This is a genomic window from Prosthecobacter sp. (genome assembly GCF_049294395.1).
In the GTDB taxonomy this organism is placed as follows: Bacteria; Verrucomicrobiota; Verrucomicrobiia; order Verrucomicrobiales; family Verrucomicrobiaceae; genus Prosthecobacter.
Window position 1 is genome coordinate 1 of the sequence record NZ_JBAQCR010000243.1, and the last position, 101184, is coordinate 101184.

Sequence of the window (101184 nt, forward strand, 5' to 3'; positions counted from 1 at the left end):
TCCCTACCCATTCTTCCTTCTCAACAACCCCACGCCACTCACGCCTCGTCATCCAGCATCCAGCATCCAGCCCCCTACTTCGACCAAGCCGGCTCCGGCTCCCACGTCTTCTCCCCGTGGCCCACGCCAATCAGCTCCGCCTCCTCCTCTTCCTCCGTCTGTTCCAGCAACGGCGCAAACCTCTCCGACCGGAATCCCAGCTCCTGCTTCACGCTCGAATGCGGATCATCCGGATTATTCAACTCCTTCAGCAGCAGCAGCAGATCAAACTCCGCCCCCGCCAGCTTGATCTCCGCATCATCATTCACCACAAACTGCGGATTCGATCTCCCCGCACGCAGCGCGCGCACGGTATAAATCTCATCCTTCTTGGGCAGTGACTTGTACAGGTCAAAGACCCAGGGATCGAATTGATCATCAATGCAGACAACTTGCTGGCCGGTTTTAAACATGCAGGTAAAACGAAAAAGGGAGAGATTACGGGTGTACAAAATGAATGCCGTGCTCGCCGGCGATCGCAACGAGACGCTCCATATCCGGAGCCCCCGGTTTGGCAAACTCCTCCGCACATCGGTCAAAGAAAGTCTCAAAGCCCGATGGCACCGTGGTGATCAGCATTTTCAGCGGCGTGCTTCCCGCATTGCGAAACGAATGCACCACACCCTTCGGCATGAACACCGCAGTCCCCGGCGGCACCGCCGTCCACTGCCCGTCTTGGAAAAACTCCACGCTGCCCTCGATGACATAAAAATTCTCGTCCTCCCGCGTGTGGTAGTGCGGTGGCGGTCCGCCCCCGGGATGCGTGGTCTCAATCCACTGGGTGAAACGACCACCCGTCTGCTCCCCGGTGATCACAAACTCGACTTCATCCCCAAAAACAGACATGCCCCGCCCCTGTCCGGGCGGAGTGATCACAGGAATGGCAACGCTGGCTGAACTCATGCCCGTGATCGTAGCATACCCCGTGCAGCAGGCAAGGCATTGACATACCACACCGATTCCGACGTACACTGCACCTCGCCATGAAAATATTCCGCCTCACCTCCTGCCTGCTGCTTTCACTGTCTCTCACCCTCCGCGCCGAGGTAAAACCAGCCGCAAAATCCATTCGTGAAAGCATGGAGTCCTTCGTCAAAGAGGGCTCCCTCTCCGGGGCCGTGACGCTTTTTTTCCACAACGGCAAGATCGTCAACGAAGAGGCCGTCGGCTTGCGCGACATCGCTTCAAAGTCACCCATGACCAAGGACAGCCTCTTCTGGATCGCCTCAATGACCAAACCCATGACCGCGCTAGCAGTCATGATGCTTCAGGACGAAGGCAAACTCAGCATTGACGATCCCGTCATGAAGCATCTGCCCGAGTTCAAAGGCCAGATGCTCCTCAAGGAAAAAACCAAGGACCAGACCGTGCTCGTCAAACCAGCACGCCCCATCACCATCAAAGACCTCCTCACGCACACCAGCGGCCTCGTCAGCAATTCACCGCTCGACGGCAACGCTCTCGACGTCCTCACCTTGAAGGAAGCCGTGATCACCTACGCACTCTCTCCATTGCAGTTCGAACCCGGCTCCAAATGGTCCTACTGCAATCCCGGCATCAACACCCTCGGCCGCATCATCGAAGTCGTCAGCGGCCAGGACTACGCGAAATTCATGGAAAGCCGTCTCTTCCACCCCCTCGGCATGCACGACACCACCTTCTGGCCTAGCCCGAAGCAGCTCGCACGTCAGGCCACCAGCTACCAGCCCTCGGCAGACGGCAAAGGCCTGGAGCCCACCACCATCCGCTATCTCACCGCGCCCTACTCCAGCAAAAAACGCTCTCCTTTGGCTGCAGGCGGACTCTTCTCCACCGCCGCAGATCTCCTCAAATTCTACACCATGGTGCTCAATGGCGGCGAAGCAGGCGGCAAGCGCTACATCTCCGAAAAATCGCTCCAGCAGATGACTACAAATCAAACCGGCGATCTCAAGGCCAGCTTCACCGAAGGCATGGGCATGGGGCTGGGCTTTCACATCGTGCGCCAGCCCACCGGCGTCACCGCCATGCTCAGTCCCGGCACCTTCGGCCACGGCGGCGCGCATGGCACTCAGGGCTGGATCGATCCCGTGACCAAATCCATCTACATCCTCCTCATCCAGCGCGCCGGATTAAAGAACGGCGACGCCTCTCCCATGCGCCAGGCTTTTCAAGAAGCCGCAGCAGCAACTTTGCCCAAACCCTGAGGTTTGAAGCCAGCACTCACACCTCTCCTCCCATGCTTCGCCACCTCTGTCTCCTGCTCTCCCTGCTGGCCCTCATCGCCACCTGCCAGGCACAACTTCCAGACAACGTCCAAAAGCTGGAACTCACCGTCGATGGCGTCGCACGCAGCGGCTTCCTCTACACTCCTTCCACCGCCAAAGAAACTCCCGCCCCCGTCATCTTCGTCTGGCACGGCCACGGCGGCACCGCGCTGAATGCAGCCCGCAGCTTCGCCATGTACCAACACATGCCCGAAGCCATCTCCGTCTATCTCCAGGGCCTGAATACCCCCGGCCAGCTCACCGACCCCGAAGGCAAAAAGCCCGGCTGGCAGCACGCCGCAGGCGCTCAGGAAGACCGCGACCTCAAACTCTTCGACGCCACGATCGCCTACCTCAAAGAGCACTACAAGGTCGACACCAAGCGCATTTTCTCCACCGGCCACTCAAACGGCGGCGGCTTCACCTACCTCCTCTGGCAGACACGCCCGGATGTCCTCTGCGCCGTCGCCCCATCCGCAGCACTCTCCACCCGCCTCAAAGACACCCCCTTCAAACCCAAGCCCTGCATGCACCTCGCCGGCACCGCAGATCCCCTCGTCAAATACGCCTGGCAGGAGCTCGCCATGACCAAGGTCAAAGAGATCAATCAATGCGCCCCCGAAGGCACCCCCTGGGCCAAAGACTGCACCCTCTACCCCTCCAAAGTCGGCGCCCCCTTCATCGCCTTCATCCAGCAAGGCGGCACCCACAAGTTCCCCCCAGAAGCCCCGCCCCTCATCGCCAAGTTCTTCAAAGAACAATCCGCCGCCGTGAAGTAAGGCCTGCCGTACGGCGCGCTAGCGTCCTCGGAGTGCGGCGCTTCAGCGCCGCTTTCGGGCGTCCATCGGCCCACGCAAACCTCCAGCGCTCCCTCCAAAACTCCCCGCCTTGTCAGGCTCACCCCAGCACCTTCTCCCACTCCCCCTCCTTAAACCCCACAAGGAACACCTTCTTCCCCGCATCCACCACAAACGGCCGCTTCACCAGATTCCCATTCCCCGCCAGCAGCCCCAGCGCCTCCTCCGTGCTCATCCCCGGCAGCGTGTCCTTCAGCCCCAGACTCCGGTAGTCCATCCCCGATACATTAAAAAGCCGCCGCAGCTCCCCGCCCTGCGCCCCCAGCATCCCCTTCAGCTCCCCCACCGTCGGCGGCGTCTCCCGAATCGCAATCTCCTCAAACGCCACGCCCCTACCCTTCAGCCACTTGATCGCATTCTTGCAGGTGGAACATCCGGTGTAGGCATAGACTTTGAGCATAATAGAGGGAGCTAATACCCAAGATTGGAAAATCAACAACCACCGAGAACACACAATCGCAGGCGGCTCAGTCTTCCGTGTATTCAGTGTATTCCGTGGTCAAACAAAAGGCACTGCTCGCGCCCCAGCATCCAGCATCCAGCATCCAGCATCCAGCATCCAGCCTACCCCTCCACCAGCCTCATCCACGCCGCATACTCCTCCGGCACCTTCGCCTCAAACGCCATCGGCTTGTCGTTGATCGGATGGTTAAACGAAAGCTTCCACGCATGCAGCATCAGCCGCGGCACCTGCACCCGCTGCTTCGCCGGATTCGCATAGATCGGATCCCCCAGGATCGCACACTGCAAAGACTCACGCATATGCACCCGGATCTGGTGCGTCCTCCCCGTCAGCAGTCGGCACTGGATCAGCGCGCACCCCTCATCCACCGCCAGCCGCTTCCACTCCGTCACCGCATTCTTCCCCGCCCCATCCAGCAGATTGCTCATCCGTTTCCGGTCCACCGGATGCCTCCCGATCGACGTCTCGATCCGCCCGCTCTCCTCCTTCGGCACCCCGTTCACCACCGCCAGGTAGATCTTCGAGATCCGCCTCTCTGAAAACGCCTCCGTCAGCCGCCGGTGCGCGATGTCATGCTTCGCCACCACCATGCAGCCGCTCGTATCCTTGTCCAGACGGTGCACAATCCCCGGCCGCATCTCCCCGCCGATCCCGCTCAGATCCCCGATGTGGTGCAGCAGCGCGTTCACCAGCGTCCCGTCAGGATTTCCCTCCGCCGGATGAACGACAAGCCCCGATGCCTTGTCCAGCACTACGATGTCGCTGTCCTCATACAAAATCGTCAAAGGAATGTTCTGGGCCTTGATCTCCACCTCCGCTACATCCGGCACCGTGAGACTCACCGCATCCCCGCATTTGAGCGTAGCACCCGCCTTGACCGCCTTCCCGTTCAGCGTTGCGTGTCCCTCCTTGATCAAGTCCTGCAATCGCGAGCGCGACATATCCGGCAAACGCCTCGCGAGGTGTTTGTCGAAACGATCTCCTATATCCACTGTTTCACTGATGAGCCAATCCACCGCATAAACTCAACATTCGAATTAATAAGGCAAACTGTAATTTCTGGCATATCGAATGCGTCCCTGCTACTGACAACACTCATCCCCCTTGATCCTCGCCCCTCCAGAACAGTCCTTTTTGAGCACCTGCCCGGTGTGTCAGAAGCAGATTGATGTCACCTCCCTGGAGCCCTTCACCAAGCTCAAGTGCCCCTTCTGCGGCCAGATGGTCCGCGTCCGCCGCCGCTTCGATCAGTTCATGATCGTCCGCCAGATCGGCGAAGGCGGCATGAGCCGCGTCTTCGAGGCCGAAGACGAAACCCTCGGCCGCCGCGTCGCCCTCAAAATCCTCAACCGCCAGTACTCCCGCGACTCCATCCGCCTGGAGCAGTTCCGCCGCGAAGCCCACATCACCGCCAACGTCACCCACCCCAACGTCATCAAGCTCTACTCCGTCGGCTATGACCAGGGCTACTTCTACATCGCCATGGAGCTCGTCGGCGGCGGCTCCCTCGAGCAGCGCATCCGCCGCGAAGGCCACCTCAAAGAAGACGAAGCCCTCCGCATCGGCCGCGAAGTCGCCGAAGGCCTCCGCGCCGCCCAGCAGCTCACCCTCATCCACCGCGACGTCAAGCCCGCCAACATCCTCTTCACCGAGACCGGCACCGCCAAAGTCGTGGACTTCGGCCTCGCCCTCTTCGTCGATCGCGGCGGCGATCAATCCGGCGAAATGTGGGCCACCCCCTACTACGTCGCCCCCGAAAAAGTCATCGAAAACAAAGAAGACTACCGCAGCGACATCTTCTCCCTCGGCGCCACCCTCTACCACGCCATGACCGGCAATCCGCCCCACAAGGCGGACACCTCCGCCATCGAAGACCTCCGCCGCATCAAGTCCAAGCGCGTCACCCTCGGCGAATCCGGCCTCCGCTTCTCCCCCCGCACAGAGCACGTCATCAATGGCATGCTCTCCTTCAACCCCGAAGACCGCTTCGCCAATTACTCCGAAGTCGTCGATGAAATGCGCCTCGCCGAAGGCCTCCTCGATCGCGGCAGCGTCCGCCGCCGCCTCGTCAATCGCCGCACCCGCCTCATCGGCCTCATCGCCGCCGCCATCATCATCGCCTACGGCATGGGCTGGCTCCTCCGCGAAGGCGGAGAGCGCCGCAATGTCCGCGCCATCCAGCTCGCCACCGCCAATGAGCGCGAGCTCGATGGCTCCGGCGTCACCCTCACCGCAGACAAAGCCAACAAAAAAACCGTCTCCGAGCGCTTCACCGAAGCCCGCCAGGCCATGCTCGAAGGCCGCCAGTACGCCACCGCCGAAGACAAGTTCATCACCCTCGCCAAATCCAAAGACGTCCTCCAGCCCACCGCCAACTGGGCCCGGTTTAATGCCGCCCTCTGCAGCATCATGCTCGATCGCAAAAAAGACGCCGCAGAACAGTTCGCCAAGCTCGCCACCACCCCCGATCTCAACGGCCTCGCCCCCTTCTTCGCCAAAATCCAGGACCGCATGTCCCACGACTTCGGCCTCGGCACCCCGCTCCACGCCCTCGACTACAAAACCGACAACGAAGAAATCCTCGGCTACCTCGTCCACGGCCTCGCCGAATGGCACTTCGGAGACGCCCTCCTCGGCGCCCAGGAGCTCGAGCACTTCCAGCAGCATCTCGCCGATACCAAAAAGCCCCCCGCAGACGCCTCCGCAGCCACCCTCGAATGGCTCACCCTCTACAGCCCCCTCGTAGACCGCTACAAGCCCGACTTCGCCCTCGTCCGCGGCGCCCTCCAGCCCAAGCGCTCCGGCACCATCCCAGAGCTCCGCACCGCCCTCGCCGAAGTCCAGCAAGTCCGCAAAAACCTCAAGACCAGCGGCGCCTTCCTCCGCTTCATCACAGACCTGGAGACCAGCTACCAGCGTGAGATCTCCAGCATGACCCTCGAAGAGCAGCAGCGCCAGATGGAGGCCGACAAAAAGCACCGCCAGGCCGACCTCGAGCTCCTCGCCGAAGTCAACGCCCTCGTCCCCTCCCTCGTCCAGGGCTACGACTACACCCGCGCCATCGATCTCCTCAGCGGCACCCGCCTCCAAACCGCAGACGTCCGCACCGCCCTCGACGGCCGCCTCTACCTCTACACCCAGTCCCGCGACTTCATCCGCCAGCTCACCACCGATCTCACCACCAAAGGCTGGACCGGCACCATCACCCGTCGGGAGGGCGGCCAGCTCACCGGCCGCATCACCTGCAACACCGTCGGCACCCAGATCAGCGTCACCCTCGATCGCGGCACCCTCACCCTCCCCTTCGAAAGCCTCACCCCCGAGACCCTCGTCGAAATCGCCCAATCCCTCGGCACCCAGGTCACCGACTCCACCGACTACTACCGTCGCCAGGAAAACACCGCCGCCTTCGCCCGCCTCACCGGCCTCACCCAGCTCTCCACCACCATCGCCGCCCAGCTCATGGAAGAAAACTCCTCCTTCCGCATGCGCTGGATGAAAGTCATGGCCGCCGGCATCTAGTAGCACAACCGTCTCGGTTGTTCCCCTCTCCTGTAGCACAACCGTCCCTGCTGCAACGCATTCCCCTTCTTCGTTCGTACTTCGGGCTTCGCTTCGCGGCAGCCGGTCCGGTTTCGGCCTCTTCGTTCGTCGTCAAGGCCTTCTAGTCATTCGCAGCCCGCCCGTCTGAGGATGCTTGGACAACGGTTAATTCTTCTTCTGCTTCTGCAATTCGAGAGCTGAACGCGCACCATCCTTGATCGTCACCCCTTCCAAACCCTCCTCGATCTCGACCTCAAAGAGTTTGCTTCCTGAGGCTCCCTCGATGCCGAGAGCCCAAAGGAAAACCTCCGCCCCCGAAAAGGTCGGCGCGAAAACAATCCCCTTGCTAGGTACCCACCCCCCCGAGGGTCCTGCTGCAATGTGAACTTCACTGACGAGATTGTAGCGGTCCAGGCCTGCGAAAGCGTGCGGGACAATGGAGCTCACGTCCTCTCCCGGTTGAAAATCCATGGCCTCTGAATAGACCTCATCAGGGATAAAAATTTTGGCGTTGCTGCAATCAAGTCGCTTTTCAAGATTGACCTCTTGGTCTTTGAATAAGCGGTGAACGAGAGAATAAAGGATGAAGTGGGTGCGCAGCTGGTACACCGAAAGATCCTTGACGGTGGCCAGCACGGTAACACCACGATCATCTCGGCCATTCCCCGAACGGGCTGATGCCAGAATGCCACCATAGTATTCGGCGGCCAGCTCATCTTCGCAGAACCGGCCTTCATCGAAGATGTGCTTCAGGACGCGCGGATTAACTTCGCCAGGTTCGTCGGCACGCGTTCCGAGTTTTCTCATCGCCTTCTTGAAAATGTTGTCCAAGTTGATGTTGCACTTGGCTACAAGACCTTTGACTTCGCCTCCCACGTACTCGGCTGTGGGACCAAGCAGTTTAAGCATGAGGTCCTTGGACCCGAGAATAGCCAGGCCCGCACCAACCGCTGTTGAAGGATCCATCTCCATGGAATGTAATAGACTCCTGAGATTGGAACCGCAAATCCCGTCTCTCGCATTTTAATTGCCGCTTGAGCTCGAATGGCACCCCAGATTGTGTCGATCGGCCCCACGGTTAAGTTCAGGAGCGCATGCAAATCCCTGGCTCGGTCAACGGCCATCCGCCTCCTCATCTCGCGCATGCAGCGCCCTCACCAGCTCCAGCAGCAAATCATTCAGCCCCGCCGCCTCACCGGCGCCGTAGCACACCAACTGGGGATTGCCGGCATGGTTGTTCCGCATCTGCACAAGGCCACTCGCCTGTGAGATCCGGTATTCGATGATCTCGATGATCGCTCGCACTCCAGGATCTTGCGCCCGCCCTTGCAACGTTCGCTTCCAACGTCCCTTCATCTCGGCCAGCTCCGCATGCGTCCGCAGCTTCATCACCTCCCCGCGTTCCACCAGCACCGGAACAATTTCCACCTTGGGTTCAATGCCCAGCAGTTTTCTCAGGATTCGTTTCATGGTTTCTTCATTATGGTTTCATTGGTTTCTCTCAAAATTTGGCAAAACCAGCTCGTGACATGCCGATCCCTCCTCAGAAATTGAACTCTGACGCGGCTCCACGTGCCCCCCTGCAAGATAGCCCCGCCGTCCTCCGTTATTCCGGCGCGCGTAACGCACTCTTCATGAATCCAAGACACAGCGAGCTTTCATTGAAGTCGGGGCTTTATGACCCGGTTTTAGAACATGATGCTTGTGGTGTCGGGTTTGTGTTGATGCTTGGCTCGAAGCGTTCTTACACAATGCTGGAACTGCCGGAGTTGGCTCTTGCAGTCGAGATGCGCGCAAAACAAAATGAAAACGGAACTCATCGTACTCGTGCTGCAACTCTGCAGTGCAGTCCTCATGATCGCCACATCAATCCTGAACTACATGAAAACCTGATCCACCACGCCGGGTGCTGCTCTCTGCAGTACGGTCTCATTCGGTTGGTCACTTCAAACCTCGCTTCACGCTATGAATGTCTGAATACCTTGGCAGGGGGAACTGTCGCAGTCTCGTCACCGAGTAATGTCACACGCCATTTTACCACAGGATGCTCCAGCGGTCGAACTATGTGCCGCCGGTTGCATAAAATGCTCTGTTGAAGCAACCAGAGGTGGTGCGTGGGGGGGATCAGGCCGGAGCCTGGAAGCTTTGCTTGGCCGCAGGCCATGAGGGCAGCGAAAGGCTAGCTGTGCGCACTTGAAGCAGTTGAAGCAGTTGAAGCAGTTGAAGCAGTTGAAGCAGTTGGAGCGGTCGGAGCCGATGAACTAGCCGGATTCTGCACTCCCAACCGCTCCTGTCCTCTTTCAAACTGGGAAATCAGATGTTCCCCTCTGTCTTTGGCTTCAACCAGAGCTTCAATCCCGATCAGTCCATGCTGATATTTCGTGCAGGCGCTGTCCAAGGCTCGCCATGCTTCGACAAACTTCTGATACTTGTCATGCGGTCGAACGAAGCCGACAATGGCGATGGAGATGGTGGCAAGGCCGGCAAAAATTTGCCCATAGGGATCGGGGAGTTTGAATCCCGACAAGGCTGAGCAGATGACCCCGAGAATACCAAACACGTAATGGATCCAAAGGTGCGTTCCGTAGAGTCTGCTCCAATTTCCAAGCCGCTTCTGGATGTCATCTGGCAGTGGTCTGCACGCTGGAAGAGGCGGTTGGGCGTCTGATTGCATGAATTTGGCTGCAATAAGCCTCGACTTCCGCATGATCAGGCGGCGTATCGTTGCAAGCATGGCTCCCTCGCGTGATCGGGGTTGAAGTGTCTTCTTCATGGCGCGCGCAGGGATGATTGTTGTCAATAAAGCGAACGCGTTGCAAGACGTTCAGCTCGCCTACCGGAAAGGTTGGTGAGCGATGTCATAAAATTCCGCCATTTGCATCTCTTTTGTTAGGCGTTTTTTTGGAACCGCGTTTTCCGCGTTCTGTTCTGGGTCTTCACGCCGCCATCGCCGCTCCCGGTGTTCCCCTCCCCAGCACCGCCTGCCCCCCCCCGCCTTCAGCTGCGCCAGCGGGCTCTGCCCCAGCGGATCGCTCCCGCCCTCAATCCCCGCCTGCTTGTTCGCCTCCTGCTGCATCTGGAACAGATGCTTCTGCAGCCGGTTCTGCCACACCTTCGCAATCTCCGACTGCGCCTGCAGGATCCTCTGCCGCACCGGGCTCTGGTTCGGACCGGGCACATGGGTGACAAGTTGACCGGGGACATGGGTTACAGTGTGAGAGGAGTAAATGGGGTCATGGTGCAAATTTTTGACAAAATAACCACCTTTTCGGTGGTCCTCACTCAGCGAATTCCTCTTCCAAACCATTTCTTTGCCAAATCCAAAGCCCCACATCTGCTCCCACGCTGCCGAATGAATTCCAATCTCAATCCGGAATTTCCGAATGCCTTGATCAGCGTCTCATTCATCCTCCTTAGCTTCAGCGAAGAATGGATGAATCAGCCTCAAAGCAGCGGCTAAAAACCCTGCTCTTCGGCCAATTGATTTCCGCACAAAAGAAGGCCTCCCCATCCCATTCAATCTCTGCCCCCTCCGCCTCTCTGCCCCTCTGCGGCAAAAACGAAAATCCCCAGCGCCATCGCCTTGACCGATCCTCCTGTTCGCTTCTCGATGAACAGCTACATCAAAAAGATATCCGCCTCCGGATAAGTAGCCGCCGCCAGCGCCGCCCAGAGCGGATCACCGATCACGATGACCGCCGTCATCACCCCAAACGCCGGCAGACGATGGCTCAACGGCAGATAGCGCACCCCAGACGGATCATCCTCCATTTCCTTCTGATTGGAGCGCGCCACATAAGCATAGCCCTCTTGATTCAAATGCTGGGCCAGCTCCAACACCTTCTCATCAGGCACAGTCCCCGCTCCCACCGAACCCGGCGCCACGATCAGAAAATTCCGGTACGATGACGCCACCTCAGGCTCCGCACGCGCCACCTCACGCCTCGCAAAAACCTGCAGAGCCACTTGCATGGGAAGAGAAGAAATCAGGGTCATGAGAAGGAGGTTTCACCAGCAGCCACCCCGTCACGCGACAGCCTCAGTCACTCTTCGCATCTCATCAGCCCTTGGCCGGGTCGAAACACCACCCCAAAAATCCCAAGCCCAAACCCCCTCATCTTTTTCTGAGACAAACCCCACTCAGATATTCCTCATCAACATCAGTCAGCAGTTCAAATCCCATTCCTCTGCCAATCCATTCCCCTGCCAAAAATCACAACCTCACCCCCACCTCCCATCACCACCACATCTCCGACTTTTTTCCGACTCCTTTTTGCGGCCATCCCTCCGGCTCCCCAAACCACCTCCGCGTTGACCGCGCTTCGCCAGCCCTACCGGCAGCCTTCCACGATCTGCCTCAGTGGGTTCGGTTCCGTGTATTCAGTGTATTCCGTGGTCAATTTTCAGCCAAAAACAAAGCAACCCATCTCCCAAGCCCCCAAGCTCAGCCCATTCCTCTGCCAACACATTCCCCTGCCAAAAAACAAAACCCCGCACCCACCCCCCCATCACCACCGAATCCGGCATTTTCCGAGTCCCAATATCAGCGTCACATTAGCGTCTCATCAGCGGTTAAAAATCCGATCTATACACCCAGCACACCCGCACTCCACCCACCCTCCGGAATCAATCATTTTTGCCCCTCTTTTTGCGCCTCTTTGCGGCCACCCCTCCGGCTCCCCAAACCACCACCACGCAATAGCCATAATCCCTCACCCGCTGATCAACAACCCAGCCAATCCTCATCAGTCTCAGTCAGTGTCCAGTCAGTGGTTCAAATCCGGCTCCTGAATTCCTGCCTTCCTTATTTTCAAACCAGTAAACCCATCTCAGAAACTCCAGATTCTGATTCTTCATGAGCGTCATATCAGCGTCTCATCAGCGGTTTAAAAATCCGTTCCATTCACTGAGAGCACCCGCACTCCACCACCCTCCGGAATCAATCATTTTTGCCCCCCCTTTGCGGCCATCTCTTCGGCTCTCACCACCACGCATAGCCGCAGTCCATCACCCGCTGATCAACAACCCAGCTCTTCCTCATCAGTGTCAGTCAGTGGTTCAAATCCCATTCCCCATTCCTTTGCCCACCATTCCCCTGCCAAAAAACAAAGCTCCGCATCCACCTCCCATCACCGTCACACTACCTCTGTTCCGATTCCTTTATCAGCGTCTTATGAGCGTCAAATCAGCGGTTAATAATCCGATCTATACACCCAGCACGCCCGCACTCCACCCACCCTCCGGAATCAATCATTTTTGCCCCTCTTTTTGCGCCCCTTTGCGGCCATCCCTCCGGCCCCACAAAAAACCCCGCCTGCCTCACGGCAAACGGGGTTCTCAAAACTCACTTCACCGCATCACGGTTACTTGATCTCCTGCGCCCAGAAGATGTGCCAGTCGTCCAGGTTGTTCAGATCCACCGCACCCGGGTTCACGCTGCCGTCATCCGCGATGCCATCCGCATCCAGAATCGTCTTGCGCGTCTCATCGCTGTGGATGTAGCCCGAGATCGCCTGGTTGTGCTTGAAAATGTTGCCCTTCGTCAGGTTCACACCCGGCTGTGCCTTCACCCAGCTCTCAAGCTGCGGATAGCTCGGCTTCGTCGCGATGAACGTCCTGAACGTCTCGATGTTGATGCCAAGCGCATCCAGCGTCATCTGGTCATACCCGCAGCCAATGCCCGGATAGTCAGCATGCAGTTTGCCCGCAGCAGCCAAAGAAGCCTTCTGCCAAAGGCGCGGAAGATGAAGAACACCGAGAGGGCCGGCGATGCCGGAACTGATAAGAGGAACGATCTGACTCATGATTAGAATGTAGGTTGGATTTTCAGGAGAAGCATTCGCATCAGCGAACGCACACTCGACTTTGACGGCTGCGCAGTGCACCAGCAAGAACAAATGCACCCAACCCTTTCTATCAGAACACCGCCATGTCTTCCCAGGAACAAATCAGCCGAGGTCGGTTAAGGGCTCAAATCCACATTCAAAGCATGGATGACGGCAGCGCCTGCGTCTTCTGCCCATCGCAAGTCTCCTCGGCGCTTCATCAATACCTTTCCAACCATCAGGTTTCAGTAACGGCACCCCGACGCGCCATCTTTGGCAGCCCACACCCAACAGACGAACTGATCGTCGCACTGTCACTCCATAAAGTTTCCGCAGCAATCACTGACTTTGTGCAAACACTCCCCGAAGTCGCCTACGAGCGAGATTCGAAACGCCCCACAGCAGACTCATAGCTCATTGCGGCACAAAGCTATTTCAAGACCAATCTCTGCGGCGCTCCATCCCCCGCGATGCACGATCAGGCACGGCGCTTTGTCTGGTTTTAGTTCCGTGTATTCTGTATATTCCGTGGTCAATTTTCCGGCTCATTCCTCTGCGTCCGTCCATCCTCTGCGGTTTTCAAAAATGCGGTGCTGAAATCTTTTACCCACAATTTTTTACCACAACAATCAGCCCTCTTTTTTCGCTCTCGCCCTCTGCTCGGAAAGCCCCCATTTTTTGCCCTTTTTGTGCCTTTTTGCGGCCATCATTCCCTCACTACCGTTTTGGTAGCCAGCCCCAGAGTCATGTGCATCTGTCGCCACCCCCAATTTCATGAAAAACCTCTGTCACCTCGCCCTCGCCGCGCTCCTCGCCCTCCCCTGCGCAGCCGCTGAGAAAAAGACCGCGAAATCAGCCCCAAAGCCAGAACTCAAATCCCCCCTCGAACTCCACCGCTGGTCCGGCACCCTCAACGTCCCCGACCCCGTCGCCGTCACCGTCGATCCCCAGGGCCGCATCTACGTCTCCGCCACCACCCGCCGCAAAGTCGCCGACCTCGACATCCGCGAGCACACCCAGTGGATCCCCGACGACGTCGCCCTCACCAGCGTCGAAGAAAAAGAAGCCTTTCTCAAACGCGAGCTCGCCCCCGGCAAAACACGCCTTCCTCGCGGCGGCCTCGCCGACCACAACAAAGACGGCTCCATCGACTGGAAAGACCTCACCGTTCACAGCGAGCGCATCTACCAGCTCCGCGACACCGACCACGACGGCACCGCCGACAAACTCACCGTCTTCGCCGAAGGCTTCAACAGCGTCGTCACCGGCATCGCCGCCGGCATTCTCTACCACGACGGCTGGATCTACGTCACCGTCGCCCCCGACCTCATCCGCCTCCGCGACACCAACGACGACGGCGTCGCCGACGAACGCGAAATCGTCGCCCACGGCTTCGGCATGCACATCGCCTACGCCGGCCACGACATGCACGGCCCCCGCATCGGCCCCGACGGCCGCATCTACTGGAGCATCGGCGACAAAGGCGTCAACGTCACCAGCAAGGAAGGCAAACACTGGTACTACCCCCACGAAGGCTGCGTCCTCCGCTGCGAACCCGACGGCACCAATTTCGAAGTCTTCGCCCACGGCCTCCGCAACGTCCAGGAAATCGCCTTCGACAACTACGGCAACATCTTCGGCGTCGACAACGACGCCGATCTCCCCGGCGAACGCGAACGCTTCGTCTACATCACCGAACGCAGCGACTCCGGCTGGCGCTGCAGCCACCAATATCAAAAAGAAACCAGCCGCTGGATCCGCGACGGCATCTGGCAGCCCGCCCATCCCGGCCAGCCCCTCTTCATCACACCCCCGCTCGCCAACTACTCCAACGGCCCCGCCGGATTCATCCACGAACCCGGCACCGCCCTCGGCGCTTCATTGCGCAATCACTTCATCCTCGATCAATTCCCCTCCGGTCAGATGACCGCCTTCCAGATCATCCCCTCCGGCAGCACCTTCAAGATGCAGAACGAGCGAGTCATCCACTCCGGCCTCATGGGCATCGGCCTCGCCCTCGCCCCCACCGGCGAACTCATCATCGCCGACTGGGACGGCGGCTACCCCCTCGATCAAAAAGGCGCCATCTGGTTCGCCGACGACCCCACCGCCAAAAACAGCACCGAGCACCAGGAAACAAACAAACTCCTCAACTCCGACAACCTCACCGCCACCCACCTCTCCCACCCCGACCAACGCGTCCGCCTCCACGCCCAATTCACCCTCGTCAAAAAAGGTGATTACACCGTGCTGCAAAAAATCGCCTCCGACAAAAATGCCGCCCAACTCGCCCGCATCCACGCCATCTGGGGCCTCGGCCAGGGCATGCGCGCCGGAAAGGTCGAAGCCACCGTTCTGACCCCGCTTCTTGCGGAATCCGACACAGAAATCGTCACTCAGTCCACCAAAATGCTCGGCGATGTCAAAACCTCCAGCGCCCCAATTATTCCACTCCTTGCACATCCTTCCCAACGCGTGCGCTTTCACGCCGCCATTTGCCTCGGCAAGCTTCAAGAATCCACCGCTGTCACAGCCTTGCTAAAGCTTGCCCCCAAGGAAAGCGCCGATCCCTACATGCGCCACGCCATCGTCACCGGCCTCGCCGGTTGCGCCGATGAAGCCACCCTCGCCTCCCACATCAACGACAAGCAGTCCCTCTGCTGCCTCCTTGCACTCGCCCGCCAAAACTCGCCACGCGTTGCCGATTTCCTCACAAATCCGCCCCTCGCCGCCGAAGCCGAACGCGCCATCCACGACGACACCGGCATCCCCGCCGCCCTCCCCAAGCTCACTACCCGCCCCACCAGCCGTGGCCTCAACGCCTGCCTCCGCCTCGGCATCGCCGAACCCATCATCAAAACCGCATTGCAGCGCAATCCGCTGCAAGCAGAAGCACTCGACGTCCTCCTCACCTTCACCCATCCCCCACGCCTCGACCGCATCGACGGCATGGCTCACCAAACCCTGCCGCGCGATGCCAAAGCCTTCGCCAATTTGCTACAACCCCACCTCGATGCCCTCCTCGCCATCCAGGACGGCGCACTCAAAGCCAAAGCCGTCGAACTCCTCACCCAGCTCCAGCTAAAAGTCGCCGCCCCAGTCCTCCAGCAGATCATCTCAGATGCCACCGCTCGCGCCAGCTTGCGCGCCGAAGCACTCAAACTCATGGCCTCGCAGCACGCTGCCACTCCCGAGTTCGCCACCACCCTCGATCTCTCCCTCGCCAAAACCTCCCCCGCCGAACTCCGCCGCGAAGCCCTCCGCCAGCTCTTCACCCATCAGCCCGACCGCGCCGTCACCGAAGCCGCCACCGTCCTTGCCAATGGTGACACCACTTCGCAGCAACTTGCACTGTCTCTCCTTTCCACGTCCAAAGACGACACCCTCATCACCCAATGGCTGGACCGCCTCATCGAGAACAAAGCCCCCGCCGCCATCCTGCTCGACATCCTCGGAGCCGCCGCCACCCGCGAATCTTTGAAACCCAAGCTCGCTTCCCTGCAACTCAGTGCATCTGAACTCCTCGAAGGCGGCGACGCCACCCGCGGCAAAGACATCGTAACCAACAACCTCGGCGCCAACTGCATCGCCTGCCACACCGTCGAAGCCAAGGAAGGCAGCCAGGTCGGCCCCAACCTGAAAACCATCGGCAGCCAGAAAGACCGCAAATACATCCTCGAATCCCTCCTCAATCCCCTCGCCCAGATCGCCCCCGGCTTCGGCCTCGTCTCCATCACCACCAAAGACGGCAAATCCCTCTCGGCCATTTTGTGGAAAGAAGACGCAAAACACGTCACTTTGAAGCTCCCTGATGGAAAAGCACAAACCATCCCCCGCGATCAAATCGCCACCATCACCCCGCCCATGACCGTCATGCCCCCCATGCTCGGCATCCTCACCAAACCCCAAATCCGCGACGTCGTGGCCTATCTGGCAGGATTGAAAGGCAGGAAGAAGTAAATCACATCGGCCCCGGCGGGCGTTCTTGTTCCAGCATTGGCACAGGCGCTGCCGAAGGTGCTCCGGAGCCTTTGCCGAGACGTCCGCTGTAGAGGTCGATGGCGCGCTTGGCGATGATGTCGATCACGGCAGGTTGCAGTGTGCGGGCGGCGACATTGGAGACGGCCATGCCGGCCCACATGATGGGGGATTTGAAGCGCAGCACCTGCCAGTAGGGCAGCAGGCGTTTGTACCATTTGTTCGCCGTCTGCAGTTTTTCGTGTTTGGCTATCTTGTGGGTCATTTCCCAGGTTTTCAGCGCCGTGCTGGCACTGACATCCACGAGGCGGCCGATGGAGCGAGTTTGGAGAAAGTCCGCCACATCCATGGCTGCGAGATGCACGGCGCGGGAGAACTGGCTTAGGCCGGGGGCCAGCAGCGCCTCCTGCTTGCCGGGATGGTAGATGGCCGCGATTTCGCGCACCAGCTTCGGCACTTCATCCACCAGCGGCGGCAGCCACTCGGGGTTGAGGTTCTTCTGCCAGCGCAGGCGGTTTTTGCAGGCTTCGACGGCTGCATGGGCTTTTTCGTCCGCCAGACCGCATTCGGGATAGACGAAACTTGCCAACGCATGCCGTGCCGCGCGCAGATCTGCAGCGAAACGCAGGAGCTTCCAGATCACAATCGACGCTGCGCCGATGAGGACGCCGGCAAGAAAGGTCAGGATGTGGCCCCAAGGCATGCTCGTACGGGAGAGCACCCCGGGCAGGGTGTCAAGATGACGAAAGTGGCGAGACAGCCTGCTTGCGGCGGCGGGATGACACGCCATAGATGCGCCCCACACCATGTCCTCCATTTTCGAACTCTTCTCTCTTCAAGGCAAAACCGCTGTCGTGATCGGCGGCACAGGCGAACTCTGCGGTGCCATCGCAGAAGGCTATGCATCTGCGGGTGCGGAGGTCGTGCTCGTCGGGCGGGACCAGTCCAAGGCTGACAAACGACTGGAGACCATTCAAGCCGCAGGCGGACAGGCCTATTTCGTTTCCGCAGATGCCAGCCGCAAAGCCGATCTGCAGATTCTGCTGGATCAGGTGCTGGAGCGTTCCGGCGGCTGCCATATTCTGATCAATGGTGCGGGCGTGAATTCTGCAACGCCGTTCCTCGATATTCCAGAAGAGGAATACGACCGGATCATGAACATCAACACCAAGGGCGTGTTCCTGGCCTGCCAAGTGTTTGGCAAATACTTCGTGGATCACAAGATCCCGGCCTCGATCATCAATCTCGGTTCCATGTCCGGCCTGCTGCCGCTGAGCCGTGTCTTCACTTATTCCATGTCCAAAGGTGCTGTGCACAATCTCAGCAAGAACCTCGCCCGCGAATGGGCTCCCCTCGGCATCCGCGTGAACACCTTGGTGCCCGGCTTCTTCCCTGCCGAGCAGAACAAGAAAGTGCTCACGCCTGACCGCGTGGCAAAGATCATGGGCCACACGCCGATGAACCGCTTTGGCGAGGCCAAGGAACTCGTCGCCGCAGCTTTGTTGCTTGCGGGTGCAGGCAGTTCCTTCATCACCGGCCATGAGATGGTGGTGGATGGCGGGTATTCGTCGCAGACGATCTGATGGGCGCGGCGGGGCTTGTTGCAGACGCTGCTGGTGATCGCTCGGTGTGGCGGGGTGCTGGATTTGCTTTCCGATTTGTTGCGAGGTGACCCAGGGTCGCCTCGCTGAGGCTCGGCTGACCCTGGGCTGAATTCCACAGCCCCGTTGGGGCTGGTGTGGCGCGGAGCTTCGTTGAGAAAGATTGAGCTGTGTTTTTACGGAGCGTTCGTCCCGGTCTGAGCAGCACTGCGGTCCGCAGCCGTTTTATTTCTTCGACTCGACTGATAAAAACCTCAGCATGGCCTCGTAAAAGCCAGTGGTAAGACCTCTAACCACATGGCTTTTTCATCCATCAAACCGCAGCGCAGCCTTGTTGAAGAGGTGTGTGCACGCATTGCATCTGAAATTCGGGACGAAGGCGGTGGTGGGGGGAATGGGTGGCTGCCGCCGGAGAGGGATCTGGCATTGAAACTTGGTGTGAGCCGTCCCGTGGTGCGTGAGGCAACGAAGCGGCTGGAGTTGCAAGGGCTGCTGGAAGTGAAGCATGGGGTCGGCACGAAGGTGGTGGACAAGCTGCACAAGCCGCTGAACGGCTCGCTGGCATTGCTGATTCCCGATGACAAGGAGCGGCTGCGGCAACTCATTCAGGTGCGTTTCATGCTGGAGCCGGAGAACGCGCGGCTCGCCGCCGAGAACGCCACACCGGCGCAGATTCGCAGGCTGCGCGCAGCATTGCAGGAACTGGCGGAGACGCAGGATTTTGAGACTGCGGTGGAGGCTGATATGGCGTTTCATCGGGAGCTGGCGGCGGCGTCGGGGAATCAGATTGCGAACCTGCTGCTGCATTCACTCTCCGAATTGATTCAAACGAGCCTCAAGCATGGCTACAGCCGCACATCGACGGACAATGCGGTGCGGCAGCATGCTGCGGTGCTCAGCGCCATTGAGAAACGAGACCCCGCCGCCGCTGCGAAAGCGATGCGCGAACATTTGATCACCGCCGAGGCCGATCTGGCCCTGCCAAAAGCCAAGAAAGCCGCATGAAATCACTCTCTTATTTTTCCTTCGTCCTTGCGAGCAGCAGTGTCTTTGCCGTCGAGCCTGATGCAGCCAAGCTGTTTCATGAGCAGGTGGCACCGATCCTGGTGAAGAACTGTGTGGAATGCCACAATGACGTGACGACCAAAGGCGGCCTGAACATGAGCACGCTGGCGGATGTGCTCAAAGGTGGTGACGACGGAGCGGCCTTGGTTCCGGGCAAAGCTGCGGAGTCAGCGCTCTACACGATGATCGTGCCGGAGAGCGCAGGCGAGAAAGCGGAGATGCCGAAGAAGAAGCCCGCACTTTCCACCGCCGAAACCGACCTCATCAAACGTTGGATCGACATGGGTGCGGCGTGGCCGCAGGAGATCGTGCTCAAGGAGAAGCCCAAGGGGGATATCACGCACTGGTCGCTGCTGCCGCTGAAGTCATCGAAGCTTGCATCCATCGACGAGTTTATTGGTGAAAAGCTGAAGGAGAAAAACCTCACGCTGAATGCGCCGGCAGATGCCCGGACGTTCATCCGCCGTGCCAGCTTTGATCTGACCGGACTGCCGCCCACGCCGGAAGAAGCGGCTGCTTTTGAAAAGGAATTCAGCCGGGATCAAACAACGGCTGTTAAGAGCTTGATCGACCGCCTGCTGGCTTCACCGCGCTATGGCGAAAGATGGGCGAGGCACTGGCTGGACGTGGTGCGCTTTGCGGAAAGCCATGGCTTTGAGATGAACCGTGTGAGGCCCAATGCGTGGCCGTATCGCGACTACGTCATTCGTGCGTTCAATGAGGACAAGCCGTATGACCAGTTTGTGCGTGAGCAGATCGCAGGCGACCAGCTGGGCACGGATGAAGGCACGGGATTTCTTGTGGCCGGTTCGTGGGATCAGGTGAAGGGCCAGGACCCGGTGCTGCGGGCGAATCAACGGGCGGATGAAATGCATGATCTCGTCAGCACCACGGGCAGCACATTCCTCGGACTCACGATTGGCTGCGCACGCTGCCATGATCACAAGTTTGATCCCATTTTGCAGACCGATTATTATCGTGTGCGGGCCATCTTTGAGGGTGTGCAGCATGCGGAGCGAGAACTGCGCCCGGCAGATGCTGATCAACGAATGAAGCAGGCTGACGGCGTGCGGGCGGAGATCGCGAAGGTGGATGCGACACTCTCACGCTTCCAACCACGCGCCCAACTGACGCGGCGTGTGCTGGTGGATGATGATCTGCCGCCGCCAACGAAGCCAGATGCGATCGGCTGCGTGCAGATTGAGCAGCCTACGAATGGCAAGCCCATCGAATACTCACCGGGCACAGAGCTGGGCCAGGCAGCAGATCCGGGTGATGCGACACGGCTGCCCAATCTCGGCGAAAGTTACCGCTACTGGAAGGCGGAGAAGGATGCCGCTGCGAAGGATTTCTTCTCATGGAATCCGCGTGTCACGGGCAAACAACGCATCTGGCTTTCATGGGCGGCGTGGACGACGCATGCGAAAGATGCGCGTTACATCCTTGATCTGGATGGCGACGCTAACACGAAGGGCGACCAGCAAGAAATCGCCAGCGTGGATCAAAGCAAGTTTGCTGACGGCAGCGGTGCAATTCCAGAACAGAAGCGCTGGAGCGGCTTCAAGTATGCTGGAACGTATGCGGTGACGCAGGATTCCATCCTTATTCTGCGCAGTGGCAAACTCGGCGGACCTACTGTTGCGGATGCGGTGTTGTTTGAAGCCTCGGACGGAACCCCGCCTGCATCACAACCGCATCTACGCGCACCTGTGACGCATCTGGCGAACCGCGAGAGCTTTGATGCGGTGAAGGCTAAGTTTCTTCGCTTCACGATTCATGCGACGATTGGCGGGCAGCCGTGCATTGATGAATTGGAGATCTTCTCAAGCGGCAAGCAGCCACGCAACGTGGCGCTGGCGAAGAATGGCGCGAAGGTGACCGCTTCGGATGTGTTCAGTGATGGTACGAATCCGATCCACCAGATCGCGCATGCGAATGATGGTCTGTATGGCAACGCAAAGAGCTGGATTTCGAAGAATGCGGGCAAGGGCTGGCTGCAGATCGAACTGCCGCATGAAGAAAGCATCAGCAGCGTGGTGTGGAGCCGGGATCGCGGAGAGAAGAAGGGCAAGGTCTATGAAGATCGTCTCGCCACGGATTATGTGATTGAGACTTCGCTGGATGGGAAAACATGGCAGGCGGTGGCGTCTTCCGCCGACCGGCTGGGCGTGGAGTATCGTGACCGCATTCGCGACATTCCGACCTTGAGCGGAGTCTCTTCTGACAATGCGATCACGGTGAGGAAACACAGCGAGCAGCGTGCCGTGCTGCAGCGCAGGCTGAAGGAACTGACGAGTTTCCCCATGGCTTACCTGGGCAAGTTTGAGCAGCCAGGGCCGACCTTCCGTCTGCAGCGAGGCGACCCGATGACCCCGCAGGAGGAAATCGCACCTGGAGCGCTGACTCAGATTGGCGCGAAACTGGATCTACCCAAAGACACACCGGAAACGGAGCGGCGCATGGCATTGGCGAAGTGGCTGACCGATCCGCAGAATCCGCTCACGGCACGGGTGATGGTAAATCGAATCTGGCACTATCATTTCGGGACGGGCATCGTCGATACACCGAGCGATCTTGGCTTCAATGGTGGCAAGCCATCACACCCCGAACTGCTGGACTGGCTGGCAGCGCAATTCATGCAACGAGGCTGGAGCATGAAGGAGATGCACCGGCTGATTATGAACTCAGCGGCTTACCGCCAGTCGAGCACGGCCAATGATGCTGGAATGCTGGCAGATTCTGGCGCGCGGCTTCTGTGGCGATTCCCGACGCGACGACTCGAAGCGGAGCCGCTGCGCGATACGATCCTGGCCGTGAGCGGCGTGCTGGATCTGACCATGGGAGGACCGGGCTTCGATCTGTTTGTACCGAATGACAACTACGTGAAGGTGTATCAGTCGAAGCAGGAGTTTGGGCCCGACACGTTCCGGCGCATGGTGTACCAGAGCAAACCACGCGTTCAGCTTGATGACACGTTTGGTGCGTTCGATGTGCCGGATGCGGGACAGATCGCCCCACGTCGCACATCGAGCACGACGCCGTTGCAGGCGCTGAATTTCCTGAACAGCACGTTTGCCATGCAGCAGAGCGAGCTGCTGGCCGCGCGACTTAAAAAGGAGGCAGGCGTGATACCGACGCTCAACGATCTCCCCTTTGGTGGCTTGAACACAAGCGGTGCAAAAGAGCGCGCCAAAAACAACGCAGACGCGCTCGCAGCAGCTCAGGTGAAGCTCGCCTTCCAGCTGGCCTACCAGCGTGAGCCGAATGCGGACGAACTGGCTGCCTCGACACAGCTGATTTCACAACACGGGCTGGCGATGTTCTGCCGCGCGCTGTTCAACACGAGCGAGTTCATGACCCTGTATTGATCCTGTTATGCAAAACCATCTTCTTTCCCGTCGGAATTTTCTCAATCAAGGCGTCAGCGGATTGGGCAGCATCGCTCTGACCTCGCTGCTGGCACAGAAGGGGCTGCTGGCGAATGATCCCATTCGCCCGCGCATTGATCCGGCGCATCCCTATGCGCCGCGGCCGCCGCATTTTGAACCGCGTGCGAAGAACGTGCTCGTCATTTTCTGCTCGGGAGCGATGAGCCATGTGGACACGTTTGATTACAAGCCGGAGCTGGTGAAGCGGCACGGCATGCCGCTGCCGGGCGCGGCGGATTTGATCACCTTCCAGGGGGCGCAGGGGAATCTCGTCAAACCCATCTGGGAGTTCAAGCCGCGCGGACAGAGCGGCAAGATGATCAGCGAACTGCTGCCGAACATCGCCGGGCTCGCGGATGACATGTGCTTCATCCATTCCATGACGGCCAAGTCGAACACGCACGGCCCGGCGGAGAATCAGATGAGCACAGGGTACATTCTGGACGGCTTCCCGGGCATGGGCTCCTGGGTGACGTATGCGCTCGGCTCCGAGTGCGATGACATGCCGGCCTTTGTGGCGATCCCTGACCCGCGTGGCGTGCCGCAGATCGGCCCAAGGCACTGGAACTCGGCGTTTCTGCCTGCGGCTTTCCAAGGCACGGCATTCAACGCGAGCAAGCCGATCCCCAATCTGATCCGCCCTGCGAGTGTGAGCGAGGCGGCAGACCGCGACACGCGTGCATTCGTGAATTTGCTCAATCAGAAACAGGCGCAGGAGCATCCGGCGGACAGCGACCTGGCGGCACGGATTTCGTCCTACGAACTGGCGGCGCGGATGCAGATTGCGGCTTCTGAGGTCGGCAACATGTCGAACGAGAGCAAGGCCACGCTGGATCTCTACGGCGTGAATGACAGCAATGAGACAAAGGCTGGTTTTGCCAAGAACTGCCTGCTGGCGCGGCGCCTGATCGAGCGCGGGGTGCGGTTTGTGCAGCTTTTCAACGGCTCCTACGCCATGGGCGAGGGCGTGGGCAACTGGGACGGGCATAAAACGATCGAGCAGCAGTACTCGGTGCATGGGCCGATTCTGGACCAGCCGGTGGCCGGACTGCTGAAAGATCTGAAAGCGCGCGGGCTGCTGCAGGACACGCTGGTGGCCTTTGTGACGGAGTTTGGGCGCATGCCGACCTTCCAGAAGGGGGCCAATGGCCGCGACCACAACCCGAAGGGCTTCACGGTCTGGCTGGCGGGTGCCGGGGTGAAAAAGGGCTTCAGCTACGGGGCGACGGACGAATTTGGCTACAAAGCCGCCGAGCGCGTGAGCACCATTTACGACCTGCATGCCACGATTTTGCACCTGCTGGGCATCGACCACGAGCGTCTGAGCTACTACAATAACGGCATCGAAAGACGGCTTACAGACGTACATGGGCATGTGCTCAAAGACGTGCTGGCATGAGCCGACCTGAGAATGAGGGGGAAAAAACGTTTGATTTCCTTCTCAAAGTCTCCACCATGCGCCTCCCCAAAACCTGACCCCATTCCCGTACCCGCACCATGGCAGTTGTCATCCGTCTCCGTCAAGAAGGCCAAAAAGGCCGTCCAGTCTTCCGTATTGTTGCGGCTGACCAACGCTTCCCAAAAGAAGGCCGTTTCCTCGAAATCCTCGGTACCTACGATCCTCAAAAGGGCGTCAAAGGTGCAACCGTGAAGCTTGATCGCGTCAATGCCTGGATCTCCCAAGGAGCCAAGCCCTCTGACACCGTCAAGAGCCTCATCAAGCACGCCGCAGCAGCAGTCCCAGCATAAGCTGCCATGGACGCGCCGGAAGCCCTCCGCGAGTTCCTCTCATATGTGGTGGCGAATCTGATCGACCACCCGCAGCAGGCGACCATTGCCATCGGCACTAATATCAACGGTGCCGTCGCCTACCGTGTGCAGCTGGCACCGGAAGATGTGCGTCATGTCATTGGCAAGAATGGCATGACGATCAGCGCGATCCGCTCCTTGCTCAACACAGCGGCCGCCAAGCACGGGATCAAAATTTCCCTCAAAGTTGGGTCCGCACGTGAAGACGATGCGGAAGCGGCAGCAGCGTCTGAAGAGACAACTCACGCCGAAGCGTGAGCTGATTTACGCCAGCTTGCTGCCTGCCCACCAGCCGACGGCTGCGGCGGTGATGCCCAGCAAAATGCTGCCAATGGCATTGATAAGCGCGAGCCAGGAATGCTGGTTCAGCAACAGCAGCCACGAGTCGTTCGCGAGCGTGGAAAAGGTCGTATAGCCACCGAGTACGCCTGTGGCGGCGAACAGCCACGGGCCGCTGCCTTTATCCTTCATGGCTGGCAGGGCAAAGAGAAAGCCCAGGATGAAGCTGCCGAGGATATTGGCCGCGAGCACTCCCCAGGGAAAGACGGCCTTTGGCAGCAGACGCGCCATGCCGATGACCGTGCCATACCTCAGCACCGAACCGAGACCGCCACCGAGAAAGATCAGCAGGATGTTCTTCATAGGAGATTGCTGATTGTGATCATACCGTCACCGCCTGCTCACGTCTGGAGCCGCCGATCGTCTGCGGAGCAATGCGCGCGCGCCACACGTAGCGCTGGAAGAGCACCTTGACCGAAGCCGTGAGAGGCACCGCCAGAATGGCACCGAGCAGACCGCCCAGCAACAGGCCCCACACAAACACGGAGACGATGACCGTCATGGGGTGCAGCCCGACGGCTTCACCGACGATGCGCGGAGTGATGAACAAAGCATCCACCTGCTGCACCAGAGCGAAGACACCGGTCACCACAAGCGGCATGACCCACCAAGGGTCCGCAGAAATCCACGCGCTGCCTCCCTGCACGGAGGCGATGATCACCGCCGGGATCCAGCAGAGGATGATGCCCAGATACGGGATGATGCCAGCCAGACAGAGCGCCAGACCGATGAGCAGACCAAAGTCCAGCCCCACGATCATCAGCCCGATGCCGGTGGCGATGCCATTGATCACACTGACAAAGAGCTGGCCACGGAAGAAGGCGACGAGGTAGCTGTTGATCTCGTTCAGGCAGCTTACCAGCTCGTCTTTGAAGGCCGAGGCCCTCAGTGGCAGGTAGTCTGACCACCGTTCCTGAATATTGGCGCTCTCAATCAGGAAATAGTAGAGGTACAAAGGCACGATGATGAAGGAGAGCAGAAAGCCAAAGACTCCGAGAAAGCCGCCCACACTGGTTCGGAGGAAGGTCCAGACGATGCCGGGGACTTTGGGCAGCGTGGTCTTCACCCAGTCACCCCGTAACAAGGCCTGAAAATCTGCGTCAGGTGCATCGTTGCCCTCTTTAACTGACGGCGTTGCCCCCTGCCCTGCAGGTGCTGCTTCAGATGAAGGAGCAGGAGTTACGGTCGAGTCTGTGCGGGGCAGCAGCTTGATGTCGTAGTCCTTTTCGATCTTCGCTGAAAAGTCGATCACCGCTTTTTGTGCCTTGGCATAATAGACAGGCACGCGGTCTGCCAGATGGTGGGCGGGGTCGTCCAGTTTCACCACGATCCACCAGCCCAGACCTCCCATGGCCAGCGTGAACACCGCGAAGGCCAGCAGCACGGAACGCTGACGGTTTAGGCCCCGGCGCTCCAGCCACTCCACGCCGGGCTCCAGCAGGTAGGCGAGAACGCCTGCCACAGCGAAAGGTACGAGAATGGGCTGCAGAAAGGCCATCACCTGCGTCGCGAGATAGATCAGCCCAATGGCCAGCGCGCCGATGACGGTGATCGACACGGCGGTGATGGCTGCCCATAACGCATTGCGCTGAAAGACGGTGGGAAGATTCTTCATAGGGGAGAATGGTGCGCAGACTAGCTGGGCACTGCCGTTTGGGTACTCCAAAGATAGCCGCAAATTGGACAGCTTAATCTCACTGCGTATCGTCACCCACCATGTCCCGCCCTCAGCCCCAGCCTGTAGATCCCGCCGAACTGCCGCAACTTGCGCAGGCCACCATGCGTGCCGCGAAGTTTCCCATGCTGGCCACGGTGGATGGAGATCAGCCACGGCTGCGCCCAGTTTCACCGGTGCGCACGGACGGCTTCACGGTCTATGTCGCCAATTTGCGCCGCTATGGCAAGACGCACGAACTGGCGTGCAATCCGAAGGCTGAATTGTGTTACAAGGATGATCAGGACAATCAGGTGCGAATCACCGCCGTAGCCGAGATCGTCACGGAGAGGCCTCTTCTGGAGGAAATCTGGGGTGCCAATCCTTTGCTGCGTGCCTATCTCGGCAGCATCGACAATCCCGAGTTGATCATCTACCGCTTTGTTCCAAACCAAGTGCGCTACATGCGGGAGTGGGCCTTGGAGTATTTTGAAGTGCCCTTTTCGGCACATTCATAAAGTTGATACACACGTTGGCCTGAGCTGTGCGTTCATGGGGTGGTAGAAACGTGCCCCCAACTGTGAATAACTTCGTCTTTGTGAATAAGTTCTTGCCAGCCACTGCACGTTCTGACACTCTTCAGCAATTACCGTGATTCATTCAAAAAATCACATTTCGGGATCGGTACGTTTGGCTCTCCCCCGCGCCAACGAAAAGCTGTCCCCGCCTTTTTCAACGCAGGCAACCACTACACCCACTAAAACACCATGGACCGTGACGACCACCCAGCATCGGTAATCTCTTCTGTCATTTCCACCCGCGCTTCTGACCCTGGTCCTGTTTCTGTGAATTCTGCCTCCCCCTCCCGCCGCCGCCGCGCCAGCACCCCGACCGCCACCAAGACTTTCGTTCTCGACACCAACGTCCTGCTGCACGATCCCGCCTGCATTCACCGCTTTGCCGAGCATCACATCTGCATTCCTGTGGATGTTCTCAGCGAACTGGACCGCTTCAAAAACGAGATGACGGAACGCGGCTCCAACGCCCGCGAAGTGCATCGGGCGCTGATGAAAATTTTCTCCAACAAGGGCGCGTCCGTCACCACAGGGGTGCCGACTGATGGCGGTGGCAGCATCCGCGTGGCTGTCTATGATCCTGCTGAGGCGCGCAAGCACGCCAGCGTGCAGGGATTTGAGCGTATTTTCCACGATCTGGACAAAGCCGATCACCGCATCCTGGCCTGCACGCTCTGGCTGAGTGAGCAGGTTTCACCACCGGTCATTCTCGTCAGCAAAGATCTCAACATGCAGCTCAAGGCACGCGCCGTGGGCATCGAGTGCGAAGATTACCTGCATGATAAAGTGGAGCCGCGTGAGGTGGCGAACTTTGACATCGCCCGTGTGGAAGTCAGCCAGCATGAGCTGCAGCGCTTCGCGAGCAGCGGCTGCCTTTCCGTGCCAGAAACCCGCACCGTGGGAATGGTAGTGAACGACTACGCCCTGCTCACCGCCGGAGACAAAGCCACCATGCCTGCGAAACTGAGCACCAATGGTGAATTCGTCCGCCTGCACCACACGCCGGAGTCGATCAAGGTCGGTCAGGGCCGTGCCATCAAGCCGATGAATCTGGGTCAGGCCTGTTTCTTGGATGCCCTGCTTGATCCTGAGATCAGCCTCGTCACCTGCTACGGTCAGGCTGGCACTGGCAAGACATTGCTCGCGGTCGCAGCCGCACTGCAGCAGGTATTTAACCGCACCTACCACGGTGTCACGGTGAGCCGTCCCATCGTTGCGATGGGGCAGACTGTGGGTTTCCTGCCCGGATCTTTGCAGGAAAAAATGCGGCCTTGGCTGCAGCCCGTCTATGACGCGCTGGATCTCCTGATGCGGCCCATGGAGGGCACGCAGCAGGGCCCGGCCCGCAAAAAGAACCGCTTCATGCCCGAGCCGCAGCAGCAGATGGCAGCACCTGCCGCGCCGTATGACCCGCTCATTCAGCAGGGTGTCATCGAAGTGGAGGCGCTCTGCTACATCCGTGGTCGCAGCATTCCAGATCGCTTCTTCATCCTGGATGAAGCGCAGCAGCTCACGCCGCTGGAGGCCAAGACGATCGTCACCCGCATGTCTCGCGGCTCCAAGCTCGTCCTCGTCGGTGATCCGGCGCAGATCGACAATCCTTACGTGGACAGCCGCAGCAACGGTCTGGTGTACACACGCCAGCGCATGCGCGGGCAGACGTTTGCGGCGCACGTTCCTCTGGTCAAAGGTGAACGCAGCGCCCTGGCGGAAGCGGCGGCGCGCTTGCTATAGGCTGTATTCATTACAGAAAATTGCACTTAGAAAATTCCTCTGAGAATTTTTGAAATGGAATGATCGCCGCGTCGTTTAACACGCCACGCGCCGGACTGGGCCTCCCAAAATCCAGCGCTCATTATCCACAACCCAATATCAACTCACATGAAAGTTATCACCTCATTCCTGGCCATTCTTGCAATCTCCGCCGTCACCTCCTTCGGAGCTGATGCCCCCAAGAAGCCCAAGATGACGCCAGAAGAAATGTTCACCAAGAAGGACGCCGACAAAGACGGCAAAGTCAGCAAGGAGGAATTCCTCAAGGGTGCCAAGGACGCAGCCAAGGCCGAGGCGTCGTTCACCGCCAAAGACAAGGACAAGGACGGATCTCTTTCCAAGGAAGAGTTCACTGCTGCTCCCAAGAAAAAGAAGGCCGCCTGATCCGAGCTTTGCTCTGACCTGAAAAGTCACCACGCCGCACCCGCTCCGCGCGAGTGCGGCGTTTTGATGTCTGCATCAGGGGGGGCCTGATGCTGTTCTCAAAAAACAGTGTTCATTTATCGAAACCAAACGGGCATCTTCTCGTTTAACACGGCAAGCGCCGGACTGGGACATCCAGAATTCCACGCCCTTACATCAACAACCCAACATCGACCTACATGAAAGTTATTACCTCGCTCCTCGCCATCCTGTCGCTCTCCGCAGTCACCTCCTTCGCCGCTGAAGGTGATGCCCCCAAGAAGCCAGAAGGCGACAAGGGCAAGCCCAAGATGAATCCTGAAGAAATGATGAAACGGCTCGACACCGACAAAGACGGCAAAGTTTCCAAGGCGGAATTTCTGGCTTCTCCGAATGCCAAGAAGGACGAAGCCAAGGCCACCGAGCGCTTCGGCAAGATGGACAAGAACAGCGATGGCTCCCTCACACTGGAAGAACTCACCCCGAAGAAAAAGAAGAACGCCTGAGCCGTCTGACTCTCTGACTTCCACCAGTCATCAAGGCCGCACCCGCCCCGCGCGAGTGCGGCTTTTTTGTGGATGCGTTTGCCAGAAGGCGGAAGAAGCCCCCTGCCCGCCAACGTACCTTCTGTCTGTCCTGCTTTTTCTTTTTCGAATGCTTCGCTGCACCTTCATCACATTCCTGCTCTGCACTGCCGCCAGCCATGCGGCGGTGGACTACACCACGCAGATCAAACCGCTGCTGCAGCAGCACTGCGTGAAATGCCACGGTGCGACCACGCAGAAATCCCAGCTCAAGCTCGACACCGCCACGGGTGCGCGCACCGGCGGCAAGCATGGCTCTGCATTGCCCGATCTTCTTGTGCAGGTCGTCTCTGGGACTCACGCTGAAATCCCGCAGATGCCCTACAAGCGCGGCCCGCTGGATTCTGCACAGATTGCGCTCATCGGGCAGTGGGTTGCTGAAGGCGCACACGCGCCCGCTGAGGAAACTCCGAGCGATGACCGGCACTGGGCCTTCATCGCGCCGGTCAAAGCACCGCTGCCGCAGAGTGACACCAAGCATCCCATTGATGCCTTCATTCGCGCGAGTCTCAGCAAGGCAGGGCTGGAGCCCTCGCCTCCTGCGGCACCTGCCACACTCATCCGCCGTCTCCATCTGGATCTCACTGGCCTGCCGCCGACGCCTGCTGAAGTGGCTGCTTTTCTCAAACAGCCGGCATCAAACACTGAGGAACTCGTAACAAGGCTGCTCGCCTCCAAACACTATGGCGAACGCTGGGGCCGCTGGTGGCTTGATCAGGCGCGCTATGGCGACAGCAATGGCTACAGCATCGACGCCCCGCGCAGCATGTGGCCGTATCGCGACTACGTCGTCAACGCCTTGAACCAGGACAAGCCCTTCGACCACTTCACGCTGGAACAACTCGCCGGAGACATGCTGCCGAAGCCTTCGCGCGAGCAACTTATCGCCACGGGTTTCCATCGCAACACGCAGATCAATCAGGAGGGCGGCATCGACAAAGAGCAGTTCCGCATCGAGAGCATTTTTGATCGCGTGGCCACCACCGGCACGGTCTGGCTGGGACTGACCATCGGCTGCGCGCAGTGCCACGATCATAAGTTTGATCCCATCAGCCAGCGCGAATACTACCAGATCTTCGCCTTCCTCAACAACCAGGAGGAGCCCACTCTGCCCGTGCCTGATCCGGGACAGGATCTCGACAAGCTGAAGGCCGAGCACACGCAGGTGCTCAAGCAGATCGATGCGCACATCAAGGCAAGAATCGCCGTGCTGCAGGAGTGGGAAAAGACCCTGGGTGACCAGTCCAAGAAGCTGGTCGATGCCGAGGCGCTCAAGTCTCTGGCCAAGCCCGCCGCCAAACGTGCCGCCGCTGATCAACGCATTCTTTTCAAAGCCATGACCGGCACGTCTGACAGCGTCTTCAATCCGCTCTACGACCGGCACCTTGAACTCGACAACATCTTCAAGAACGGCACCACCACCCTGGTGATGAAGGAGCTGCCGCAGCCGCGCAAAACGACGCTTTTCATCAAAGGGGATTTCACCCGGCCGTCCGATGAAGTCCAGCCCGGCGTCCTCGCCGTGCTGCCGCCGCTGCCCGAAGGGGCCAAGGCTGACCGCCTCGCCCTCGCACGATGGCTCATTGATCCGAAGAACCCGCTCACCGCACGCGTCATTGTGAACCGCGTCTGGCAGCAGTACTTTGGGCGCGGCCTCGTCTCGACGGAAAATGATTTCGGCACCATGGGCCGCCTGCCCACCCACCCCGAACTCCTCGACTGGCTCGCGGTCGATTTCATGGAGCACGGCTGGAGCCTGAAGCACCTGCACAAGCTCATCGTCACCAGTGCGACGTATCAGCAGGCTTCCACGATTCGGCCTACATCAGCTCGCATGGATCCCAACAATGACCTGCTCTGGCGGCAGAACCGCCTGCGGCTGGATGCGGAAGTCGTACGTGATGTCTGCCTCGCCGCCAGCGGCCTTCTCTCGCCCAAGATGGGTGGAGCGCCCGTTTATCCACCGATTCCTGAGGGCGTCATGTCATTGGGGCAGGTCAAACGTGCCTGGCCGCTCAGCAAAGGCAGCGACCGCTACCGGCGCGGCATTTACACCTTCATCTTCCGGGCCACTCCGCCGCCTGCCCTCAGTGTCTTTGATGCTCCCGACGGCTTCAGCACCTGCACACGCCGCATCCGCAGCAACACACCGCTGCAGGCCCTCACCCTGCTCAATGACAGCGCCTATGTGGAGTTCGCGCAGGCTCTGGCCGCACGCCTGATCAAGGAAGCCAAAGGCGACGATGCCCGCATCTCTCACGCCTGCCAGCTCTGCCTCTCCCGCCCGCCACTGGAAAACGAACGAAAGGCTCTCACGCGCCTGCTTGCCGCCGAACGTCAAGCGAAGGCCACTGAGGTTCAAGCCTGGCAGGCGGTGGCCCGAGTGATGCTGAATCTGGACGAAACCATCACGCGGGAGTAGCAACAGACGCGGTCACCTGGCCATTCCTCAAATGCTCTCCCAAGCACGCTCGCCCACAGGGTCGCGACCTTCATCATACTCGATGTGGTCGATGAGGGTCTCGATGGGCTTGCCGCTGAGGCCGCTGTCTTGAATGCGCTGGGGGAGCACGGCGGAGCGTTCGTCACGCCAGCCGAGTTTGGCGATGAAGCGGTTCCACATGTGGCACTCCTCATCTGTGCGGACGATGCCGCTGGCATGCACCCAGTTCAGGATTTCCTCGTCGGTGCCGCCTTCGAGGACGCGTGCCTGGAGCGCTGAATAAGGGATGCCGAGGAAACGGCAGCAACGACCGTCGAGAGTGTAAAACTGCGTGTCACCCAGCTGTGCCGTATAATCGGCCGGAAGTTTGTCTGCAGCGTGCAGACGGATCTTGTCGAGCATGCGACCAAAATAGATGAGGCGGCCAACCTTGGCGTAGCAACTGCGAAGACCTGGAACGTGGGGCATGAGGGCACTCTTCTCCATCAGACCGCCGTTTGGCAAGCCATGATGGCGGATCTCCTATGTCCTTTTGTCTTCCTCAAGGCGGCGGCAGCGGCACATCATTGATCCGTGGCGCAGCAGGTCTGGGCGCACCACCGGGGACCGGAGTGGATGGCGGGGGAAGAATCGGATTGGGTGGCAGTCCAGTTTGAACAGGCGGGGTGTTCATGTTTCGACGCTGCTGCATACCCATGCCTTGATTCGGTGCAGCAGGCTGCTGCGTGGGAATGGCACTCCTGACCTCGACGGGTGGTGCGGCGGAGAGATCGGCAAAACTGATCCAGCCGGCCTGATCCCCCTTCTGCAATTGAATGCGGGTCTTGTCCACGCTCTCGCCAGGTTTGACCGCGCGGATCTTGATGCCCATCTCGTTTTCTGAACCGATGCGCGCCTCCATGACCTGAGAAGTGGTGCGATCCACCAGCACGGCGACGACACCGCCATCGATCTCATAGATGCCGGAGAGGCTGAGGTTGTCGGCAAAATTAGGCCCCGTGGGTGCATCGGGTGAAGGCAGATCCTTGGTGGTGAAGATGGAACGCTCCCATAGAGGGGCGAAGTGCTGCAGTTTTGGAAACGGCACGGGTGGGGCGTCTTTCTTCTGTGGCTCCTGGGTATACCCGACTACGGAAAGCAACAGCCACAGCATGCAGCTCACAGTAAACGCGTGAGCGTTCTGGAGTGCGTCGGTCCTGCGGCGCTTTCGAACGTCGCATAGCCTGCGAAAAGCTCCAGAGGACTGGAGCACTCCAGGACGCTGGCGCGCATCATCGACGCTCATGGAATGGAAATGAGATTTCATGGCTAGTTTGCTTTGCTGACCTTGGGGGCCGATTTTTCACGGTAGAACTGGGTGAACTCGACTTCGGCATTGATGGTCTTGTTGGTGCCGCTGGGATTGATCTGCATGCGGGTGATGCCAAGGAAGCTCTGCGGCTGCTGCAGCGCATGGAGCCAGCCGAAGAAGGCCTGCTCCTGAATGCCTGCGAGGGTGATCTTCACGGTGGCCTTGTCAAAGTAACCGAGGTTTTCCTCCAATGGCAGACCATCAGGCCCCAGCACGCGCACGGCTTCGATGAATTCCTTGCCGCCGATGCTGATGCCCTTTTTTTCCGCCTCGCCAGTGATGAGTTCCAGCAGCTTGGCAGAAGCCTCCTGCCGGCTGGTGAAGTTTGGACAGTGCTCCTCAAGCCAGCCGTACTTGTCCGCCCAATCCGCGCCCTGCGAGATGGCGAGGTTCATATCGGCGAGACGGTCGCGAAGGGTGTCGTTCTCCTCGCGGATGGCCGTGTAGTTGTTGAAGGCATACATGAGCCCGCCACCGCCGATGATGGCGAGGAACAGGAAGGCGAAGACGCCTAGCAGCACTTTCTCACTCTTCTTCATTCGCCGGGCCCTCCCTTCATCTCAAAGCTGGCGCTGCCGTCGCTGGCAAAGGCTGGCGGCGGCCCGTTCAAAGCGAAAGGAGCGAGTGCTTCGATCGACTTGAGATCCTGGGTGTACTTGAACGCCAGGGTAGCGTCGGGCATGCGCCCGCGCAGGCTCATGCGCTCCGGTGTCCATTCCCAATGCGTGATGGAAACTTCCTTGGATGATTCAGGCTCCATGAGGTGCAGCAGAACCTGCTGCGGCCAGGTGGTGGGATCCACGGCAGGCGCAACTTCCTGCCACGCTTTTTTGTGATCCATGACCCGCGAGGCACGCGGCGTGAGAACGGCAACCTTTTCACGCAGCAGGTTGCGCTCCTGCAAGGCCAGCGATGTTAGCGTGGCGACGAGTGCAATGGCCGCGGCGATCACCGTTCCGGCCGCCAGCGCCATGAAGCGTGTCTTTGCGCGGCGCGTCTGGCTTAGACGCTCGGCAGTAACATCCTGCGGCATGAGCAGGCTGGAGCCACGCTCAGGCATGGTGGGTGCCGGCATGTCGCAGCGGTAGGCGGCCAAACCGGTGACGCGCTGAATCTGCGTGATGTCGCCCTCGTCAATCCACAGCACGATGCTTTCCAGCCTGCCGAGCACGCCCTGAAAACCGAGCTGAAGGCAGATGTTGTTGAGCTCTGCGAGTGCATTTCCATCCAGTTTGTTCGCGGAGAGCGGGGTGCAATAGATCAACTGCGATCCGCTGGTGATGGCGACGACGAGACGCCCCAGCTCACGGAAAATCGTGAGGCTGTTTTGCACCATCGGATAGCACAGAGCATGCAGCGTGACTTCATCCGGCAGCCGTGCGGTGTCGGTAAGCGGCGATGGCAGGTCCTTGAGCGCGAGGATGCGCGTGAGATACGCGCCTTCCTTTCCCTGCATGTTGCGCACCTGCACCGTGGATTCCTCGTCCTCGGCTTTGATGCCCATGCGTTCGAGATGCAGCAGCGCCATGCTGCGCAAATGCTCGGGCTGCCCCTTGAGCCAGGCGGGCAGTGCCCAGAAATGAACGGAGGGAAGTGCGAGAACCCGACGCTGGGCGTCCTTGCCAAATCTGGCACCTTCGGCGTTTTGCTCGGCGTGCAGCAGGCATGAGGCACCCTCCGCACCCATCCAGCTTTGCCAGACTTGTGCGCCAGGGAGCAGCAGCTCGCAGGGAGGTTTACGTGTTTTTGCCATGGGCGGGGATTTCACCACGCCAGACGGCCTTGCCGTCCTGCGTGATGAGGATGAGTTTGCGTTGCAGAGGTCCGAGGGAGCCGACACTTTCGATGCGGCGAATGGGACCGGCGAATTGAATCCATTGAGTGAGCTGCTGAAGGATCTGCGGCTGATAGACGCCCAGCAACTGCGCCACCTGCGGCACGCTGCTGAGCCGCACATCATCCTGCGTGTGCAGCGCGCCATCGCGTCCGGCACGCAGCGTGAGCAGCGGCTGAATGCGCTCCAGCGGCAGATCGGCCAGCAATGCGATGAGCTCCGGACGGGCGTCATTTATATCTACGCGGCCATCGCCAAAAACGGTGAACCACTCGCGCCAGTCAGGCCTTTCAACGTTGACGATATCCATGCCGCGCACGAGCAGCATTTCCTCAACTTCTTTGAACGGGCGATTGAACGGCATGCCCTCGAAGCCCATCTTCTCGTAATCACGCTTTTCAGCGCCGTTGAGACTGACATTGGTGTCTGCATCGCCCCAGTCCTTCAGCGCATCGCACAGGGCTGAGACAAACTGCTCCTTGAAGCCCCAGCTGGTGAACAAGCGGCGCAGCAGGACCTTGTCACCGGTCTGGATAAGATGGTTGGCGTTCAGCCGCGCCTCCTCGGCGACGAGCTTGACGTTGTAGCCGCCGCCATCGTCCGCATTGAAGTGCAGAAGAGGATCGTCCTCCCGCATGACGGGATGACGTGCCACCTCGATGCCCATCTCTGCATAACGTTTGGCAAAAATACGCCCGCGCATCATGCGCGTGTACTGCGAGTCTGCCTGCAAAGACTTCGCTCCTGCAAACATGACCATCCCGAGAATCGCGATCATCCAGAACACCACGATGAGTGCGGAGCCGCGCTGCAAGGATGCCTGACGAAGAGCATAAGACGAAGGAATGACAAAGCCCGAACGACGAGTGTGGACTTCCTGACGGGCAGCACTGCCCATCATTCTGTCTTCGGTCGTTGGAGGTTCATTCTTCATTGTGGCGGTGGTGCCTGCGGCACGCTGACCTGAGCCAGGTCGTTCGCGATCCAAAACGTGTACTCGTGCTCACGCGGGTCGGCGGTGAAAGCAAACTTGAGCTTCATGAAGAGCGGCGGCTGCGGGCGTTTCTTCGGATCCCAGCTGGTGTACCATTTCTTTTCCTCCGGCTCATAGAACTGCCACTGCATCTGCTTGAGCCCGTCGAGGATCGGCAGTTCGGCGATGAGGTTGTATTCTCCCGGCGTGCGGGCCTTGGGGTTGAGCTTGAAGTGGCGCACCACGAGGCTCAGGTCTTTGGTCTCCCGATTGCGCACGACGCCAAACTCAACGGCATCGGCGAGCTTCAAATGACGCTCCCAGGCGAAGGGCATGTGGCCTCCGGCGATGAACATATTGCCCGAGGCACCACGCGCGACTTTTTCCAATCCGGCGCTGAGCTGGATGCCGGGTTCCATGGTTTCAAGATAGTCACGCCACTGGGTGACGAAGTTGCTGATGCGGGTCTCGGCCACGCGAGCGGTGCTCATGGATTTGCCCAACTGCATGGCACCGTTGGCCACGCCATAGACAGCGCTCAGGATGAAGCCGATGAGCGCCATGGCCATAATGACTTCGAGCAGCGTGAACGCGGCCTTAGATCGGACTGTGGGGCGAATACACATAGGTTTCCATGCTGCGTTTCATGCGCCGCGTGCGCCCGTCATTGATCCATGCTTCGGCGCGGATGCGAAACATGTGGTCGAGTTTGACCTTGTCTTTGTTGATGAGTTCAACCTTCTCGATCGTAGCGCTGGCGTCGATGTGATCAGCGGTGGGATTGAAGGAGATGCTGGCGGCTTTGAACTCGGGCTGATGCGCCACTTCCGCGAGGACCGACTCCAGCACACGCAGCACCTGTGCCTCCTGGCGCGCGGAGGTGGAGGCCTTGGCGATCTGCTCAATCGCGCGCGTCATGCTGACGGCCACGAGCGAGAACAACGCGAGGGCGAGAATGATTTCGAACAAGGCGAAACCATGTGCAGAGGAGGATGTGCGGGTGTGTTTCATCCTTTGACCTGAATGGATTTGCGTTTTGCGCAGGCGGTGAGCGGATCGAAGCCGATCTCGATCTGTCCCGCAGGGCCGCTGATGCGAACCTCGATGGGTTCGCAGATGCCGCTAGGACTGAACTCCCAAGCCTCGCCGCGTTTCGGTTTGCGGAAGGCGGCTTCGCCATAACGGCGCACCTGCAGCATGCCGCTGAACTCATCGCTCGTGCCGAACGCACCGGCGGAAAGTTCCATGCGTACTGTCTGCTGGCTGTTGAGCGCCTGCAGCATGTTTTGCCGGGCGGTGGTTTCGATCATGGCCGCCGCACGCCGCAGCTTGTCTTCAGCGCGCACGCCGGAGATGCTGACGGTGGCAATGCCAATGATCAGCAGGGTGATCGACATCGCGACGATGATCTCCAGCAGGGTGAAGCCTGCTGCGCGGGAATGACTAACACCACGCTGAGCTTTCAGCGTGGTTTGCACGGTCTTGGTGATGGACTGGCAATTCGTCATTCTCGTTTTGTCGTTATTGATCCCAGCTGCCGATGTCGTCAGCGTTGTCGGCAACTCCATCCGGACCGGCCGAGTAGACATCGAAGCCTGTCTTGTCCTTCACGCCGGGGCGGCGGTAGTGGTAGGCGTTGCCCCAAGGGTCGATGGGCAGCTTCTTGAGCTTCGGACTCCAGCTTTGCGGAGCAGGGCGGCTGGTGGGTTTTTCAACTAAAGAGGAGAGTCCTTGCTCAGTGGTGGGCAGGAACATGTTGTCCACTTCATAGGCACGCAGCGCCGAGGTGATGCTGCTGATGTTGCCCTTTGCGGTGGTTTTTTTACCGCCTTCAAGCACACCGCCAAAATTGACGATGGCCGCGCCCACAAGGAGCGCCACGATGGCGAGCACGAGGATCATCTCGACGAGGGTGAAGCCGGACGTCGGGAGGCGTGGTTGGGTTTGGGTGTGTTTCATGAGGATGTGTGAATGAGAACCGGGGCGGCTATTTGTTGATGCTGGAAATGGTCTGGAAGATGGTGGTCATCATGAGGTAGGCCATGAGTCCGACCATGCCGGCCATGAGGCAGACGATGAGGGGCTGGATGAGCGCGGCGAGCGTGTCGATCTTCTTGCTGAGCTCGCGGTCAAAGCGCTCGGCGGCGCGTGCGAGGGCGGCAGGCATGTCTCCGGTTTGCTCGCCCACGTTCACCATGTCGATGAGCAGCGGGGGAAACTGAGCACTGCGGTCCAGCGCGCGGGAAAGCGCGACGCCTTCGCCCACATTGCGCATGACGCTTTCGAAGCCCTGCTGGAGGTAAGGATTGTCGATGGCCTGATGGGTGAGCTGCATGGCCTGCACCATGGTGAGGCCGTTGCCGAGCAAGTTGGCCATCGTCTCCAGAAACTGGACGTAGAAGCGTGCGCGAAAGATGCCGCCAAAGAGTGGGAGGCGAAGTTTGAAGTGCGCCCAAGGAATGGCCGACTCGGGGCGAGAGACCCATGCCTTGCCGAGAATGTAGGTGGCGATGCCGCCGAGAATGACCATCCACCAAGTGGCCTTGAAGGTGTCGCTGATCTTCAGGATGATCTGCGCTGCAAAGGGCAGCGAGCCACCGGTCGAATCCAACATCTCTGTGAGTTTCGGAATGAGATAAACGACGAACAGCAGGGTGACGGCAACAGCAGCGACGATGAGAAACGCGGGATAGAGCAGCGCGGAGAGCACCTTGGACTTCAGCGCCTGCAAGGAGCGCATGTACTGTGCCTGACGCTTGAGGATGGTGCTCAGCGAACCGCTGGCTTCACCCGCCGAGACGAGCGCGCAGAAAAGTTTGCCGAAGCTGGGACTCGTGGCCGCAATGGCCTTCGAGAACGCCATGCCATCACGCACTTTGCTGCGCAGGACGGTGGCGAGTGTTTTGATGCCGGAGAGTTCACGGCGGCGCTCCATGGTGGCGAGTGCCGGCTCAAGCTGGATGCCCGCACCGACGAGGTCGGAGAGTTCTTCGATGAAGAGCACGACCTGAGGCAGCTTGAGCTTGATGGGACCACCCGGGATGGTTTCAGCGGCTGCGGCACTCTGCTTGGCCTTGGCGGCAGAGCTTGCGGATGTTTTGGTGTCACCTGCCGCTTCGAGCTTGATGGGCTGAATTTTCTTTTTTCCCAGCAACGCAAACGCCTCGCTGCGATCCGACGCAGACAGCTCCCCGGTGATGACACCGGAAGGACCGTGAGCGCTGTAAACGAAGGTGGGCATGGGTTAGGCGGCTAAACGAGTGGAAGGCATGGAGGTCGTCTGCGGCGCGTGATTGCGATCGCTGGCGGCGGTGACGCTGAGGACTTCCTCGATGGTGGTTTCACCACTGAGCACTTTCTGGAAACCGTAACCGCGCATGGGGATGTAACCATCCTTGAGGGCCTGCTTGTGAAACTCGGCGGGATGCGCACGGCTGTTGATGAGGTGCTGCAGCGCATGGGTGACGAGGCAGACTTCATAGATGGAGAGCCGGCCCTGGAAGCCGCTGCCACGGCAGGCCTCACAACCCACGGCACGCATGATTTTGCCGGAGAGATGGGAGGGAAAGCCGATGGACTTGAGATAGCTCTCCTCCACCTCGGTGGGTGTTTTGCACACCGGGCAGAGTTTACGCACGAGACGCTGGGCAAAGAAGGCGCGCACAGCACTGGAGACAAGGAAGGGTTCCACGCCCATGTCGATGAGACGGGTGATGCCGCCGATGGCGTCATTCGTGTGAAGGGTGCTGAAGACGAGGTGACCGGTGAGAGCGGCGCGCACGGCGATCTCGGTGGTTTCGAGGTCGCGCATTTCTCCGATCATCACTACGTTTGGATCGCCGCGCAGAATGCTGCGCAGTCCTGCACCGAAGGTGAGGCCGATCTCGGGCTTCACCGCGATCTGCACGATGCCGGGCATCTTGTACTCCACCGGATCTTCGATTGTGACGATGCGACGATGCGTCTGATTGAGATCAGTGAGGAAGGCGTACAGCGTGGTGGATTTACCACTGCCGGTGGGACCGGTGATGAGGATGATGCCGTTGGGCAGTTTCAGCAATTCATCGACGACGGGACGGATGTTGTCGGTCAGGCCAAGGCGGTTCACGGTGACCTGCTGCTGCGCGAGGAGGCGCAGGCTGATGCTTTCGCCTTCGACCGAGGGAATGGTGGCCACGCGCACGTCGATGCCAAGGCCGTCGAGTTCGAGATTGATGCGGCCATCTTGCGGAAGACGCTTCTCGGCGATGTCGAGACGCGCCATGATCTTGAGGCGGGCGATCACCGAGGCCTGCAGTGACTTGATGTTCTCTGGCACCGGCAGTTCTTCGAGGCGGCCGTCAATGCGGTAGCGAATGCGCAGGCGATCCTGCTGCGGCTCCACGTGAATGTCCGTGGCGCGCTGTTCAAGACCACGGCGGATGATTTGATTCACGAAGCGAACCACCGAGGCTTCTTCGTCCTCGGGTTCATCGAGCACAGTGACTTCATCCTTCAAATCTTCCGCGCCCCAGTCGGCACGACCACGCAGGATTTTTTCAAACGTATCGGCACCCAGGCCGTAGAGTTTTTGCAGTCCTTCAACAATGCGGGTGCGCTGACCCACATGCCAGACGACAGGCATCGACAGACTCGCAGCCACACGCTGATGTGCCACGAGGCTGAGCGGATCAAACGTGGCGATGTGCAGCGTGCGCTCTGCCTCCGAGCCGTCATCGTTTTTCGTTTCTTCGGTGAACACGGGCAGCAAGCGATGACGCAAAGCAATCTCCGCTGGCAGCATGCGGCGCATCCCCTGCTCCGTCGGCTGATCCTCATCCTTCGGCTCCCACCATGGCAGGCTAAGAGTCTTGGCCAGGGCCGTCAGGAAATCACGCTCGCGCACGCCTTCACAATCCAGCACGGCATCCACAAAGGACGTCTGATTGAAGCACGCCTCTTCCACCGCCTGCCGCACAGCAGGAAGATCGGCACAACCCGAGTCTTTGAGGATCTGATCGATGAGTGGAAGCATGAGGACGGAGCGCCTAAATTCGGCCTTATAATACCGTATAATTATGGTTTTTCATAGAAATGGCAAGTTTTTAATACTTCTAAACCATTTAGAGAGCCGAAAAGTTGAGGTAACCCAAGCCTCGTTTGGCACGATTAGGGAGATCTACCCTATCCCGCCCGCCATCTATTTGGCAGCGGTGATCTGCGCCACCATCGCATCCAGCGACCCGTTTTTGATCGCGATCAGGCCCTTGGGGTCGATGAGATAAAGGGTGGGAAAGTTGCGCAGGTTGTAGAGGGTGGTGTTGGGGCCGCTACTGGTGTTGTCCAGCACGTTGCGGAAGCTGACCTGGTAATCGGCGAGTGCTTTTTTGGCCTCGGTCTCGATGTCGGTGTTCACACCGATCACGACGGCGTTCTTGTCTTTGAGCTGCGCGGCGGCCTGGTTCATCAGCGGCAGAGTGCCGTGGCAGGCATGGCACCAGCCGCCCCAGAAGATGACGATGACGTATTTGCCACGGTAGTCGCTGAGCTTGAAGCTCACACCATCGGCGTCTTTGCCCTCGATTTCCGGCGCTTCACACCCGACCTGCAGGCTGGTCATCTCAAAGAACATTTTGGCGACGGAATCCGAGAGCTTGAATCCTTGGATGGTGACATCCTCATAATCAGCGTAAAGCTGCTGAAAGCATTCAAGCGCCTTGCTCTTTGAAGCGGCGGCGGAGTCACGATCGGCAGAGGCGTCGAAGTTTTTAAAGTGGATGGCACCCAGAGCATAGAGCGCGGCGGCTTTTTCGTCACGATGCGTGTTCTTTTCGATCACAGCCTTCAGCACCGGCTCGGCAGGCAGACCGTGGTATTCGAGCTGCTTCACCGCTTCGGCGATGCCCGCGCGATCCGCAAAGGTGGTGCCGAGCATCTTCAGCGCTTCCTGCCCTTCGGGAAAACCCGCCGCGCCTGTCACGAGCCAGTTCACCCCTTTCACCACATCTGGCTGGTCCAGGTTTGCCTGCACGAGCTTCAGCATCTTGGTGGCATAAGGTCCGGCACTGGGAATGCTGGCGCGAAACTTGTTCTTCTCCTCCTCGGTGGTCGCGGCGATGAGCTTCTGCGTATTGGCACGCACTGAGTTCTCATATTCGTCAATGATCGCACGGATCTCCGTGGCCAGCGGTGCAGAGGGAGTCTGGGCCAGAATGGATGCAACGGACAGAAGCAGGAGGACGATGGATCTCATGGTGAATCAACAAAGAGTACGACGAGTGCGAAACAATAGAAACGGCAGGCCTGCTACCAGGCACAGCAGCAGACTCCCGGGTTCGGGAACAATCATAAACGACTCGTAAACATTGTCGGACACCATCACGTAAGCAGGACTTCCGGGGAGGCCATAATCTTCAACATGCTCGTTAAGGGTGAAGGTCTTGGCAGCAAGGCCGGTATCGGGAGCTTCCACGCGATAGACAACACCATTGCTCAGGCCGGTGAGCGTGATATTGAAACCGCCGGCGCTGTTGCTAAATCCGCTGGCCACGAGGATGCCAGTGGTGTCGTTGTAAACATTGATCGCCTCACCAGCCAATCCTTCCCCGGGCGTGTAAAAGGCGTCCGCCAAGATGGTGTCCTGATAAACTGAGCCTGTCAGAATGGCATCTGAAAAGTAGTTGATGCCATCATAGCGAAACTGCGAGGCCAGATGCTCGGTGATGACGTACGGCCCGATGGCTGTGGCATTGCTCCCCGGAATCGAGATGTCCTGGAAGCCGATGCCGATTTCCTTCATGCTTGCATCGAGCAGGAGATCGCGGTGTCCGGCCGGGTTCTGAATGCCGTTGCCATAACCGGCCGTTGCGCCATTGCCATCTCCCCAGTCGACCACGAATGCGGCATGCGAATGAAAGGGGGACTGCGCCGAGGCAAAAAGATTCTCGCCGGCATTCAACCAGTTGGCGCTGTAGCCGCCGTTGATGATGCGCTGGTCCAGGCTGTTCGTGTCCAGCGTGTGTGACTGCTGATCGGCAGTCACCATCAGGTTCGAATAGCTGGTGGCCGAGACATTCAAAGCGCTGCTCCATGCCAGCGGTGGAGCCGCAGTGAGACTGGAAAACTGCGTGGCCAAATCTGAGGCGCTGGTGCCAAAGAAGTTCAGTGCAAAGGCGATGCTGGGATCGTTCGACTTGGTGGGAGCCCACACACCTGGAGACGAAAAATTGACCAGCTTGGCCAGCTCACCCTGGGGATCACTGCGGAAACGATTGGTCAGTTCGAGCATGTACTGCTGCTCTGCCGTGGGATCTGCGCCCTCTGCCAATCCAGGCAGAAGAATGGCCGCACACAACAGTCCTGCGCACCAGCTTCGCCCAAAGTGGTGTGTCGTTTTGCGCAAAACTGACGCGGATTGATTCACTTCTCTTAACTTATGGTAATTATATTAAACTGCCAAGCCTGTTTCGTGTCGATCCGCAGAATCATCGCTTTGTGGCGCAAAGTTTTACTTGCGCCATTCACTTTGGCGCGCAAAGTGATTCACATGAGCACGACCGAAGCCGCCCTGGAGAACCTCCGCATCATTCGTTCCCTGATGGAAAAGGCGCATATCTACCGCGCCGTCTCTGCTCCTGCGGCGCTCACTGGCGGTGTGCTGGCACTCGTCGCCTCCGGATGGCCGGTATGGCACGCGGTGAAAATGCAAGGCGATGCCGTGATGTGTGACATGTGCTTCCTGCAAACCTGGCTCATCATTCTGGCCATCGCTTCAGCTTTGAATGTCTTCCTGTTGGCCAAAGAGGCCAAACGTCGCAACCAGCCCTTTGTCTCCGCCGGCATGCGCATGGCGCTGCGCGCCTTCGTTCCGCCGTTGCTTGTCGGCGGCAGTGTGGGCATTGGTTTGATCGTGTTCCTGCACAATCTCACCCTCGCCGCGCTGATCTGGGCGCTTTGCTACGGTCTGGCCCTGCTTAGCACCGCCAGCTTTTCGCCACGGTCGCTGGTGCGTCTTGGCTGGGCATTCGTCATCACGGGTCTGCTGACCTTCTTCGTCTGGGCTGCTTGCAGCGATGTGCGCCTGCTCTCCAGTGATCTTGGCCCAGCTTCTCTCGTCATGGGCCTCACCTTCGGCCTGCTGCATGTTGTTTATGCCCTGGCCGTGTTCCTCAGCGCCCAACCTGCGGAGGTGCAGCCGTAATGATCGACTTCGATCAAATCGACAAGCTCATTCACGAAAAGGGCCGCCTCTCCATCATGACGCTGCTCTCCACACGCGGCGAATGGGCCTTTCAGGATCTCAAAGCAGAGCTCAGCATGAGCGACGGCAACCTCATCTCCCACCTCCGCACCCTCGGCACGGCTGGGTACATCAAGGAAACCCGCGACGAATCCGGCACCCGCCCGCGCACCAGCTACGAACTCACCCCCGCCGGACGCGCGGCCTTTAAAGACTACGTCGAAGTGCTCGGCGAGATCGTCAAAGCCGCTCAGCAGACCTGACTTGCCGTTTTTTGCCCATTCACTTTGCCACACAAAGTTAACACCCTCATGAACATCATCCTCGCTCAACATCATGGCATGTGCTTCGGCGTCCGCGACGCCCTGCGCACCACCCACGCAGCCGCCCAGCGCGCGCCGCTCACCATCCTCGGTCAGCTCGTTCACAATCCATTGGTTGATCGCCATCTCGCCACCCTTGGTGCGCAGCGCGGTGAACTCGATGATTTAAACAGCGCCAGCACGCAGCAGGTCGCCATCACCGCTCATGGTGCTTCAGACCGACATCGACAGGCCTGGCAAAGTGCCGGTCACACCGTCATCGACACCACCTGCCCTCTTGTGAAGAAGGCGCATCACGCGCTCGCCATGCTGGTGAATGAAGGCTACCAGCCCATTGTTATCGGCCAGAGTCAGCACGTCGAGGTGCGTGGACTCATCGGCGATTTCCCTTCCGCCGTTGTTGTTCTTGAAGAAGCGGACCTTCATCGTGTGCCAGCTCATCCACGACTCGGCATCGTGTCACAAACCACGCAACCGCTCGAACTTGCCCTGCGTCTGGTGGATGCGATCAAGCGGCGGCATTGCAGGTCCGAAGTACGTTTCGTCGACACGATCTGCCATCCCACCAAGCAGCGCCAGACAGCCATGGATGATCTGCTGCGCGACTGCGATCACATCGTTGTCATCGGTGGACGCAACAGCAACAACACGCGGCAGCTCGTGCAAAAAGCCGCCGCACACGGCGTGCCTGCGATCCAAATCGAAGGCCCCGGAGAACTCGATCCCGCCTGGTTTGGCAAAGCCCGCAACGTGGGCGTCACCGCAGGCACCTCCACCCTGGATGAAACGGTGGATGCCGTCATGCAACGACTGCGCCAGATCGCCGCCGAAATGCGCAGCAACCCTGTCCATGAATTCCTCCGCTCCATGCTTCACGCCGCCTAACCCACCCACCAACCCTCCTTATGAACACCCAACATTGGATCAGCCACTTCGAAGCCAACACCCGCCTCAATCATGAGCTGCAACTGCCGGACACCGCATGCGATCTGCCCGAGCATGTGCGCAGCTCCCTTGCCCGCTCCATTGCCATTTTCCAGCTGGGGGAAAGTGGGGGAGGCACACGTTTGCGCCGCTACACCCGCAGCATCGCCTCGCTGGAACATCTGAAGGGCTATCAGCGCGCCGTTGACCTCTTCGTTGCCGAGGAGCAAAGCCACGCCGCGCTGCTGGCACGCACCGTGAAACATCTGCGCGGCACCTTGCTGCAAAAGCAATGGACCAATTCCATCTTCCGCTGGATGCGCGATCTGGTGAACCTCGAGTTCAACATCCAAGTGCTGCTCACGGCGGAACTCATCGCCGAAGTCTATTTCGGCCAGCTTTCCCTGCGTTGCAGCGATCCTGTCGTGCAAACGGTCGCCAAAAAGCTCCTGCGCGATGAGATGGGCCATCTCTCCTTCCAGCGTGATTTCCTGTTTGAACGTCTCAATGCACTCACTCCAGCCATGCAGCGTCTCTGGCGCTGGCAGTTCCAAGCCATTCACTTCGCGACCGCCTGCGTCGTCTCGTGGGATCACCGCGACTGCCTGCGCAGTTTGAATGTCACTCCCGCCAACTTCCGCTCCCGTGCCCTGCGCTGCTGGCAGAGCTTCCAGTCACGACTGGAACGCCGATTGCATGAGCACGAATCTCACATCCGCCACGACGAAGGATCAACACCCGGATACAGCCGCTCCAGCAACGCCACCATGCAGTCTCCGGTGAGCTGACGGGACTGGCGTGAAAGCGCCGCGGGCTGAGTGTCTTTTTGCACACCACATTTCCACAGATGATCCAGCGCATCGGAGTGCAGATCGGTCACTTCATCCACGACTTCCTGCCAGTGCTGCGGCTGCGCGCTTTCCTTCCATTCACCGCGACCACGGCCAAAATGGCAGATGGCCAGGTAGGTGAGAAAGGCCAGTTTGACCTGCTCACGAAAATGCTCGCGTGACCAGCGAAGGCGCTGGTCACTGCCACGCACGAGATTGTAGCTGCGAATCAAAGCATAGGCACCAATGCCGGATGCCAGCCCGCCCAGCAGCGCACCACCACCGAAGGTCATGCCGCCCAGTTTGAGATCGGCAATGAGTCCGCCCATGGCACCGCCGGCGAAACTTCCCAGCACACCCCAGATGTTTTCAGAGACGGCCTGAGGCAGATGAAAATGCTCGCGCGCGATCTCGTTGAGCTCATGGCCAGCCTGACCTTTCAGACCATGGGCTTCGATCAAATTGTTCGTCGTCTGCTCGGTGCGGTCCGCCAGCTGTGTGGCCAGTTTTTGGCGCGCTTCGTTATACTCGCGGTTCAGGTCATCGCGCTGCCATCCCACGCGTTCCAGCAGCGTTTCAGAGCGCACATCCACGCCATCAAACAGCGCGGCGGTGAGCTGCTCCGAGATGAGGCGCACCGAAGCTTGAAACACCTCCACATTGCGCTGCGCCCAGGCTCGTTTGATCTGCAGGAAGGTCGGAATTTTGGAGCCCTGCATCAGGGGGGCCAGGGAATCCATGAGGATGTCCTCCTGCACCCAGCAGCGGGCAAAGGCATCCAGCGTCAGCACTTCGCGCACGATCTCAAACTGCTTCAAATGCGTCCGCCAGGATTCCAGCTCCGCAGCTTCCATGGATGAACTCCCCGGAAGCCCGGTCTGATTCAGCAGCACTACCACGGGTTTTTCCACCCAGCTGAGGATTTCCATCTCAGGCCCGATGTAGGCGGCAGCCTCGGGCGGTTCGGCGGCATTGACGAGATAGAGCACCACGTCCGCTTCATCACGCACATTTTTCAGCGCCTGCTGGCTGCACCACAGGGGCCGGTCGGTGATGCGGTCCCAGGTCTGCGAGAGAAACCAGAGCACGGGGCTGCGCTCGCGCTGAAGGCGCTTCAACAGCCGCGCACTGTCACCAAAGCCCGGGGTGTCCCACAGACGCAACATGAAGCCGCCTGTTTCGAGCAGCGTGTGCGATTCATTGAAAAGGGTGACATGCGGCGCATCCTTCACCTCTCCCACATCACGGCGCAGCAGCGTGCGGGCGAGGGTCGTCTTGCCCGCGTTCGTGTGCGAAATGAGGCTCAGCGTGACGATGTCTGAGGCATCACGCACATTCAGTTCCGCCGACTGTCGGTCAGAGGAGCTGGCAGTTTTGGTTCTGGAAAAAAGAGCGGGCACGAGAGACGAAAACTTCATGAACATTACGATACCGGAGGCTTTGCGCGTGCGGATTCTTTGCGTACAGCCACAATCACTTCAGAGGCCAGGCCTTCGACCATCTGCGACCATAATTGCTCACGTCCGGCGATTTTTTCTGGTGACCAACGTCCCGCAAGACTCGTGCCGTCCAGCAGCACGACGAGCTCCGGCTCGGCATATTTGGTGAGCAGGCGCTGGCGCACATCGGATACCAAACGACGCTGAACCTCTGCCTCGGGCGTGGTGGCCATGTTGAAGAGGATCACCAAATTGGCGCACACGGGCTGCCAGGCGGCGGCAAATTCGTCCTCCTCCCCGGCTGGGATGCGCACATACTCCGCGCGCGCCATGCCGCCGAAGCGCTCCCTGATGCCACGGTCCCACACTTCGCGGTGATGAGCGGTGGGTTCGATGGCATGCACGAGCACCTGAATGCGCTCGCTGCCGCCTTCCACCGCACGTAGCAAGGCACGCAGATAGCCGCCCCAATTCAAGGCACGGGCCGGTTGCGCAACCACCCGGCAGCAGCGCGCCGCACCCAGGCCCGCCAGCAGTAGGCGCGGCACCACGATCAGCACCAGCAGAGTGCCTGCGTACAAATGAATCCAGGGCAGTGCAGCAGCCGGTTTCGCCACCTTGCCCAAAGTGCGATGCATGCCGGCGATCTGATCCAGCGGCACGGGAATTCTCAGCACCTTTGAGGCGGGTTTGAACAAGGTCTCAAAAAAGGCCGCGGCCTCGTCGCTCTCTCCCAGCAGGGTACTTTCCCACACGGCACGATATTCGTGCGACCAGCCACGGGCATACAGGGCTATCGCGCCACCTATGGCCAGCAACGCCGCCGCCACATGCAACCATATCCGCAGCCGCATCTGCAAGCGCCGCCAGGCCAGCGGCCAGGCGAGCTCTTCATACCGCGACCGCACGGTTTCAGCCACTCCGCTTTCGACCTCCTTGGTCGCTTTGCCCATGCGCGAGATGCCATGAGCGAGAAATTCCGCCACCCAGCCACCCCGGCCAGCCACTGCGGAGGTCGGCATCAGTTCGCACAACAAACCGAGGACAATCACCACCGCATTCCAGGCCAGCAGACCCACCAGCGGCAGTGCCAGCAGATTGAATTCGCCCGCCTGCCCCAGATCGGTAAACCAATAGCCAGTCACCAGCGCCAAGCCCCATCCCGCCAGCGCCCAAGACCAGCGTCCCTGCGGCACACGCAGCAGATCGAGCACATGGATCAAGTCGCCGCGCCAGCCCACGGCCTCGCGCTCCAGCCACTCGGCTCGTTTGTCCAGAAACGACTCCGAACGCTCCTCCAGCACATCTCCGGTGATCTCCTCGGAGGCCAGTCCGGCACGCGTGTGGGCCGTGGCCTCACGGCGACGCTCCGCATTGACGAGAACGCCATCGGCATCGCCTTCTTCGAGTGCGCGCCATTTCAGGACGCGCTGCCAGTCAGTCCAATCCATGCAGGGGGTGTTTTTGGGACACTAAACGCAGCTTCGGCGGGATTCCAACCGCACAGTGAAAATCATCCCTTCGATTCCACCTCCAGCCGGCCTGCCACCATTCGCAGATGCAGGGTGCCCAGCGCCGCCGCTTCACTGCTGGAATGGGTGACGTGCAAAACGGTGAACGAATGCTCCTGCTGTACGCGCTGCAGCAAGGTCACAGCCTCCGCACGCATGCTTTCATCGAGCGCGGACAGCGGTTCGTCGAGCAGCAGCAGCTTCGGTTGAGCCGCCAGAGCACGAGCGAGGGCCACGCGCTGCTTTTCGCCGCCTGAAAGCATGTCTGGCAGGCGATCCATCAGATGAGCAATGCCAAACTGCTCCGCGAGGCGGTTCACGCGTTGGTTGAGTTCCTCAGGAGCCATGCCGCGCAGTTTCGGGGCGAAGCCGATCTGCTCACGCACGCGCAGGCCCGGGAACAATGCCAGATCCTGCGGCACGTAGCCGATGCCGCGTTCACGCGGTTCCAGATCGGTCACGTCCACGCCATCCAGCAGCACGCGGCCGGAGGTCGGCTGGCGCAGGCCGCAGAGGATTTCCAGGAGCGTGGTTTTGCCGCAGCCGGTCGATCCCATAAGCACCGCGTAGGTGTTGGCCGGGATCGCCACTGTCACGCCCTCCAAGATCGTGCGGCCAGAGACCTTCCAAGTGAGTTGTTCGAGCTGGATCATACTTTTTCCCCCGTGGCACGCACCGCCACCAGCACCAGCACGGCCAGCAGCACCATGAACAAGCTCACCGCCACGGCGGCTTCGAGATTTCCCACGCTGAGCTCCAGCCAGACCGTCGTCGGCAGCACCTCCGTCTTCATGCGCGTGGCACCGGCAAAGACAAGGATGGGCCCAAATTCCCCCAGACTGCGCGCCCAGGCGATGCAAAACGCCGCCACCATGCCGCGCCGTGCCGCTGGCAGCGCGACGTGCCACAGTGCTTGAAATCGGGTGCAGCCAAGCGTGAGCGCCACGTCTTCAGGCCGGGCCGAGAGGTGCTGAAAGGTACCGCGCATGGTGCGGATCGCGAAGGCAGCGGCCACGACGAATTGCGCCAGCACCACGCCGCTGACTTGATAGGTGAAGGGAATCGCCATCTCGATCACCTTGCCAATTTTGGTTTGGAAAAAGATCAGCAAACACAGGCCGACCACCAAGGGAGGCAGAATGATGGGAATATCGAGCGCCGCATCCAGCCAGGATTTGCCGCGAAATTCGAGGCGGGTCATCAAATACCCCACGGGCACAGCCAGCAGCAGCGCGAAACCTGCCGCGAGCGAGCAGGTCACAAGACTCAAGAAGGTCGCATGCCGGATCTCAGGCGAGCGCAGCACCTGCAGCCACGAATCCGGCGTGCTGTACGTCGCCGTGGCTCCGAGCAGCAACGCCCAGAAAAGGAGATAACCCGCTGTGATCAGGGCCAAGGCCAGCCAGCAGAGATTGGAACGGTTCAGGGGCATTGGATTTATTCGGGCTTTCTGAGCCAGAGAGAACGTCGAAGTCTCTCTGGATCCTGCGCTCCGTGGAAAACCGCATAAACGACTACCACGCCACCCGTGAATTCATAATAGATCGTATAAGGAAACCGGCGGACTTTGAAGTGCCTGAATTCATCCATGATTTTGGCAAATCCTTCTGGCATCTGGCAGATCGTTGCCAATGCCGCCTCCAAGCAACGCAGAAACTCTTTTCCAAGTCCAGAGCCTCGCCGCTCCAGCCAGTGGTAGGCATCCGCGATCTCTTGATCAGCCTCGGGTAAAATGATCGACTCAACGGCCATCGCTTCCGAGCAGAGTGTTTTTCACGTCACTCCATGAACGGCCCTGACTCGCACCGCTCACGTAGGCCGCCCTGCGCCGTGTCAATTCCTCGCGCTGCTCTGCGGTGAGAGGAGGCGGCTCCTCAGATTGCGCGATGCGATCCCACATGTCTTCGACCAGCTGAATCTGCTGCGCTGGCTCCAAGAGGGTGAATGCCTGAAGGATGGCTTCCGTGCTCATGGCCTCACTGTGGGTCATGCCAGACGGATTTCAACCAGCCATCCAATCCCGGCCTCACCAGTCCACGTCCTGCCCGATCTTTTCGTCGAGCCACTTGCGCAGCTTGTCGAGGCCTTCGCCGGTTTCGGCGGAGACGGGATGGATTTTGATGCGTTTGAAGCGCTCTTTGAAGTGAACGAGGTTTTCGGCGCTCTCGGGCAGATCGATCTTGTTGGCGATGATGCACCAAGGACGTTTAGCCAGTTCGGGAGAGTAGAGAGAGACTTCTTTGCGCACGATTTCCAGATCGGAGACGGGATCGCGGCCTTCGGTGCCTGCGGTGTCGACAACAAAGAGCAGCACACGACAGCGCATGATGTGGCGCAGGAAATCATGGCCGAGGCCGATGTTTTCGTGCGCGCCTTCAATCAGACCAGGAATGTCCGCGAGACTGCCGCGACGGTTTGGACCAAACTCGATCACGCCGACCATGGGTTTCAGCGTGGTGAAGGGATAGTTGGCAATCTTCGGCTTGGCGGCGCTCAGTTTGGAAAGGAGCGTGGATTTGCCCGCGTTTGGGGCGCCGACGAATCCGGCATCCGCGATGCTGCGGAGTTCGAAGTGGAAGTCACCTTCCTCACCGGGGGTGCCGGGGGTGAATTCACGCGGAGCCTGGTGCGTGGAGGTCTTGAAGTGCACGTTCCCCTTCCCGCCTTTGCCGCCTTTGCAGAGCACGTAGGTGGAATTGGTCTCGGTCAGGTCGGCCACGGGTTCGTAGCGCGTGACGAGTTCATGGGTTTCGTTGTCGTATTCCTGAGTGACGCGGCTGACGAGGGTGCCCGGCGGCACTTTGTACACCACATCCTTGCCACTGCGGCCGGAGCACTGCGTGGCACCGCCCTTGGCGCCGTCCTCGGCGATGAGCTTGCTGTTGAAAACGTAATTGCGCAGGCTGTCCGTGCTGGGATCCACCAGCAGGATGAGGCTGCCCCCGTTCCCGCCGTCGCCGCCGTCAGGGCCGCCTTTGGGACGGAATTTTCCGCGGTGAAAATGAGCGCTGCCATCGCCGCCTTTTCCGGCGCGCGCATGAACTTTGATTTGATCGACAAACATGTGACGGTCCAGTTAACCGGGGATGGGCACGGGAGCAAGGGTTAGCTTCATGTCCCTGCTACTGCGCGGCGGCTTCCCTCTCCCCGCCCGCCACCTTGGCTGGAACGGGGTAGAAGAGCTGCATGGCGCGGCGGATCTGCGGGCTTTTCAGGCTGGCCGCATAGATCGCGTCCGGGATTTTGCGGTTTTTGGCAAACAAATGGTAGGCACTGAGGGCCTCGAAGCCGGCATTCAGCGAACCTTCCATCGGCAGGTAGCTGCGGCCATCGACATTGAGATTCTCGACCATGCCCCAAGGCGGGAAGTAGCTGGCCTTCTCCATGCGTTCGAGCAGGTCATACGTCTCCTGGGACTGCGGATTCAGGGTGGCAGACATCAGGATGTAGTGCGGATGGATGAGCTTTTGATCCGGCAGATCGACGCCGCCCACGTAGTAGCCGTTCCCCGCCTCATTTTCGCCGGCAGAGAGACCGTAGATGCCATTGCGTGCGGCATGGGACTGGGGCCAGCGTTTCGGAATGTAGGCGCGCTGCGCGCCCAGCATGGCGCGGCGTACGCTGAGCCAGCGAACACCGTCATGCGCATCGGGCACGTCACTGTCGAAATCCGGATGGAGCAAACTTTGCAGCTCGGTGATGAAACCCGTGCCCTGCCAGGCCTTGCCCGGAGTGCGCATGGGCGGCGGGCGGTGTTCGGGGTTGGCGATGCCTTCCATGAGCATCACCAGGGTGGTTTCGCCCCCCCAGTCCTGCCAGCCATGCGGCAGGAGGGTGATGCCGTCGTCAGCAAGGCCGTGCGAGAGGTGGCCGTCTGGCAGGTGCAGCAGATCGTAGTCGATCTCTTGGATTTGCAGGATCAGGTCCTCGGCCACAGCAGGGACGTCCAGCATGATCGCCGCCTGCAGCATGGACTGAGTGTAGATCGCCGTGTCCACCGTGCTGTATTCAGTACCCGGATGGATGCTGTAAGCGTTCTCCCGCCCATGCCGGTGTACAAAATGGGGCAGCAGGCCGCGGCCGGTTTTAAGCTTCTTCACCGCTTCATGCGTACGCGTGAGCACCCAGCGCGCGTAATCTGCCGTGACAATACCCAGCGACTCCTGCGCCGCCGCCGCGGAGGCCAGGACATACATGCCCGTGGCGGAGACGGACTCAAAAGCCCCCTCCTCAATGTGAGCGCGGTCACGCACGAAACCGGTCCCGATGGAATAACTGCGGGCGATCTTCGCGTAGGAGGCGAGGAAAGCATAAGAATCCCAGGGAATCTGGGGCTGCTCGATGCCGAGGAACAAGCCGGACACTTTGACTTCTGAACCAGGTTCAGCCGTCCATATGATGGTTTTCCCATCGCGCACTGATTCAGGAGCCACCGGATGGACAAACATGCGGTATTGCGGCTCGTTGAGTTCGATCACCTGCGTCCAGCGCTGTTCGTCGGTGGGAGATTTGATCTCGAGCTTGATCCTGCCACGCCCGGATGCCCTGAGCATGACCGCCGTGACACGTGGCTGGTATCTGGCAGTGACCGGCTCGGGATAGGCATGTGTGAAATCCATCACGCGGCTCGCATTGCGCGCCTGCCCGGCCAGGCTGTGCCACATGCCCGCCCATGCATCAGGCTGCTGGCCGAGGTGCACCACGACTTCATCGGTGAGCCATTCGATCTCATGCTCCGCCGGCCCATGGAAACCGAAGTCGGTACCTATGTGGGTGTAAGCCGTGAATGAATTCAGCCGCTTGGTGCCTGCCAGCACCTGCTGCCCTTCGTCACGGTGAATGAAATACTCCTGCACCGGCTGCCACACGAGACGTGTGGCAGGCTGCGCCATCACCTGCGTGCCGAGCATCACAGCGACGGCTCCGACGGTTGAAAGGAGACGCATGAAGCATCTACGTTAGTGGCAAACACAAAGTTTTACCACCTTTGCAGCATTCAAATTAATTCCTGCCCCACCTTTCGGCCGGGTAGTATCAGCGCTCGTCAATTGGCACGACTTTTTGGCCATACGGCTTGCCGACATACTGGCTGAGGGGACGGAAGAGGCGGTTTTCGCTCCATTGTTCCAGCACGTGGGCGGTCCAGCCGCTCATACGGGCGATGGCGAAGATCGGGGTGAAGAGATCGGTCGGAATGCCAAGGCTGTAGTACACCGTGGCGCTGTAGAAGTCGACGTTCGCATTGAGGCCCTTCTGCTCGCGCATGATCTGGGCGATTCGCTCGGACATCTGGATCCACTTCGATTCGCCGAGCTGGCTGGTGAGCTGGATGGCCATCTCACGCAGATGCGGAGCACGGGGGTCGAGAACCTTGTAAACGCGGTGGCCGATGCCCATGATCTTCTTCTTCTGGGCCAGTGCGTCGGCGACCCAGGCGTCCACCTTGTCAGGGGAGCCGATCTCTTCGAGCATGTGGATCACGCCTTCATTGGCACCGCCGTGCAGCGGTCCTTTGAGAGCACCGATGGCGGCGCTGATGGCGGAGAACATGTCGCTCAGCGTCGAAGCCACGACGCGGGCGGTGAAGGTGGAGGCATTGAAACCGTGCTCGGCATGCAGAATGTAGGCAATGTCGAGGGTCTTTTCGGCTTCCTTGCTCGGCACTTCGCCGTTCATCAGGTAGAGGAAGTGGGCGGCTTCGCTGAGGTCCTTGCGCACAGGCGGCAGTTCCAGCCCCTGACGTGCACGGTGGTAGTAGGCGGCAATGACGCCGATCTGCGAAGTGAGGCGGATGGCGTTGGCCATGTTTTCGCTGACTTCGAGGTCATAACGGCTCAAGTCATAGCAGCCGAGCATCGAGACGGCCGTGCGCATGATGTCGATGGGCTTGGCGGTTTTTGGAGCCGCCTTGAGGAAGTCGATGACACCCTGCGGGAGCTCACGCTCGGCACGCAGCGCCGTGGTCAGCTTGTTGAGTTCGGTGCGATTCGGGAGCTTGTTGTAGTAAAGCAGGTAGACGACCTCTTCGTAGCTGACCTTGACCAGTTCATTGATGTCGTACCCGCAATAGAACAAGATGCCATCCGCTCCATTCACCTCCCCAAGACGGGTTTCGGCAGCAACGATTCCTTCAAGACCTTTGGATACAACAGACATGGGGTGGGCGTGGGGTTTAGGTTTTGGTAGCAGATAGCGTGCTCAAACTACGGCTCAACCAAAGACTCATTAACAGAAAAAGAAATCTTCCGCTGAGGGATGCCCGGCATCCCCTGAGGACAGGAGGTGGTTTTTGTTTGTGAAACACCTCTCACTGGCCTAGCTCCTTCAATGGCCGCCCCTTATCGCCTCCTTTTTGTCTGCCTGGGCAACATCTGCCGCTCACCTGCGGCAGAGGGCGTCATGCGGGCACTGGTCGAATCTAAAGGTTATGCTGATCGTGTCTCGATCCGTTCTGCGGGCACGGCCGGCTGGCATGCGGGCAAACTGCCCGATCAAAGAATGCGCACCGCAGCGCAAAATCGGGGATATGATCTCAGCAGCCGCGCCCGGCAGGTCACGGAGAACGATTTGAGCGAGTACGACCTCGTCCTCGTCATGGACCGGCAAAACCTGCGCGACGTGCAGTCTTTCGACCGCACATCCCAGTTCAGCTCAAAAATCCGCCTCTTCTGCGATTTCTGCACCGCCCACGAAGAAAGCGAAGTGCCGGATCCCTACTACGGCGGTGAGCAGGGTTTCGAGCTCGTGCTGGATCTGCTGGAAGATGGCTGCCGTGGCGTGCTGGCGCACATTCGCTCAACCCTCGCATAAGATCGCCTCAGCCACACGCATGCCATCCGCAGCGGCGGAGATGATGCCACCGGCATAGCCTGCGCCTTCACCTGCTGGATAAAAATGCTTTACGCCGGTGCATTGCAGCGACTGTGCATCTCGCGGGATGCGCGCGGGTGAGGAACTGCGAGTTTCCACGCCTGTGAGCACCGCGTCATCCAGCGCAAAGCCGGGCAGGTTTTTGTCGATGCGCGGAATCGCCTCCTGAATCGTCTCAATCGTGTATTCGGGCAGCACCTCGCACAAATTGGACCACACCACGCCCGGTTCATAGGAAGGCAGGACCTTGCCGGGGCCGGTCGAGGCGCGTCCTGCGAGGAAATCGCCGAGCAGCTGCGCAGGGGCGTGATAGTTGCCCCCGCCAAGCACAAAGGCGCGGCGCTCCAGATTGCGCTGAAACTCGATGCCGCTTAGCACATCCCCCGCAGGCATGTCCTCAGGCCGCACGTCCACCATGAAGCCGCTGTTGGCATTCGATTCTTCGCGGGCGTAGCTGCTCATGCCGTTGGTCACGACCATTCCCGGCTCCGAGGTGGCCGCCACGACGAGTCCGCCGGGACACATGCAGAAACTGTAGGCCGCACGGCCCGTGCCGCAGTGAGCCACGAACTTGTAGGGCGCTGAACCCAGCCGCTTATCCCCGGCCCATTTGCCGTAGAGACTGCGGTCGATCAATTTCTGCGGGTGCTCAATGCGCACTCCGATGGAGAACGGCTTGGCCTCAAAGGGCACCCCATGCCGATGCAGCATGTAAAAGGTGTCCCGGGAGCTGTGGCCGATGGCGAAGATGAAACGCGAGCCTTCGATTGTTTCACCATCCGCGAGCGTCAACGCGCGCATCACGCCGTCTTCGATCACCACATCTGCCACGCGGGCGCCAAATCGAACCTCGCCCCCCAGGGCAATGATTTCCTCACGCACATGCCGCACGACCTTGATGAGCCGGTCCGTGCCGATGTGCGGCCTGCTCTTGATCAAGATGTCCTCAGGGGCGCCTGCGGCCACCATTTCACGCAGCAGCCAGGGGATGCGGTGCTCGCGGTCCCGAATCTGCGTGTAGAGCTTGCCGTCCGAAAAGGTGCCTGCGCCGCCTTCACCAAACTGCACGTTGGATTCAGGATTGAAATCCCAGCCGCGCCGCCAGAAGCCGGTCACATCACGTGCGCGATCCCCGGCCGCCTTGCCACGCTCCAGCAGCAGCGGCTTGAGTCCCGCACGCGCCAGCAGCAGGCCGCAGAACAAGCCGCAGGGCCCGGTGCCAACGATCACCGGTCGCCCAGTGGACGAACGTGCCACGTTTTGCGCCACCTCCTGATAGATCTCCTCCGGAGCCGGGCCGATGCGCGGATTTTTGCCGATGCGCTTCAGCACGCGAGCCTCGTCTTTCACTTCGACCAAGAGCGTGAAGCTGAACTCCACATGCCCGCGCCGGGCATCAATCGCCCGCTGCTTCACCTTGACGCTGACGATATCCTCATCGCGTGCACCCAGCTGTTTCACCACCGCACGACGCAGATCATCTTCTTGATGATCGACGGGAAGGAGAACCTGGGAGAGCTGAAGCATGGGGAGCGGGAATTGGCGGCAGTGCCAATAGCCCACGTCCAAGCCATATCAACCCTGCTTCGTGTTCTCAGCCGCATGCGCGTGGCATCCTCACACATTGCCTGCATGGCCGCGTAAATGAATCGAGGGGCCAGGGCTGGAGCATGGACATATCAGTAGGGTTTCACCCCATTGTTGGCCAAGGGCGGCTGGCACGAGGCTTGATGCGTCAAAACGCAATCCACTCAAACCCAACCAACAAAGATGACCACACTCGAAAAACGCATCGCAATCCTAGCAGGAGCGCGCCCCTCAATATGGCGGGCGGCCTGGTGCAGTCTTGGCCTCATGGCCGGGGGCATGCTGTTGCTGGAAGCACCAGCGCATGCGCAGAGCCTGGGGGCGGCATCGAACTTTTCCGTTCTGGGGGGCTCCACTGTGACCAACACAGGGCCCACCCTCCTGATTGGTGATCTGGGTGTGAGTCCGGGATCAGCGATCACAGGCTTCCCACCAGGGAGCGTGACAGGGACGATTTATGTGGGGTCGGACGCGCCGGCGGTCAATGCGCATGCGGACACGTTTACGGCCTATTCTGTCATCTCAGGGCTGGCGGTCGATACCTCCCTGACGGGTCAGGACCTGGGTGGATTAATCCTGACTCCGGGTGTGTATAATTTCACCAGCTCGGCGCAGCTCACGGGTCAGCTGACTCTGGATCCTCTGGGCGATTCGAACGCGGCTTTTTATTTCCAGATCGGAAGCACACTGACAACAGCGGATTTCTCCTCTATCACGGTCGTGGGGAGCCTGCAGCTCGCGAACATCTACTGGCAGGTGGGCAGCTCGGCCACGCTGGGGATCGGATCGGCCTTCGCAGGCAACATCCTGGCCTTGGAAAGCATCACGCTCACCACTGGTGCCAGCCTTTCAAGTGGCAGGGCGCTGGCGATCACCGGCGGCGTGACCCTGGACACCAACAGCATCAACAATGGTGGGCTGGCAGGCGCGCCCATTGGCCTCAACGGCACTTACTGGAAGGGCGGCAACAGCAATCTGTGGTCGGAAATGAACTGGTCTCCAGACACCACCGGCGCGGTGGACCAATTTATCCCGGCCATGGGTGCAAATGTGATTTTTTCCGTGACAGGTGTGGTACCGCTCCGTCAGGACACCTTGCTTGGCGTGGACCAGAACATCGACAGTCTGGTCATCAATGACAGCGTGGCGGTGAGCATTTCTGGTGCGAACACGCTGACGATTTCGGGCACAGGACTGCTGTCGGGCATCCGGGTCAACAATGGCGCGGGGTTGGTCACGATCGGGAGCAGTCTGGTCCTGGCGGGCACTTCCCAGACGATCAGCGTGAACAACGTCGCAGGAATGGTGATCAGCGGTGTGGTCGATGGCACCATCGGCCTGACCAAGGACGGACTGAAACAGCTCACTCTGACTGGTGAGAATATTTACACGGGCCCCACGATCATCAATGCAGGCACCCTGCAGGTGGGCAATGGCCTCACCGGGTCCATTGCGGCGGGCTCGCTGGTCACCGTGAACGCTGGAGCAAACTTGCTCATTGATCTGGTGAACGGCGGAGTGTGGAGCAATGCCGTCGTCAACAACGGCCAGGTCAAATGGATCGCGCCAGGGAACAACGTCCAGGCGGCGACGAGCGTGATCAGCGGAACGGGCAGCATGCTGATCACCAGTCCGGGCAACACGGTTCTGCTCGGGACGAACACCTTCAGCGGCGGGACGACGATCAACACGCCAGGCAATGTTCTGGTGGGCAGTCCCTTTGCCAGCACTTCGACCGCCTTTGGCACCGGCACGCTGGACATTCTGCAAGGCAATGTGGACACGCTGGGCGGCCAGCTTCTGCAAATCAATGTCGGCGGTTATGTGCAAAGCGGCGGCCAGATCAGCATGCATTTGCAGGGCACCACTCCCGGCACCTACACGCAGTACAATGTGACGGGCACTGCTGCGCTGTCCGGCGGCACGGTGTTCGTGTATGATGACAGCGGCCTGTATGTGCCCAATGGCGCATCGGCTGGCAACCCGACCGGCGACAGGCAAACGATCATCCAGACCACGGGCGGATTGACTGGCCAGTTCGCCTCCAACGCGCCCTTTTCGAGGTTCTACAACGCTCAGTTCAACCAGAACTTCTTATACCATCAAGGTGACACTCTGCTGTACCCGACTGTGACCTACGATGCCAACAATGCTTACATCACCTGGGTCCAAGATGCTTACACTTCGGTGCCGGGCCTGACACCCAACCAGGCCGCGGCGGCCGGAGGTCTTGATGGTTTCCAATTTCTGAATCCTGGGAATGCCGCAGTCACCTACCTCAATGGACAGCCTGTTTCCCGGCTGCCGGGCCTCTATGACCAGATCGCGCCGGATGAAATGACCGCGATTTTTCAGATGGGTTTTCACGCGGCTGAAATTCAGGCGGCGAGCATCCAGCAGCATCTGCAGCAGGTGCGTGACGGTGCCCGTCGCGACAGCAGTGACCTGACGCGAAACACCATCGCATCTTCGGCGGATGGCAAAACAACTGCATCCACTGTCACCGAGCCCTACGAGCGACGCTGGAATTTCTTTGTCGAAGGCCTGGGCGGAAACGCCAATGTGAGCACGACCAGCAATGCGAGCGGTTACAACTTCAACACCATCGGCACCATGATGGGCGCCGACTACCTGCTGAACGACCACTTTGCCTTTGGTGGCATGGGCGGCTACACCCGGTCGAATGCCAGCCTCGTCAATGGAGGCAGCATTCAAGCCGACAGCTTCCGTGGTGCGGTGTACGCCACCCTGTTTGGCGGCGGCTTTTATCTCGACGGGCAGACCGGCCTGACCTACAGCTCCTATGACACCGACCGCTCCTCCCTGCTGGGCCGTGCGACCGGCAGCACGAATGGCGTGGCGTTCAACTCCATGATCAACGGCGGCTACGACCATCATATCGGCGATGCGACCGTAGGGTTGTTCTCCTCACTCGGCTACACGCGGGTGAACTTTGACAACTTTACCGAAAGTGGCTCCCTGACTCCCCTGAGCTATCCCAAACAGCACCAGGAATCACTGCGCTCCAACCTCGGTGTCAGGGTCAGCTACTCGACTCAAGTGGGCCGCATGAGACTTACCCCGCAGGCGCGCGCTTCCTGGCAGCACGAGTTTCTCGACAGCATGCAATCCATCGATTCCAGCTTTGTCGCGGGTCCCGGCCCGATGTTCAGCGTGAATGGTCCAGCCATTGGCCGCGACAGCCTGCGGCTCAGCACCGGTGTGCACCTGCAGATCACTCCCACCGTGGGTGCCTACCTCTTCTACGGTGGCCAGTTCGGGCGCACGAACTACACCTCACACAATGTGACTCTGGGCGTGAACATCAGTTTCTAACACGCCTCTTCGGAGGATGTGAGCGAGCCGCTGCTTAAGCGCGCTCAGCTTGATATCTGTGCGCTGGCACCAAGCAGAATAAACACCTGCTTGGTGTCCAGATGTACGGGAGGCAACAACTTCATGTAAAGGAAGCCAATGACAGCGACCGGCTTGAGAAGCCGGACCACCCTTTGCGCCTGGCAGATGCTTTGATGTCAGCTGTCGCACTCGCGGCATGCCATTGATCTCCACGCCTCATGACTCATGCCAACAGCATCACAGTCCTACTTCGTGTTCGCCACCTTCTCCGGAGGAGGTGAGTACCAGCCGAAGACCTTGTCGCCATTGAACAGCTTGTGGTGCTCCGGCGTCATGCCGCCGTAATCAGCGATGACGCCGGCCTGCTCCACCGTGCCGACGCGCAGATTGGCATACACGTCGCCTTCGTCGTAGAGCACATGCAGCGGATCGCGGCTGTTTAACTGCACGCCTTTGACCGGTTTGACGACGGTGAATCTCCAGGTGGTGTTGATGTGCTGGATGGAGCCCAGCTCACGGTAGGTCAGAGCCTTGGGCACATTCTTGAGATCATACTGCGCCACATTGTTGGCACGCCATGGATCATAGGCCGGGCTGCCCGGATTGGAATAGTCACCGGTCCAGAACCGCTGATATGGGGTGGGATCAGGCTGCGCAGCACGGATCGCCGCAGGAGATTGAGTGACTGGGAAATTGTGGATCACCGGCAGCGGATCGATGCGGTCCGCAATTTTGCCCACGAGCGCGAACACATCACTTACCCGGCCATAGGTGAAGAACTGGTGGGAATCCATCAGCTCCGAAGTCGTGACACGGGTCTTCTTGACCGTCAGGCGATGCTCGTTGGCGTTGGAAAACAAATTGAAGCTCAGCAGGTAGTCGATGTCCTTGTCCAGCGCCGGTGTCTTGGCGGGCGCATCTTTGGGCAGCACCAGAGTTTGCGTGCCGTTCTTGGTCTCCTCGGTGGTCAGATTGAACACCCGCATCTGCCCACGACGCAGCAGGTTAGTGCTGAGACTGTCCGCCAGCGCCCGGCCCAGATCGGGGCGGCGGGTGCCGTCCACCGTTACATCTTCGGCAAAAATCGCCACCTTGGGCCGCTCGGCGCTTTTCACACTCCAATCACCTTCGGCATGGATTTTGGCGGAGATGACCGTGCTCAGCAGAGCAGCCAAGGCGAAGGTAATTCGGTGCTTATACATGGCCTGTTGGAGTTCAGGCGATGTTAAAGGTTCAAAAATCGCTTGGGAAGCGAAATTTCGCCCCCCTCAGGGGCGTGGGCCGGGGCGGTTCAAAAAGGCCTCATGCTCCGATTTTTCCAGCAGGCCATCGCCATTTTTATCCAGTAGTTGGAACAGCTGGGGCGGTCCGCTGAACTCCGCTTTGCTGACCTTGCCGTCCTTGTCCTTGTCGTCGCGCCCCGTGATGACCTCCCAGGGAATGCCGCGCCGCCCGCCGCTCTGAGGCATGCCTTTGCGTGGATCACGCTCCATCATCGCGGCATCCGCAGTGCTTTCGGTGGTCAGGGCTTCGGCCTTTGCCGTATTGCTTTTCAGTCGTTCGGCAAAGAACTGGCTGACCATGTCGTCGATGTTTTTGCCGGCAAAACCCGGTCCACCGTGTCCGGCACCGTGGATCGTGTGAAAATGCACGCTGACTTCCGACTGCTTGAGCGCATCAAACAAGAGCTGGCTCTGATTGATCGGCACGGTGGGGTCCTTGTCGCCATGCACGATGAGAAAGGGCGGGTCCCCCTTGCTGACGTAGGAAATCGGATTCACCCGGGCGGCCTTGTCTTTGTTTTGCATCACAGCCCCGCCGATCAGTTTCGCTTCGGGTGAGGCATCCGTGGCATGACTCTCATAGCCCGGTGTGGTGACGAACACGGTGAAGTCCGTCGGACCGTAGTAGTCACACACGGCTTGCACGCGGCTGGATTGATCCAGGTTGGCGCCCACGTCGAACTCCTTCACCTCACCACTGGTGCCGATCAGCGCCACCAGATGCCCGCCTGCCGAACTGCCCCACACGCCAAAGCGCTGCGGATCGAGCGAGTACTCCTTGGCATGCGCCCGCAGCCAGCGGATCGCAGCCTTGCAATCTTCAATCTGCGCCGGGAACACCGCGTGACCGCTCAGGCGGTAATTGATGCTGGCTACCGCATAACCCTGCGCCACATAACCAGCACGCAGGGGCGGGCAGCCATCTTTGCTGCCGTTCTGCCAGCCGCCGCCATGCACCCAGATGATGAGCGGCAGAGGGCCTTCGGCTTTTTCCGGCAGGTAGAGATCGAGCTTGTGCCGCTCGTGCCCGCCTTCGACGTAAACGAGATCACGATGCGCCTGCACTCCCGCGATCTGCCCCTGGGCAGAAATGACAAGACTCAGCGCCGCAACGAAGGAGAGGATGATGTATCTCATGGGCCTGATGAATGCGCGGCCCCGCTGAAAGTTGCGCCGCAGACTCAAGGTTTTTTCACCAGAGCCATCACTTCCACCGCGCCGATGGCCTGATGAAACACCATCTGGGTGCCCAGCTGATGAATGACGGTGGCCTCACTTTTCTTTTTCCGTGCCGGCAGCGCATCTTCGAGCACGGTCTGGATTTCGGACACGTGCCCCACCGCATTGCCAAACTGATCCATCAACGCCGAACCGCTTGATCCCGGCGCCCAGTCGGTCGTTGTTTCGAGCCACACAGGCTTGGGTGCCTCAGTACCTTCGGGCAGCTTGTCCGCCTCCTTTTTGGTCATGAACGAACGCTTCACAAAACGGCTCACGATGCCCTCGCTGAAGTAGCCGCGCTTGCCGCTGGGGTCGCTGAAACACCACACGGAATCCCCCGGACTCACGTCCAGAGTGAGCGGCAGCGGGGTGAGCGGCTGGGAGGACTTCACCCGAAGAATGGCGCAGTCGGTGCCAATGTTGCAAGCGAGCACTTCCGTGACGGGCAGGATCACATCCTCCTCCGTGGCCACCACCAGCCAGCCCTCTTTCATGTTGGGCGGCGGCGCGATCACATGCGCGCAGGTGGCCACCGCGCCATCGGCCGTGAGCGCATATCCGCCCGACAGATCGAGATGCCATTTGTCACACTTGGAACACAGGTACAACTGCCCCACGCGAAGGTGCGACATGCGCGCACGCTGCCAGCGTTCGCGAGCAGTCAGGGGTTTCGAATCAGCGGCTGGTAGAGTGATGTTGCACTGCGTGCGTTGCGCCTGCTCCAGGGCCTTCGTCATCGACAGCAGCTCGGAAGCTCCCTGCAGCTTTTTTGCCTGCTCCATCAGCACCGCATTCGGGCGCGCTCCTCGCCCTTCAGCATAGACCGGCACACCGGGAGCCTGTGCACAGGCGATGCGGGCGGACACCAGCAGGAGCAGCAGGGCGCAGGCTTGTTTCATGAAGATCAGCCGATTTTCTCAGCACCGAAGTGACCGCGCAGAGCCTCAGGAATCAGGATCGTTCCATCGGCCTGCTGATACGTTTCGACGAGCGCCACAAACAAACGCGCCAGCGCCGTGCCGGAGCCGTTCAATGTGTGGGGGATGCGGTTTTTGCCGTTCTCATCCTTGTAGCGCAGGTTCATGCGACGGGCCTGGTAGTCGCCGAAATTCGAGCAGCTCGACACTTCAAGATATGTCCCCTGCCCCGGTGCCCAGACTTCGATGTCATAGGTCTTGGCCGAGCCAAACCCAATGTCGCCCGTGCAGAGCTCGATCACACGATAGTGCAGGCCCAGCAGCTGCAGCACCTTCTCCGCATTCGCGGTGAGGCTTTCCAGTTCGGCCATGCTTGTCTCCGGAGTGACGATCTTCACCAGCTCGACCTTGTCGAACTGATGCATGCGGATCAATCCGCGCGTGCCGAGACCCGCGCTGCCGGCCTCACGACGGAAGCAGGGCGTGTAGGCCGCGTAGTTTACCGGCAGCTTTTCCAAAGGCAGGATTTCATCGCGATGCAGATTCGTCACCGGCACTTCGGCGGTCGGGATGAGATAGAGATCATCTGCGGCGCTGTGATAGACCTGATCGCCAAACTTGGGAAGCTGACCGGTGCCGACGAGGCACTCCGACTTCACCAGCAGTGGCGGGCTGATTTCTTCATAGCCATGCTGCGTGGTGTGCAGGTCCAGCAGGAAGCTGATCAAGGCGCGCTCCAGTTTGGCGCCAGCAGCGCGATACACCACGAAGGCGCTGCCGGAGATCTTGGCCCCGGCTTCGAAATCGAGCATGCCGAGAGCCGCACCAAGCACGGTATGGTCCTTCGGCTGGAAGTCATACGTGGGTTTCTCACCCCAGACCTTCACTTCTGGATTCTCCTCCGCAGTGCTGCCCACGGGGCAGGCTTCATGCGGCAGGTTCGGAATGCTCAGGAGCAGATCACGCTGGCGTGCGTCCGCCACATCAGCCTCACGGCCGATTTCTTCGATGCGGCTGCCGATGCCACGCACCTCCGCCTCGATGGCGCTGGTGTCCTGGCCGTTCTTTTTCGCGATGCCGATCTCTTTGCTGATGCGATTGCGATCACTCTGCAGCTTCTGACGTTCCGTCTCTGCAGCGCGGCGCTGAGTGTCAATGGACTGCACCTCATCCACCAATGATGCGAAGTCGCCGCTGCGGTTGGCGAGGCGCTGTTTGACCTGATCTGGGTTGTCACGAATGAGGCGGATGTCGAGCATAAGGGCCGGGAGGTTAGCGGGAGTGGGCGGCTTGTCGAGTGCCGGAAGGGGTATTGACAGCGGGAATCGCAGTCCGACCTTCCGGCTGTGATCTACCTCGACGCCAACGCCACAACGCCGGTCGATCCAGCAGTGCTGGAGGCGATGCTGCCGTTCCTGCGCGAGCACTACGCCAATCCCTCTGCCAGCTATGCCGCCGGGCGCAGGGTTCGCCGCGCCATCGAGCAGTCACGGGCCCAGGTGGCAGCCCTGCTCAATGCCCGTCCGGCGGAAATCACTTTCACCAGTGGCGGCACCGAATCCATCAATGCGGTGCATGCCTCCGTGCGCGCCCTGTGGCCGGAGAAGCCTGAACTCATCATCACCGGCACGGAGCACGCTGCAGTCATGGAGTCCGCCCGGCGCTGGCAGGCCCAGGGGGGGAAAGTCACCACAGCTCCCGTGCATCCTGACGGCCGTGTGGACCTGGATGCCTTGCACGCACTCGTCCGGCCAGGCGTCACCGCGCTCGTTTCCATCATGTGGGCCAACAACGAGACCGGCGTGCTCGCCCCCATGCACGAAATCGTCACACTGGCGCATGCCGCAGGTGCGCTGGTGCATACGGATGCCGTGCAGGCGGCAGGAAAAATCCACCTCGATGTGCGGACGACACCGGTCGATTTTCTCAGCCTCAGCGGCCACAAGATGCATGCGCCGAAGGGCATTGGCACGCTCTTCATCAGCCAGCGCGTCCGCTTTGCACCGCTGCTCGTGGGTGGTGGTCAGGAAAGCGAACGGCGCGGCGGCACGGAGAATGTACCCGGCATCATCGCCCTCGGCAAGGCCGCCGAACTCGCCGGCCAGCATCTCGCAGATGGCAACAAGGCCCGTCTTAAATGCATGCGCGACCGTTTCGAGCACCTCATCCACGCGGCGCTGCCGGAGATGCGGATTCATGGCTGCCCGACGCACCGCCTGCACACCACCAGCTCCTTCTGCCTGCCTGAAATGGATGCCGCCGGGATGCTCATCCTGCTGGATCAGGCAGGCATCGCCTGCTCCGCCGGGTCCGCCTGCCACACCGGCGCGCTGCATGCCTCGCATGTGCTTGAGGCCATGGGTGTCAGCGCCCGCGATGCCGCGTGCACGCTGCGTTTTTCCTTCAACCGCTTCAACACCAAGGCGGATGCCGAAGCTGCAGCGCATGCGGTGATCGAGTCCGCCCACAAAATGCGTGAGGCGCAGGGTTGTGAACTCGCCGTCATTTCCCACTAACCCGCCCCACCCCCGGTCATGAAGTTCACCCGCATGCTTTTATTGCTGCTGCCTCTTGTACTACTCCCAGGCTGCGCTGCGGGAGGACTGAGCAGGGCCTTTGCCGGACAATCGCTGACATTGAATTATGATGATTTCGGCCCCGAGCGCATGGCTGCGCCGTTTCTGGGACCACGTGGTGCCCACACGGTCATCGTGGCGCATTATGGGTTCAACGACCTTGCTCCTTCGGGGCCTGAGGATGTTCGTTATGTGAATGTGCTGCAAAGCCTGAACTTTCTGCGGCAGGAAGTGCACAATCTGCCACCCACTGCGGCCAATGAACCCCTGCGGCAGCGCCTGCGCACTACTTATGCCCGGCTCTATCCGCTGCAGCTTAGGCGTCACAATCTCGCGTTGAGTGGTTCCTTTATCCAACCGTTCAGCGGAATGAATCGCAGGCTCATGCTCCCGGCACTTCCGCCGCCGGAGATTTGACGGCGATGAGTGTTTGAGAATCCGGCATCCAGCGACTAAGCATCCAGCCTCATGGCCCACCGTTTCACCTGCATCGAGCGCGTCCAGTTCTCTGACACCGACATGGCCGGCATCGTCCATTTCTCCAATTTCTTCCGCTACATGGAGCGCGTGGAGCATGCCTTCTTCCGCAGCCTCGGCTTCTCCATCGTGGACAAGCCCGTGGAAGGCGAAGAACGCGTCGGCTGGCCGCGCGTACACGCCTCCTGCGACTACATGGCTCCGCTGCGCGTCGAGGAGGAGTTTGAATGCGAACTCCTCGTGGAAGAAGTCCGCAGCAAGGTCATCCGCCATTACATCCGCTTTTGGAAGCTGGACGGCACACTGGCTGCCGAAGGCCGCATCACCGCCGCCTGCGTGCGGAAAGACCGCGAGACCGGCCAGATGAAGGCCGTGGTGATCCCCCAGCGCTTCCGCGACAAGATCGAGGCCGCGCCGCCGGAATTGCTGAAACGGCCGGACCGGAACCAATCAGCATAATCCATGCTTCAAGACTTCAGCCAAATAGCGACCGTTATATTTAAGCCATTGTGCGCAAAATATAACCTCCAGATGGATTGCTCAGACTGGGATAGCGTGATCGCTTTTAGCGACGCGTTTGCTTTGGTCATCTGCCACGATAGTTACGGGGGAAACATCTATTACATGTTGGTGAATTCAGACAAGCTGGTTGGATTGGACCTCATAACATTTTTGGCGAGCACTCGAAAATTCATCTTTGCCCCACACGCTCAGCCAGCCGTATCATATCGTGAAAATATTACTCAAGGGCTGGAGAATTCCGCGCTAACTTTGGATGTCGTTGGTGAAGACATTCTGCGCGGGGAAACCCAGTGGATGAACAACCCTCATGCAAAATTTCAGCTGTTCAACAATGAGAGCCTCAGGGTCAAATTGTGTGAGCTCAGACAAAGATACCAGGCATGACGGCAGCTCCATAGAGCTTTTCCATTGGCACTACCGGGGGTAAAGTGGGTTCCGAGCCTATACAAAAAGTGAACAAAGGCGTTGTGAGAGGCGTTCTCCAAAGGCAATTCATTGCTCACTCCCCAACTCTTGTGAACTCCCAACCCCGATTCAAAATCATGCAGCCCTGGCTCCTTTACGCTCTTCTCACCGTGCTCTCCTGGGGCGTCTATGGTGTCATTCTTCACGCAGCACGCTCCAAGATGCCCATGGGTGCTGAAACCCCCAATGCCAGCCTTAAGGCATTCCTGTTTGTCTGCATCGCCTACGCTCTCATCGGCATCGTGACCGCGCTGGTGCTGAAGGCCCGGGGCACCAACTGGAGCTTCACCGGTGAAACCGGCAGCGGCATTCCCCTCAGCCTAATCGCGGGTATGGCAGGTGCTCTGGGTGCGCTCACGCTGGTCCTTGCCCTCGGCGCTGCCGCCACTCCCATCATCAAAGGCGGCGGTGGCTTTGGTGTGGCCGCTGCGGCGGCTGTCATGCCCATTGTCTTCGGTGGCGCACCGGTGATCAACACCCTCACCGCCATGCTGCTCCATCGGCCGGAAAAGGCCATTCCACCGCAATTCATCATCGGCTGCGTGCTGGCTGTCGTAGGCGCTGTCATGGTGGCCAAATACGCACCGTCCAACACCGGCGCTGCAGCACATCCTCCTGCCTCAGCCTCCAAGCCACACTGAGATGGCACGCCTGCTTCTTTTCGACATCGACGGCACGCTGATCGACAGCAATGGCGCGGGCGGCGCGGCGATTCTCGACGCTGCTGAAGAACACTTTGGCATTCAGCGCGAGCATTTCCCGCCGCTCCAGCTCGCCGGGTCCACCGACCCCGCGATTGCCATGGATGTGTTCGGCCACCTGAGCCGCCAGCATACGCCGGAGGAAGTCATCGCGTTTCTTGACCGCTATCTCTCCCATCTCCAGCGCCGCCTCCAAGCGCCGGACTTCAGCGGCTACACCCTGCCCGGTGTGACGCAACTGCTGGAAGCCCTGCGCAGCGAAAACGAAGCGCACCTGGGTCTGCTCACCGGCAACGTGCGTCGCGGCGCGGTGATCAAGCTCTCGCGCCACGGCATCTACGAGCATTTCATCGAAGGCGGCTTCGGCAGTGATCATCATGACCGCAACCAGCTCGGCCCTGTGGCGCTAAAACGCATGCAGGATGCCACCGGCACGACCTACCACATCGACGATGTGATCGTCATCGGTGACACCCCCAAGGACATCCGCTGTGCCGAAGCCTTTGGCGCCAAGTGTCTTGCCGTCGCGACGGGTCAGTATTCCCATGCTGAACTGAGCGCCCTGAATCCCTGGCGCTGCGTCGAATCGTTTGCCGATGTGCCCGCCATCGTCGAACTGCTGCTGCGTGACTGATCCCTCATGAGCAACACCTCCGACGCCACGCGCGCCATGCGGTTCTCTCTCGCCGTTGGGTTCCTCATGCTTGTGCTCAAAATGGGGGCGTATGTGCTCACCGGCTCTGCGGCAATCCTGGGCGATGCAGCGGAGTCTGTCGTGCACGTCGCGGCGGTGATGTTCGCGACCTTCAGCCTCGGTGTGCTGCACAAACCAGCCGATGCCGACCACCCCTATGGCCACAGCAAGATCGCGTTCTTTTCCGCCGGGATCGAAGGCGGGCTGATCATCCTAGCCGCCTTGTTCATCATCTATGAATCGGTGCGCCGACTGCTGCTGCACCTGCCACCTGCCAATTTGGACCAGGGTCTGGCGCTGACCGCGCTGACGATCGGCATCAATGCAGTACTCGGCACATACCTTATCCGCACAGGGAAAAAACAAGGATCCCTGATTCTTGAATCCAATGGCAAACACGTCTTCACCGATGTATGGACCAGCCTGGGTGCCATCGTGGGTCTCGGCCTCGTCGCCTTGACCGGCTGGCACAGCTGGGATTCGATCTGCGGCCTTCTCATGGCCGCCAACATCATCTGGACCGGCTACGGCCTCATGCGCCAGAGCGTTGGCGGCCTCATGGACAGCGCCGATCCGAAACTGAACGCCATCCTCGACGCCGCGCTGCGCCGCGAAACTGAAAAACACGGCCTCCAGTTTCATGCCCTGCGCCATCGAGATGCCGGCGAAATGCACTACGTCGAAGTTCACCTTCTGTTCGCCGACGACATCATGCTGCGCGACGCCCACCGCATCGCCACCCAAATTGAAACAGCCGTGCAGGACAGTGTGGCCAATCCGGTGCTGATCACCACACATCTCGAATGTCAGGGTGACCATGATGAACTGCATCAGCATGGTGAGGCCAGCGATCCTCACAGCATCCGTGCATGATCCCGCTTGATGCCAGCGCCTTGAACGATCCCGCCCTGCCGTGGCACGTCACGGTGCTGGATGAAGTGGGTTCCACCAGCGACTGGCTCAAACAAAACGCCGCCACTCTCCCAGTGGGCGCTGTGGTCTTCACCGAATCACAAACCGCAGGCCGGGGTCGGCGTGACAACCGCTGGATCGCCCCACGTGGCAGGGATTTGATGTTCTCGTTGCTGCTGAAGCCTGCGGCCCCCATGGAATCGTGGCCCCGCATCACCACCCTGGCCGCGCTTGCCATCTGCAAAGCCATCGAGGCCGAACTGCCTCTCCATCCGCGCATCAAATGGCCCAACGATGTTTATCTGAGCGACCGCAAGGTCAGCGGCCTGCTGGCGGAGACTGTCTCCACTCGTGATGGGATGCGAATTGTTCTGGGCATTGGCCTGAACGTAAACGCGCGCGACTTTCCTCCTGAGATTCATGCCACATCATTGCTGCGGGAGCTCGCCAACCCCTTAGTGAGCGAACTCGACCGCAACGCTCTTGCCCACCGCCTGCTGAGCTCTTTGCACACAGAAATTGCGCGCATCGAAGATGATTTCCCCGCAGTTATCGCTGAAGTGCGTGAGCGCAGCTGGCTTTCCGGGAGGCAGATCCGCTGCCGCGCCGAAGGCCGTGAATTGCATGGCCGTGTCCTTGATTTGAATGAGGAGGGTCATCTCTTGCTTGCACTGCCGGATGGCAGCACACTGACGCTCACCAGCGCGGAAGAAATCCGCGATGTGAGAATTTGATGAATTTCAGCTGAATTGGCTCGGTATCGGCTCCCTAAGTGGACCAACCTGTCACACACTCTCAGCTTGAGCTTTTTCCTGAACGAGGTTTAGGATGCATCTGGCCGTCCACGACTATCTCTGCATGAGCGAAGAAACTGAATCCCCGATCACTCCTGAAGAAAAGCCTGCGGAGGAATCCCCCTTCCCCACCCTGGAGGAAATGGCGGCGCTGCTGCCGCAGTATGAGTTTCACGGTATTCTTGGTGTTGGAGGCATGGGGGCGGTGTATCTCGCCAGACAGGCCGCGCTGGACCGCTGGGTGGCCATCAAGCTTCTGCCGGAATCCGCCTCTCAGAATGAGGAGGATGCACACCGCTTCATCACGGAGGCACGCTCCATGGCCCGGCTCGCGCATGTGCACATCGCGGCAGTGTACGATTTCGGCCAGACCACACAGGGGCACCTCTATCTGGTAATGGAGTATGTGAACGGCATGGACCTGCATCGCCTTATCCATCACGATGAAGTGACGCCTGAGCGTATCCGCAGCCTCGTACCGCAGCTGTGTGACGCGCTTGCCTACGCCCACAGTCACAACATCATCCATCGCGACATCAAGCCCGCCAACATCCTCGTCACCGATGACTGGCAGGCGAAGATCGTCGATTTCGGACTCGCACACGACAAGGACAGCGAAACGGCAGGCGAAGCCGAGTACGGCACCCCTGACTACGTGGCCCCCGAACGCCTGCAGAGTGATGCCACCGTGGATCACCGTGCTGACATCTACGCGCTGGGTGTGGTCATCCATGAAATGTTCACCAAGCTGACGCCAGGTGCGGCGGGAGCTTCGGCAGGCCAGGGGCTGCCGGCACCTTATGCCAGTGTCGTGAGCCGCTGCATGATGGCGGACCCCGCCCGCCGCTTCCAGAACTGTGGCGAAATCAAAACCTTCCTGCAAGCTGCCGCCACGGTAGCCGCCACTCCCGCACCGTCCGTGCATCGTGCACCGCCGTCGCAATTGCAGGCCAGGGTACGCCCGCAAGGATCTGTCCCCGCGCCTCAAAAACAAAGTTCGTACGGCTGGCTCTGGGCTGCCGCCTGCATTGCTTTGCTGATCGCTGGCGGATGGTTCATCCAGCAGCAGAACAAGCCTGACACCTCTGCCCAGTCCAAACCAGATGCGAAGGTCGCCACAACGAGTGAGGCGGATTCAAAGAAAGGCGCTGCCGACCTAGCTCCAATGGAGAATGCGGCCACAGCCCCCGCGCCAGCCATTATCAGCTATGCGCCCGCCGGGCCGTTCAAACCCGAGGCCGGGGACTTCGCCATCCTCAGGCGCCTCAAGGGACACAAAGAACTCGTCTATTCATGCACCCTCCTCGCCGACCAGCGGCGTGCCATTTCCGGTGGTCATGATGATACGCTGATGCTCTGGGACGTGGCCACCGGTGCTGAACTGAAGCGCTTCCCCTCCCCTGTCGGTGATATTCACGGCATTGAGGCAGCGGCTGATGGCAGGCGCGTCCTGGTCTATTCATTGCGCTCACATCAAGTCGCCATCTTCGACCTCGAAAAGGCTAGAACCATCGCCAGCATCAAAGCCCCTGCCAACCGGCTGACATATGCCACATGGTCTGCTGACCAAAAGGGCGTCTATCTGCTCTGCAATGATGCCAGCGGCGGCGTCTATCACTGGGACCCGTCGAAAGGTGCCGTGCTGCAGCAGTTCTCCGAATGGCCTCGCGCGGCTTATCACCTCTTCCAGCTGCCCGCGATGAAGCCTGACGAGGCATCCCAGCTTCTGGTGGTTGGCAGCACCATGAAGCCCAATCCGAATCAAGGCCCAGGCTCCACTCAAAGCATCATCATGGACAAGCCCTTTGCGGCGCTGTTCTCCGCGCCAGACCATCGCCACATCCGCGATCTGCCGAGCTACACCAATATTCGCAACCGCCTTTCCCTCTCCCCGGACGGCAGCACCATCGTCGGCGGCCTCGGCCCCCTCTACCTGCTTGATGTTCCAGCGCTCACCCCGCGTTTCCTCATCAATCCTCCTGCCGGCCTCAGCTGCTCCAGCACGGCTTGGGCGGGGGCCGGCCGACTCCTCGTCTGCGCCTACTCCAATGGCAGTCTTCTCATCCGCGAAGCCGACACCGGAGCTGAACTGGCCAGCCTCGACATCGGCATGCGCGCCAACTCGATCCGCATATCCCAGGATGAGGGCTGGATGGCAGTCACCGGGTTCCCGATCGACATGAAAAATCCGCAGCCGGATGACTTCGATGCGCTAGTCATCCGCCTCCCGGATCTCAACAGACTCGGCACAAACAAAAGCTTCCTCACGCTGGCCACGCGTCAGATTGCCAGCCTGGAAAAATTTGACCCGGAACTCGCCGCGTTGCGCGCTCAGTCAGCTCCGTCAGACTCGCTCGTCAATGATGAGCAGTTCCAAGCCCAGATCCGCGATCTCACCAGCAAATACGGTGCCGCCTTGCTTCGCTCCGCCGCCGCGGCTTCCCCCAAAGACCAGCTCGCCATGCGTGCTGAGGCGAATGCCATCGCCGCCGGACAGCCCGTGCCCGATCCCTCCACCGACGCCGCGACTTCGGGGGAGCACAAACGCTTTCGTGGCATCTACCGTCAGCAGACCGAGCAGCTTGAGACGCGCCGCATGGAATCTGCGGAGGCCATGCGCAGGAACCTCGAAAGCGGAGTCAAAAACCTCGCCTCCAAACGCCAGCAGGAGGGAGACCGTCTTGGCTCCGCCCGCTGTGATGCACTGCTCGCCAGCCTGGGTACCCCAAAGCCTCTCAACCATGTATCTTCTTCCGGTACTCCAGCTCTAGCCATGGTGGCAGCCCCATCCCCAGCACCACCCGTCGTCACACCCGCCGCTCCGATGCCCGCCAACTCTACGGCTCCCAAAGTCCCCTTCGCCAACGGTGTCAAAATCGAAGTCATCATCGGTCGGCCAGCCAAAACTGAGGGCGGTGACTTTGACGACGAGATGCAGGTGATTAATCCGCGTGTCAAATTCACCAATACTTCGACCGCTCAGGCCTACGATGGCTACACGGTGAGTTTCATCCTTCTCGGCGAAAGCACGGTGGACTTGAAGGTCGCCAAAGTCCTGCAGCGGGTGGATTTCCCGGTGTCCATCCCCATCCGCCAGGTGTTTGAAAACAAGCTGCCCAGTGTCACCACTCAGTTTGACACCACCGGTGCTGTGTTTGGTTTCAAGTATCAAGGCTGGATCGTCCAGGTCATGGATCCGAATGGTGCGATCGTCCTGACCAAATCCACTTCGTCGGCTTTTGAGAAACTGGCGGAAAAGGTCAAACTGATGAAGGCCGACGAGTGCTACGACAAGAAGCTCACGAGCGTCTCAGACCCCGATGATCGTTTTTAGGCCTGCAGGCAATCAACGGTGTTCGTGATTGAACTGCCCGCCACCTCATACTATGAGGCAGGCCACCCATGTTTCGCGCCCTCCTCACGTCCCGTCTCCAGGCAGCCTTCACCGCCGCCGGCATTGATCTGCCTGAAGGTTTCACCCCCGGCGTCGTCATCGCATCCGACACGCGCTTTGGCGACTACCAGAGCAATGCGGCGATGATCCTGGCCAAGCAGCTCAAGACGAATCCACGTGCTCTCGCGGAACAAATCAAGGCGGCGCTCCAGGTTGAGGACCTGTGCGAGAAAATCACCGTGGACGGCCCGGGCTTTCTGAACCTCACGCTCAGCCCTGCCGCGCTGGCCCAGAGGCTCTCCGTCATTGTCAAAGACGACCACGTCGGCGTGCCGCAGGTGGAAAAAGCCAAGACCATCGTGGTCGATTTCTCCGCGCCAAACATCGCCAAGCCCATGCATGTGGGCCACATCCGCAGCACCTTCATCGGCGATTCCCTGGCCCGCGTGGCCCGCTTTATCGGCCACAAGGTCATCACCGACAACCACGTCGGCGACTGGGGCACGCAGTTCGGCATGATCATCCACGGCTGGAAGACGCAGCTCGATCAGGAGAAGCTCAAAGCTGACCCGATTCATGAACTCGTCAGCGTTTACAAAGCCGTGAACGCCGCCGCGAAAGCGGATGAAGCCGTGCTCGAAATCTGCAAAGGCGAACTCGTAAAATTGCAACAGGGCGACGCCGAAAACCTCGGCATCTGGAAGGAATGCGTGCGCCTCACGCTCGAACAGCTCGAAAAAGTGTACGGTGCCCTCGACATCAAGTTCGACTATTATCTCGGCGAGAGCTTCTACAATGACGCCCTCGCCCCGCTGGTAGCGGAGATGCTCAATCAAGGCATCGCCACGATCAGCGAAGGTGCCACCGTGGTCTTCAGCGACGGCAGCGTGAAGCCCGAGAACGACCCCTTCCTGATCCGCGACAAGGACGAATGGAAGCCCGCCCCCTGCATCATCCGCAAGGGCGACGGCGGCTTCCTCTACGCCACCACCGATCTCGCCACCATCGACTACCGAGTGAAGGAATGGCAGGCAGACGAAATCTGGTATGTCGTCGGCGCTCCCCAGCAGTTGCACTTCCGACAGGTCTTCGCCGCCGCCCAGCGTCGTGGTGTCACCACGAAGATGATTCACATCGCCTTCGGCAGCATCCTGGGCGCCGACGGCAAGATGTTCAAAACCCGCAGCGGCGAAACCGTCGGCCTCCTCGAAGTCATCGACGAAGCCATCGAGCGCGCGCGCGCCGCTGCCGATGAAAAAGAGCAGGGCCTCAGCGACGCCGAAAAAGACGAGATCGCCCGCATCATCGGCGGCGGATCCGTCAAATACGCCGAGCTAAGCCAGAACCGCCTCACCGATTACAAGTTTAGCTGGGACAAGATGCTATCCCTGCAAGGCAACACCGCGCCCTACCTCATCAACGCCTACGTCCGCACCCGGGCCATCTTCCGCAAGCTCGATGGTGAAGTCACACTCACCGACGATCTCGCCATTACCGAGCCCGCCGAACGTGCCCTCGCGATGAAGCTCGCTCAGTTCGCTGAAAACGCGCACGACATCCTCGACGACCATCGTCCAAACCTGCTCGCTAACTACCTCTACGAACTCGCAGACACCTACCACAGCTTCTACGAAGCCTGCCACGTCCTGCGTTCCGAAGGCATCGCCCGCAACACACGCCTCACCCTCTGCGAAGCCACCAGCCGTGTGCTCAAGACCGGACTCGGATTGCTGGGCATTCAGACGACGGAGCGGATGTGAGGAACCTCAAGCTTTGGGGTGCTTGGCGACCTCAACCGCCTCGGCCATACGTCCCGCTTTGTGCATGGTACAGCCAGGGCTGGAAGGCGGGGAGGGTTTGGGTCCGTTGGGTGGCGGGATATCCGCCATCAAGATGAGAGAACCGACAATGGGAAAAAGATGGCGTTTGATGCTCATGACGGACAAAATCATGACGGCCCGCGAGAGCAGCGTCAATCCTCATTGTCATGAATCCAGCCTCCCAGTTCCGTGCCAGCGCGGCAGCGCTCCTGACACCGCTGGACCGCCTGCGCTGGCTGCTGCTGAAACTGCTCGGCCCGCTGGCGAAGCCTCTGGTGCGTCGGCGTGAACTGCGGGTGATGGCCGCCGGTTGTGCCGTGGTGGGTTTCTCACTGGCGGCCACCTTGCTCTCTCCTTTCTGGCTGCTGGCTCTGGGACCGGTCGTGCTCGGCGTGCCGCATCTGGTGGCGGATGTGCGCTACCTCGTGCTGCGCCAGGGCCTGCATCGGCATCGTGATCTCTGGCTGCCAGTAGGCGTGCCCCTGCTGCTGGCCGGGACGTCCCAGTTCAGCATGACCAGCGGATTGACGGCATGCGCGGCGATGGCCTTGCTCGCCAGCGGCACCTGGGCGCGCAAAATGATCGCACTGCTTTTTATCGCAGCCCTCATGGCGGCAGCCTGGGTCGTGGGAGACGCAGCGGCCCTGGTGTTTGCGCATGCGCATAATTTCATCGCCGTGATGCTCTGGTGGTGCTGGAGGCCACGCTCCAGGCAACGGCAGCAGGCCCTGGTGCCGTTGCTGTTTCTAGCCGCCTCCGTCATGCTGGTGATGGGATGGCTGGCACCCTGGGCACGTGGTTTCACCTGGCAGCCTGCGGGCCTGGGGCCGGGCTATCATCTTTCGTTTCTGGCTCCGGGCATTGCCGAACCCTGGGCGCTCAGGCTGGTGCTGCTGTTCGCCTTCGCACAATCTGTCCATTACGGCGTCTGGCTGCGCCTGATCCCGGAGGATGACCGGTCGCAGGAAACCCCGCGCACCTTCCGCGCCAGCGCGCGTGCTCTCACGGCAGATGTCGGCACGCCGCTGATGGTCTTCGTCATCCTGCTCTCGCTGGGCATCTCACTCTGGGCGGCGTTTGATCTGACGGCGGCACGGGAAAACTACCTGCGCATGGCGTTGTTTCACGGCTATCTGGAACTGACCGCCGCCACCTGGCTGTTTGTGGAGCGTCCGGCACGACTGGAGGCCGCCGCATGAGCATCAATGAATGGTCTGGTGCTTTTTTGCTCACACAGCTGATCGAGCTGCCCATTTATCTGCGCTCCGCACGCTCGCTGCCTGCGCTGCAACGGATGGCATATGCCTTCGGCGCGAGCACGATCACGCACCCCGTCATCTGGTTCTGCCTGCCCTGGGAAGGCGCACCCTACGTCGCTTTGCTGATCGCGGCAGAGTGTTTCGCCATCGGCGCGGAGGGTGCGTGGGGGGGCTGCTGGCGTGTGCCGCGCCCATGGCGAGCGTCTCTGCTTGCCAATGCCGCAAGTCTCACCGCAGGGATGCTCATCCGCTGGGTCTATCTCGCCTGACACTTGGCATGTTCATGCAATAAGACAGGAACTTGGGCCAGCATGGATGGTCAAGCAGGCATGTTTCGCCACGCGATGCCGTGGATCAGCGCGTCATCACCAGTGTGCGAGTGAGAAAACTTCAGCCCGTGGGCCGCTCTCAAAACGACGTGAACGGCGGGCCAAAGCTCGACGAACAAGGAATCGCTGGCACATTCGGCATTCGTCATTCATTCATTCGCCATTCCCAGCCGCCATGCCCGTCCCACTTCTCGACGTCAACGCCCAGAACCTGCCCCTCGAATCCGAACTCCAGGCCGCCTTCACGCAGGTGCTGCATCATGGCAGGTTCATCATGGGGCCGGAGTTGGAGACCTTTGAAAAAGAAATCGCGGAGATGGTGGGCGTGAAGCATGCGCTGTCCGTCTCCTCCGGCACCGATGCCCTGCTGCTGGCCCTCATGGCGCTGGACATCAAGGCGGGTGATGAAGTTCTCTGCCCTGCGTTCACCTTCTTTGCCACCGCAGGAGCCGTCTCACGCCTCGGCGCTGTGCCGGTGTTCACGGACGTCTGCCCCGTCTGCTTCAACATGGATGTGAACGATGCGCGGAAAAAGATCACTGAAAAGACCCGCGCCATCATCCCCGTCCATCTCTTCGGCCAGTGTGCGGACATGATTCCCATCCTCGCTTTGGCCAAGGAACACGGCCTCAAAGTGATTGAGGATGCGGCGCAGTCCATCGGTGCCAAGTACCGCGGCGAAAGCAGCGGCACGCTGGGCGACTTTGGCACCTACAGCTTCTTCCCGAGCAAGAACCTCGGCGGTTTTGGCGACGGTGGAATGCTCGTGACGAATGACGACGCACTGGCCGAATACGCCCGAGTGCTGCGTGTGCACGGTGGCAAGCCCAAGTACTACCATCACTATGTTGGTGGCAATTTCCGCATGGACACGCTGCAATGCGCCCTGCTGAGCGTGAAGGTGAAGCGCTATGCGCAGTACACCGCAGACCGCCAGCGCAACGCAGCGCACTACATCGAGGCACTGTCGAAACTTCCCGGCGTGGTGCAGGCGGATCCTGCGCACTGCAAATGTGTCAGCACGCAGGACACCTGGCTGACCGCGCAGAATGCCAAGATCGTGCTGCCCGTCAGCTACGAACACAACGAGCACATCTGGAACCAGTTCACCATCCGCGTACTTGGCCACCAGCGTGATGCACTGCGCGACCATCTGGTGGCCAAAAAGATCGGCTGTGACATCTACTATCCCGTCACGCTCGATCAGCAGACCTGTTTTGCCGATCTTCCTGCAGCCTCGCTCTCAGGCTGCGAGGTTTCCCATCGCGTGGCGGGTGAGGTGCTCAGCATTCCAATCTATGGCGAACTCACCGAAGCGCAGCGCAATGAAGTGATCGCGGCGATTGCTGAGTGGCTTGCATAAAAAAAGCCAGACCAATTGGTCCGGCTTCTCAGTTCACACCAAACGACTGACACTAGTGTCCGTCGTGCTGTTTTAGGGCTTTGGAGCCGTCGGCGCTGCTGGCGCAGGCGTGGCAGGAGTTGTTGCAGGAGCAGGTGCAGCGGCTGGCGGCGAAGCTGGGGTCGTAGGTGCTGGCGTAGCAGCAGGAGAAGCAGCCGGTGTGGTCGCTGCAGGTGCAGGAGCTGGCGAAGATGGAGCGGTCGGTGCTGCTGGCGCAGGGGCAGGAGCCGCTGCTGGTGCAGGCATCGTTGCAGCGGCTGGCGCAGGAGCAGAAGGAGCAGCGGGCACAGGCACGACAGCCGGGGCGATGGTGGCACCGATGCCGCTGTTGGCTGCATTCAGTTTGATGTTGGGCATTCCTGGGACGGCGGCGGCAGGCTTGGGCTCCACTTTCGGTGCAGGCGGGGCATCCACCTCCTTGGTCGGCAGTGAGGCAGCGATCCAGCCGAGACGGTTTTGACTGATGGTCTGGAAACCAGGCATGTCAGGGAACTTCACGGCGAGCTCTTCGTAGGCTTTCTTGGCTTCATCAGTCTTGCCCTGCGCCCAGAGGAGGTCACCCAGACGCACTTGCGCCAGAGGAGCAGCCTCGCTGGAGGCGAATTCGTTGGTGATGCGCTCAAAAATGGCCTGAGCTTCCTTGGTTTCACCCATGGCATCGAGCTTTGAGGCAAGGCCGAGCAGCGCAAAAACGGCCAGCGGGTTGCTGGCATCCTTGGTGGTGAATTCCCTGAGGGCTTCGACTGCGGAGGATTTTTTGTTCTGGTCCCAGAGCAGATCCGCTTTCAGCAGCAGCGCGTTGGCAGCGGCATTGGAGCCGGGATAACGCGAGATGACGAGATCGCAGTCCTCCACCGTTTTGGCCCCCGTGAAGGCTTCCGCAGCCTCATTGGCCTTGAGGGTGTTTTGATGCTTGATCACGCCAAAGGCGATGATCGCGACCACCGCGATGATGAAAAGCCAGACGAGCTTGCGGGCATTGTCCTCCAGGAACTTTTCCATGCCAGTGGCCGGGAGTTCTTGGGAGATGGAATCGAGTTGGGACATAAAGGGTGGTTTTTGGAAGCGGTGAACAGCTGGTTCAGAAGAGTGACGAAGGGAACCGAAGCCAGTCACCCGTCAGGGCGTCCTGGCATTCGGGATTCATTTGCCCTTGGGAGGCTTACGCCCCCACTTTGGCACGGGCTTCGTCAGCCAGCGCGGTGGAGAGGTAGCGCTCTCCGGTGGAGCAGGCGACGGTGACGATCAGCTTGCCGGCGTTTTCAGGGCGCTTGGCGACTTCGATGGCAGCGACCACGTTGGCACCAGTGCTGATGCCGACGAGGATGCCTTCTTCCTTGGCCAGGCGGCGGGCCATGGCGAAGGCTTCGTCATTGCTGACCTTGATGCACTCCGTGATCTGCGCATTTCCAGCGCTGTCTTTGAGGTGAAGATTGGTGGGGACGAATCCTGCACCAGTGCCTTGGATCTTGTGCGGACCGGGCTGCACGGGCTGGCCGGCGAGTGTCTGATTGATGACCGGGGAGGCATCAGGCTCGACGGCGATGGCCTGGAAGCTTGGCTTGCGGGGTTTGAGGACTTCGGTCACGCCAGTGATCGTACCACCCGTGCCGACGGCAGCGACGAGGATGTCAATCTTGCCATCGGTGTCGGCCCACAGCTCTTCAGCGGTGGTTTTCGAGTGGATGGCAGGATTGGCGGGATTTTCAAACTGCTGTGGCATCCAAGCGTTCGGCGTGGAGGCGACGAGTTCGGTGGCCTTGGCGATGGCACCCTTCATGCCCTGCGCACCAGGCGTGAGCACGAGTTCAGCACCCAGAAGAGCGAGCAGCGTGCGGCGCTCCAAGGACATCGTTTCAGGCATCGTCAGGATCAGGCTGTAGCCCTTGGCAGCAGCGACAAAAGCCAGTGCGATACCGGTGTTGCCGCTGGTGGGTTCGATGATGACGGTGTCAGGCTTCAGAATCCCACGCTTCTCTGCGTCCTCGATCATGGCGGCACCGATACGATCCTTCACGCTGCCGAGCGGATTGAAGAATTCACACTTCAAAGCGATCGTGGCATTGAGGCCGGCGGTCACTTTGTTGAGCTTCACCAGCGGTGTTTTGCCGACGGTTTCGACGATGTTGTTGTAGATGCCCATGATGTTTGGAGGTTAGCAGTTGAAGACGATGCTGGCCGTTTAAAGCAACGGTGCGGGATTAGTGCTGATTGCAGAACTCTTCGAAGCGGTCCATGCCGGCGTTGATCACGTCCAGGCCGGTGGCGTAGCTGAAACGCACGGTGTGCTCGGCACCGAAGGCGACGCCGGGAACGATGGCGACCTTCTGCTTGCTGAGCAGTTTTTCACAGAAGTTCACGCTCTTGATCTGCGTCGGTTCGATGTCGACCAGGAAGTAGAAGGCACCCATTGGCTCGACCACGCGCACGTTCTTGATGTTGTTCAGGCGGCCAAGCATGTATTGACGGCGCACGTCGAACTCATCACGCATGTCGCTGACGATCTGCTGATCCATCTGCAGGGCGGCCAGCGCACCATACTGGGCAAAGCTGGTCGGATTGCTGGTGGTGTGGCTCTGAATGGTGTCGATGGCTTCGGCGATCTTCTTTGGAGCGGCGGTGTAGCCCAGACGCCAGCCGGTCATCGCATAAGCCTTGGAGAAGCCGTTGATGGTGATGGTGTGGTCGTAGATGTCCTTGCTCAGGGAGGCGATGCTGATGTGCTCATTGCCACCGTAGACCAGCTTCTCATAGATTTCGTCAGACAGGATGACGATACCTTCACCCACGGCGATCTCGGCCAGGGCAGTGAGCTCTTCGCGGCTATAGATGGAGCCGGTCGGATTGCCGGGGGTGTTCAGGATGATCATCTTCGTCATCGGGGACATGGCGTCCTCGAACTCATCCGGAGTGAGCTTCCAGCCGTTTTCGCGCTTGGTTTCGACGATTACGGGAATGCCGCCGACGAGGCGCACCATCTCAGGGTAGCTCGTCCAGTAAGGGGCAGGAATGATCACTTCGTCACCTGGATTCACACAGGCAAGGATGGCGTTGTAGCAGGAGTGCTTGGCTCCGCAGTTCACGCTGATCTGGGAGGGCTCATACTGCACGTTGTTGTCCACCATCAGCTTTGCAGCAATGGCTTCACGGAGTTCGAGGATGCCGGCGCTTTCGGTGTAGCGGGTTTTGCCGGAATTCAGGGCTTCGATGGCGGCGGCGATGATCGGTGCAGGCGTGTCGAAGTCGGGCTCACCGGCTCCGAAGCTGAGGACGTCCACTCCCTGCTTCTTCAATGCCTTCGCCTGGGCGGTGATGGAAAGAGTCATTGAAGGAGCTACTTCGGCGATGTTCTTGGCGATAAAATCCATGGTCAGGTGTGGTTGGGCGGGTGAAAAAGGCGGGGGGCCATCTATAAAGGCGGGGGCGGGAAGTTTGTCAATCATTCCTCCCACCGCAGACAAAGGGCGGCTTGTGTCCAGCGCCACACCGCCTTAGTCGTAAAGCCCATGAGTCAACCACGCCCGCCCTCCTCTTCCCGCCAGCCCACCGTCCCCATCCGAGGCATGGCGCTGGATGTTTTGGGTGAATGGTCCGGCGGAGAACGTTTTGCCGCAGATTTGATGGACCACATTCAGCGCGACTGCGGTCTCAGCCTGCCCGATGCCGCCTTTTTGCGTGACATCGTCCTCACCACACTGCGCAATCTCTCCCTACTTGACCATTGGATCGCCGTGATCACCGAGGACAAGCACCTCGACCACCGCAGCCGCTGGGGCCTGCGCATCGGCCTGTGTCAGATATTGATCCTCAAAGTGTCAGAATACGCCGCCGTGAATGAAACCGTGGCCGCCACCGGTCGCGCGCGCAGCCTCATCAATGCCGTCCTGCGTCGTGCCTGCCGGGAATCGGAAGAACTGCTGGCCATGACAGCCACGCTACCACTGGAAACGCGCACCTCGCACCCGAAATGGCTCATTGAGCACTGGCTCGGTCTCTTCGGGGAAGCCAAAACAACTGCCCTCTGTGAGTGGAATCAAGTCCCGGCCCCGATCTGTGCCCGCATCAACCGCCTCTACCCGCAGATGAACGAGACGACGGATGATTTCATCATCTGCGATCACCTGCCGCGTGAAGATTTGAGCGTGGGCAGGGTGTACATGCAGGATCCCAGCACCGCCATCGCCCCGCGCCTGCTCGCCCCACTGCAGGGCCAGCGCGTGCTGGACGCCTGTGCAGCCCCAGGTGGCAAGACCGCCCTGCTGGCCCAGCTCATGGAAAATACCGGCGAGATCATCGCCTGCGACGTCGCTCCGGGCCGCCTGCGCCGTCTGGAGGGCAATCTGCACCGCCTCCATGTCGCCAATACTCAAATCGAGCAGCACGACTGGGCTGACCCGCAGATCCCCGATTTTGCCAATGCCGGATTTGACCGCATCCTGCTCGACGTCCCCTGCTCCAACACCGGCGTCATGCGCCGCCGTGTGGACGTACGCTGGCGTTTAACGCCCGCAGACATCACCGCTCAGGTGGAAACCCAGACGCAACTGCTCAAAAACTGCCTCCGCGTCCTCAAACCAGGCGGCATTCTCGTGTACAGCACCTGCAGCATTGAGCCTGCGGAAAACGAACAACTCGTCGCCAGCGTCCTCGAAGCCACCCCAGGTTACGAACCCGTCAAACTCCGCCACAGCTTTCCACCGGATGATCAAATGGACGGTGCCTTTGCTGCGGCAATTCGGCGTGTTTAAAGTTCGGGCGTGACATTCGCTCCCCCATTCTTCAAAAATCTTCCCTCCACTCATGAAACTCAAATCCATCTTCCTCGCCCTTGCGCTCACGGCGCCGATCTTCGCCGCCGACGCACCCAACGCCGCCGGTCTGCAGCTCTACAGTCTGCGCAGCCAGTTTACCCTGCGGGGTGTGCCATGGACGCTCGACCGCGTGAAGGAGTTTGGCATCAAGGAGGTCGAACTGGCAGGCACCTACAATCTCAATGTAGAGCAGTTCAAAGCTGAGCTGGAACAGCGCGGCCTGAAGGCCATCAGCAGCCACTTCCCCTACGCGCGCTACAAGAACGATCTCGACAACGTGGTGAAGGAGGCCAAGACCCTCGGCCTCAAGTATGCAGGCTGCGCCTGGATCGACCACAAGGACAGCTTTGACGAAGCCGAGTGTCGCGATGCCATCGCGGTTTTCAACAAAGCCGGTGAGGCTTTGGCAAAGGAAGGCATCACGATGTTCTACCACGCCCACGGTTTCGAGTTCGAACCCTACGGTGATGGCACGTTGCTCGATCTCTTCCTGAAGGAAACGAAGCCCGAATTTGTCTCCATGCAGATGGACATCCTGTGGATTGTGTTCCCAGGCCAGGACCCTGTGAAGCTGCTGGAAAAATACAGCGGCCGCTGGAAGCTCATGCATCTCAAGGACTTGAAGAAAGGCGTCGCCACAGGCTTCCTCACCGGCAAGACCGACGTGGCCAACGATGTCACTCTCGGCACCGGCCAGATGGACTGGAAAGCCATCTTTGCCGCCGCCCGCAAGAATGGCGTGCAGCATTATTTCATCGAAGACGAATCCCCCTCCTCTCTGGAGCAGATTCCCAACAGCCTGACCTTCCTGCGCGCCAACGGCTTCGAGTGATCCCATGTCACGCCGCCTCCACGCCATCATTCTGCATGGCGTTTTCATCCTTTCAGGCATTTCAGCGCTGATTTACCAGCTCGTCTGGCAGCGTGCGCTGCTGACGATCTACGGCAGCAACGTCGAATCCGTGGCGATGGTCGTGGCGGCCTTCCTCGCCGGACTCGGCATCGGCAGCATTGCAGGTGGCTGGATTTCCAAATCGACGCGCACACCGCTCGTGCTGCTGTTCGGTCTCGCGGAACTCGGCGTGGGTGCCTATGGCCTCATTTCATTGAAGCTGTTCGACGCCGTCGGTGCGCTGACTTCCGTGCAGTCCCATGGCCTCACCACGGGCGCCTTGGTTTTCCTGCTCGTCTTTCTGCCCACTTTGCTCATGGGGGCCACGCTGCCGCTGCTGGTGGCGCATCAGGTGCGCGACACCGCCCACGTGGGTCAAAGTGTGAGCCGCCTCTACTTTGTGAACACGCTCGGTGCTGCGCTCGGTGCTTTCATTGCCGCACACTGGCTGCTCGGCAGCTTCGGCATGAGCGGCACCACACGCATCGCCGCCTGCTTGAATGCCGCCGCTGCTCTCATTGTGCTGCTCGTCTTGAGAAAACCCGCTGCAGAGTCGGCAGACAATGCAAAGCAACCTGCGGCCAATGCGGGATGCGAGATTCCTTTCCGCACCGCTTTGCTATGGTCTGCACTTTCCGGCTTTCTAGCTCTCTCCTGGGAGATCATCTGGTCCCGGGTTTTCAACTTTGCCAGCGCCTCCAAGGCCCCTGTGTTTGGCTACATGCTCGGCAGCTATCTGCTCGGACTCGCGCTGGGTTCGCTGCTAAGTCCCTGGACTCTAAAACAAACCCGAGACCTGCGGCTCAAGTTTGGGCGTTGGGTTCTCCTTTCGAGTGTGGGTGCTTTCATGATTGCTCCGCTCACGGCCATCATGGCGACGCAGGCTTATTGGGAATATGGGTTCTACCTTGTGATCGCAGCAGGCACGTTGCTGGGAGTCACTTTCCCCCTGCTCTGCCAGGCGGCGATTCCTCCCAACAAAGACACTGGAAGCCGCCTGTCCTGGCTCTATTTGGCCAACATCATCGGCTCCGGAACCGGCAGCCTGCTCACCGGTTTTCTGTTCATGGAATGGATGAGCATGCAGATGCTCAGCGTGGCATTGCTGCTCGTTTCGTGGCTCTGGGCTGAATCCATTGGTCGTTTTAAGCTGCCCCTTCAGCAGCGCTTGCAGCCGCTTTGCGTCATTGCCGTCGCTGTGGGCACCTTCCAAGGCTTTTACGAGCGCCTTCAGTACAAGCATGACTTCAAATACGGCATGCACTTCGCCCAGACCATCGAATCACGCCACGGCGTCATCACGGTGGACACCAGTGGTGCCGTTTATGGCAACGGAGCGTATGACGGAATGATCGGCACGAAACTGGAACCGAAGTCCTGGCTCGTGCGCCCCTACTTCCTTTCCGCCGTGCGGGATCGCATTGAAAACGTCCTCGTCATCGGTGTCGCCAGCGGATCGTGGACGCAAATTTTGGTCAATCATCCCCAGGTGAAAAAGGTCACCGCCATTGAGCTCAGCCATGGCTACCTCGATCTCATCCGTGCGCGTCCTGAAGTCGCCAGTCTGCTCACCAATCCCAAGCTCGAACTCGTCATCGACGACGGACGGCGCTGGCTGCGACAGCATCCCGATGCGCGTTTTGACGCCATCGTGATGAACACCACGCATCACTGGCGTGAGTTCGCCTCAGCCCTGCTCTCACGCGAGTTCTTGACCGAGGTCAAAGCGCACCTCGGCCCCGACGGCATCGCCTTCTGGAACTGCACCGAGTCACCTCGTGCTGCACGCACCGGCATGGAGGTGTTTCCGCACACGATGATGATCATGAATCACTGTCTGGCCAGCAATGCGCCGCTGGAACCGAATCGGGAACGGTGGCAGAAAGTTCTCGCAGCTTATCATATTGATGGTCAGCCAGTCATCGCCGCCGATCAGATCGAAGGCGTGCTCGACTTCCTCAAGGGTGAAGCCCTTCCCGTCCCCGGCAACATGTGGCACTGGTGCCGGCGCCCGGCCATGGAGTCCGCCTGGGGTGGTGCCAAGATCATCACAGATGATAATCTGGGGCATGAGTATCCGTGATACAAAGCTCCAGTGTTTATTCCTGACACATGGACAAAGCATGACGCACCAGAGCGTCGCCAAGGCGGAACTTGGCTCGAATGCGCAAGTCTTCTAACACGGGTCTTATGGCCGGTAAAAGGCCGGTGGTACGAGCCTTTATGAGGACGCCGAGTATGCCAATGGTCCGGAGGCCGTGCGCCTGAGCAACGGCACGTCCCTCGCTTTCATCCATAAGCAATGCATCCGCATGCAATTCGATGGCGAGGCTGATGGCTGCAAATTCGCCAGGATCAAGCCGTTCGAGGGCTTCATCAGTGGTGCTCAGTTGTTGAAATGACTTCACCAGCACCCAATTCGGCAGGATTAATCCTGCAAATCGTCCGCCCGAGGCAGAGAGCCGTTCAAACTCGGTTTGCACCGCAAGAGGAATGATGACGGAGCCAAACAACGCACGCAAAAGCTGAACCTGACCAACAAGCGCGAGATTCAGCAACACCGAGGTGTCGGCTATGACAATCATGCAGACAGCAAGGCTTGGATTGACTCCATATCAGTCTGCAGATCTTCTGTGGAATAGTGAACGGGAATATCCCGATCACATAGGGCTTCCTGAAAGTCCATCCTCTCCAATCCTGCCATCCGAGCGCCTTGTGACATGCTCACTCGATTCCGTGCGTAGAGGGCGCAAGCCAGTTCCAGCAGCAAGTCCTTGGGGCTGAAGGAAGCCGTTACCGGGTCGTCTGGTAAAACGAGTGTCATAAAAGTATTCTACTACGAAGGACTTCTGCTGTCTATAAGGGTGTTGGATGTCCGAGCTGCGCAGTTGCAACCCAGCCCCCTCCCGTGCATAAAAAGCATTCATGACAGACACCACCGACCTCTCTCCCGGCAGCATGATCGAACTCGTGCGTGAAACCGTTCTGCCTGATCTGCCTGCTGATTTCGGTGCCGAGGCGGATTTCTTTGAGGCGGGGCTGGATTCGATGGGGGTAATGCAGCTGGTGATGCATCTCGAAGAACGATTCGGCAAGAAGGTGGAACCGACGGAACTGAGCCGCGCCAATTTTCGCAGCGGACAGGCCATGGCGGCGCTGGTGATGGGGCAAGCGGCATGATCACTTCTGGAATCCCGCAGTATCCCATCTCCGGCACCGATGGCTTTGTCGTGGCGCTGGATCACCTCGCACGGTCTGCGGACGGACGCGGACTGGATGCCTTGAGCGAGATTCAGGTCAGCGGGCAGCCGGATGCCGGGCGCCTGCGCTGGTTGGCGGCGGAACTGCCGAAACGCCTGCCGCTGCTGCATGCAACGCTGTGCAAGAATGGTGTCTTTGGCTTGCCCTATTGGGAATGCTCGGGGGAAGCCGCAGCCATTCCGATTGAATTCCATCGTGTGAGGGGTGTCGAAGGAATCGAAGACTCCGTGATTGAGTCGATCTCTGCATTGCGAAGCAAAAGGATGCAGGGCCATGTACGCTCATCCCTGGGGCCACCGCACGTTCGCCTGGACGTGGTGCGCACGAGTGATCAAACGTGGTCGATCCTGATGAACTGGTCACACCTGCTGCTGGACGGCACCGGGGTGGAACTGCTCTTCAAGCACATGAATGAAGTGTGGGAGGATCCGCAGGCTGTTTCGCCGCAGCAGCCAGTCGTGAAAAATGACAAGCCGTGGTGGAAGCTGTTTCAGGAAAGTGAAAGCTGTGGCAGGCACCTCATGAATTTGGGAGTGGAGCCGTTTGTTTCCGTGAGCAAGGGCAAGGTCGTCAGCGGACGCCGCTGCTGCCGGTGGGAGACGTTTTCCAAGGAGGAAACAGCGCGGATCAAGCTCACACTCAGCAAGATAGGTGGGGACATGATGCGCACGTTTTTCTATGCGGGACTGGCCGCACGCTGCCATCAGGCAGTGTTTCAATCACGGGGGAACTCTGACCTGTCATATGCGGTGACCATGCCAGTGCAACAGCGTCCGAAGGACAGCGCGGGGCGCACGGCGATTTTCCAAAATCATATGTCGATGTTCTTCTTCATTCTGAAGGATGCCGACCTCTGTGCCCTGGGCGCTGCAAGCAAGGTGCTCATGAAACAGCACATGGAACATCTCAAACTGAAGCGGCACCTGTCGTTCAATTCGCTGCAGATGCTCACGAGGCGCATGCCGGGCAAGACGATGCTGGACATGGTCCGATTTGCGCAAAGAGGTGAAATTGCCTCCTGTTATCACGCCTACACCGGCAGTTTTGGTGAAGGCATGACCACATTCTGCGGTGGGGAGATCGTCAATGCCATCCACCTGCCGACGGTGAATGCACCCCCGGGCAGCGGGTTGTTTGTGAGTGAATGCCAGGACCAGCTGACAGTGACGGTGAGCTATCTGGACACCTGCCTGAGTGAATTTGAGACGGAGCTGATGCGGGAACGCTGGCGTTCTGATCTTCTCGGTGAATGATGCAGCCATGAATCCCGACGTTCTCATCATCGGCGGAGGCAGCGCAGGCGTGGCGGCGGCTTTGGCGGCGGCACGTTGTGGCGCGGAGACGCTTCTGGTGGAACGTCATGGCATTCTGGGCGGAGCAGGCACGGCTTCTTTAGTACATTCATTCTGTGGTTTGTATGAGCTGCCGGCGACGCCAGACGCAGCACCTCGTATTGCCAATCCGGGGCTGCCGGTTGAGCTGGAGCGGGATCTGCTGGCACAAGGTATTGGTCACGGGCCGGTGAGAATGGGGAGGGTGGATGTGCTGATGCATCAGCCGCAAAGGCTGGCTTTGTATCTGGACAAGTTGTGTCGGATTCAGCAAAAACTGCAGGTTTTGTTACACACCGAGGTCGCCGGATGCGGGGTCGAAAATAAGCATATTACGGAAGTGACGCTGCAATGCCGGGGCACGACCTGGAAGGTGAGGCCGCGAACTCTGGTGGATGCCAGCGGGGATGCGGTGGTGGCGGCATTTGCGAACCATCCCTGGGATCAGACGCCGGAGCATGAGCTGCAACGTCCGGCTTATATTGTGGGACTCGGTGATGTGGATGCGGCTGTCCTCACTGGCGATGGGCCATTGAAAATCGCCGGATGTCTGGTGCGTGCGATTCAGGAGAAAAAGCTTCCGGCTGAGGCGGCGGGTGCGCATTTCCGCGCCAGTTCGGCTTTGAATGAAGCGTTCCTGACGGTTGATCTGCCAGGAGATTCTTTTGATGCGACGGATGCGCGCAGCTTGACGGAGATCGAGATGCTGGGACGTGAAGTGACTTTTGCGATCGTGGAGCATTTGAAGGCAAACCTGGAAGGTTTCAGCCAAGCGCGGATCACGACGCTGCCCGTGCGCGCTGGCATCCGGGAAAGCCGACGATGGATTGGGGAAGTTGTTTTAACGGAGGAAGACATTCTCGAAAGCCGGAACGATGCGCATGCGGTTGCGAATGCGACGTGGCCGATGGAGCTGCGGGAGACGGCGCGGGGAGCGCGACTGCTGTATCCGAAGGAGGCGAAGGCCTGTGGCATTCCGCTGGAGGCGCTGCGTGCGCGTGATTTGAAGAACGTGTTCATCGCGGGACGCTGCATTTCCTCGACACATCGGGCGCAGGCGAGCACGCGGGTCATGGGCACGGCGCTGGCCACCGGGCAGGCGGCGGGCATTGCCGCAACTTTTCCTGAACAAGACACCGCCGACCTGGCACCGCAGGTGCGAAGCATTTTGAGCCAACTGGAAACCGCCAAGTGAACATCGTCGATCTTATTTTTGCACGCAGCACGCCCACGCATTCCGCCGTGGTCAGCCCGGAACTGCAGCTTACGTTTGGTGAACTGGAGGCGCGCATGAAGGAGTGTGCGGGCCGTTTGAATGGAGATGCGAACTGGCCGAAGAAGGCAAGGCCACGCATCGGGCTGAATGCGCCGAGCGGGGCAGACTACATCGTGGTGGCGCTGGCGATTTTGCAGCAGAACGCATGCTTTGTGCCGATCCCGAACGAACTGACAGTCAGCGAGCGTGCGCAACTGGCCAAGGCGACAGCGCTGGATGGCATCGTGCACGCACAGAGTGCGGAGGAGTGGCGGGTGGAAGCGGTGGTGCATGATGCGCCGCCGGCTTTTGATGAAGGAGCGCTTGAGGCTTTGAACCCGGCGTTTATCCGTTTCAGCAGCGGCACCACGGGGGCATCGAAAGGGATCGTGATTTCGCATGAGACGCTGCTGGCGCGCATCACGGCGGCGAACGAGGGATTGCGAATCAGCCCACAGGATCGCGTGCTCTGGGTGCTGCCGATGGCGCATCACTTTGCGGTTTCCATCGTGCTTTATTTGTATCATGGAGCCACCACGATCCTCGCGCCGGCGAGCGACCCCAAGGTGATGATTGAGATGATGCAGGCGCATGGAGCGACGGTGATGTACGGATCGCCTTATCATTACACGATGCTTTCCGGCCTGCCTGATGCCGCCAGCCTGGGTGCGCTGCGGCTTGCGGTTTCGACGGCGTTTGCGCTGACGACTGAAGTGGCGGAGCTGTTTGCCGGCAAAACGGGGCTGCATCTCACGCAGGGCATGGGCATCATTGAAGCCGGGCTGCCCATCCTGAATTTGCAGCATGCGAAGGACAAGCCGACTTCCATCGGCCAGCCACTGCCAGCGTTTGAAGTAAAGCTGGATGACGGCGAACTGTTGCTGCGCGGTCCGGGGGTGTTTGATGCGTATCTGACGCCGTGGCAGCCGCGCGAAAGTGTTTTGCGAGACGGCTGGTTTCCCACGGGAGACATTGCCGAAATGGATGAGGACGGCTGTCTCTATCTGCGCGGCCGGGTGCGCAGCGTGATCAATGTGGGCGGACTGAAGTGCTTTCCGGAAGAGGTGGAGGCGGTGCTGTGCAGCCATGCGGGGGTCAAGGCCGCCCGAGTGTCAGGTCGTGCTCATCCCGCGCTGGGAGCCATGCCTGCGGCAGAAATCATTCCTCAAAACGCCGAGGCGCCGCCAGCGGCGATGGAGTTGAGAAAACTTTGCCAGGAGCGACTCTCCGCGTACAAAGTCCCGCTGTTCTACACTTTTGTTTCCGAACTGCCGCTGACCGCCAGCGGCAAACTTCGCCGCTATTGACTCATGAGATCATCTCCCCGCATTGCCATTCTCGGAGCCGGACCTGCCGGCAGCGCGCTCGCCGCGATGCTGGCCCGACAAGGCATCCAAACGCTGGTCTATGATGATGAAAAACGTCCGGCGCTGCTGGTGGGCGAGTCGCTCATTCCCGCGATCGTGGCGATTCTGCAACGGATGGGCATTGAAGACCGGGTGGCTGCGATCTCGCAGTTCAAGCCGGGTGCGAGCTTTTTGCATCATCTGGGCACGCGCATGAACTTCAATTTCCGGTCTGTGGAGGGCCGCCTTCCACCGTACGCGTACAATGTGCCGCGCCCCGGTTTTGATGATGTGTTGAAGGATTACGCCAAGGAGCTGGGCGTGAAGTTTGTGAAACATCGAGCCGGACTGGTGGCGCATCCGGGTGGCAGGTCTGAGTTGGAGCTGGATGCGGCGGCGCTGGAGGCCGGTGGTTACTGTGATGGCGCAAAGCCGGATCTGCTCATTGACTGCAGCGGGCGGGCGCGAACCTCAGCGAAGCTGCTGGGCATCAAGGCGGCCACCGGGCAGCGCCGGGATACGGCGCACTTTGCGCACTTCACCGGGATCGAACATCCGTATGAGCCGGGGCAGATCGCGATCATGTACCACCCGTGGGGCTGGAGCTGGCGGATTCCGCTGCCGGACAAACTGAGCTTCGGCATTGTGATGAATCCCAAGGCGCTGCCGGAGTTTGGCGCCAATGGTGAGGAACGGTTGGATCGAGTGCTGGCGACTGATCCGGTGCTTTCACCGCTGACGGCCCACCGAGAGCGCGTGACGGATGTTTACACCTACACCAATTATCAGCTCATTTCAGACCGTGCGCAGGGGCCGGGCTGGGTGTCGGCAGGAGATGCGTTTGGGTTTGTGGATCCGATGCTTTCGCCCGGGGTGTTTCTGGCGCTGGACTCGGCGGAGTCTCTCAGCGCGATGTTTGCCAAGCATGGCGAGAAGCTGCTCGATTCACCGGAGCGGCTGGCGAAGGAGCTGGGCCGCTATGAGCAACGCCAGCGTGCCTGGCATGAGGCGTGGCATGAGCTGATCGAGTATTTCTACGACGGCCGCATCGTGGCTTTTTATGAACGTGGCACGCAGCTCAAGGCGGATCATCCCGGCCGATTCAGCAACATGATGGAGTACATTTCCAACCGTGTGATCGCGCTGATGGCGACGGGTGCAGGCACGCTCTCCATCTGGAACCGGATGTATTTGAAGGGCTGCTCCAAGTGGCTGCTAAACAATGACCGTGCGAAGGATCTGGCACTGCCTTAAACTGCCCGACCTGATGCTTGCACGCCTGCGCGCCTCGAACCTAGCAGCTTACGTGCTGCCCCTGCTGCTGTTCACACTGCTGAACGGTGTGCCCGGGCTGTTTCGCATCGAAAATTCCGAACTGCCCTGGCACGTGCGTGCGCCGGAGCACTGGGCCTATCCGCTGCAAACGGTGGTCTGCGCGCTGGTGCTGGTGTGGTTTCGGCAGCACTACACGTTCAGACCGTGGCGGGGTCTGGGACTGGCGTTCACACTGGGTCTGGTTGGAATCGCTGTTTGGGTGGCGCCGTCGGTGCTGCGTGAGAGCTTGATCCAGCAAGGGCATGAGCCGGCGGCGTGGTGGAAGTGGCTGGGACTTGCGGAGCGCCAGGAGGGGTTTGATCCGACGATCGCGCAGGGGTCACCGCTGTGGTTCAGTCTGGTGGTGGGCATGCGCTTTGCGCGCATGGTGCTGGTGGTGCCGTTCGTGGAGGAGTTGTTCTGGCGTGGATTTTTGATGCGCTATCTGATGACGGAGGACGAGCGGTTTGAGCGCGTTCCTTTTGGCACGCACCGGTGGAAGGTGTTTTGGATTGTGACGCTGGCGGTGATGCTGATTCACAACACGGAGGACTATGTGGGAGCGTTCGTGTGGGGGGCGCTGGTTTATTTTGTGGCGGTGCGCACGAAGAGCCTGGGGGCGTGTGTGTTCATGCACGCGGTGGGGAATCTGGCGCTGGGGCTGTATGTGATGAAGACGCAGCAGTGGGGTTTTTGGTGAGCGATTGGGTGGGAAGCCGGTAAGGCGATGGGTTGATATTAGGAAGTGGTGGGAGACTTGAATGTCGTGGGAGGTCGTGCGGCGGAGCGAATTGCAGACGCTGCTGGTGGGCGTGGGGTGTGGCAGAGTGCTGGGTTTGCTTTCCGGAGGGGGCGCGGATTACCAGGGTAGCCTCGCCAAGGCTCAGCAACCCTTCGCTATGTTACGAAGCCCCTTTGGGGCTGGTGTGGTGCGGAGGTGCAGTGATGAGAACGCGCATCAGGTGTCTCGGAGATTTTGTGGAAGCAGGAGGGATGCGGCAGGTGATGCTCAAACGACGAGCTGTGGGGCGGCAGGATTTTTCCAAAACGGATTTTCGAAAAGCGGACTCGGTGACGGGGTGTTTCGAAGTGGATGAGACGTTCGATTTTGCCGCAAAGGGGCAGAGATGCAGAGGGAGCATGCTCCTGCCAACGCAGAGCGTTGCGTCAGGCTTCGGTAGAATGCACTGGGTGCTGACTAAGATGCTTGTTCGGAGCGATGGAGGAAGCGGAGTGTGGAGGGATCAGGATGATCCCTCTCCGGCCAGATCAAGAGCGTTGCGTTGGGCTACACTACTGAAAATTGCTGAACCAACTGACATCAGAACCCAAGTGTCACTGGTGCATGAGTGACGTCATTTTGTGGACGTTCGTCCGGAACCGCCTGAAGGCGGGACTACAAAACGTACGCTGCGTTTGCGATGTTGTGGAGCGAAGGGGAAGAGATTGTGCGCCTGCTCAGAGGGGACTGATCAAGCGCGGTGGGCCCAAGCTTTTTTCGACAAACTGTTGAATGAAGTGCCCTGCGTGATCAGGCCGACTTGCCGCCGGCAATCTGGGCGGCGAGTTCCTTCACCCGTGCCACCAACTGGGGCAGGCGATTGATGCCGGCCAGACGGCGCTTTTCTTCACCCACGGGGATGGCTGGAAAGCCGAGATAGGTCTGCCCGCCGGGCAGGTCACGGGTGACACCGCAGCGTGCGGCCAAGGTGCTCTGCGAGCCCACATGCACATGCCCGGCGATGCCCACCTGGGCGGCGATCACCACATAATCCCCAATGACCGCACTGCCGGCAATGGCGGTGCAGGCAACGACGATGCAGTGTTTGCCGATGACCACGTTGTGACCGATCTGCACGAGGTTGTCGATCTTGGTGCCCTCCCCGATCCAGGTGCGGCCAAAGCGTGCGCGATCGATCGTGCTGCCAGCGCCGATCTCCACGTCGCTGTCGATTTGGACGATGCCTGCCTGACGCACTTTGCGATGGCGTCCGTTACCAAATTCATAGCCGAACCCATCGGCACCGATGACGGCACCGGAGTGAAGAAACACATTTTCTCCGAGGACGCATTCGGCATGCACGGTGGAATTTGCATGGAGGCGGGATCCTTTGCCGATGATGACATTGCGGCCGACAAAACAACCGGGGCCGACCTCCACTTCATCTGCGAGCTCCACACCCGATTCGATGACGGCATTGGGCCCAATGCACACTTGAGCGGGATCAAATTTGACACCTTCTGCGACCACTGCGGACGGGTGGACTCCGGGTGCAAAGGGGGCGGGCTGGAAGCCATACGTTTCCACGATCTTCTCGAAGCAGCGTGAAGGATCTGAGACTTCGATGCAGGAGGCGTTGGGTGGAAACTCTTTCCAACCGAGGGGCACGAGAATGGCGCTGGCCTTCGTGTTGACCAGCCGCTCGTTGTAGCGTGGGTCGTGAAAGAAACTCAGATCGCCGGGAATGGCTTCTTTCAAGGATGCAAAACCTGTGATCTGCCCGTCGGGATCACCGCACAACACAGTCCCCCCAACAAGAGTTGCGAGATTGGAGAGGGCGATTTTCATGAAACGTATCTTCTCATTTTTAGAGCTGCATTCCACGCCCATTTTTAACCGGCGTTAGATTTGCCGATCGAATCACTAGCTCTGCAAAGTTTCCACGCGCATCCAGCTTGGCTCACCCCGCACACACTTGAGCTGACTGATGGCGGCGAGAGCCGACTTCATGTCTCCCAGACGTGCATCGTGAATCATGAGCACGAGTGACGTTTCTCCGCTGGTGTCTTCGAGATCTTCCGGCTGGATCATGGAAGAAATACCAATCCCACGCTCGCCAAGTACTGTGGCGACCTGAGCCAGCACCCCCGGAACGTCATCAACCGTCAGCCGTAGATAGTAATGCGAGACGGTGTCATCCACGGGTTTGGATTTGCCGTAGAGGCCATGCGGCACAAAGCCGCTGTGGCGGGCTCCGTGCATCAAAACGGCGGCGGCTTCGCAGAGATCGCTGATGACGCTGCTGCTGGTCGGGTCCTGACCGGCGCCACGTCCGTAGAACAGGGTCTCGCCCACAACATCTCCATTGACGAGCACGGCATTGAAGGCACCGCTGACATTTGCGAGGACGTGAGAGAGAGGCACCAGAGAGGGCTGCGTGCGCACCTCGACGAGGCCGTTTTCATCTGCACGGATGACGGAAAGCAGCTTGATGGTGTAGCCAAGACGTTCGGCGAAGCGGAAGTCGGTGATGTTCACGCGGTCCACGCCTTCCACATGAACCTTGTCCTGCGGAATCCAGAATCCGTAGCTCAGGGAGGCGAGAATGATGGCCTTGTGGGCGGCATCCCAGCCGCTGACATCGAGGGTGGGATCTGCCTCGGCATAACCCTTGTCCTGAGCCTCCTGCAGAGCATCAGCATAGCTGAGGCCGGCCTGGGACATGCGGGTGAGGATGTAATTGCAGGTACCGTTGATGATGCCGTGAATGGAGCGGATGTGATTTCCCACCAGCCCTTCCTGGAGGACCTGGATGATGGGAATCCCGCCTGCGACGGCGGCCTCAAAGTAAATGGGCACACTGCATTCCTCCGCAAGGGCGAAGAGTTCTTTTCCGCGCTCGGCCAGGAGGGCCTTGTTGCCGGTGACGACAATTTTTTTGGCCCGCAAGGCCGCCGCGACCAGATCGTAGGCAGAGGTGGTGCCGCCGATGAGTTCGACGATCACGGGAATGGCAGGATCATTGACGAGGTCCTTCCAGTCTGTGGTGAGCATGGCTGGGGGCACCTCCACATCGCGGGGACGGGAAAGGTCACGGACGGCGACCTTGGCGACACGAAGTTCGGCACCGATGCGTTGACCGATGAGGGAGCGATTCTTTTGCAGATTCTTGAACACTCCAGCCCCCACATTGCCTAAACCTGCCAAGCCTATGTTGATGACACGCGGAGTACTGACGTTGGACATGATGGATAAGATGCCGGAATTGGGGGGCCGTAGTCATGGCGGAGGCGCAGGGCAGGCGCAAGCGAGAAGGCAGTTATTGAGAAACTCGGCAAATAACTTAATCAATACCGAGCAAGGAGCTGAAATTGAGAGTTGTGCATCAATTTCGGAACAAAAAAAACCTTGTTTGAACCGGGGGAGACCTGATAAAGATTATTTTAAATTAATGTCCATCCGTTCCTTTAGTTACTGGTTAGCTTGCAGCATAGCTGCCGCCATGGCTGTGGGTGCGACGGAACCTGACAAGGCTGGCACGCTGGATCTGACGGTGCCGGGGACTGCCATGAGCAGTGTGATCGCGGTGCCCGAACCCAGCCGGGCCTTGCTTCTGTTTGCAGGAATCATGGCCATGGCTTTCACCTACCGGCACGCATGGCTGAGCTGGAAGCGCAGTGCGCAGTCCTGAAGCGATCCCATCTGATTTGGGGTGCCTTTTTGATTCGACGCATCCACTGCGGCGACTAGCATTGGCGGTATGAAAGTACTGGCCGCTCTTGTCCTGCTCGCCCAACCGGCACTGTTTGCCGCAGATGCAGCCTTCCCGAAACACGCCATCGCGACCGTGCATCCGCTGGCGACTGAGGCGGGCCAGCAGGCGTTTGAAAAGGGTGGGAATGCCATTGATGCGGCCATTGCGGCGGGACTGACGCTGGGCGTGGTGGACGGGCACAACTCCGGCATCGGCGGGGGCTGCTTCTTTGTCATTCATGCGGCAGATGGCACGGTGACGTGCATCGATGGCCGCGAAATGGCGCCGGCCAAGGCAAGCCGCGACATGTATGTGATCAACGGCAAACTGGATGATGAAGCCAGCAAGACTGGGGCGCTGGCCTCCGGAGTGCCGGGATATTTGAAAGCCTGTGCTGCTGCGCAAGCGAAGCATGGAAAGCTCAAGCTGGCCGATGTGCTGCTGCCAGCCGCCGACATTGCGGAAAAGGGGTTCGAGATTGATGCGGTGTATGCGCGCAAGCTGGCGGCGACGGCGGCCAAACTCGCGAAGTTTCCATCCTCCGCCGCCATCTTCCTCAAGGATGGCAAGCCGCTGGAGAAAGGGCAGCTGCTGGTCCAAAGCGACCTCGCAAAAACTTACCGGTCTGTGGCGGCAGACGGGATCGAATGGTTCTATGGCGGTGAATTTGCGCAAAAGACTGGCAAATGGATGGTGGCCCATGGCGGCATCATGACGGCGCAGGATTTTGCCGGCTATCAAGCGCCTGAGCGGGCGGCGATCCGATCGAAGTATCGTGGCTACGAACTGATCACGATGCCGCCGCCGAGTTCGGGCGGGGTGCATGTGGCGCAGATCCTCAATATTTTGGAGCATTTTCCCATCCGCCACTTCCGGGCGAGCAGCCGGATTCATGTGATCACGGAAGCGATGAAGCTGGCGTTTGCGGATCGCGCCTACTGGCTGGGGGATCCGGATTTTGCGCCGGTGCCGAAGGGGCTCGTGGATCCTGCCTATGCGGCGGAACTGGCGAAGAAGATTGATCTGGACCACACCGCCGCTGTTTCAGGGCACAACATGCCGCCGCACTGGGAGGGGGACGTTTTCGGCAAGCACACCACTTTCCTCTGCACGGCAGACGCCGAGGGCAACTGGGTGGCGCTGAATCAGACGATCAACACCGGCTTTGGCAGCAAGGTGGTGATTCCGGGGACGGGGGTGCTCATGAATGATGAGATGGATGACTTTGCGGTGCAGCCTGGAGTTCCGAATGCCTTCAAGCTGGTGGGAGCGGAGGCCAATGCGGTGGCTCCGGGGAAGAGGCCGCTTTCGAGCATGAGCCCCACGATTGTGCTCAAGGATGGCAAGCCGGTGATCGTGACCGGAGCGGCGGGTGGACCTACCATCATCACACAGGCGCTGCTGCTGCTGACGCACATCATTGATGACGGCATGCTGCCGGCGGAGGCGCTGGCGGAGCCGCGATTTCACCATCAGTGGAATCCGGACGAGCTGAAGATTGAGAAGGCTTTTGGCGAGGGCACGCTCACGCGAGTGAAAGCGCTGGGGCATAAGCTGGCGGAGTCCGAGGGGTTTGGGGCGTGCCAAGCGATCTATTTTGATGGAGAGAAGAAGCTGTTTTATCCGGCGAATGATCCGCGGGTGCCGGGGAAGGCGGATGGGAAGTGAGTGAAGAGGAGGCTGCATCCCAAGCAGGCGAAGGCGGCCTGTAGTCCCCTCACCCCGACCCTCTCCCCGAAGTAAAAATTTGCTGTCAGCGTGTGTCATACCATGAGCAGTTAAAAATGGGTCTGGACAGAAGGGGGCCTGTTTTCAACCACAGAGGCACGATGGACACAGAGGTTTGCAATCAAGACCGGCTTCAGATCTCTGCGCTCATCGTGCCTCTGTGG

The 101184-nt window shown here is 59.7% G+C and carries 94 protein-coding genes; 47 read left to right on the forward strand and 47 right to left on the reverse strand.

Annotated features, from left to right (window positions below; genetic code table 11):
• Nucleotides 1-74: 74 nt before the first annotated feature.
• Together WAW39_RS16685 and WAW39_RS16690 are read right to left on the reverse strand one after the other, a co-directional pair.
• Nucleotides 75-452 (reverse strand): hypothetical protein, encoded by a 378-nt coding sequence (locus WAW39_RS16685; RefSeq protein ID WP_397383688.1) that lies wholly within the window; start codon nucleotides 450-452, stop codon nucleotides 75-77.
• 25 nt (nucleotides 453-477) lie between these two features.
• Entirely contained in the window at nucleotides 478-942 is a 465-nt protein-coding gene (locus WAW39_RS16690) for a cupin domain-containing protein (RefSeq protein ID WP_422320318.1), read from the reverse strand.
• 80 nt (nucleotides 943-1022) lie between these two features.
• Between WAW39_RS16690 and WAW39_RS16695 the strand changes: the two genes are divergently transcribed.
• Together WAW39_RS16695 and WAW39_RS16700 are read left to right on the forward strand one after the other, a co-directional pair.
• Nucleotides 1023-2225: a serine hydrolase domain-containing protein gene (locus WAW39_RS16695; RefSeq protein WP_422320319.1), complete on the forward strand. Its 1203-nt coding sequence runs from the start codon at nucleotides 1023-1025 to the stop codon at nucleotides 2223-2225.
• 32 nt (nucleotides 2226-2257) lie between these two features.
• Complete coding sequence (locus WAW39_RS16700) at nucleotides 2258-3064, forward strand: alpha/beta hydrolase family esterase (RefSeq protein ID WP_422320320.1); 807 nt, start codon at nucleotides 2258-2260, stop codon at nucleotides 3062-3064.
• Between the two features lie 118 nt (nucleotides 3065-3182).
• Here WAW39_RS16700 and WAW39_RS16705 read toward each other — a convergent pair whose 3' ends face one another.
• Both WAW39_RS16705 and WAW39_RS16710 read right to left on the reverse strand, forming a co-directional pair.
• On the reverse strand, nucleotides 3183-3542 hold the full coding sequence (locus WAW39_RS16705; RefSeq protein ID WP_422320321.1) for an arsenate reductase family protein: 360 nt from the start codon (nucleotides 3540-3542) through the stop codon (nucleotides 3183-3185).
• A 164-nt stretch (nucleotides 3543-3706) separates the two neighbouring features.
• Nucleotides 3707-4621: an RluA family pseudouridine synthase gene (locus WAW39_RS16710; RefSeq protein ID WP_422320322.1), complete on the reverse strand. Its 915-nt coding sequence runs from the start codon at nucleotides 4619-4621 to the stop codon at nucleotides 3707-3709.
• 88 nt (nucleotides 4622-4709) lie between these two features.
• Between WAW39_RS16710 and WAW39_RS16715 the strand changes: the two genes are divergently transcribed.
• The gene (locus WAW39_RS16715; protein ID WP_422320323.1) at nucleotides 4710-7127 is read left to right on the forward strand and encodes a serine/threonine-protein kinase; all 2418 of its coding nucleotides are present in this window, start codon (nucleotides 4710-4712) and stop codon (nucleotides 7125-7127) included.
• 186 nt (nucleotides 7128-7313) lie between these two features.
• Here WAW39_RS16715 and WAW39_RS16720 read toward each other — a convergent pair whose 3' ends face one another.
• Together WAW39_RS16720 and WAW39_RS16725 are read right to left on the reverse strand one after the other, a co-directional pair.
• Complete coding sequence (locus WAW39_RS16720) at nucleotides 7314-8114, reverse strand: hypothetical protein (protein ID WP_422320324.1); 801 nt, start codon at nucleotides 8112-8114, stop codon at nucleotides 7314-7316.
• Between the two features lie 147 nt (nucleotides 8115-8261).
• Complete coding sequence (locus WAW39_RS16725) at nucleotides 8262-8618, reverse strand: hypothetical protein (RefSeq protein ID WP_422320325.1); 357 nt, start codon at nucleotides 8616-8618, stop codon at nucleotides 8262-8264.
• Between the two features lie 164 nt (nucleotides 8619-8782).
• On the opposite strand from WAW39_RS16725, the gene WAW39_RS16730 reads away from it, so the two are divergent.
• Nucleotides 8783-9244: a hypothetical protein gene (locus tag WAW39_RS16730; protein ID WP_422320326.1), complete on the forward strand. Its 462-nt coding sequence runs from the start codon at nucleotides 8783-8785 to the stop codon at nucleotides 9242-9244.
• An 83-nt stretch (nucleotides 9245-9327) separates the two neighbouring features.
• On the opposite strand, the gene WAW39_RS16735 is transcribed toward WAW39_RS16730, so the two are convergent.
• The 4 genes from WAW39_RS16735 to WAW39_RS16750 form a co-directional block, all read right to left on the reverse strand.
• Complete coding sequence (locus tag WAW39_RS16735) at nucleotides 9328-9921, reverse strand: hypothetical protein (RefSeq protein ID WP_422320327.1); 594 nt, start codon at nucleotides 9919-9921, stop codon at nucleotides 9328-9330.
• A gap of 60 nt (nucleotides 9922-9981) precedes the next feature.
• Nucleotides 9982-10326 (reverse strand): hypothetical protein, encoded by a 345-nt coding sequence (locus WAW39_RS16740; RefSeq protein ID WP_422320328.1) that lies wholly within the window; start codon nucleotides 10324-10326, stop codon nucleotides 9982-9984.
• 440 nt (nucleotides 10327-10766) lie between these two features.
• Complete coding sequence (locus WAW39_RS16745) at nucleotides 10767-11144, reverse strand: hypothetical protein (protein WP_422320329.1); 378 nt, start codon at nucleotides 11142-11144, stop codon at nucleotides 10767-10769.
• A 1367-nt stretch (nucleotides 11145-12511) separates the two neighbouring features.
• The gene (locus WAW39_RS16750; RefSeq protein WP_422320330.1) at nucleotides 12512-12952 is read right to left on the reverse strand and encodes a DUF5069 domain-containing protein; all 441 of its coding nucleotides are present in this window, start codon (nucleotides 12950-12952) and stop codon (nucleotides 12512-12514) included.
• A gap of 125 nt (nucleotides 12953-13077) precedes the next feature.
• Here WAW39_RS16750 and WAW39_RS16755 point away from each other — a divergent pair, with 125 nt between their 5' ends.
• Together WAW39_RS16755 and WAW39_RS16760 are read left to right on the forward strand one after the other, a co-directional pair.
• On the forward strand, nucleotides 13078-13386 hold the full coding sequence (locus WAW39_RS16755) for a hypothetical protein (RefSeq protein WP_422320331.1): 309 nt from the start codon (nucleotides 13078-13080) through the stop codon (nucleotides 13384-13386).
• A gap of 361 nt (nucleotides 13387-13747) precedes the next feature.
• Complete coding sequence (locus WAW39_RS16760) at nucleotides 13748-16933, forward strand: PVC-type heme-binding CxxCH protein (RefSeq protein ID WP_422320332.1); 3186 nt, start codon at nucleotides 13748-13750, stop codon at nucleotides 16931-16933.
• A 1-nt stretch (nucleotide 16934) separates the two neighbouring features.
• Here WAW39_RS16760 and WAW39_RS16765 read toward each other — a convergent pair whose 3' ends face one another.
• Nucleotides 16935-17654 (reverse strand): hypothetical protein, encoded by a 720-nt coding sequence (locus tag WAW39_RS16765; protein ID WP_422320333.1) that lies wholly within the window; start codon nucleotides 17652-17654, stop codon nucleotides 16935-16937.
• A gap of 103 nt (nucleotides 17655-17757) precedes the next feature.
• On the opposite strand from WAW39_RS16765, the gene WAW39_RS16770 reads away from it, so the two are divergent.
• The 6 genes from WAW39_RS16770 (at nucleotide 17758) to WAW39_RS16795 (ending at nucleotide 25112) form a co-directional block, all read left to right on the forward strand.
• Nucleotides 17758-18534 carry an SDR family oxidoreductase gene (locus tag WAW39_RS16770; RefSeq protein ID WP_422320334.1) on the forward strand — a complete coding sequence of 259 codons (777 nt, stop codon included), beginning with the start codon at nucleotides 17758-17760 and terminating at the stop codon, nucleotides 18532-18534.
• Nucleotides 18535-18849: 315 nt separating this feature from the next.
• The gene (locus tag WAW39_RS16775) at nucleotides 18850-19557 is read left to right on the forward strand and encodes a FadR/GntR family transcriptional regulator (RefSeq protein WP_422320335.1); all 708 of its coding nucleotides are present in this window, start codon (nucleotides 18850-18852) and stop codon (nucleotides 19555-19557) included.
• Nucleotides 19554-22985, forward strand: coding sequence for a DUF1553 domain-containing protein (locus WAW39_RS16780; protein WP_422320336.1), 3432 nt, complete (start codon nucleotides 19554-19556; stop codon nucleotides 22983-22985). The genes WAW39_RS16775 and WAW39_RS16780 overlap by 4 nt, the downstream gene beginning before the upstream one ends.
• Before the next feature lie 7 nt (nucleotides 22986-22992).
• Complete coding sequence (locus WAW39_RS16785) at nucleotides 22993-24444, forward strand: DUF1501 domain-containing protein (protein ID WP_422320337.1); 1452 nt, start codon at nucleotides 22993-22995, stop codon at nucleotides 24442-24444.
• A gap of 98 nt (nucleotides 24445-24542) precedes the next feature.
• Entirely contained in the window at nucleotides 24543-24794 is a 252-nt protein-coding gene (rpsP, locus tag WAW39_RS16790) for a 30S ribosomal protein S16 (RefSeq protein ID WP_300204408.1), read from the forward strand.
• A gap of 6 nt (nucleotides 24795-24800) precedes the next feature.
• Nucleotides 24801-25112 carry a KH domain-containing protein gene (locus WAW39_RS16795; protein ID WP_422320338.1) on the forward strand — a complete coding sequence of 104 codons (312 nt, stop codon included), beginning with the start codon at nucleotides 24801-24803 and terminating at the stop codon, nucleotides 25110-25112.
• 6 nt (nucleotides 25113-25118) lie between these two features.
• Here WAW39_RS16795 and WAW39_RS16800 read toward each other — a convergent pair whose 3' ends face one another.
• Together WAW39_RS16800 and WAW39_RS16805 are read right to left on the reverse strand one after the other, a co-directional pair.
• Nucleotides 25119-25496, reverse strand: coding sequence for a fluoride efflux transporter FluC (locus WAW39_RS16800; RefSeq protein ID WP_422320339.1), 378 nt, complete (start codon nucleotides 25494-25496; stop codon nucleotides 25119-25121).
• Between the two features lie 19 nt (nucleotides 25497-25515).
• Nucleotides 25516-26808, reverse strand: a complete 1293-nt coding sequence (locus tag WAW39_RS16805) for an AI-2E family transporter (protein ID WP_422320340.1) — start codon at nucleotides 26806-26808, stop codon at nucleotides 25516-25518.
• Nucleotides 26809-26909: 101 nt separating this feature from the next.
• Here WAW39_RS16805 and WAW39_RS16810 point away from each other — a divergent pair, with 101 nt between their 5' ends.
• From WAW39_RS16810 to WAW39_RS16830, 5 genes are all read left to right on the forward strand, one after another.
• Nucleotides 26910-27365, forward strand: coding sequence for a pyridoxamine 5'-phosphate oxidase family protein (locus WAW39_RS16810; protein WP_422320341.1), 456 nt, complete (start codon nucleotides 26910-26912; stop codon nucleotides 27363-27365).
• Between the two features lie 327 nt (nucleotides 27366-27692).
• Nucleotides 27693-29156 (forward strand): PhoH family protein, encoded by a 1464-nt coding sequence (locus WAW39_RS16815; RefSeq protein ID WP_422320342.1) that lies wholly within the window; start codon nucleotides 27693-27695, stop codon nucleotides 29154-29156.
• A 147-nt stretch (nucleotides 29157-29303) separates the two neighbouring features.
• Nucleotides 29304-29579 carry an EF-hand domain-containing protein gene (locus tag WAW39_RS16820; protein WP_397380669.1) on the forward strand — a complete coding sequence of 92 codons (276 nt, stop codon included), beginning with the start codon at nucleotides 29304-29306 and terminating at the stop codon, nucleotides 29577-29579.
• A gap of 218 nt (nucleotides 29580-29797) precedes the next feature.
• Nucleotides 29798-30103 (forward strand): EF-hand domain-containing protein, encoded by a 306-nt coding sequence (locus WAW39_RS16825; RefSeq protein ID WP_422320343.1) that lies wholly within the window; start codon nucleotides 29798-29800, stop codon nucleotides 30101-30103.
• Nucleotides 30104-30251: 148 nt separating this feature from the next.
• The gene (locus WAW39_RS16830) at nucleotides 30252-32603 is read left to right on the forward strand and encodes a PSD1 and planctomycete cytochrome C domain-containing protein (protein ID WP_422320344.1); all 2352 of its coding nucleotides are present in this window, start codon (nucleotides 30252-30254) and stop codon (nucleotides 32601-32603) included.
• 27 nt (nucleotides 32604-32630) lie between these two features.
• Here the strand turns inward: WAW39_RS16830 and WAW39_RS16835 are convergent, their stop codons facing one another.
• The 13 genes from WAW39_RS16835 to WAW39_RS16895 all read right to left on the reverse strand — a co-directional run bounded on the left by WAW39_RS16835 (nucleotide 32631) and on the right by WAW39_RS16895 (nucleotide 44088).
• Nucleotides 32631-33092, reverse strand: coding sequence for a DUF5069 domain-containing protein (locus WAW39_RS16835; RefSeq protein ID WP_422320345.1), 462 nt, complete (start codon nucleotides 33090-33092; stop codon nucleotides 32631-32633).
• A gap of 73 nt (nucleotides 33093-33165) precedes the next feature.
• The gene (locus WAW39_RS16840; RefSeq protein WP_422320346.1) at nucleotides 33166-33777 is read right to left on the reverse strand and encodes a hypothetical protein; all 612 of its coding nucleotides are present in this window, start codon (nucleotides 33775-33777) and stop codon (nucleotides 33166-33168) included.
• Nucleotides 33778-33932: 155 nt separating this feature from the next.
• On the reverse strand, nucleotides 33933-34514 hold the full coding sequence (locus WAW39_RS16845; RefSeq protein WP_422320347.1) for a hypothetical protein: 582 nt from the start codon (nucleotides 34512-34514) through the stop codon (nucleotides 33933-33935).
• Complete coding sequence (locus WAW39_RS16850; RefSeq protein ID WP_422320348.1) at nucleotides 34511-35728, reverse strand: hypothetical protein; 1218 nt, start codon at nucleotides 35726-35728, stop codon at nucleotides 34511-34513. Before WAW39_RS16850 ends, WAW39_RS16845 begins: the two co-directional genes overlap by 4 nt.
• Nucleotides 35712-36743 (reverse strand): general secretion pathway protein GspK, encoded by a 1032-nt coding sequence (locus tag WAW39_RS16855; protein WP_422320349.1) that lies wholly within the window; start codon nucleotides 36741-36743, stop codon nucleotides 35712-35714. Before WAW39_RS16855 ends, WAW39_RS16850 begins: the two co-directional genes overlap by 17 nt.
• On the reverse strand, nucleotides 36740-37408 hold the full coding sequence (locus WAW39_RS16860; protein ID WP_422320350.1) for a prepilin-type N-terminal cleavage/methylation domain-containing protein: 669 nt from the start codon (nucleotides 37406-37408) through the stop codon (nucleotides 36740-36742). Before WAW39_RS16860 ends, WAW39_RS16855 begins: the two co-directional genes overlap by 4 nt.
• Nucleotides 37380-37793, reverse strand: a complete 414-nt coding sequence (locus WAW39_RS16865) for a PulJ/GspJ family protein (protein ID WP_422320351.1) — start codon at nucleotides 37791-37793, stop codon at nucleotides 37380-37382. Before WAW39_RS16865 ends, WAW39_RS16860 begins: the two co-directional genes overlap by 29 nt.
• Nucleotides 37790-38290, reverse strand: coding sequence for a pilus assembly FimT family protein (locus tag WAW39_RS16870; protein ID WP_422320352.1), 501 nt, complete (start codon nucleotides 38288-38290; stop codon nucleotides 37790-37792). Before WAW39_RS16870 ends, WAW39_RS16865 begins: the two co-directional genes overlap by 4 nt.
• Nucleotides 38291-38303: 13 nt before the next feature.
• Nucleotides 38304-38741, reverse strand: coding sequence for a type II secretion system major pseudopilin GspG (gene gspG, locus WAW39_RS16875; RefSeq protein WP_422320353.1), 438 nt, complete (start codon nucleotides 38739-38741; stop codon nucleotides 38304-38306).
• Nucleotides 38742-38769: 28 nt separating this feature from the next.
• Nucleotides 38770-40023, reverse strand: a complete 1254-nt coding sequence (locus tag WAW39_RS16880) for a type II secretion system F family protein (RefSeq protein WP_422320354.1) — start codon at nucleotides 40021-40023, stop codon at nucleotides 38770-38772.
• A gap of 3 nt (nucleotides 40024-40026) precedes the next feature.
• Nucleotides 40027-41796 (reverse strand): GspE/PulE family protein, encoded by a 1770-nt coding sequence (locus WAW39_RS16885; RefSeq protein WP_422320355.1) that lies wholly within the window; start codon nucleotides 41794-41796, stop codon nucleotides 40027-40029.
• 165 nt (nucleotides 41797-41961) lie between these two features.
• Complete coding sequence (locus tag WAW39_RS16890) at nucleotides 41962-43014, reverse strand: peroxiredoxin family protein (RefSeq protein ID WP_422320356.1); 1053 nt, start codon at nucleotides 43012-43014, stop codon at nucleotides 41962-41964.
• 6 nt (nucleotides 43015-43020) lie between these two features.
• Nucleotides 43021-44088: a CAP domain-containing protein gene (locus WAW39_RS16895; RefSeq protein ID WP_422320357.1), complete on the reverse strand. Its 1068-nt coding sequence runs from the start codon at nucleotides 44086-44088 to the stop codon at nucleotides 43021-43023.
• 219 nt (nucleotides 44089-44307) lie between these two features.
• Between WAW39_RS16895 and WAW39_RS16900 the strand changes: the two genes are divergently transcribed.
• From WAW39_RS16900 to WAW39_RS16915, 4 genes are read left to right on the forward strand one after another with little or no spacing between them, the layout of a single operon-like run.
• Nucleotides 44308-44961, forward strand: a complete 654-nt coding sequence (locus tag WAW39_RS16900) for a hypothetical protein (RefSeq protein ID WP_422320358.1) — start codon at nucleotides 44308-44310, stop codon at nucleotides 44959-44961.
• Nucleotides 44961-45263, forward strand: a complete 303-nt coding sequence (locus WAW39_RS16905) for a transcriptional regulator (protein ID WP_422320359.1) — start codon at nucleotides 44961-44963, stop codon at nucleotides 45261-45263. The genes WAW39_RS16900 and WAW39_RS16905 overlap by 1 nt, the downstream gene beginning before the upstream one ends.
• Before the next feature lie 48 nt (nucleotides 45264-45311).
• Nucleotides 45312-46208: a 4-hydroxy-3-methylbut-2-enyl diphosphate reductase gene (gene ispH / locus WAW39_RS16910; protein ID WP_422320360.1), complete on the forward strand. Its 897-nt coding sequence runs from the start codon at nucleotides 45312-45314 to the stop codon at nucleotides 46206-46208.
• Nucleotides 46209-46228: 20 nt separating this feature from the next.
• Entirely contained in the window at nucleotides 46229-47035 is an 807-nt protein-coding gene (locus WAW39_RS16915) for a hypothetical protein (protein WP_422320361.1), read from the forward strand.
• Here WAW39_RS16915 and WAW39_RS16920 read toward each other — a convergent pair.
• The 9 genes from WAW39_RS16920 to WAW39_RS16960 form a co-directional block, all read right to left on the reverse strand.
• Nucleotides 46957-48495: a GTPase domain-containing protein gene (locus WAW39_RS16920; protein ID WP_422320362.1), complete on the reverse strand. Its 1539-nt coding sequence runs from the start codon at nucleotides 48493-48495 to the stop codon at nucleotides 46957-46959. The genes WAW39_RS16915 and WAW39_RS16920 overlap by 79 nt on opposite strands.
• Before the next feature lie 5 nt (nucleotides 48496-48500).
• The gene (locus WAW39_RS16925) at nucleotides 48501-49967 is read right to left on the reverse strand and encodes a hypothetical protein (RefSeq protein ID WP_422320363.1); all 1467 of its coding nucleotides are present in this window, start codon (nucleotides 49965-49967) and stop codon (nucleotides 48501-48503) included.
• A 62-nt stretch (nucleotides 49968-50029) separates the two neighbouring features.
• Nucleotides 50030-50680: an ATP-binding cassette domain-containing protein gene (locus WAW39_RS16930; protein WP_422320364.1), complete on the reverse strand. Its 651-nt coding sequence runs from the start codon at nucleotides 50678-50680 to the stop codon at nucleotides 50030-50032.
• Complete coding sequence (locus tag WAW39_RS16935; RefSeq protein WP_422320365.1) at nucleotides 50677-51459, reverse strand: ABC transporter permease; 783 nt, start codon at nucleotides 51457-51459, stop codon at nucleotides 50677-50679. Before WAW39_RS16935 ends, WAW39_RS16930 begins: the two co-directional genes overlap by 4 nt.
• A 5-nt stretch (nucleotides 51460-51464) precedes the next feature.
• Nucleotides 51465-51779, reverse strand: a complete 315-nt coding sequence (locus tag WAW39_RS16940; RefSeq protein WP_422320366.1) for a type II toxin-antitoxin system RelE/ParE family toxin — start codon at nucleotides 51777-51779, stop codon at nucleotides 51465-51467.
• Nucleotides 51769-51999, reverse strand: coding sequence for an addiction module protein (locus WAW39_RS16945; RefSeq protein ID WP_422320367.1), 231 nt, complete (start codon nucleotides 51997-51999; stop codon nucleotides 51769-51771). Before WAW39_RS16945 ends, WAW39_RS16940 begins: the two co-directional genes overlap by 11 nt.
• A 54-nt stretch (nucleotides 52000-52053) precedes the next feature.
• On the reverse strand, nucleotides 52054-53091 hold the full coding sequence (obgE, locus tag WAW39_RS16950) for a GTPase ObgE (RefSeq protein ID WP_422320368.1): 1038 nt from the start codon (nucleotides 53089-53091) through the stop codon (nucleotides 52054-52056).
• A gap of 58 nt (nucleotides 53092-53149) precedes the next feature.
• A complete protein-coding gene (locus WAW39_RS16955) occupies nucleotides 53150-54973 on the reverse strand; it encodes a hypothetical protein (RefSeq protein WP_422320369.1) in 1824 nt (607 codons plus the stop codon).
• Between the two features lie 88 nt (nucleotides 54974-55061).
• Nucleotides 55062-56183: a citrate synthase gene (locus tag WAW39_RS16960; RefSeq protein ID WP_422320370.1), complete on the reverse strand. Its 1122-nt coding sequence runs from the start codon at nucleotides 56181-56183 to the stop codon at nucleotides 55062-55064.
• Nucleotides 56184-56354: 171 nt separating this feature from the next.
• On the opposite strand from WAW39_RS16960, the gene WAW39_RS16965 reads away from it, so the two are divergent.
• Nucleotides 56355-56837: a low molecular weight protein-tyrosine-phosphatase gene (locus WAW39_RS16965; protein ID WP_422320371.1), complete on the forward strand. Its 483-nt coding sequence runs from the start codon at nucleotides 56355-56357 to the stop codon at nucleotides 56835-56837.
• Here WAW39_RS16965 and WAW39_RS16970 read toward each other — a convergent pair.
• A complete protein-coding gene (locus WAW39_RS16970; protein WP_422320372.1) occupies nucleotides 56823-58424 on the reverse strand; it encodes an NAD(P)/FAD-dependent oxidoreductase in 1602 nt (533 codons plus the stop codon). The genes WAW39_RS16965 and WAW39_RS16970 overlap by 15 nt on opposite strands.
• 243 nt (nucleotides 58425-58667) lie before the next feature.
• Here WAW39_RS16970 and WAW39_RS16975 point away from each other — a divergent pair, with 243 nt between their 5' ends.
• The gene (locus WAW39_RS16975) at nucleotides 58668-61820 is read left to right on the forward strand and encodes an autotransporter domain-containing protein (RefSeq protein WP_422320373.1); all 3153 of its coding nucleotides are present in this window, start codon (nucleotides 58668-58670) and stop codon (nucleotides 61818-61820) included.
• Nucleotides 61821-62086: 266 nt separating this feature from the next.
• Here WAW39_RS16975 and WAW39_RS16980 read toward each other — a convergent pair whose 3' ends face one another.
• From WAW39_RS16980 to serS, 4 genes are all read right to left on the reverse strand, one after another.
• On the reverse strand, nucleotides 62087-63043 hold the full coding sequence (locus WAW39_RS16980; RefSeq protein WP_422320374.1) for a hypothetical protein: 957 nt from the start codon (nucleotides 63041-63043) through the stop codon (nucleotides 62087-62089).
• Nucleotides 63044-63109: 66 nt separating this feature from the next.
• On the reverse strand, nucleotides 63110-64261 hold the full coding sequence (locus tag WAW39_RS16985; RefSeq protein ID WP_422320375.1) for an alpha/beta hydrolase fold domain-containing protein: 1152 nt from the start codon (nucleotides 64259-64261) through the stop codon (nucleotides 63110-63112).
• 44 nt (nucleotides 64262-64305) lie between these two features.
• Nucleotides 64306-65244, reverse strand: coding sequence for a S1 family peptidase (locus WAW39_RS16990; protein ID WP_422320376.1), 939 nt, complete (start codon nucleotides 65242-65244; stop codon nucleotides 64306-64308).
• 5 nt (nucleotides 65245-65249) lie between these two features.
• Nucleotides 65250-66521 (reverse strand): serine--tRNA ligase, encoded by a 1272-nt coding sequence (gene serS / locus WAW39_RS16995; RefSeq protein ID WP_422320377.1) that lies wholly within the window; start codon nucleotides 66519-66521, stop codon nucleotides 65250-65252.
• Between the two features lie 87 nt (nucleotides 66522-66608).
• On the opposite strand from serS, the gene WAW39_RS17000 reads away from it, so the two are divergent.
• The 13 genes from WAW39_RS17000 (at nucleotide 66609) to WAW39_RS17060 (ending at nucleotide 80568) form a co-directional block, all read left to right on the forward strand.
• On the forward strand, nucleotides 66609-67778 hold the full coding sequence (locus tag WAW39_RS17000; protein WP_422320378.1) for a cysteine desulfurase family protein: 1170 nt from the start codon (nucleotides 66609-66611) through the stop codon (nucleotides 67776-67778).
• An 18-nt stretch (nucleotides 67779-67796) separates the two neighbouring features.
• Nucleotides 67797-68255, forward strand: a complete 459-nt coding sequence (locus WAW39_RS17005; protein ID WP_422320379.1) for a hypothetical protein — start codon at nucleotides 67797-67799, stop codon at nucleotides 68253-68255.
• A gap of 51 nt (nucleotides 68256-68306) precedes the next feature.
• On the forward strand, nucleotides 68307-68774 hold the full coding sequence (locus tag WAW39_RS17010) for an acyl-CoA thioesterase (RefSeq protein WP_422320380.1): 468 nt from the start codon (nucleotides 68307-68309) through the stop codon (nucleotides 68772-68774).
• Nucleotides 68775-68777: 3 nt separating this feature from the next.
• Nucleotides 68778-69221, forward strand: coding sequence for a hypothetical protein (locus WAW39_RS17015; protein ID WP_422320381.1), 444 nt, complete (start codon nucleotides 68778-68780; stop codon nucleotides 69219-69221).
• A gap of 158 nt (nucleotides 69222-69379) precedes the next feature.
• Nucleotides 69380-69943: a hypothetical protein gene (locus tag WAW39_RS17020; protein WP_422320382.1), complete on the forward strand. Its 564-nt coding sequence runs from the start codon at nucleotides 69380-69382 to the stop codon at nucleotides 69941-69943.
• A 1-nt stretch (nucleotide 69944) separates the two neighbouring features.
• The gene (locus WAW39_RS17025; protein ID WP_422320383.1) at nucleotides 69945-70637 is read left to right on the forward strand and encodes an HAD family hydrolase; all 693 of its coding nucleotides are present in this window, start codon (nucleotides 69945-69947) and stop codon (nucleotides 70635-70637) included.
• Between the two features lie 6 nt (nucleotides 70638-70643).
• Nucleotides 70644-71570 carry a cation diffusion facilitator family transporter gene (locus WAW39_RS17030; protein ID WP_422320384.1) on the forward strand — a complete coding sequence of 309 codons (927 nt, stop codon included), beginning with the start codon at nucleotides 70644-70646 and terminating at the stop codon, nucleotides 71568-71570.
• Nucleotides 71567-72343, forward strand: a complete 777-nt coding sequence (locus WAW39_RS17035) for a biotin--[acetyl-CoA-carboxylase] ligase (protein ID WP_422320385.1) — start codon at nucleotides 71567-71569, stop codon at nucleotides 72341-72343. Before WAW39_RS17030 ends, WAW39_RS17035 begins: the two co-directional genes overlap by 4 nt.
• Nucleotides 72344-72467: 124 nt before the next feature.
• Nucleotides 72468-75737, forward strand: coding sequence for a WD40 repeat domain-containing serine/threonine protein kinase (locus WAW39_RS17040; RefSeq protein ID WP_422320386.1), 3270 nt, complete (start codon nucleotides 72468-72470; stop codon nucleotides 75735-75737).
• A gap of 68 nt (nucleotides 75738-75805) precedes the next feature.
• Entirely contained in the window at nucleotides 75806-77557 is a 1752-nt protein-coding gene (gene argS / locus WAW39_RS17045; protein ID WP_422320387.1) for an arginine--tRNA ligase, read from the forward strand.
• A 227-nt stretch (nucleotides 77558-77784) separates the two neighbouring features.
• Nucleotides 77785-78816, forward strand: coding sequence for a hypothetical protein (locus tag WAW39_RS17050; protein WP_422320388.1), 1032 nt, complete (start codon nucleotides 77785-77787; stop codon nucleotides 78814-78816).
• A complete protein-coding gene (locus WAW39_RS17055; protein WP_422320389.1) occupies nucleotides 78813-79145 on the forward strand; it encodes a hypothetical protein in 333 nt (110 codons plus the stop codon). The genes WAW39_RS17050 and WAW39_RS17055 overlap by 4 nt, the downstream gene beginning before the upstream one ends.
• A 235-nt stretch (nucleotides 79146-79380) precedes the next feature.
• Nucleotides 79381-80568 (forward strand): DegT/DnrJ/EryC1/StrS family aminotransferase, encoded by a 1188-nt coding sequence (locus WAW39_RS17060; RefSeq protein WP_422320390.1) that lies wholly within the window; start codon nucleotides 79381-79383, stop codon nucleotides 80566-80568.
• Between the two features lie 72 nt (nucleotides 80569-80640).
• On the opposite strand, the gene WAW39_RS17065 is transcribed toward WAW39_RS17060, so the two are convergent.
• The 3 genes from WAW39_RS17065 to WAW39_RS17075 form a co-directional block, all read right to left on the reverse strand.
• Entirely contained in the window at nucleotides 80641-81654 is a 1014-nt protein-coding gene (locus tag WAW39_RS17065; protein WP_422320391.1) for a tetratricopeptide repeat protein, read from the reverse strand.
• Between the two features lie 115 nt (nucleotides 81655-81769).
• Nucleotides 81770-82750 (reverse strand): cysteine synthase A, encoded by a 981-nt coding sequence (gene cysK, locus WAW39_RS17070; protein WP_422320392.1) that lies wholly within the window; start codon nucleotides 82748-82750, stop codon nucleotides 81770-81772.
• 58 nt (nucleotides 82751-82808) lie between these two features.
• Nucleotides 82809-83975, reverse strand: coding sequence for a pyridoxal phosphate-dependent aminotransferase (locus tag WAW39_RS17075; protein WP_422320393.1), 1167 nt, complete (start codon nucleotides 83973-83975; stop codon nucleotides 82809-82811).
• 138 nt (nucleotides 83976-84113) lie between these two features.
• Between WAW39_RS17075 and WAW39_RS17080 the strand changes: the two genes are divergently transcribed.
• From WAW39_RS17080 to WAW39_RS17090, 3 genes are read left to right on the forward strand one after another with little or no spacing between them, the layout of a single operon-like run.
• On the forward strand, nucleotides 84114-85355 hold the full coding sequence (locus WAW39_RS17080) for an RsmB/NOP family class I SAM-dependent RNA methyltransferase (RefSeq protein ID WP_422320394.1): 1242 nt from the start codon (nucleotides 84114-84116) through the stop codon (nucleotides 85353-85355).
• A gap of 52 nt (nucleotides 85356-85407) precedes the next feature.
• A complete protein-coding gene (locus tag WAW39_RS17085; protein ID WP_422320395.1) occupies nucleotides 85408-86250 on the forward strand; it encodes a sugar phosphate isomerase/epimerase family protein in 843 nt (280 codons plus the stop codon).
• A 4-nt stretch (nucleotides 86251-86254) separates the two neighbouring features.
• Nucleotides 86255-88393 carry a fused MFS/spermidine synthase gene (locus WAW39_RS17090; RefSeq protein WP_422320396.1) on the forward strand — a complete coding sequence of 713 codons (2139 nt, stop codon included), beginning with the start codon at nucleotides 86255-86257 and terminating at the stop codon, nucleotides 88391-88393.
• Between the two features lie 16 nt (nucleotides 88394-88409).
• Here WAW39_RS17090 and WAW39_RS17095 read toward each other — a convergent pair whose 3' ends face one another.
• Nucleotides 88410-88895 carry a DUF3368 domain-containing protein gene (locus WAW39_RS17095; RefSeq protein WP_422320397.1) on the reverse strand — a complete coding sequence of 162 codons (486 nt, stop codon included), beginning with the start codon at nucleotides 88893-88895 and terminating at the stop codon, nucleotides 88410-88412.
• Complete coding sequence (locus WAW39_RS17100) at nucleotides 88892-89134, reverse strand: UPF0175 family protein (RefSeq protein ID WP_422320398.1); 243 nt, start codon at nucleotides 89132-89134, stop codon at nucleotides 88892-88894. Before WAW39_RS17100 ends, WAW39_RS17095 begins: the two co-directional genes overlap by 4 nt.
• A 101-nt stretch (nucleotides 89135-89235) precedes the next feature.
• Between WAW39_RS17100 and WAW39_RS17105 the strand changes: the two genes are divergently transcribed.
• From WAW39_RS17105 to WAW39_RS17130, 6 genes are read left to right on the forward strand one after another with little or no spacing between them, the layout of a single operon-like run.
• Complete coding sequence (locus tag WAW39_RS17105) at nucleotides 89236-89490, forward strand: acyl carrier protein (RefSeq protein WP_422320399.1); 255 nt, start codon at nucleotides 89236-89238, stop codon at nucleotides 89488-89490.
• A complete protein-coding gene (locus WAW39_RS17110) occupies nucleotides 89487-90824 on the forward strand; it encodes a hypothetical protein (protein WP_422320400.1) in 1338 nt (445 codons plus the stop codon). Before WAW39_RS17105 ends, WAW39_RS17110 begins: the two co-directional genes overlap by 4 nt.
• 7 nt (nucleotides 90825-90831) lie before the next feature.
• Nucleotides 90832-92097 carry an FAD-dependent oxidoreductase gene (locus WAW39_RS17115; RefSeq protein WP_422320401.1) on the forward strand — a complete coding sequence of 422 codons (1266 nt, stop codon included), beginning with the start codon at nucleotides 90832-90834 and terminating at the stop codon, nucleotides 92095-92097.
• On the forward strand, nucleotides 92094-93464 hold the full coding sequence (locus WAW39_RS17120; protein ID WP_422320402.1) for a class I adenylate-forming enzyme family protein: 1371 nt from the start codon (nucleotides 92094-92096) through the stop codon (nucleotides 93462-93464). The genes WAW39_RS17115 and WAW39_RS17120 overlap by 4 nt, the downstream gene beginning before the upstream one ends.
• A gap of 3 nt (nucleotides 93465-93467) precedes the next feature.
• On the forward strand, nucleotides 93468-94757 hold the full coding sequence (locus WAW39_RS17125; RefSeq protein WP_422320403.1) for an NAD(P)/FAD-dependent oxidoreductase: 1290 nt from the start codon (nucleotides 93468-93470) through the stop codon (nucleotides 94755-94757).
• 13 nt (nucleotides 94758-94770) lie between these two features.
• A complete protein-coding gene (locus WAW39_RS17130) occupies nucleotides 94771-95517 on the forward strand; it encodes a CAAX prenyl protease-related protein (RefSeq protein WP_422320404.1) in 747 nt (248 codons plus the stop codon).
• A gap of 831 nt (nucleotides 95518-96348) precedes the next feature.
• On the opposite strand, the gene lpxD is transcribed toward WAW39_RS17130, so the two are convergent.
• Nucleotides 96349-97386, reverse strand: coding sequence for a UDP-3-O-(3-hydroxymyristoyl)glucosamine N-acyltransferase (lpxD, locus tag WAW39_RS17135; RefSeq protein WP_422320405.1), 1038 nt, complete (start codon nucleotides 97384-97386; stop codon nucleotides 96349-96351).
• Between the two features lie 75 nt (nucleotides 97387-97461).
• Nucleotides 97462-98784 (reverse strand): homoserine dehydrogenase, encoded by a 1323-nt coding sequence (locus tag WAW39_RS17140; protein ID WP_422320406.1) that lies wholly within the window; start codon nucleotides 98782-98784, stop codon nucleotides 97462-97464.
• On the opposite strand from WAW39_RS17140, the gene WAW39_RS17145 reads away from it, so the two are divergent.
• Both WAW39_RS17145 and ggt read left to right on the forward strand, forming a co-directional pair.
• Nucleotides 98750-99229: a PEP-CTERM sorting domain-containing protein gene (locus WAW39_RS17145; RefSeq protein ID WP_422320407.1), complete on the forward strand. Its 480-nt coding sequence runs from the start codon at nucleotides 98750-98752 to the stop codon at nucleotides 99227-99229. The genes WAW39_RS17140 and WAW39_RS17145 overlap by 35 nt on opposite strands.
• A gap of 69 nt (nucleotides 99230-99298) precedes the next feature.
• Nucleotides 99299-100960: a gamma-glutamyltransferase gene (gene ggt / locus WAW39_RS17150; protein WP_422320408.1), complete on the forward strand. Its 1662-nt coding sequence runs from the start codon at nucleotides 99299-99301 to the stop codon at nucleotides 100958-100960.
• Nucleotides 100961-101184 lie beyond the last annotated feature (224 nt).

Coding starts and splice junctions, on each gene's coding strand:
- WAW39_RS16925 (WP_422320363.1), bottom strand. CDS start 49,967: ATGGATTGGACTGACTGGCAGCGCGTCCTGAAATGGCGCGCACTCGAA.
- WAW39_RS16770 (WP_422320334.1), top strand. CDS start 17,758: ATGTCCTCCATTTTCGAACTCTTCTCTCTTCAAGGCAAAACCGCTGTC.
- WAW39_RS17100 (WP_422320398.1), bottom strand. CDS start 89,134: ATGACACTCGTTTTACCAGACGACCCGGTAACGGCTTCCTTCAGCCCC.
- WAW39_RS16990 (WP_422320376.1), bottom strand. CDS start 65,244: ATGAAACAAGCCTGCGCCCTGCTGCTCCTGCTGGTGTCCGCCCGCATC.
- WAW39_RS16920 (WP_422320362.1), bottom strand. CDS start 48,495: ATGAAGTTTTCGTCTCTCGTGCCCGCTCTTTTTTCCAGAACCAAAACT.
- ispH (WP_422320360.1), top strand. CDS start 45,312: ATGAACATCATCCTCGCTCAACATCATGGCATGTGCTTCGGCGTCCGC.
- WAW39_RS16835 (WP_422320345.1), bottom strand. CDS start 33,092: ATGCCCCACGTTCCAGGTCTTCGCAGTTGCTACGCCAAGGTTGGCCGC.
- WAW39_RS16780 (WP_422320336.1), top strand. CDS start 19,554: ATGAAATCACTCTCTTATTTTTCCTTCGTCCTTGCGAGCAGCAGTGTC.
- WAW39_RS16845 (WP_422320347.1), bottom strand. CDS start 34,514: ATGAAGAAGAGTGAGAAAGTGCTGCTAGGCGTCTTCGCCTTCCTGTTC.
- WAW39_RS17130 (WP_422320404.1), top strand. CDS start 94,771: ATGCTTGCACGCCTGCGCGCCTCGAACCTAGCAGCTTACGTGCTGCCC.
- WAW39_RS16730 (WP_422320326.1), top strand. CDS start 8,783: ATGAATCCAAGACACAGCGAGCTTTCATTGAAGTCGGGGCTTTATGAC.
- WAW39_RS16915 (WP_422320361.1), top strand. CDS start 46,229: ATGAACACCCAACATTGGATCAGCCACTTCGAAGCCAACACCCGCCTC.
- WAW39_RS16930 (WP_422320364.1), bottom strand. CDS start 50,680: ATGATCCAGCTCGAACAACTCACTTGGAAGGTCTCTGGCCGCACGATC.
- WAW39_RS17010 (WP_422320380.1), top strand. CDS start 68,307: ATGGCCCACCGTTTCACCTGCATCGAGCGCGTCCAGTTCTCTGACACC.
- WAW39_RS17080 (WP_422320394.1), top strand. CDS start 84,114: ATGAGTCAACCACGCCCGCCCTCCTCTTCCCGCCAGCCCACCGTCCCC.
- WAW39_RS16720 (WP_422320324.1), bottom strand. CDS start 8,114: ATGGATCCTTCAACAGCGGTTGGTGCGGGCCTGGCTATTCTCGGGTCC.
- WAW39_RS16755 (WP_422320331.1), top strand. CDS start 13,078: ATGTCTTCCCAGGAACAAATCAGCCGAGGTCGGTTAAGGGCTCAAATC.
- WAW39_RS17020 (WP_422320382.1), top strand. CDS start 69,380: ATGCAGCCCTGGCTCCTTTACGCTCTTCTCACCGTGCTCTCCTGGGGC.
- WAW39_RS16855 (WP_422320349.1), bottom strand. CDS start 36,743: ATGAAGAATGAACCTCCAACGACCGAAGACAGAATGATGGGCAGTGCT.
- WAW39_RS16725 (WP_422320325.1), bottom strand. CDS start 8,618: ATGAAACGAATCCTGAGAAAACTGCTGGGCATTGAACCCAAGGTGGAA.
- WAW39_RS16850 (WP_422320348.1), bottom strand. CDS start 35,728: ATGGCAAAAACACGTAAACCTCCCTGCGAGCTGCTGCTCCCTGGCGCA.
- WAW39_RS17005 (WP_422320379.1), top strand. CDS start 67,797: ATGAAGTTCACCCGCATGCTTTTATTGCTGCTGCCTCTTGTACTACTC.
- WAW39_RS16945 (WP_422320367.1), bottom strand. CDS start 51,999: ATGAGCACGGAAGCCATCCTTCAGGCATTCACCCTCTTGGAGCCAGCG.
- WAW39_RS17035 (WP_422320385.1), top strand. CDS start 71,567: ATGATCCCGCTTGATGCCAGCGCCTTGAACGATCCCGCCCTGCCGTGG.
- WAW39_RS16685 (WP_397383688.1), bottom strand. CDS start 452: ATGTTTAAAACCGGCCAGCAAGTTGTCTGCATTGATGATCAATTCGAT.
- WAW39_RS17090 (WP_422320396.1), top strand. CDS start 86,255: ATGTCACGCCGCCTCCACGCCATCATTCTGCATGGCGTTTTCATCCTT.
- argS (WP_422320387.1), top strand. CDS start 75,806: ATGTTTCGCGCCCTCCTCACGTCCCGTCTCCAGGCAGCCTTCACCGCC.
- WAW39_RS17110 (WP_422320400.1), top strand. CDS start 89,487: ATGATCACTTCTGGAATCCCGCAGTATCCCATCTCCGGCACCGATGGC.
- WAW39_RS16760 (WP_422320332.1), top strand. CDS start 13,748: ATGAAAAACCTCTGTCACCTCGCCCTCGCCGCGCTCCTCGCCCTCCCC.
- WAW39_RS16960 (WP_422320370.1), bottom strand. CDS start 56,183: ATGTCTGTTGTATCCAAAGGTCTTGAAGGAATCGTTGCTGCCGAAACC.
- WAW39_RS16905 (WP_422320359.1), top strand. CDS start 44,961: ATGATCGACTTCGATCAAATCGACAAGCTCATTCACGAAAAGGGCCGC.
- WAW39_RS17065 (WP_422320391.1), bottom strand. CDS start 81,654: ATGTCCCAACTCGATTCCATCTCCCAAGAACTCCCGGCCACTGGCATG.
- WAW39_RS16800 (WP_422320339.1), bottom strand. CDS start 25,496: ATGAAGAACATCCTGCTGATCTTTCTCGGTGGCGGTCTCGGTTCGGTG.
- WAW39_RS16735 (WP_422320327.1), bottom strand. CDS start 9,921: ATGAAGAAGACACTTCAACCCCGATCACGCGAGGGAGCCATGCTTGCA.
- WAW39_RS16955 (WP_422320369.1), bottom strand. CDS start 54,973: ATGCGTCTCCTTTCAACCGTCGGAGCCGTCGCTGTGATGCTCGGCACG.
- ggt (WP_422320408.1), top strand. CDS start 99,299: ATGAAAGTACTGGCCGCTCTTGTCCTGCTCGCCCAACCGGCACTGTTT.
- WAW39_RS16795 (WP_422320338.1), top strand. CDS start 24,801: ATGGACGCGCCGGAAGCCCTCCGCGAGTTCCTCTCATATGTGGTGGCG.
- WAW39_RS17055 (WP_422320389.1), top strand. CDS start 78,813: ATGAGCATCAATGAATGGTCTGGTGCTTTTTTGCTCACACAGCTGATC.
- WAW39_RS16975 (WP_422320373.1), top strand. CDS start 58,668: ATGACCACACTCGAAAAACGCATCGCAATCCTAGCAGGAGCGCGCCCC.
- WAW39_RS16805 (WP_422320340.1), bottom strand. CDS start 26,808: ATGAAGAATCTTCCCACCGTCTTTCAGCGCAATGCGTTATGGGCAGCC.
- WAW39_RS17140 (WP_422320406.1), bottom strand. CDS start 98,784: ATGTCCAACGTCAGTACTCCGCGTGTCATCAACATAGGCTTGGCAGGT.
- WAW39_RS16940 (WP_422320366.1), bottom strand. CDS start 51,779: ATGGCCGTTGAGTCGATCATTTTACCCGAGGCTGATCAAGAGATCGCG.
- serS (WP_422320377.1), bottom strand. CDS start 66,521: ATGCTCGACATCCGCCTCATTCGTGACAACCCAGATCAGGTCAAACAG.
- WAW39_RS16745 (WP_422320329.1), bottom strand. CDS start 11,144: ATGACCCTGATTTCTTCTCTTCCCATGCAAGTGGCTCTGCAGGTTTTT.
- WAW39_RS16750 (WP_422320330.1), bottom strand. CDS start 12,952: ATGAGTCAGATCGTTCCTCTTATCAGTTCCGGCATCGCCGGCCCTCTC.
- WAW39_RS16880 (WP_422320354.1), bottom strand. CDS start 40,023: ATGCCCACCTTCGTTTACAGCGCTCACGGTCCTTCCGGTGTCATCACC.
- WAW39_RS16765 (WP_422320333.1), bottom strand. CDS start 17,654: ATGCCTTGGGGCCACATCCTGACCTTTCTTGCCGGCGTCCTCATCGGC.
- WAW39_RS16775 (WP_422320335.1), top strand. CDS start 18,850: ATGGCTTTTTCATCCATCAAACCGCAGCGCAGCCTTGTTGAAGAGGTG.
- WAW39_RS16830 (WP_422320344.1), top strand. CDS start 30,252: ATGCTTCGCTGCACCTTCATCACATTCCTGCTCTGCACTGCCGCCAGC.
- WAW39_RS17085 (WP_422320395.1), top strand. CDS start 85,408: ATGAAACTCAAATCCATCTTCCTCGCCCTTGCGCTCACGGCGCCGATC.
- WAW39_RS17095 (WP_422320397.1), bottom strand. CDS start 88,895: ATGATTGTCATAGCCGACACCTCGGTGTTGCTGAATCTCGCGCTTGTT.
- WAW39_RS16980 (WP_422320374.1), bottom strand. CDS start 63,043: ATGTATAAGCACCGAATTACCTTCGCCTTGGCTGCTCTGCTGAGCACG.
- WAW39_RS16705 (WP_422320321.1), bottom strand. CDS start 3,542: ATGCTCAAAGTCTATGCCTACACCGGATGTTCCACCTGCAAGAATGCG.
- WAW39_RS16870 (WP_422320352.1), bottom strand. CDS start 38,290: ATGACGAATTGCCAGTCCATCACCAAGACCGTGCAAACCACGCTGAAA.
- obgE (WP_422320368.1), bottom strand. CDS start 53,091: ATGTTTGTCGATCAAATCAAAGTTCATGCGCGCGCCGGAAAAGGCGGC.
- WAW39_RS17060 (WP_422320390.1), top strand. CDS start 79,381: ATGCCCGTCCCACTTCTCGACGTCAACGCCCAGAACCTGCCCCTCGAA.
- WAW39_RS17075 (WP_422320393.1), bottom strand. CDS start 83,975: ATGGATTTTATCGCCAAGAACATCGCCGAAGTAGCTCCTTCAATGACT.
- WAW39_RS16810 (WP_422320341.1), top strand. CDS start 26,910: ATGTCCCGCCCTCAGCCCCAGCCTGTAGATCCCGCCGAACTGCCGCAA.
- WAW39_RS16695 (WP_422320319.1), top strand. CDS start 1,023: ATGAAAATATTCCGCCTCACCTCCTGCCTGCTGCTTTCACTGTCTCTC.
- WAW39_RS16965 (WP_422320371.1), top strand. CDS start 56,355: ATGGCCGCCCCTTATCGCCTCCTTTTTGTCTGCCTGGGCAACATCTGC.
- WAW39_RS16840 (WP_422320346.1), bottom strand. CDS start 33,777: ATGCTGTGGCTGTTGCTTTCCGTAGTCGGGTATACCCAGGAGCCACAG.
- WAW39_RS17015 (WP_422320381.1), top strand. CDS start 68,778: ATGCTTCAAGACTTCAGCCAAATAGCGACCGTTATATTTAAGCCATTG.
- WAW39_RS17050 (WP_422320388.1), top strand. CDS start 77,785: ATGAATCCAGCCTCCCAGTTCCGTGCCAGCGCGGCAGCGCTCCTGACA.
- rpsP (WP_300204408.1), top strand. CDS start 24,543: ATGGCAGTTGTCATCCGTCTCCGTCAAGAAGGCCAAAAAGGCCGTCCA.
- WAW39_RS16785 (WP_422320337.1), top strand. CDS start 22,993: ATGCAAAACCATCTTCTTTCCCGTCGGAATTTTCTCAATCAAGGCGTC.
- WAW39_RS16865 (WP_422320351.1), bottom strand. CDS start 37,793: ATGAAACACACCCGCACATCCTCCTCTGCACATGGTTTCGCCTTGTTC.
- WAW39_RS16935 (WP_422320365.1), bottom strand. CDS start 51,459: ATGCCCCTGAACCGTTCCAATCTCTGCTGGCTGGCCTTGGCCCTGATC.
- WAW39_RS17115 (WP_422320401.1), top strand. CDS start 90,832: ATGAATCCCGACGTTCTCATCATCGGCGGAGGCAGCGCAGGCGTGGCG.
- WAW39_RS16985 (WP_422320375.1), bottom strand. CDS start 64,261: ATGAGATACATCATCCTCTCCTTCGTTGCGGCGCTGAGTCTTGTCATT.
- WAW39_RS16890 (WP_422320356.1), bottom strand. CDS start 43,014: ATGAGATCCATCGTCCTCCTGCTTCTGTCCGTTGCATCCATTCTGGCC.
- lpxD (WP_422320405.1), bottom strand. CDS start 97,386: ATGAAAATCGCCCTCTCCAATCTCGCAACTCTTGTTGGGGGGACTGTG.
- WAW39_RS17025 (WP_422320383.1), top strand. CDS start 69,945: ATGGCACGCCTGCTTCTTTTCGACATCGACGGCACGCTGATCGACAGC.
- WAW39_RS16825 (WP_422320343.1), top strand. CDS start 29,798: ATGAAAGTTATTACCTCGCTCCTCGCCATCCTGTCGCTCTCCGCAGTC.
- WAW39_RS16885 (WP_422320355.1), bottom strand. CDS start 41,796: ATGCTTCCACTCATCGATCAGATCCTCAAAGACTCGGGTTGTGCCGAT.
- WAW39_RS17125 (WP_422320403.1), top strand. CDS start 93,468: ATGAGATCATCTCCCCGCATTGCCATTCTCGGAGCCGGACCTGCCGGC.
- cysK (WP_422320392.1), bottom strand. CDS start 82,750: ATGGGCATCTACAACAACATCGTCGAAACCGTCGGCAAAACACCGCTG.
- WAW39_RS16820 (WP_397380669.1), top strand. CDS start 29,304: ATGAAAGTTATCACCTCATTCCTGGCCATTCTTGCAATCTCCGCCGTC.
- WAW39_RS16860 (WP_422320350.1), bottom strand. CDS start 37,408: ATGTGTATTCGCCCCACAGTCCGATCTAAGGCCGCGTTCACGCTGCTC.
- WAW39_RS16690 (WP_422320318.1), bottom strand. CDS start 942: ATGAGTTCAGCCAGCGTTGCCATTCCTGTGATCACTCCGCCCGGACAG.
- WAW39_RS16900 (WP_422320358.1), top strand. CDS start 44,308: ATGAGCACGACCGAAGCCGCCCTGGAGAACCTCCGCATCATTCGTTCC.
- WAW39_RS17030 (WP_422320384.1), top strand. CDS start 70,644: ATGAGCAACACCTCCGACGCCACGCGCGCCATGCGGTTCTCTCTCGCC.
- gspG (WP_422320353.1), bottom strand. CDS start 38,741: ATGAAACACACCCAAACCCAACCACGCCTCCCGACGTCCGGCTTCACC.
- WAW39_RS17105 (WP_422320399.1), top strand. CDS start 89,236: ATGACAGACACCACCGACCTCTCTCCCGGCAGCATGATCGAACTCGTG.
- WAW39_RS17145 (WP_422320407.1), top strand. CDS start 98,750: ATGTTGATGACACGCGGAGTACTGACGTTGGACATGATGGATAAGATG.
- WAW39_RS16700 (WP_422320320.1), top strand. CDS start 2,258: ATGCTTCGCCACCTCTGTCTCCTGCTCTCCCTGCTGGCCCTCATCGCC.
- WAW39_RS17040 (WP_422320386.1), top strand. CDS start 72,468: ATGAGCGAAGAAACTGAATCCCCGATCACTCCTGAAGAAAAGCCTGCG.
- WAW39_RS16970 (WP_422320372.1), bottom strand. CDS start 58,424: ATGCTTCAGCTCTCCCAGGTTCTCCTTCCCGTCGATCATCAAGAAGAT.